We start from the raw sequence: 114394 nt of genomic DNA, 5'->3' as shown, positions 1-114394 counted from the left end.
ACCTGCGGTTCAGCGCGCAGAGCCGCCACCAGCGGCGCCATCTTGATGGCTTCGGGGCGGGTCCCGAAAATGGAGAGAACGTGCATTCGAGGAGTCGATGGCAGTGCCCATCGATTCCCCACGCGCGGCGCACACAGGACTTCGGACACCGACGAACAGGGGGCGCGCATTTGCATGCGCGCTTCGGGCAGGATTGATCTACGCCATCTGACCCTCGAGGCGCGGATGTTAGCAAACAAACGTTTTTTTTTGAAAACATTTGTTGGGTGGAAGTGGACGGCGCCGGATGCCCGCCTGTTCGTTGCGACGGCGCACCTACCCGTCGCCCGCTCGTGCGATGCAGGCTGGTGGGGGCGGTCCCGCGCGACGCACTGCCGAAGCCGGGTGCGGTCTGCTATTCCCCGCCCGCTACTGCGCTACTGCGCTACTGCGCTACCGTGGCGATCTACGAAGCATCGGTACGCGCTGTCGTATCGCCGCCGGATGCGGCGCTTCCCTCAGACGCCGCGCGCCCGGTCTGCCTTGAACTGCGCGCGGAATTCGCCGAAGCGGCCCGCGTCGAGCGCGTCGCGGATCTCCTGCATCAGCTGCAGGTAGTAGTGCAGGTTGTGGATGGTGGTGAGCATCGGCCCCAGCATCTCGCCGCAGCGGTCGAGGTGGTGCAGGTAGGCGCGGCTGAAGCCGCCGCGCCCGCCGTCGTCCCACGACACGCCGGTGGTGCCGGCGCAGGCGTGACAGGTGCAGCTGGTGTCGAGCGGCTGCGGGTCGGTCTTGTGGCGGGCGTTGCGGATCTTCAGGTCGCCGTAGCGGCTGAAGAGGGTGCCATTGCGCGCGTTGCGGGTCGGCATGACGCAGTCGAACATGTCGACCCCGTCGGCCACGCCCTGCACCAGGTCCTCCGGCGTGCCCACGCCCATCAGGTAGCGGGGCTTGTGGGCCGGCAGCCGGTGCGGCGTGTGGGCCATGACGCGCAGCATCTCGTCCTTCGGCTCGCCGACGCTGACGCCCCCGATCGCATAGCCGGGGAAGTCCATCTCGACCAGCTGGTCGAGCGACTCCTGGCGCAGGTTCTCGAACATGCCGCCCTGCACGATGCCGAAGAGCGCGTTGGGGTTCTCCAGCCGCGCGAACTCGCTCTGGCAGCGCCGCGCCCAGCGCAGGCTCAGCTCCATCGAGGTGCGGGCCTCGGCCTCGGTCGTGATGTGGCCCTGGGTGTCGTAGGGCGTGCATTCGTCGAACTGCATGACGATGTCGCTGTTGAGCACCGTCTGGATCTGCATCGACACCTCGGGCGTGAGGAACAGCCTGTCGCCGTTGACCGGCGAGGCGAACTTCACGCCTTCCTCCGAAATCTTGCGCATCGCGCCCAGCGACCAGACCTGGAAGCCGCCCGAGTCGGTGAGGATCGGCTTGTCCCATTTCTCGAACTGGTGCAGTCCGCCGAACGATTCCATCACGTCGAGGCCCGGCCGCATCCACAGGTGGAAGGTGTTGCCCAGGATGATCTGCGCACCCATCTCGTCCAGCGAGCGCGGCATCACGCCCTTGACGGTGCCGTAGGTGCCGACCGGCATGAAGATCGGCGTCTGCACCACGCCGTGGTTGAGGGTGAGCGTGCCGCGGCGGGCGTGGCTGGCGGGGTCGGTGGCGAGGAGGTCGAATTGCAGGCGGGGCAGGGCGGACATGGCTGTACGAGGGTTTACTTGTTCGGCGAGGTAGTGGGCAGCAGCATCAGCACCGTGCGGTTGAGGTCTTCGACCACCAGCAGCCGGCCCTGGCGGTCGACGGTCAGGCCGGTGGGTTTCCCGAGGGGCCGCACGCCCAGCTGCGCATCCCAGCCGGTGAGCCATTCGACCGGCTTACCGGACGGAAGGCCATCGGCGCCAGCCTTGTAGCCCACCACGCGGTGGCCGCCCGGCTTGTAGCCGTGCCACGCTACCAGCAGTTGCCCGGCGAAGCGGCTGTCTGCCGGGCCTAGAAACATCTGCAACGGGGCGGCATGGGCGGGCCAGAGCATTCTGGGCGGCGTGCTGGCGGCGCAGTCGTAGCGATTCTCGTAGCCGCGTGCGGGCTGCCGGTCTGCGACGCAGTAGGGCCAGCCATAGTGCCTGCCTGCCTGCAGCAGGTTCAGTTCTTCGGCGGGCCGGTCGGCTTCCGGATAGTCGATCGAATTCTCGCCCTGCAGCACCGTGCCTTTGGCAGGGCCTTCGGCCAACACCGCCAGCGCCGCGGAGTTGCGCAAGCCGGTGGCGAAAGGCTTGAAGCTCTGCAATGTCCACTGGGGGCCGGACAGCACCGCTTCGTAGACGGCGGCGCGCGGCGTGGCGCCGGAAAGATCGGGACAGGGGACCGGCAGCTGTTGCCGGTCGTCACGGCAGCCATCGCTGGAAGAGCCGATGTTCACATACAGCCTGCCGCCTGGGCCGAAGGCGATTTCCTTCAGCGGATGCGCGCCGTCGTCGGGCAGCTTGTCGATCACCACCTCCTGCTGCAGTGCGCCGCCTGCGGCCGGCACCGGCGTGCGCCAGATGCGGTCAGCTTCCGCGACATAGACCTTGCCGTCGGGCCCGAGCGCCAGGCCGAGCGGACGGTCGAGCTTGTCGGCCAACGCCGTGATGCGTGCGCGGCGTGGCGCAGGACCGTCGAGCGGCAGCACCATGTCGAGCAGCCTGCCGCGGTGCGGCTCCCACGACCCCATGTCCACGATCCAGTAGCGCCCCGGCGCCACCTCGAGGATGCGGCGCGGCATCCGCAGGCCTTCTGCTTCGTCGGCGAGCAGGGCGACGCAGGTGCCGGCCGGGCTGCCGATGGCGAGACGTGCGTAGTCGCCGCAACTGCCCTGCGGGGCGTAGCCGCGCGCCTGCGCGCCGGTGGAGGGTAGCAGTGCGGCGAGCAGTGCAGCGGCGCAGGAGAGGCGTTGGAGGGCCATCGGCGGGGGTGTGGTGGGCGACCGACCCCGCCGGCGGGCGGAACCGGGGCCTGTTCGGGCTCAGGCCGGCTTGTGCGCCGTGACGCGGAAACCGCGGATCGGTGCGCCGCGTTCCACTCGCAGGTCGACGAATTCGATCGCGACGTCGTCGAAGCCTACCTCCTTGCACTGGGCCTGCACCGCGCTGACCTTGTGGGCATAGCGGATCGAGTCGTGCAGCACCAGGTCGGGGCCGCTCTCGTCGGCCTGCTCGCAGGTGAAGACGAAGTAGCCGTCGGGTCGGCAGACCCGGAAGGCGTTGGGAACGACGGTGGTCAGGTCGCCGACGTAGATCAGCACGTCGTTGGCGGTGATCACGTGGTAGAGATCCGCCGGCGTCTCGCGCAGCGCATCCACCAGGTTGACCGTGTGGAAGCGGTCGTACACGCCGTGGCGCGCGGCCTGCTCGACCATCTTGGTGGAGAGGTCCACCCCGATAAGGAAGCCGTTGATCCGGCCCAGGAACACGCCCAGCAGCCCGGTGCCGCAGCCCAGGTCGAGGATGTTGAGCTCCAGGGTCGGATAGCGGCTGCGGATCCATTCCGCCACCTTCTTCGGCGTGTCGTACTGCAGGCCGCGCACCAGGTGCATGTCGAAGGAGGGCGCGTAGCTGTCGAAGAGATGCTCGACCATCGCCGGCGGCTGGGTCGTGGGCACCTTGCCGTTGAGCTTGTCGTGCCAGAAGCGGAAAGTGTCGTCGTTGGGCGCGAGTTCGATCAGGCGGTCGGCATCGGCACGGGCCTGGGCGATGTCGCTCGAGCGGAAAGCAGCGCTCATCCGTTCCGCCAGCACCGCGGTGTCGTCCGGATGCTCGTCGAGCAGGGCGGTGCAGACCTCGATGGCCTCGGGCAGCTGGTTGGTTTCCGCCAGGCTGCGGGCCATCACCTTGCGAAGCGTGGTGTTGGTTTCGTCCTGCGCCAGCGCCTGGCGCAGCCACGGCTGGCCGATCATGAAGTTACGCGAGTGGTGGGCGATGTCTACCGCACGGGTGAGGATGGTCTGGTCCTTCGGCGCGCCGTCGACTGCCTGCTGCGCGACCGACAGGGCTTCTTCCGTCGCGTTCTGGCGTGCCAGGCAGGCCGCGAGCTCGATCAATCCGTTGGGCCAGCCCGGCGCGCATTCGACGATGCGCCGCGCGGCCTGCAAGGCCGCCTTCGGATTGCCCGCCGCTTCGCCGAGCTTCATGCCCATCATGTAGACCAGCGGGTTGTGCGGCTCGGCACGGCCCAGCGTGTTGAGCAGGTCGGCGGCGGCCTGAAGGTTCTTCTGCTCGATGAACTGGTCGACCTGCTGCAGTTTCAGGATGAAGGGGTTGTTTGCGGAGATGGTGGTCATGCAAGGCGGGCGTGGATGTCACGCGGGCGAAGGAAGGTGGGGCGCTGGCCGGGGCCGGCGCAGTCGAAGCAACTGCGAATTATCCCGCCTGGCGCCGTGGTTCGCCGGCCGGGCCCGGCTACACGCCGCAACAGTCGTTCCGCGCGGTGCTGCAGTGGCGTGTGCTCGAGGTCTGCGCGGCGGGCTTCTCGGCGGGTCGGGAGCCTACCGCCGCTCCAGCAGCATCGCATCTCCGTAGCTGAAGAACCGGTACTCCTGCGCCACCGCGTGCCGGTACAGACCCATCACCCGCTCGTAGCCGGCGAAGGCGCTCACCAGCATCATCAGCGTGGATTTGGGCAGGTGGAAGTTGGTCAGCAGCACGTCGACCACCTGGAACCGGAAGCCCGGGGTGATGAAGATGTCGGTGTCGCCCGCGGCCTGGCCGCTGCGGGCCCAGGACTCCAGCGTGCGCACCGTGGTCGTGCCGACCGCCACCACCCGGCCGCCGCGGGCCCGGCAATCGGCGATGGCCTGCTGGGTGGCGGCGGGCACGTCGTAGCGCTCGTGGTGCATGTGGTGGTCCGCGATGCGCTCGACCTTCACCGGCTGGAAGGTGCCGGCGCCCACGTGCAGGGTGACCGCGGCGCGCCGCACGCCGCAAGCCTCCAGTTGCGCCAGCACCGCGTCGTCGAAGTGCAGCGCCGCGGTCGGCGCGGCCACTGCGCCGGGCACCCGGGCGAACACCGTCTGGTAGCGCCGTGCGTCTTCGTCGGTGTCGGATGCGTCCTCGTGCTGCTGGTCGCGTTCGATATACGGCGGCAGCGGCACGTGGCCATGGCGCTCCATCAGGTCGTAGGGCGTCTCGCCCGCAGTGCCGTCCAGACGGAACCGGAACAGCGGCCCGTCCTCCTTCGGCCATCGGCCCAGCAGCGTGGCGCCGAAGCCGCCCGCCATCCGCAGCGTGGTGCCGACCGGCGGCTTCTTGCTGACCTTCACGTGCGCCACGATCTCCTGGCCCTGCAGCACCCGCTCGACCAGCAGCTCGGCCTTGCCGCCGGTGGGCTTCTCGCCGAAGAGCCGCGCCTTGACCACCCGGGTGTCGTTGAAGAGCAGCAGGTCGCCGGCCCGCAGCAGGCCGGGCAGCTCGCGGAACGCGCGGTCGGCAGGCGCATCGCCGGTGCCGTCCAGCAGGCGCGATCCGCTGCGCTCGGCGGCGGGATACTGGGCGATCAGGGACGGGGGCAGGTCGAAGTCGAAATCGGCGACGGTGAAGTCGCGCGGCGTGGCGGGGGCGGAAGACGCGGAAGAGGGCATGGCGCTTGAGGACGGGACGCGTCCGTTCCAAGGAGAAAGAAGACCGGAAAGGGCCGCGATTGTGGCAGGGCGCCACTGCTCATTCCTGCATCCAGGGCGCCAGCACCTCCCGCATCCAGGCCATGAAGACCCGCACCCGGCGCGACAGCCCGCGCCGGTGCGCCACCACCAGCGCCACCGGCAGCGGCGGCGCCCGCAGGCCCGGCAGAACTTCCACCAACTGGCCGGCGGCGATGTGCTTCTGCATGCCGGCGCGCGGCGCCTGGATCAGGCCCAGCCCGGCGACGCAGGCCGCCTCGTAAGCCTGCACGTTGGTGACCTGCAGCGCGCCGGGCATCGCCAGCGTCGCGGCGCGGCCGTCGTCCGCGGTGTATTCCCAGCCCAGCGGCCGGGCGCCCAGGGCCGAGACGTAGTGCACCATCCGGTGCACGCCGCCGGCCAGGTCGTCCAGTCCCAGCGGCGTACCGTGCCGGCGCAGGTAGTCGGGGCTGGCGTAGTTGTGCTGCGGCATCGCGCCCAGCGGGTGGGCCACCAGGCTGCTGTCGGCCAGGGTGCCGATGCGCAGCACGCAGTCGAAGCCCTCCTGCACCATGTCGACCCTTCGGTCGGTGCTGCCCAGCTGCAGTTCCAGGCCCGGATGCGCCGCCAGGAAGGCCGGCAGCGCCGGGATCACGATGTTGTTGGCGGTGCCGGTGGGCATGTCGACCCGCAGCCGGCCGTGCAGCGCGGCGCCGTCGTGGCGGAACAGGCCGTGCAGGTCGTCCACCTCGGTCAGCAACGCGGTGCCGCGCTCGTAGAACGCCTGGCCGTCGGTGGTGAGCTGCACGCTGCGGGTGGTGCGGTGCAGCAGGCGCACGCCCACCTCGGCCTCCAGTTGCCGCACCGCGACCGAGGCGGTGGCCTTGGGCAGGCCGAGCAGGGTGGCGGCCTTGGTGAAGCTGCCCATCTCGGCCACGCGGACGAAGATCTGGAGTGCGTCGATGCGGTGCATGGGATTGTTGGTGGTAGCTGAACAGTGTGATGGTAGGCGGGTGGTTTATCCGGCTGCTGTCCATCAATAGCATCCATCCCTGTTCTTCCGACCCATTCACCGATCCAAGAGTCTTGCCATGACGACCACCACCCCCAACGCCTCCACCCCCCGCATCGCCCTCGTCACCGGCGGCAGCCGCGGCCTGGGCCGCAGCATGGCCCTGGCGCTCGCCGCGCAGGGCACCGACATCGTGCTGACCTACCGCAGCAACCAAGCCGAAGCCGACGCGGTGGTCGCCGCCATCGCCGCTCTGGGCCGCCGCGCCGTGGCCCTGCCGCTGGACGTGTCGACCACCGCCGGATTCGCCGGCTTCGCCGCCGAGGTCGGCCGCCAGCTGGCCGGCTGGGGCCGCGAGCGCTTCGACTTCCTGGTCAACAACGCCGGCGTCGGCGTGTACGCGCCCTTCGCCGAGACCACCGAGCAGCAGTTCGACGACATGGTCGCGATCCACCTCAAGGGCACCTTCTTCCTGACCCAGAAGCTGCTGCCGCTGATCGCCGACGGCGGCCGCATCGTGAACGTCTCCAGCGGTTTGGCCCGCTTCTCGTACCCCGGCTACGCGGCCTACGCGGTGATGAAGGGCGGCGTCGAGGTGCTGACCCGCTACCTGGCCGCCGAACTCGGCCCGCGCCGCATCGCGGTCAACACCCTCGCCCCGGGCGCGATCGAGACCGACTTCGGCGGCGGAGCGGTGCGCGACAACGCCGAGCTCAACGCCCGCATCGCACAGAGCACGCCGCTGGGCCGCGTCGGCCTGCCCGAGGACATCGGCGACGCGGTGGCGGCCCTGCTGTCGGACGGCGGCCGCTGGATCAACGGCCAGCGGATCGAGGTAGCGGGCGGCATCCACGGCTGATCCGCACCGCGGGCCTGTGCCCCGGCGCGGGGCATCGGCGCGCAGGCAAAATCGGGGCTCATGCCGCGCGTCGCCGATTCCCCCGTTCCCGCGCCCAGCGCCGCCCCCGCCCGCAAGGCGGCGGCCAGCCCGGCCCAGTTGGCGATGCAGAAGCTCGGTCTGCGCCGCGACATCGACCTGGCGCTGCACGTGCCGCTGCGCTACGAGGACGAGACCCGCATCCTGCGCATCGCCGACACCCGTAGTGGCGAGACGGTGCAGGTCGCCGGCACGGTGGTGCACAGCGACGTGCAGCTCGCCCCGCGCCGCCAGCTCAAGGTGCTGATCGACGACGGCAGCGACACGTTGGAGCTGCGCTTCTTCACCTTCTACCCGTCGCACCAAAAGGCGCTGGCCGAAGGCATGCAGGTGCGGGTGCGCGGCGAGGTGCGTGGCGGCTTCATCGGGCGGACGATGCTGCACCCGTCCTTCAGGCCGGCCGATGCGCCCCTGCCCGAAGGACTGACGCCGGTGTACCCCACCAGTGCCCAGCTGCCGCAGGCCTACCTGCGCCGGGCGGTGCAGTCGGCACTGGCGCGGGTGGATCTGTCGGAGACGCTGCCGCCCGGCGCGGCGCCGTACCCGGCCGGTGCCGCGATCCATGGTGAAACTGGGCTGAAGCCGTGGTGGAGTCTCGGCTCCGCGCTATCGTTTTTGCACCATCCGACGCCCGACACGCCGCTGGCCGTGCTGGAGGACCGCAGCCACCCGGCCTGGCAGCGGCTGAAGGCCGAGGAGCTGCTGGCCCAGCAACTCTCCCAGCTGGAGGCCAAGCGCGCCCGCGACGGGCTGCGGGCGCCACTGCTGCAGGCGCCGCCCCGCGACCACGCCATGCCGGCGCCGGACGCGCGATCCGACGACGGCGGCACCGGGCCTTCCGCAGCCCCGGCCAGTCTCTCAGACGCCCTGCTCGCCCTCCTGCCCTTCGCCCTCACCGGCGCGCAGCGCCGCGTCGTCGCCGAGATCGCGCACGACATGGCGCGCCTGGCGCCGGACGGCGCCGGCGCCGTGCCGATGCACCGGCTGCTGCAGGGCGACGTGGGCGCCGGCAAGACGATCGTGGCCGCGCTGGCCGCCTGCATCTGCATCGACGCCGGCTGGCAGTGCGCGCTGATGGCGCCCACCGAGATCCTGGCCGAGCAGCATTTCCAGAAACTGGTCGGCTGGCTGGCGCCGCTGCTGGAGGCGCGGGGCCTGCAGGTGGCCTGGCTCACCGGCAGCCAGAAGAAGAAGGAGCGCACCCGGGCGCTGGAGGCGATCGCCAGCGGCGCCGCCGCGCTGGTGGTGGGCACCCACGCGGTGATCCAGGGGCCGGTGGTGTTCAAACGGCTGGCGCTGGCGGTGGTCGACGAGCAGCACCGCTTCGGCGTGGCGCAGCGGCTGGCCCTGCGCGGCAAGCTGCAGGGCGAGGGCCGCGAGCCGCACATGCTGATGATGACCGCCACCCCGATCCCGCGGACGCTGGCCATGAGCTATTACGCCGACCTGGACGTCTCCACCCTCGACGAACTGCCGCCCGGCCGCACGCCCATCGTCACCAAGCTGATCGCCGACAGCCGCCGCGACGAGGTGGTGGCCCGCATCGGCGCCCAGCTGGCGCAGGGCCGGCAGGTCTACTGGGTCTGTCCGCTGATCGAGGAGAGCGAGGCGGTCGACCTGACCAACGCCACCCAGACCCATGCCGACCTGGTCGAGGCGCTGCCCGGCACCGCCATCGGCCTGCTGCACTCGCGCATGCCCACCGCCGAGAAGAAGGCGGTGATGGCCGAGTTCGCCGCCGGCCGGATGGGCGTGCTGGTCAGCACCACCGTGATCGAAGTGGGGGTCGACGTGCCCAACGCCTCGCTGATGGTGATCGAGCACGCCGAGCGCTTCGGGTTGAGCCAGCTGCACCAATTGCGCGGCCGGGTGGGGCGCGGCGCGGCGGCCTCGGCCTGCGTACTGCTCTACGCCACCAACGAGGGCGGCCGGGTCAGCGAGACCGCCCGCGAGCGGCTGCGGGCGATGGTCGAGACCAACGACGGCTTCGAGATCGCCCGGCGCGATCTGGAGATCCGCGGGCCGGGCGAGTTCCTGGGCGCCCGCCAGTCCGGCGCCGCCCTGCTGCGCTTCGCCGACCTGGAGGCCGATGTCGATGTGCTCGAATGGGCCCGCGACCTGGCGCCCCGGATGCTCGACCGCGATCCGTTCCTGGCGGCGCGGCACGTGGCGCGTTGGCTGGGCACCAAGTCGGAGTACCTGAAGGCCTGACCGCACCGCGTCGGTCGGGCCATGGGTTTATGCGGTGTCGCGCTCGTGGCCGGCACTCCAATAATGGCCGCGCATGCCCGGCACGGGCCTGCCTACGACGACAACAACAGGAGACGTATTCATGCGCCGCATTCCCTTCGTCGCCGCCCTGGCCGCCGCCTTCTCGGCCGGCCTGACGGCCCCCCACTGGCTGCCGGGCGCCACCGCCCAGGCCGACGTGCCGCTGGTGCCGCAGATCGTCCATGTCGGCAAGCTGACCGACGACGACATCGGCGCCGCCCGCCCGGGGCTGGACCTGCGCTCGCGCACCTACGTCAGCAAGCCGGGCGCCACCGTCGCGGTGCAGTCGGGCAACGTGTTCAAGCACTACCACCGCGACGCCGACGAGATCCAGTACATCGTCGAGGGCACCGGCACCTTCTGGCTGGGCGACAAGCAGCAGACCATCGGCCCCGGCGACCTGATCATCATCCCCAAGGGCACCGCGCACGCCGGTTCGATGGCGACCACCGGCCGCTTCAAGGCGATCGCGATCAAGACCCCGCCGCAGGCCGCCGACGACACGCACCGGCTGGAGTGAGTGCCGCCGCCGCGCCGGCGGCACCGCGGGCTTGCGGGACAATCGCCGCATGACCCTGACCGAACTCAAGTACATCGTCGCCGTCGCCCGCGAGAAGCATTTCGGCAAGGCCGCAGAGGCCTGCCATGTCTCCCAGCCGACGCTGTCGGTGGCGATCAAGAAGCTCGAGGAAGAGCTGGAGGTCAAGCTCTTCGAGCGCAGCGCCAACGAGGTCGCGGTCACGCCCCTGGGCGAAGAGATCGTGCGGCAGGCGCAGAGCGTCCTGGAGCAGGCCGCCGGCATCAAGGAGATCGCCCGGCGCGGCAAGGACCCGCTGGCCGGTCCGCTGGCGCTCGGCATCATCTACACCATCGGCCCCTACCTGCTGCCCGACCTGGTGCGCCAGGCGATCGGCCGCACGCCGCAGATGCCCCTGGTGCTGCAGGAGAACTTCACCGCCCGGCTGCTGGAGATGCTGCGCACCGGCGAGATCGACTGCGCCATCATGGCCGAGCCCTTTCCCGACACCGGCCTGGCGATGGCCGCGCTCTACGACGAGCCCTTCATGATCGCGGTGCCCAGCACGCACCCGCTGGCCGGGCGCAGCGCCATCGGCGCCGAAGAGATCAAGAGCGAGACCATGCTGCTGCTGGGCACCGGCCACTGCTTCCGCGACCATGTGCTGGAGGTGTGCCCGGAGTTCGCCCGCTTCTCGGCCAACGCAGAGGGCATCCGCAAGAGCTTCGAAGGCTCCTCGCTGGAGACGATCAAGCACATGGTCGCCGCCGGCATGGGCGTGACCCTGGTGCCGCGCCTGTCGGTGCCCAAGGACGCGCTGGCGCCGCGGCCGAAGAAGCGCGGCCAGGCGGCCGCCGAGGCCGAGCAGTACATCCGCTACATCCCGTTCGAGGGCACGCCGCCCAGCCGCCGGGTGGTGCTGGCCTGGCGCCGCAGCTTCACCCGCTACGAGGCGATCGCGGCGCTGCGCAACGCGGTCTACGCCTGCGAGCTACCGGGGGTGGCGCGCCTGTCCTGACGGGCGGGCGCCGGTCCTGCCGGCCGGCCTGCCAACTGGTTACGCATTCCCCGCAATCGCGGCGATAGAGTGCGTCTGTTGGCTGGCGCCGCCGCGCCGCCTAAAGTGCGTCATCCCTGAAAACCTCGAGGAGTGCCCGATGGCCAAGAACGATTCCAAGAAGAGCAAGATTCCCTTCAACCCCAGCGCGCCGATCACCGACGCACCGTCGGCGTCCGCCGGCACGGTGCCGTCGAAGGGCTCGCAACGCGTGGCCCCCTCGTCGGGCAGCGCCGGTGCGCCGCGGATCAACATCGGCATCGACGAGGCCGACCGCGCCGCGATCGCCGAAGGCCTGTCGCGGGTGCTGGCCGATACCTACACCCTCTACCTCACCACCCACAACTTCCACTGGAACGTGACCGGGCCGCACTTCAACTCGCTGCACGTGATGTTCATGGAGCAGTACACCGAGCTGTGGACCTCGACCGACGTGATCGCCGAGCGGATCCGCTCGCTGGGCCATTACGCGCCGGGCTCGTATGCCGAGTTCAGCAAGATCTCCACCGTGCCCGACGTGCCGCTGTCGCCGCCCAAGGCCACCGAGATGATCCGCATCCTGGTGCAGGGCCACGAGACGGTGTCGCGCATCGCCCGCGAGTTCATCCCGGTGGCCGAAGAGGCTGGCGACGATCCGACGGCCGACATGCTGACCGCCCGCTGCGCCGTGCACGACCAGACCGCCTGGATGCTGCGCTCGCTGCTCGAGGAATAAGCAAACCGTTGCCGACCGGTCCCGTTCCGCGGGGCGGGACGATCGGTAGGAGGAGCGCCCGGAGTCCGTCGTCCGGCGGCTTCCGGCACCGGTTTTTGACCATCCGGTCAGGACTATCCGATCAACGGCTCTTGGAGGGGCCGTTTTGCGTCGCGTTTGCGTTTGAACCGGGCACAATCTTGGGGCAGCTGCATCCCGTTCGCGGATGCGCTTTCGCTTGCCCTCCATGACTTCCCTGCTCCTGCTGACGCGCGCCATGCCCAGCCGCCTGCCGCTCTACCTCGACCTCGTCCGCTGGAACCGTCCGGCGGGCTGGCTGCTGCTGTTGTGGCCCACGCTGGCGGCCCTCTGGGTCGCCTCCTCGGGCTTTCCAGGGTGGCACCTGCTGGCCGTCTTCACTGCGGGTACGGTACTGATGCGCAGCGCCGGCTGCTGCGTGAACGACGTCGCCGACCGCGATTTCGACCGCCATGTGAAGCGCACCGCCCTGCGTCCCGTGACCCGCGGTGCGGTATCGGTCCGCGAGGCTTTGGTGCTGGCCGCGGTATTGGCCTTCTGTGCCTTCGTGCTGGTGCTGACGACCAACGCCTCGACGGTGATCTGGTCCTTCGCGGCACTGGCGATCACCCTGGCCTATCCCTATGCCAAGCGCCACGTGGCGATGCCCCAGGCGGTGCTGGGCCTGGCCTTCAGCGCCGGCATCCCGATGGCCTTCACCGCGGTGCAGGGCGGCGAATCCTGGATCTACACCGCGGTGCTCGGGGCCGACAGCTGGCTGCTGGCTGCCATCGAAGGCGGCGTGCCGGGCGTGGCCTGGTGGCTGCTGCTGGGCAACCTGTTCTGGGTGCTGGCCTACGACACCGAGTACGCGATGGTCGACCGCGACGACGACCTGCGCATCGGCATGAAGACCTCGGCGATCACGCTCGGCCGTTTCGACGTTCCGGCGGTCGTGGTGTTCTACCTGCTGTTCCTGGCGATCTGGGCGATGGCGCTGCGGCCCTACCACCTGGGCCCGGCGTTCGACGCGGCGCTGGCGATCGCGGCGGTGCAGGTCTTCTGGCACTGGACGATGATCCGGCACCGCACCCGCGAAGGATGCTTCCGCGCGTTTCGGGTGAACCACTGGCTGGGCTTCACCCTGTTCGCCGGCGTGGCGGCGGGCTTCGCTTTCCGCAACATCTGCCGGCTGGGCTGACTCCCGTGCGGTTGGGCCTCGGCAGGAACGCCGAGGCTCCACCGCTGCCAGGCCTGCCTGCGCGACGCGTCGGCCGCTGACCGCGCCGTCCGGTCGGCCCCGGCCTCTGGCTCAGCCCCGCCCGAATTCGTCGCCCAGCTCGCCGGCCCGCCGGTGTGCCGCTTCCATCGCCTCGACGAAGGCCGCCTTCACGCCCGCATTCTCCAGTGCCGTCAATGCCGCGTAGGTAGTGCCGCCCTTGGAAGTGACCCGTTCGCGCAGCACGGTCGGCGGCTCGTCTGACTGGCCGGCCAGCGTGGCGGCGCCGGTGAAGGTGCCTACCGCCAGCTGCTGGGCCTGCGCGGCGCTCAGGCCCAGGGCGGTGCCGGCCTGCACCATCGCCTCGATGAAATAGAAGACGTAGGCCGGCCCCGAGCCCGAGAGCGCGGTGACCGCGTCCAGCTGCGACTCGGCCTCCAGCCACAGCGCCTGGCCGGTCGGGGCGATCATCTGGTCGACCAGCGACCGGTCGTCGGCCGTCACCGCCGGACGGGCGAAGAGGCCGGTCATGCCCTGGCCGACCAGCGCCGGCGTGTTGGGCATTGCCCGCACGATGCGCTCGCTGCCCAGCCAGGCGGCGATGCTGTCGCTGCGGATGCCGGCGGCCACGCTCAGGTGCAGCGCGCCCGGCGCCATCGCGGCCGACGCCAGCGCCACCTCCCGAAACGTCTGCGGCTTCACCGCCCACACCACCAGGTCGCACCCGCCCAGCAGCGCGGCATCGGCCGCCGGTGCCGCCGCCACGCCATGCTGCGCCAGCAGCCGGGCCCGCGCCTCGTCGAAAGGCTCCGCCACCCGGATGCGCGACGCCGCCATGCCCTGGCGCCGCAGCCCGCCGATCAGGGCGCTGGCCATGTTGCCCCCGCCGATGAAGGTGACGGTGCGGTGGTGGAGGTCGGATGCGGTGGGTTGTGTCATGGTGGTCTGCGGGATGGGTGGGGACGGCGTCGGAGGGGAGGGCGGCATTGTCGCGCGGTCGAGAGACGCGTTGGGCGGTTGGCTGCGCTTCGAGCGAAATGTGCCTCTGGCCGGCAATAGGCGCCGGCTTCCAGCTATAGAAACCATAGCGACGCGCTCGATGGTACGGATGCCCTTGTCGCGATTGCAGGCCGAAATGGGCTGCGGCCGGCTGTCGATAATGGCCTCTAGCTATCGAATTCGTAGCATTCGCCGCCCGGCCTACCGCAGCGTCGTCTGCCGCACCGCATGTTCCCACTGCCGCATCCGCTCCTCGGCCTGATCGCGGTTCCATTGCGGCTCGAACCGTTTCTCGACCCGCCACAGCTCCGACAGCTCGGCGGTACTGCCGAAGACTCCGCTAGACAGGCCCGCCAGGTAGGCCGCGCCGAGGGCGGTCGTCTCCACCACCGCCGGCCGCACCACCGGGATGCCCAGCAGGTCGGCCTGGAACTGCATCAGCAGGTCGTTGACGCAGGCACCGCCGTCGACCCGCAGCTCCTGCACGGCTGTGACGCCGGCCTGGGCGGCGTCGCGCTGCATCGCCTGCAGCAGGGCGGCGCTCTGGAAGGCGATGCTCTCCAGCGCGGCGCGGGCGATGTGGGCCATGGTGGTGCCGCGGGTCAGGCCGGTGATGGTGCCGCGTGCGTCGGGCTGCCAGTAGGGGGCGCCCAGGCCGGTGAAGGCCGGCACCAGCACCACGCCGCCGGCGTCGGGCACGCTCTCGGCCAGGGCCTGCACCTCGCTGCTGGAATCGATCGCCTGCAGGCCGTCGCGCAGCCACTGCACCACCGCGCCGCCGACGAAGACGCTGCCTTCCAGCGCGTACTCGGTCTGCTGCGACGGCTGGGCCGCGCTGGTGGTGACCAGGCCGTTCCGGGAGGTCTGGAACGCGGTGCCGGTGTGCATCAGCAGGAAGCAGCCGGTGCCGTAGGTGTTCTTGGCCATGCCGGGCGAAAAGCAGGCCTGGCCGAAGGTGGCGGCCTGCTGGTCGCCGGCCACGCCGCCGATCGGGATCGCCTGGCCCAGCAGGTCGGCCTGCACGTCGCCGAAGTGGGCGCTGGAGGGCAGCACCTCGGGCATCAGGGCGCGGGGAATGTCGAGCGCGGCCAGCAGCTCGTCGTCCCAGGCGTTGCGGTGCACGTCGAACAGCATGGTGCGGGACGCGTTGCTCACGTCGCTCACATGGCGCTGCCCGCCGGTCAGCTGCCAGATCAGCCAGCTGTCGACGGTGCCGAAGGCCAGCTCGCCGCGGGCGGCCTGGTCGCGGGCGCCGGGCACGTGGTCGAGGATCCACTTGAGTTTGGTGCCGGAGAAATACGCGTCGATCCGCAGGCCGGTCTTCTGCTGGATCTTGTCGGTCCAGCCGCCTTCGCGCAGCCGGGCGCACTCGGGCTCGGCCCGGCGGTCCTGCCAGACGATGGCGCGGTGGATCGGCCGGCCGGTCCTGCGGTTCCAGACCAGGGTGGTTTCGCGCTGATTGGTGATGCCGACCGAGCGGATGTCGCCGGCCGTGATGCCCGCGCTCTGCAATGCCTCGCGGGCGGTGGCCAGCTGGGTCTGCCAGATCTCGTCGGGCTCGTGCTCCACCCAGCCGGGCTGCGGATAGTGCTGGGGCAGCTCGCGCTGGGCCTGCGCCACGATGTGCCCGTGGCCGTCGAACACGATGCTGCGGGAGCTGGAGGTGCCCTGGTCGAGCGCGAGGAGGTACGTCATGGAGCGGTAGTGTCTGAGATGGCGCGCACGGTAGGCGCAGCGCCGCGGTTCAAGGGCCGGGTTTGTCTTCGGCGGCGACGGCATGGAGCCTGCCGCGCCGGTCGGCCGCGGTCGCCGTCGCTGCCGGCGCCGGGTGCAGGGCCTCGGGAAGCGTCAGCTCGACGTTGGCCTCGGCCAGCAGGGACGGGAACGGCACGGGCGGCGGCACGTCGGTGAACAGCCGGTCGATCTGCGCCAGCTTGGCCACCTCGACCATCGCCGGGCGGTTGAACTTGCTCGCGTCGGCGGCCAGCCACACCTCGCGCGAGTGGGCGATGATGGTCTGGGCCACCTTCACCTCGCGGTAGTCGAAGTCGCGCAGCGTGCCGTCGGCCTCGATGCCCGAGATGCCGATCACCGCGATGTCGACCTTGAACTGGCGGATGAAATCGACTGCCGCCTCGCCCACGATGCCCAGGTCGCGCGCCCGCACCGCGCCGCCGGCCACGATCACCTCGCAGTCGGCGTTGGCGCTCAGGATGGTGGCGACATGCAGGTTGTTGGTCAGCACCCGCAGGCCGCGGTGGTGCAGCAGCGCCTTGGCGATCGCCTCGGTGGTGGTGCCGATGTTGAGGATCAGCGAGCAGCCGTCGGGCACCTGGGCGGCGACCGCCTGGGCGATGCGGGTCTTGCCGTCGGCGTGCAGCGCCTCGCGCTGGCGGTGGGCGATGTTCTCGGTGGTGGAGCCGGGCACCCGCACCCCGCCGTGGAAGCGGGTGAGCATGTGCGCCTCGGCCAGCCGCTGGGTATCGCGCCGCACCGTCTGCAGCGTCACGCCCAGCATGTCGGCCAGTTGCTCCACGGTCATGGAGCCGCGGGCGCGCACGGCGTCCAGCAGGCTGATCTGGCGGGGGTTGAGGTTCACGTGGCGCTGTCGGATGAGGGAATGGGAAACGAAAGCGACTTTAAAACGAACATAAACGAACCGTCTGCGGGTTAACACTGAGCAATTTCGATCAGAAAAGAACAAGAATCGCGGCCAATCAAACAACAGTGGCCCACCGCAGGCCGCGAAGGACAGATGCACATGCGAACGTTCGAGGCCGCCGGCGCCCTGCAGGCATGCCGCCGTACTGCCCGTACCGCCCCCACGACCGGGGGTGGCCTGTGCGACTGAACCTGCAAGGGATCGACAAGACCGTCGGCGCCGAGACCTGGCTGCGCGGCATCTCGCTGGCGCCCGAGCCCGGCGCGGTGACGGTGCTGCTGGGCGCCACCCAGGCCGGCAAGACCAGCCTGATGCGGATCATGGCCGGCCTGGACGTGCCCACCCGCGGCACGGTCGAGGTGGATGGCCAAGACGTCACCGGCATGCCGGTGCGCGACCGCAACGTGGCGATGGTCTACCAGCAGTTCATCAACTACCCGTCGATGACGGTCTTCGACAACATCGCGTCGCCGCTGAAGCTGCGCGGCGACAAGAACATCGCGGCGCAGGTGCAGGCCCTGGCCGACCGGCTGCACATCGCCCAGTTCCTGAAGCGCCTGCCGGCCGAACTCTCCGGCGGCCAGCAGCAGCGGGTGGCGCTGGCCCGGGCGCTGGCCAAGGGCGCGCCGCTGATGCTGCTCGACGAGCCGCTGGTCAACCTCGACTACAAGCTGCGCGAAGGCCTGCGCGACGAGCTGGCCCAGCTGTTCGCGGTGGGCGACTCCACCGTCGTCTACGCCACCACCGAGCCGGCCGAGGCGCTGCTGCTGGGCGGCTACACCGCGGTGATGGAAGAGGGCGAGGTGCTGCAGTACGGACCCACCGCCGAGGTGTTCCACGCGCCCGCGTCGCTGCGGGTGGCGCGCGCCTTCAGCGATCCGCCGCTCAACCTGCTGGCCGGCACCGTGGCCGACGGCCGGGTGCGCTGCACCGGCGGCGTGGAGATCGCGCTGCCCGCCGGCAAGCCGCTGGCGGCCGGCACCGCGCTGAGCGTGGGCGTGCGCGCCAGCGCGCTGCGCACCGCTGCACATCCCGGCGACATCGCGCTGCCGGGCCGGGTGGAGCTGGCCGAGATGTCGGGCTCCGACACCTTCGTGCACGTCTCCACCGCCGCCGGCGAACTGGTGGCCCAGCTGACCGGCGTGCACCGCTTCGCGCTGGGCGAGTCGGTCACGCTGTACCTGTCGCCCGAGCGCTGCTACCTGTTCGATACCGCGGGCGCCCTGCTGGCCGCACCGCGCCGGGGAGCCTGACATGGCACGAATAGACCTCGACCTGGCCCATGCCTACGGTCCGAACCCGCAGCAGGACAGCGACTACGCGCTGCTGCCGCTCAAGATGAGCTTCCGCGACGGCGGCGCCTATGCGCTGCTGGGGCCTTCGGGCTGCGGCAAGACGACGATGCTCAACATCATCTCGGGCCTGGTGGCGCCGTCGCACGGCACCGTCACCTTCGACGGGCGCGACGTGACCCGGGCCACGCCGCAGGAGCGCAACATCGCCCAGGTGTTCCAGTTCCCGGTGATCTACGACACCATGACGGTGGCGCAGAACCTGGCCTTCCCGCTGAAGAACCGCAAGGTGCCCGAGGCGCAGATCAAGGCCCGCGTCGGCCAGATCGCCGAGATGCTGGAGATGAGCCACCAGCTCGACCACCGCGCGGCGGGCCTGTCGGCCGACCAGAAGCAGAAGATCTCGCTGGGCCGCGGCCTGGTGCGGCCCGACGTGTCGGCGGTGCTGTTCGACGAGCCGCTGACGGTGATCGACCCGCACCTCAAGTGGCAGCTGCGCCGCAAGCTGAAGCAGATCCACCACGAGCTGAAGCTCACCCTGATCTACGTCACCCACGACCAGGTCGAGGCCCTGACCTTCGCCGAAGAAGTGGTGGTGATGACCCGCGGCCGCGCGGTGCAGATCGGCACGGCCGACGCGCTTTTCGAGCGGCCGCAGCACAGCTTCGTCGGCCACTTCATCGGCTCGCCGGGCATGAACTTCCTGCCGGCCACCGCCGGCGCGGCCGGGCTCGAGGTGGGCGGCCAGCTGCTGCAGATGCCGCGCGCGCTGCCGCAGGGCTCGCTGAAGGTCGGCATCCGGCCGGAGTACCTGCACCTGGCGCAGCCGGGCGATGCCGGCAGCCTGCCGGCCGTCGTCGAACGGGTGCAGGACGTGGGCACCTACACCCTGCTGACCGCCCGCATCGGCGGGCAGCCGGTCAAGGCGCGCCTGGGCGTGTCGGCCGCGGCGCAGGTCGGCGACACGGTGCACCTGCAGGTGCTGGGCCCGCACACCTGCTACTACGCCGACGAGGAGCTGGTGGCATGAGCGCACACCGGTTTCCACAGTACGTTCGCGCCCTGGTGCGCAGCACGAAGGTCCATCCATGAACGTCGCCCGGCCGCCCGAAGGCGTTCGCACCGCAGTGCGCAGCACGAAGGTTTTTCCATGAGCACCACCACCAAACCCGTCAACCAGAAGGCCTGGTTCCTGATCCTGCCGGTCCTGGTGTGCGTGGCCTTCTCGGCCATCCTGCCGCTGATGACCGTCGTCAACTATTCGGTGCAGGACATCATCTCGCCGGAGCGGCGCGTCTTCGTCGGCACCGAATGGTTCGCCGCGGTGATGCGCGACAGCGAGCTGCACGAGGCGCTGCTGCGCCAGCTGGGCTTCTCGCTGGCGGTGCTGGGCGTGGAGATTCCGCTGGGCATCTGCCTGGCGCTGGCGATGCCGGCGCAGGGCTGGAAGTCTTCCGCCGTGCTGGTCACGGTGGCGCTGTCGCTGCTGATCCCGTGGAACGTGGTCGGCACCATCTGGCAGATCTTCGGTCGTTCCGACATCGGCCTCTTCGGCCGGGCCATGCTGTGGATGGGCATCGACTACAGCTACACCGGCAACGCCACCCAGGCCTGGCTCACCGTGCTGCTGATGGATGTCTGGCACTGGACGCCGCTGGTCGCGCTGCTGGCCTTCGCCGGCCTGCGCTCGATCCCCGACGCGTACTACCAGGCCGCGCGCATCGACGGCGCCAGCAAGTTCGCGGTGTTCCGCTACATCCAGCTGCCCAAGATGCGCGGCGTGCTGATGATCGCGGTGCTGCTGCGCTTCATGGACAGCTTCATGATCTACACCGAGCCGTTCGTGCTGACCGGCGGCGGGCCCGGCAACGCCACCACCTTCCTCAGCCAGTACCTGACGCAGAAGGCGGTCGGCCAGTTCGACCTGGGCCCGGCGGCGGCGTTCTCGCTGATCTACTTCCTGATCATCCTGCTGCTGTGCTTCGTGCTCTACAACTGGATGCAGCGGGTCGGCACCCAGAAGCCCGAGGTGACCGAATGAGAGCCGAAAAGGCCCCGGGCCGGTTCTGCACGCCGGCCACTAGCTACGAAAAGGATAGCAATCATGTCTGAGCGCCGTTTCAAGAAGCGCACGATCTTCCTCGTGGCCTACCTGGTGTTCGCGCTGCTGCCGATCTACTGGATGCTCAACATGAGCTTCAAGACCAACAGCGAGATACTGTCGAACTTCTCGTTCTTCCCCCAGCACTTCACCTGGGACAACTACAAGACGATCTTCACCGACGAGTCCTGGTACTCGGGCTACATCAACTCGCTGATCTACGTGGCGATCAACACGGTGATCTCGGTCTCGGTGGCGCTGCCTGCGGCCTATGCCTTCAGCCGCTACAGCTTCCTGGGCGACAAGCACGTCTTCTTCTGGCTGCTCACCAACCGCATGACGCCGCCCGCGGTGTTCCTGCTGCCGTTCTTCCAGCTCTACACCACCGTGGGGCTTATGGACACGCACATCGCCGTGGCCCTAGCCCACCTGCTGTTCAACGTGCCGCTGGCGGTCTGGATCCTGGAAGGCTTCATGAGCGGCATCCCGCGCGAGATCGACGAGACGGCCTACATCGACGGCTACAGCTTCCCGCGCTTCTTCGCCACCATCTTCCTGCCGCTGATCAAGGCCGGCGTGGGCGTGGCCGCGTTCTTCTGCTTCATGTTCAGCTGGGTCGAGCTGCTGCTGGCCCGCACGCTGACCAGCGTCAACGCCAAGCCGATCGTCGCGACGATGACCCGCACGGTGAGCGCCTCGGGCATGGACTGGGCGACGCTGGCCGCGGCCGGCGTGCTGACCATCGTGCCGGGCGCGATCGTCATCTGGTTCGTGCGGCACTACATCGCCAAGGGCTTCGCGATGGGAAGGGTTTGATGCACACCCCCAGGCTGCGCGCTGCGCGCCTTCGCCCATCGCCTTGCAGGGGGCAACACCTGCGGCCCGGCACAGCCGGTTCCGCGGTGTTTCTGAACCTGCCTGTAGAACCTCAGCTGGAGCCAAGAAATGTTTGAATGGATGGCGTGGACCACGCCGGTCGCCGTGTTTTTCTGCTGCATCGTGCTGATGCTGGCGGGCATGACGGTGTGGGAGATCAAGTCGCCCACCACCGAGCGCCGCGGGTTCCTGCCGATCGCCACCACCCGGGGCGACCGGCTCTTCATCGGCCTGCTGGCCGCGGCCTATCTCAACCTGGCCTTCGTCGGCCTGTCGGGCGTGATCGCCGCGCGGCTGGGGCTGCCGGAGGATCCGTCGATCTGGTACAGCTTCGTCGCCTCGATGCTGCTGCTGGCGCTGATCCTGCGCAAGGGCTGAGACGATTTCCTTTCCATCCGGAGCCCGCTCCCCGTTCCCCGGGGCAGGCGCCGTTCGCAACGTCAGCAGGGGACGTCCACATGAGGAGACCAACATGAAAATACGTTACACAACCCTGGCGTTCGCCGCCGCCGCCATCGTGGCCGGACAGGCCGCCTGGGCCGGCGAGCCCGAGGCGAAGAAGTGGATCGACGCCGAGTTCCAGCCGTCCACGCTGAGCAAGGACCAGCAGATGGCCGAGATGAAGTGGTTCATCGACGCCGCGAAGAAGCTGCAGGCCAAGGGCGTGAAGGAGATCTCGGTCGTGTCCGAGACCCTCACCACCCACGAATACGAATCCAAGACGCTCGCCAAGGCCTTCACCGAGATCACCGGCATCACCGTCAAGCACGACCTGATCCAGGAAGGCGACGTGGTCGAGAAGCTGCAGACCTCGATGCAGTCGGGCAAGTCGATCTACGACGGCTGGATCAGCGACTCGGACCTGATCGGCACCCACTACCGCTACGGCAAGATCATGTCGTTAACCGACTACATGGCCAACGCGGGCAAGGAGTGGACCAACCCCGGCATCGACATCAACGACTTCATCGGCCGCAGCTTCACCACCGCGCCCGACGGCCAGATGTACCAGCTGCCCGACCAGCAGTTCGCAAACCTGTACTGGTTCCGCGCCGACCTGTTCGCCCGCAAGGACCTGCAGGACAAGTTCAAGGCCAAGTACGGCTACGACCTGGGCGTGCCGCAGAACTGGAGCGCCTACGAGGACATCGCCGAGTTCTTCAGCGTCGACGTGAAGAACATCGACGGCAAGCCGATCTACGGCCACATGGACTACGGCAAGAAGGACCCGTCGCTCGGCTGGCGCTTCACCGACGCGTGGCTCTCGATGGCCGGCACCGCCGACAAGGGCATCCCGAACGGCATGCCGGTCGACGAATGGGGCATCCGCGTGGCCGACGACAAGTGCACCCCGGTGGGCGCCAGCGTCTCCCGTGGCGGCGCCACCAACTCGCCTGCCGCCGTCTACGCGCTCACCAAGTACATCGACTGGATGAAGAAGTACGCGCCCAAGGAAGCCATGGGCATGACCTTCGGCGAGTCCGGCCCGGTGCCGGCCCAGGGCCAGGTCGCGCAGCAGATCTTCTGGTACACCGCCTTCACCGCCGACATGACCAAGCCCGGCCTGCCGGTGGTCAACGCCGACGGCACGCCCAAGTGGCGCATGGCCCCCGGCCCGAACGGCCCGTACTGGAAGGCCGGCATGCAGAACGGCTACCAGGACGTCGGCTCCTGGACCTTCTTCAAGGACCACGACGCCAACAAGACGGCCGCCGCCTGGCTGTACGCGCAGTTCGTGACCGCCAAGACCACCTCGCTGAAGAAGACGCTGACCGGCCTCACGCCGATCCGCGAATCCGACATCCGCTCGCAGGCCATGACCGACGCGGCCCCCAAGCTGGGCGGCCTGGTCGAGTTCTACCGCAGCCCCGCCCGCGTGGCCTGGACGCCGACCGGCAACAACGTGCCCGACTACCCCAAGCTGGCCCAGCTCTGGTGGAAGAACGTGGCGACGGCCGTCACCGGCGAGAAGACCCCGCAGGCCGCGATGGACAACCTGGCCGAGGAAATGGACCAGGTCATGTCCCGCCTGCAGCGCGCCGGCATGGCCCGCTGCGCACCGAAGCTCAACGCCAAGAGCGATCCGTCGAAGTGGCTGAGCAACGACGCCGCGCCGTGGGCCAAGCTGCCCAACGAGAAGCCGAAGGGCGAGACCGTCGCCTACGACAAGCTGCTGCAGGCCTGGAAGGACGGCAAGGTCCGCTGAGCCTTTGACGGCACCCGGTGCCGCGCAGGGCACGATTCCTGCGCGGCACCCACACACTTCCCGCGCCGTGCGCGGGACAAGGATTCTGAGACCCCATGACGCACGCTGTTTCGCCGCATCCCACCCCCCGCGCCGCCCTGTTCGACAGGCTGGCCGAAGACCGCCGCTACGACATCGCCGTCGTGGGCGGTGGTGCCACGGGCCTGGGTGTGGCGCTCGACGCCGCGGCGCGGGGGCTGTCGGTCGTGCTGCTGGAGTCGCACGACTTCGCCAAGGGCACCTCGTCGCGCGCCACCAAGCTGGTGCACGGCGGCGTGCGCTACCTGGCCCAGGGCAACATCGCCCTGGTGCGGGAGGCCCTGCACGAGCGGGCCACGCTGCTGGCGAATGCGCCGCACCTGGCCCAGCCGCTGCCATTCGTGATGCCCTCCTACCGCTTCTGGGAGACGCCGTACTACGGCATCGGCCTGAAGCTCTACGACGCCCTGGCCGGCAAGCGCGGCCTGGGCCGCACCGAATTCCTGAGCCGGGCCGAGACGCTGTCGCGCGTGCCCGGCGCCCAGGCCACCGGGCTGAAGGGCGGCGTGCAGTACTGGGACGGCCAGTTCGACGATGCCCGCCTGGCCCTGGCCCTGGCCCGCACCGCCGCCGCCCGCGGCGCGCTGGTCGTCAACTACTGCGCGGTGCAGTCCCTGGTGCACGAGGGCGGCAAGGTCGCCGGCCTGCGGTGCGTGGACCAGGAGAGCGGCCGCAGCTTCCACGTGCGCGCCGGCTGCGTGGTCAACGCCACCGGCGTCTGGGTCGATGCGCTGCGCCAGCAGGACGGCCAGGACATCGGCCAGCCGGTCAAGCCGATGATCGCGCCCAGCCAGGGCGTGCACGTGGTGGTCGACCGAGAGTTCTTCCCTGGCGACCACGCCCTGCTGGTGCCGCGCACCACCGACGGCCGGGTGCTGTTCGCGGTGCCGTGGCTCGGCAAGGTCATCCTGGGCACCACCGACACCCCGCGCGACGACATCGTCCGCGAGCCCCGGCCGTTCGAGGAAGAGATCGCCTTCATCCTCGGCGAATCCGCCCGCTACCTGCGCAAGGCGCCGCAGCGCGGCGACGTGCGCAGCACCTGGGTCGGCCTGCGGCCGCTGGTCAAGCCGCAGGACGACGACGGCGCCAACACCAAGGCGATCAGCCGGGAGCACACGGTGCTCACCAGCAAGAGCGGGCTGGTCACGGTGACCGGCGGCAAGTGGACCACCTACCGCGCCATGGCCGAGGACGTGCTGAAGAGCTGCGCCGACGCTGGCCTGATCGCCGCCACCCCCGCAGGCGCCACCGAGCACCTTCCGCTGGTCGGCGCACCGCAGGTGTCGCAACTCCGCCACAAGATGAGTGATGCGCCGGGGCTGCACAGCTACGGCGACGAGGGCGCGGCGGTCTCGGCCCTGCCGGGCGCCGATGCGTGGCTGGCGCCGGGCCTGAGCGAGGCGATGGTGCGCTTCGCCGCCCGCTTCGAATACGCCCGCACGGTGGAAGACGTGCTCGCGCGCCGCTCCCGCCTGCTGTTCCTCGACGCGCGCCTGGCGGCGCAGCTGGCGCCCCGCGTGGCCGCGCTGCTGGCCGAGGAAGGCGTGCCGTCGTCTGCGCTAGAGGATTTCGTCGCGCTGACGGGCCAGTACATCGACTTTTCCGGCGACAAGGGCAAGTCCGGCAGCGCAGCCGCTTGACAACCCCGTAGGCAACTGCCAAAATCGCGGGCTTCGCTTTCAAAAGGCGAAAACATCTTGCCCAGCTCAAGCGCAGTGAAATGGTTTCATTGCGTGGACGACGGGCCCAAGACTGATCGACTCGCGGCGAGGCGCCTCCGGTGCCTGCCGCGTTTCGGTGCAAGTTGGGAATAACGAAATGATCCAAACAGAATCCCGGTTGGAAGTCGCCGACAACACCGGCGCAAAGTCCGTGCTGTGCATCAAGGTGCTGGGCGGTTCCAAGCGTCGCTACGCGAGCGTGGGCGACATCATCAAGGTGAGCATCAAGGAAGCCGCTCCCCGTGGTCGCGTCAAGAAAGGCGAGATCTACAGTGCAGTGGTCGTCCGTACCGCCAAGGGCATCCGCCGCGGCGACGGCTCCCTGGTCAAGTTCGACGGCAATGCCGCCGTGCTGCTCAATGCCAAGCTGGAGCCGATCGGCACCCGCATCTTCGGACCGGTGACGCGTGAACTGCGCACCGAAAAGTTCATGAAGATCGTGTCCCTGGCTCCCGAAGTTCTCTAACCCGATCCAGGACGCGATATGAACAAGATTCGCTCAGGCGACGAAGTCATCGTGCTCACCGGGCGCGACAAGGGCAAGCGCGGCACGGTCACGGCCCGCAAGGACGACTCGTACGTCCTCATCGACGGCATCAACGTCGTCAAGAAGCATACCAAGCCGAACCCCATGAAGGGTACGACGGGCGGCATCGTGGAGAAGTCCATGCCGATCCACCAGTCGAACGTGGCGATCTTCAATGCCGCCACCGGCAAGGCCGACCGCGTCGGCATCAAGCTGCAAGCTGACGGAAAGCGCGTTCGCGTCTTCAAGTCCAGCGGCGACGAAATCAAGTTGGCCTGAGGGTTAAAGACATGGCACGACTCCAACAGTACTACCGCGAAAAGATCGCGAAAGACCTGACCGAAAAGTTCGGCTACACCTCGCCGATGCAGGTTCCGCGTCTGACGAAGATCACGCTCAACATGGGCGTGAGCGAAGCAGTCTCCGACAAGAAGGTCATGGACAACGCAGTGGCCGACCTGACCAAGATCGCCGGCCAGAAGCCCGTCGTGACCAAGGCCAAGAAGGCTATCGCCGGTTTCAAGATCCGCGAAGGCCAGGCCATCGGTTGCATGGTGACCCTGCGCGGCATCCAGATGTACGAGTTCCTGGACCGTTTCGTGACCGTGGCACTGCCCCGCGTCCGCGACTTCCGTGGTATCTCCGGCCGTGCATTCGACGGTCGCGGCAACTACAACATCGGTGTGAAAGAACAGATCATTTTCCCGGAAATCGAGTACGACAAGGTCGACGCGCTCCGTGGTCTGAACATCAGCATCACCACCACGGCAAAGACCGACGAAGAAGCCAAGGCGCTTCTGGCCGGCTTCCGTTTCCCGTTCAAGAACTGAGGTGTCGTGTGGCTAAAGTAGCTTTGATCCAGCGCGAACTGAAGCGCGAAAAACTGGCAGCCAAGTACGCTCCCAAGCTCGCCGAGCTGAAGGCGATCGCCAACGACGTCAAGCTGAGTGACGAAGACCGTTTCGCGGCTCGCGTGGCGATGCAGAAGATTCCCCGCAATGCGAACCCGACCCGCCAGCGCAACCGCTGCGCGATCACCGGTCGCCCTCGCGGCACGTTCCGTCAATTCGGCCTGGCACGCGCCAAGATCCGTGAACTGGCATTCGCCGGTGACATTCCCGGCATCACCAAGGCCAGCTGGTAAGCAGGTAGGAGATATTCAACATGAGCATGAGTGATCCCATCGCCGACCTGCTGACCCGCATCCGCAATGCACAGATGGTGGCCAAGGCCTCCGTTTCCGTGCCTTCTTCCAAGGTGAAGATTGCGATCGCACAAGTCCTGAAGGACGAGGGTTACATCGACGGCTTCCAACTCAAGAGCGAAGGCAACAAGACCGAGCTCGAGATCGCCCTCAAGTACTACGCTGGCCGTCCGGTCATCGAACGTATCGAGCGCGTCAGCCGTCCTGGTCTTCGCGTCTACAAGGGCCGCGACTCCATTCCCCAGGTCCAGAACGGCCTGGGCGTTGCCATCGTCACGACCCCGCAGGGCGTGATGACCGATCGCAAGGCGCGCGCTACCGGTATCGGTGGCGAAGTGCTCTGCTACGTGGCTTAAAGCGGCATCGAGGAGAAAACGAAATGTCCCGCGTAGGAAAAATGCCGGTCGCCATCCCACAAGGTGTGGATGTGTCGATCAAGGATGACCAGATCAATGTCAAAGGCACGGGCGGTTCGCTGTTCCAGCACGCCAATGCATTGGTCAAGGTGACCAACCAAGACGGCAAGCTCAGTTTCGAGCCTGCCAACGAGTCCCGCGAAGCGAACGCCATGAGCGGCACGCTGCGCCAGCTCGTCAACAACATGGTGGTCGGCGTCAGCAAGGGTTTCGAGAAGAAGCTGTCGCTGGTCGGCGTGGGCTACAAGGCCGCCGCCCAGGGCACGAAGCTGAACCTGACGGTCGGCTACTCGCACCCTGTCAACATCGAGATGCCCGCCGGCATCACGGTGACCACCCCGACCCCCACCGAGGTCCTGATCAAGGGCGCCGACCGCCAGCGCGTCGGTCAGATCGCAGCGGAAATCCGCGCGGTCCGTCCTCCCGAGCCGTACAAGGGCAAGGGCATCCGTTATTCGGATGAGAAGATCACGATCAAAGAAACCAAGAAGAAGTAAGGAGCCGCAGCATGTCTTTGACCAAGAAAGAGCAGCGTCTCCGTCGTTCGCGCCAGACCCGCATTCGCATCGCGAACCAGGGCGTGGCACGTTTGACCGTGAACCGCACGAACCAACACATCTACGCAACCGTGATCTCCGGCGACGGCACCCAGGTGCTGGCATCGGCCTCCACGGCAGAAGCGGAAGTTCGCACGTCGCTGGGTGGCGAAGGCAAGGGCGGCAACGCCGCTGCTGCCACCGCCATCGGCAAGCGCATCGCCGAGAAGGCGAAAGCCGCCGGTGTGGAGAAGGTTGCCTTCGACCGCGCCGGTTTCGCCTACCACGGCCGCGTCAAGGCGCTGGCTGACGCTGCCCGCGAAGCGGGTCTGCAGTTCTAAGCACGACGGAAGAACATCATGGCTAAGTTTCAACCCAAAGTGCAGACCGAAGGCCAAGACGACGGTTTGCGCGAGAAGATGATCGCGGTCAACCGCGTCACCAAGGTCGTCAAGGGCGGCCGAATCCTCGGTTTCGCCGCGTTGACCGTGGTCGGCGACGGCGATGGCCGCGTCGGTTTCGGCAAGGGCAAGTCCAAGGAAGTGCCTGCTGCCGTTCAGAAGGCGATGGAAGAAGCCCGTCGCAACCTGAAGAAGGTTTCGCTGAAGAACGGTACGCTGCACCACCAGGTGACGGGTCACCACGGCGCTGCCAACGTGTTCCTGGCACCGGCACCCAAGGGTACCGGCATCATCGCCGGCGGCCCGATGCGCGCAGTGTTCGAAGTGCTCGGCGTGACGGACGTGGTCGCCAAGAGCCACGGCTCTTCGAACCCCTACAACATGGTCCGCGCGACCTTCGATGCCCTCGTCAAGTCGACGACGGCCTCCGAAGTGGCAGCCAAGCGCGGCAAGTCGGTCGAAGAAATCTTCACCGCCTGACCGGAGTAACGATATGACGACGCAACAAACCGTCAAGGTGCAGCTGGTGCGCAGCCCCATCGGCACCAAGGAATCGCATCGCGCCACCGTTCGCGGTCTGGGCCTGCGCAAGCTCAACAGCGTGAGCGAGCTCCAGGACAGCCCCGAAGTTCGCGGCATGATCAACAAGATCAGTTATCTGGTCAAAGTGCTCTAACAGAGGCAAGACATGGAACTCAATGGCATCAAGCCGGCAGCCGGCGCCAAGCACGCCAAGCGCCGTGTAGGCCGCGGTATCGGCTCCGGTATCGGCAAGACCGCAGGTCGCGGCCACAAGGGTCAGAAGTCCCGCGCGGGCGGCTACCACAAGGTGGGCTTCGAAGGCGGTCAAATGCCTCTGCAGCGCCGTCTGCCGAAGCGCGGCTTCAAGTCGCAGACCCTCAAGTACAACGCAGAAGTCACCCTGGCCGCTCTCGAGCAGCTCGGCCTGGCCGAAGTGGACGTGCTGTCGCTCAAGCAAGCCGGCCTCGTCGGCCAGCTGGCCCGCGTGGTGAAGGTCATCAACACCGGTTCGCTGACGAAGTCCGTCAAGCTGACCGGCGTGGGTGCCACCGCAGGTGCCAAGACCGCGATCGAAGCAGCAGGCGGCAGCTTCGCCTGAGTGCGACCTGAAGCAGTCCGGCATCCCATCTTGACGCATACGTTGAAAGAGTTCAGCAGTGGCCACTAGCGCAGCAACCATCGCGAAGACCGGCAAGTTCGGCGATCTGCGCCGTCGGCTCGTGTTTCTGCTGTTGGCGCTCGTCGTCTACCGTGTCGGCGCCCACATTCCCGTTCCCGGCATCGACCCGGCGCAGCTCCAGCAGCTGTTCCAGGGCCAGCAGGGCGGGATCCTGAACCTGTTCAACATGTTCTCGGGCGGGGCGCTGTCGCGTTTCACCGTGTTCGCGCTGGGGATCATGCCGTACATCTCGGCATCGATCATCATGCAGCTGCTGGGCTACGTCCTTCCCTCCTTCGAGCAATTGAAGAAGGAAGGCGAAGCCGGCCGCCGCAAGATCACGCAGTACACCCGCTACGGCACCCTGGGCCTGGCATTGTTCCAGTCCTTCGGTATCGCGGTCGCGCTGGAAAGCTCCGCCGGACTCGTTTTGAGCCCTGGCCTCGGCTTTCGCATGACGGCGGTGGTGAGCCTCACGGCCGGCACGATGTTCCTGATGTGGCTGGGCGAGCAGATCACCGAGCGTGGCCTGGGCAACGGCATCTCGATCCTGATATTCGCCGGCATCGCTGCGGGCCTGCCCAATGCGATGGGCGGTCTGTTCGAGCTGGTGCGCACCGGTGCGATGAGCGTCGTCGTGGCCATCTTCATCCTGCTGGTCGTGGCCCTGGTCACCTACTTCGTGGTGTTCGTGGAGCGGGGACAGCGCAAGATCCTGGTGAACTATGCGCGGCGTCAGGTGGGCAACAAGGTCTACGGTGGCCAGTCGTCGCACCTGCCGCTGAAGCTGAACATGGCCGGCGTGATCCCGCCGATCTTCGCCTCGTCGATCATCCTGCTGCCGGCCACCGTGGTGAACTGGTTCAGCGCGGGCGATTCGATGCGCTGGCTGAAGGACATCTCGGGTGCGCTGACGCCGGGCCAGCCGATCTACGTGCTGCTCTACGCCACCGCCATCGTGTTCTTCTGCTTCTTCTACACGGCGCTGGTGTTCAACAGCCGCGAGACGGCGGACAACCTGAAGAAGAGCGGTGCCTTCATCCCGGGCATCCGGCCGGGCGACCAGACGGCGCGCTACATCGACAAGATCCTGGTGCGCCTGACGCTGGCAGGTGCGGTCTACATCACCTTCGTGTGCTTGCTGCCTGAGTTCCTGATCCTGAAGTACAACGTGCCGTTCTACTTCGGCGGTACCTCGCTGCTGATCATCGTGGTCGTCACGATGGACTTCATGGCCCAGGTGCAGAACTATCTGATGTCCCAGCAGTACGAATCGCTGCTGAAAAAGGCGAATTTCAAGACCTCGCCAGGCGCCTGATAGGCGGTCGGCGGGTGCGTGAAAAGCGAAGAGGCGTGCTGCGATGCATGCCTCGGGGTGGGTGAAGCCACAGTGGTGTGGAAGGTCACATGTCGGGACGGGCGGTGCAGATGCTGTGCCGGTTCTTCCCGGTGGCCTGGTGGAGGTGGCAACGATGTTTGCGAATTCGTCCCAGGCCCGCAACTATGTTTTTCGCCTTGAGTGGCGAAATGGATCAAAGAGTTTTAGGAGAATGCAATGAGAGTTTCGGCTTCGGTCAAGAAAATCTGCCGCAACTGCAAGATCATCCGCCGCAAAGGCGTGGTGCGTGTGATCTGCACCGACCTGCGTCACAAGCAGCGTCAGGGTTGAAGAGTTTTAGAGGACCAACATGGCACGTATTGCTGGCATCAACATCCCGCCGCACAAGCACGCAGAAATCGGCCTGACGGCCATCTTTGGCATCGGCCGCACGCGCGCCCGCCAAATCTGCGAAGCGAGCGGCATCGCTTACTCGAAGAAGATCAAGGATCTGACCGACGGGGATCTGGAAAAGATCCGCGACCAGATCGCTCTCTTCACCATCGAAGGCGATCTCCGTCGTGAAACCACGATGAACATCAAGCGCTTGATGGACATCGGCTGCTACCGTGGCTTCCGCCATCGCCGTGGCCTGCCGATGCGCGGTCAGCGCACGCGCACCAATGCCCGCACCCGCAAGGGTCCGCGCAAGGGCGCCGCCGCTCTGAAGAAATAACCGCGACTGAAAGAGAAATATGGCTAAGTCTCCTGCCAATAACGCCGCACAGCGCGTTCGCAAGAAGGTCCGGAAGAACGTGTCGGACGGCGTCGCCCACGTGCACGCTTCGTTCAACAACACCATCATCACGATCACCGACCGCCAGGGCAACGCCCTGTCGTGGGCATCGTCGGGTGGTCAAGGCTTCAAGGGCTCGCGCAAGTCGACGCCTTTCGCAGCCCAGGTCGCTTCGGAAGTCGCCGGTCGTGCCGCGATCGAGCAAGGTATCAAGAACCTCGACGTCGAGATCAAGGGCCCCGGTCCTGGTCGCGAGTCGTCGGTTCGCGCGCTGGGCGCGTTGGGCATCCGCATCACGTCGATCGCCGATGTGACGCCGGTTCCGCACAACGGCTGCCGCCCGCAAAAGCGCCGCCGTATCTGAGCGTTCTGCGCTCGGGTCGAGCCTGCGGTTAGAATCGCAGGCTTTTTCGCTTTCCCATTAAGCCCACCGCCACCTGTGTTTCACGGGTGGCTCCCGCATGCTCGTGCGGAAGATGACATAGAAGGACGTTCAAGTGGCACGCTATCTCGGCCCCAAGGCCAAACTCTCCCGCCGTGAAGGCACCGACCTGTTCCTGAAGAGCGCACGTCGCTCGATCGCGGACAAGTCGAAGTTCGACTCCAAGCCCGGCCAGCACGGCCGCACTTCCGGTCAGCGCACGTCCGATTTCGGTCTGCAGCTCCGCGAAAAGCAGAAGGTCAAGCGTATGTACGGCGTGCTGGAGAAGCAGTTCCGCCGCTACTTCGAGCAGGCCGATCGCCGCAAGGGCAACACCGGCGCCAACCTGCTGTTCATCCTCGAGTCCCGCCTGGACAACGTGGTGTACCGCATGGGCTTCGGCTCCACCCGCGCCGAAGCACGCCAGCTGGTGTCGCACAAGGCGATCACGGTGAACGGCCAGTCGGTCAACATCGCGTCGTACATGGTCAAGACCGGTGACGTCGTCGCCGTTCGCGAAAAGTCGAAGAAGCAGAACCGCATCGTCGAAGCGCTGCAGCTGGCCCAGCAGGTCGGCATGCCGGCATGGGTCGACGTCCAGCTCGACAAGGCCGAAGGTACCTTCAAGAAGGTTCCGGATCGCGACGAGTTCGGTGCCGACATCAACGAATCGCTGATCGTCGAGCTCTACTCGCGCTGATGCCCTGCGCCGCCTCGTGCGGCGCGTCCTATTTCGTTTGATTCATTTCCCTGGCCTGCGGGGCACCGCGGGGCGGGGCTTCGCAGCCTTACCGGTGTAACGAGCTGGGGGTATTGAGAGGAAGTCCATGCAAACCAATCTGCTGAAACCCAAAGCGATCAATGTCGAGCAGCTGGCGCCCAACCGCGCCAAGGTGGCCCTCGAGCCCTTCGAGCGCGGCTACGGCCACACGCTCGGCAACGCGATCCGTCGCGTGCTGCTGTCGTCCATGGTCGGGTATGCAGCAACCGAGGTCACGATCGCCGGCGTCCTGCACGAGTACTCGTCGATCGACGGCGTGCAGGAAGACGTCGTCAACATCCTGCTGAACCTCAAGGGCGTGGTGTTCAAGCTCCACAACCGCGACGAAGTGACGCTGTCGCTCCGCAAGGACGGCGAAGGCGTGGTGACGGCCGGAGATATCCAGACGCCGCACGACGTCGAGATCATCAATCCCGACCACGTCATCGCCCATCTGTCGGCCGGCGGCAAGCTGGACATGCAGATCAAGGTGGAGAAGGGCCGCGGCTACGTGCCGGGCACAATGCGCCGCTACGCGGACGAAGCCACCAAGTCGATCGGCCGGATCGTGCTGGATGCATCGTTCTCGCCGGTCAAGCGCGTCAGCTACACGGTCGAGAGCGCCCGCGTCGAGCAGCGCACCGACCTGGACAAGCTGGTCGTCGAGATCGAGACCAACGGTGCCATCTCGGCCGAAGACGCGGTGCGCGCCTCGGCCAAGATCCTGGTGGAACAGCTCGCGGTGTTCGCGCAGCTCGAGGGCGGCGAACTCGCAGCGTTCGACGCGCCGGCGCCACGCGGTGGCAACACCCCGTTCGATCCGATCCTGCTGCGTCCGGTGGACGAACTCGAACTGACGGTGCGCTCCGCGAACTGCCTGAAGGCCGAGAACATCTACTACATCGGCGACCTGATCCAGCGGACCGAGAACGAACTGCTCAAGACCCCGAACCTGGGTCGCAAGTCGCTCAACGAGATCAAGGAAGTGCTGGCTTCGCGCGGGCTCACGCTCGGCATGAAGCTCGAAAGCTGGCCGCCGGCCGGCCTGGACAAGCGCTAAATACAGAACCCGGCCGCCGACCCTGTCGGTGGCCAGTGCCTCGGGCAGTACCTGATCCGGCTGCCCGATTTAATAACCGAAGGAAAAAGCACCATGCGCCACGGACACGGACTCCGCAAACTCAACCGCACCAGCTCGCACCGCCTTGCGATGCTGCAGAACATGATGAACTCGCTCATCGAGCACGAGGCCATCAAGACCACGCTGCCGAAAGCCAAGGAACTGCGCCGCGTCATCGAGCCGATGATCACGCTGGCCAAGGAAGACACCCTGGCCAACCGCCGCCTGGCATTCAACCGCCTGCGCGACCGCGACAGCGTCACCAAGCTGTTCACCGACCTGGGCCCGCACTTCAAGGCACGTCCAGGCGGCTACACCCGGATCCTGAAGATGGGCTTCCGCGTGGGCGACAACGCGCCGATGGCATTCGTCGAACTGGTCGATCGCGCCGATTCCGGCGAAGAATCTTCCGCAGACGATGCAAAGACTGCATAAGTAGGCTATACTACAATTCTTGTCGCGCGATGGAGCAGCCTGGTAGCTCGTTGGGCTCATAACCCAAAGGTCGCAAGTTCAAATCTTGCTCGCGCAACCACACAACGGCAGCAATGCCGCTTTAGAAAGCCCACAGTGATGTGGGCTTTTTTTTTGCCTGTTCGTTTCGTGATGAGGATGCAGGCCATGGCGCCGATACGCGTTTTCCGGTGGCTGGTGGTGGTGGGCACGGTGGTTCTGGCGGCCTGTGCACATGTCGCGCCACGGCGGGGTGCTGCGCCGCCTGGGTCCGTGGCGACGCCGACGGCCAAGCCGGTCGTCCCTGCGGCCCCACCCCGCGTGCAGAGCTGCGCGGCCGCCTCGGTCCAGGCCTCCGCCGACCCGCGCACGGCGCGCTGGGTGGCCCAGGCGCTGCAGGAGCATGCGGCTTTCGGCGGCCAGCAGCTGGATGGCGACGGCCGCATGACCAAGGCCGGCATCCAGGAAGCCGAAACCGATGCGCTCGCCGACGGCAGCGGCCCGGCCTGGCGCCGCGTGCTGGCCTACTGGCAGGCCCTCGACCCGGGCAAGCCGCGCGACATGCGCGGTGCCGGCGGCGGCATCCAGCGGCTGGCGCCGCTCCTGGCCGCGCTCGACGGTGCAGGCGACGGTGCCGATCCCGCGCTGTCGGCGCTGAACGACGGCCAACGCAGGGCGATCCGCACTGCGATCCAGCGGTCCGCGCTCGTCGACAACCCCTGGTCGGCGGCGTTCGTCAGCTACCTGGCCCGCAGCGCCGACATGGCCGACGAGCAGTTCGCCTACTCCGACGCGCACCATGTCTACGTCGCGCAGGCCTTCGATGCGAGCCGCGACGAGCGCGCCGGCATCCCGTCGGATGCCGCGTTCCGGGCCTGCGACATCGCCCGCACCACGCCGCGCCCGGGCGACATGGTGTGCCAGACCCGCGGCAGTGGTGCCGAGCTCTACCGGTTCGCCGCGGTCGAGGCGGCACTGGCCGAGCGCGGAGCCGGCGGCGCTTTCCCAATGCACTGCGACCTCGTCGTGGCCGTCGACCTGCAGGGGGGGCATACCGACACCATCGGCGGCAACGTGCTGCAGTCGGTCACCCGGCGCCGCATGGCGCTGGAGGCCGGCCCGCCCGCCACGATCGCCCGGCGCTATTTCCACGCCGACGCGCCTGCCGGATGTGCGGAGGACCCCGGCGCTTGCGGGGCGCCCTTCATGAGCTTCCAGCCGTGGACGGTCCTGCTCCAGGTGCGCCGCTGAGTCGTTGCAGCGCCGCGATTCTTGAACGAATCGTGGCCGTAGCCGGCGCGGATCGCCGGCTCTCAGCTATCGAATTAGTAGCATAGTCGAGGCCGCAGCACTCCCGGCGTAGTTGGCGTCTCCGGCTGGCCGGCCGCGGCACGGGCGCCGTGGTCGCGGCCGCCGGTGGCCTTATGGCACCGGCGCCACTTCCACCAGGCAGTCGTAGAACGTCGGCGCGCGGCCCAGGTCGGTCAGGCGCTGGCTGGTCAGTTCGTTGACGTTGGTGCCGGCGATGCCCGACTTGCGCCACCAGATGCCCAGGCCGTGCACCACGCCCGGCCGTGCGCGGTGGCTCACCTCGGCCTTGCAGCGGTACTCGCCGCGGCCGTTGAAGACCCGCACCACGTCGCCCGACGCGATGCCCCGCGCCTCGGCGTCGGCGGCGCTGATCTCCAGCAGCGGCTCGCGCTCGATGTCGCGCAGGCTCTTCACGTTGGCGAAGGTCGAGTTGAGGAAGTTGCGCGCCGGCGGCGAGATCATGGCCAGCGGGTAGGGCGCGCCGGGCCCGGCGACCTCGTGGTTGGGCACATGGTCGGGCAGGCCGTCGAGGCCCTGGGCGACCAGCCGCTCGCTGACGAATTCGCAGCGGCCCGAGGCGCTGGGAAAGCCGCCGTGGGCGAAGGGCGCGTCGGGCACCGGCAGCGGCGCGAAGCCGTCGCGCAGCAGCCGGTCGAAGTCGACATGGGTGCCGTAGGCCTGGCGGCAGAGGGTTTCGTCGTCGTCGCGGAAGCACGCATTGTCGAAGCCCATGCGCGAGGCCAGGCCGCGGAACACGTCGGTGTTGCTGCGGGCCTGTCCCACCGGTGCGATGGCGGGGCGGTTCAGCAGCACGTCGGTGTGGCCGTAGGCGGGGTGCACGTCCCAGTGCTCGAGCTGGGTGGTGGCGGGCAGCAGGTAGTCGGCGTAGTCGGCGGTGTCGGTGCGGAACTGCTCGATCACCACGGTGAACAGGTCCTCCCGTGCGAAGCCGGCGACCACCTTGGCCGAGTCGGGCGCGACGGCGACCGGGTTGCTGTTGTAGACCACCACCGCCGCGACCTGCGGGCCGAAGGCGTCGGACCCGGGGTGCAGCAGCACGTCGCCGATGGTCGACATGTTGAGGGTGCGCGGCCGGCGCCCGGCCAGCAGGTCGGGCCGCTGGAGCGCGGCGCGCTGCACCGGGAAGTAGCCCGAGCTGCTCATCAGCAGCCCGCCCGCCCGGTGGCGCCAGGCGCCCACCAGCGCCGGCAGGCAGGCGATGGCCCGGGTGGCGTTGCCGCCGCCCTTGACCCGCTGCATGCCGTAGTTGAGCCGGATGGCGGCGGGCTGGATGGTGCCGTAGTCGTGGGCCAGCGCGCGGATCTGCGCCTCGGGCACGCCGCAGACCTCGGCGGCGCGCGTGGGCGGCCACTGCAGCGCACGCTCCCGCAGCGCGGCCCAGCCGAGGGTGTGGCGCTCCAGGTAGTCGTGGTCGAGCCGGTCGTGCACGATGCATTCGTGCATCAGCGCGAAGGCCAGCGCCGCGTCGGTGCCGGGGCGCAGGGCGATGTGCTCGTGGCACTTCTCGGCCGTCTCGGTGCGGCGCGGGTCGATGCAGACGATGCGGGCGCCGCGGCGCTTGGCCTCCTGCACATGGCGCCAGAAGTGCAGGTTGCTGCCGATCGCGTTGCTGCCCCAGATCAGGATCAGCTGCGCTTCGGCGAAATGCTCCACCTTCATGCCGACCTTGCCGCCCAGCGTCTGGGTCAGGCCCTCGGCGCCGGCCGAGGCGCAGATGGTGCGGTCGAGCAGCGAGGCGCCCAGCCGGTGGAAGAAGCGGCGGTCCATGCTCTCGCCCTGCACCAGGCCCATGGTGCCGGCGTAGCTGTAGGGCAGGATCGCCTCGGGCGCATGGTCGGCGATGGCCGAGAGGCGGTGGGCGATCGCGTCGAGCGCCTCGTCCCAGCCCACCGGCTCGAACTGCCCGCTGCCCTTGGGGCCGACCCGGCGCATCGGCTGCAGCAGCCGCTCGGGGTGGTAGACCCGCTCGGGGTAGCGCGAGACCTTGGTGCAGAGCACGCCGCCGGTCTGGGGGTGGTCGGCGCTGCCCTGGACCCGCACGGCGCGGCCGTTCTCGACGGTGGTGACCAGGGCGCAGGTGTCGGGACAGTCGTGCGGGCAGGCGCCGCGCACGCGGTGCGCAGCGGCGTCGGAAAGAGGGACGGGGGCGATGGCGTGCATGGCGATAGACAGGGAAAAAGGGCGGGGTACTAGGTGTTTACACTAGCCGCCGCGCCCGACCGGAGGCGCGACAAGCATCGCCGAAGGAGCGCCGCATCATGACATTTCCCGACAATGGCCGCAGGGCGTTCTCCCGCGCACTGCTCGGCGCCGGCATCGCGGCGGCGGCCTCCCGGCCGGCGTGGGCCCAGGAAGGCCGCATCCTGCTGGGCCAGTCGGCACCGCTCACCGGGCCGGCCGCGCAGCTCGGCCTGCAGTACCAGGAGGGCGCGAAGCTCTGCTTCGACCAGGTCAACGCGCAGGGCGGCATCGGCAAGCGCACCATCGAGCTCAAGACCCTCGACGACGGCTACGAGCCCGAGCGCTGCGCCGAGAACACCCGCAAGCTGCTGGCCGACGACGTGCTGGCGCTCTTCGGCTACGTGGGCACGCCGACCAGCCTGGCGGCGCTGCCGCTGGCCACGCAGGCGCGGGTGCCCTTCGTGGCCCCGCTCACCGGGGCGCCGGCCCTGCGGGAGCCGTTCAACCGCTACGCCTTCCACCTGCGCGCCTCGTACGACGACGAGACCGAGCTGATCGTCAAGCAGCTGACGGTGCTGGGCCTGCACCGCATCGGGGTCTTCTACCAGAACGACGCCTACGGCAAGGCCGGGCTCGACGGCATCGTCAAGGCGATGGCCGCGCGCAAGCTGCAGCCCGCCGGGCAGGCGACCATCGAGCGCAATTCGGTCGACGTGGCCGCGGCCGTCAAGACCTTCTCGGCCGCCTGGCCCGAGTCGATCGTGCAGGTGGGCACCTATGCCGCCTGCGCCGCCTTCATCCGGGCGGCGCGCAAGGCGGGCTACGGCGGCACCTTCTTCAACGTGTCCTTCGTCGGCACCCAGACGCTGGCCGAGACGCTGGGTGCCGACGGCGCCGGCGTGGTCGTGGCGCAGGTGCTGCCCTCGCCCTACAAGAGCACCCACGCCGCCTCGCGCGAATTCCTGGAGGCGGTCAGGAAGGGCGGCGACAAGGTCAAGCCCGGCTACACCGCCTTCGAGGGCTACCTGGCCGCGCGGGTACTGGTCGAGGGCATGCGCCGGGCACGGGGCACGCTCGACCGCGACAGCCTGGTCGGCGGACTGGAGTCGATCGGCAACGCCACCGTCGCCGGCCTGCCGGTGGCGTTCGGCGCCGGCAACCACGTGGGGTCGAGGTTCGTCGAGCTGTCGATGCTGACCGGCGACGGCCGGGTCAAGGCCTAGGCGCAGCCGCGGCCGTGCGCCGGGCGGCCCTGTTCGGCGCAGTGCCGCCCGCATCGCGCGGGGCCGGCCGGGCAGGGCGCGCAGTAGACTGCACCGCAAGCATCCAGGCGGGCCGCGTGCGGCCCGTCGCCGTTTCCAGGAGTTCCGCATGCCACCCTCCGCCCTCGCCGACAGCACTCCCGCCGCGACTTCACCCGCCACGGCGCCGGTGCCCGACGCGCTGCACCCCGACAGCCCCGAGATCGCGGCGATCACGGCCCTGCGGCGCGACATCCACGCCCACCCCGAGCTGGGCTTCGAAGAGGTCCGCACCTCCGAGCTGGTGGCGCAGAAGCTCGCCGAATGGGGCATCCCGGTGCACCGGGGCCTGGGCCGCACCGGCGTGGTCGGCACCCTGCGCGGCACCGGCGGCACCAGCGGCCGCACCCTGGCCCTGCGCGCCGACATGGACGCGCTGCCGCTGCAGGAATTCAACACCTTCGCCCACGCCAGCCGCCACCCGGGCCGGATGCACGCCTGCGGCCACGACGGCCACACCGCCATCCTGCTGGCCACGGCCCAGTACCTGGCCGGGCACCGCGACTTCGACGGCACGCTCTACCTGGTCTTCCAGCCGGCCGAAGAGGGCGGCGGCGGCGCCCGGGTGATGGTGGAAGAGGGCCTGTTCGAGCGGTTCCCCGCCGAGGCGGTGTTCGGCCTGCACAACTGGCCGGGCATGGCCGCCGGCCACATGGCGGTCAGCAGCGGGCCGGTGATGGCCTCGTCCAACGAGTTCAGGATCACGGTCCGCGGCAAGGGCTCGCACGCCGCGATGCCGCACCTGGGCATCGACCCGGTGCCGATCGCCTGCCAGATGGTGCAGGCCTTCCAGAACATCGTCAGCCGCAACAAGAAGCCGCTGGACGCGGGCGTGATCTCGGTCACCATGGTCCACGCCGGCGACGCCACCAACATCGTGCCCGACAGCTGCGTGCTGGAGGGCACGGTGCGCACCTTCAGCCTGGAGGTGCTCGACCTGCTGGAGGCCCGCATGCGCACAGTGGCCGAGCACACCTGCGCCGCGTTCGACGCGCAGTGCGAGTTCGTCTTCGACCGCAACTACCCGCCCACCGTCAACGACGCGGCCGCGGCCGATTTCCTGCGCGGCGTGGTGGCCGACGTGATCGGCCCCGACCGGCTGCAGGAGCAGGAGCCGACGATGGGCGCGGAGGATTTCTCGTACATGCTGCAGGCCCGGCCGGGCGCCTACGCGTTCCTGTCGAACGGCGACGGCAGCCACCGCGACGCCGGCCACGGCATGGGCCCCTGCATGCTGCACAACCCCAGCTACGACTTCAACGACGCGCTGATCCCGATCGGCGCGCGCTGCTGGGTGCAGCTGGTGCAGAAATGGTTCTCTACGCCTTCGCCGCTCCAGAATATGGATAAGAAGTAGCCACGGCCGGCGCAGGAAGCCGGCCTCCAGCTATTTATTCGATAGCAATGCGGTCCGGGCGTGTCGTCGGGCCGGTGGCTCCCGTGCTACGGGCAAACCCGATGTGCCGCCCCCGTAAGATGCGCGCTCCCCCAACCCTCCGCCACCGCACATGTCCGACCTGACCGCCGATTTCGACGCCGCCGTCGCCCGTTCCAAGAACCTGGCCGAGCGGCCCGACAACCCCACGCTGCTGAAGATCTACGCGCTGTACAAGCAGGCGACGCAGGGCGACAACGCCGAGAAGCGGCCGGGCTTCAGCGACGTGGTCGCCCGCGCCAAATGGGACGCCTGGACCAAGCTGAAAGGCACCGCCGGCGAGGCCGCGCGCCAGCAGTACATCGACCTGATCGCCTCGCTGGAATAAGGCGTTCCGCGTGCGGCGCAACGCCGCATCGTGCGCCTCCGTTGGGGGGCAAGCCCTCAGGCCGCGGGCGGCAGCGGCGCGGCGGCGGCTGCCGCGAGGGGCAGGCCGTCGACGGCCATCGCATCCAGCGCCTGGCGCGCTTCCTCGGCGATGCGGTCCTGGAATACGCTCAGCAGCAGGCCCAGCTTGGCGTCGAGCACGAAGCTCTCGGGCGCCACCTCCAGGGTGCCGGTCACGCCGGTGCCGGTGAAGTGCAGCACGTCGGCCTCGTCGGCCACGGCCGATTCCTCGTAGCGGCATTCCATGCCGTAGCGCTCGACCATGCGTTCGGCCCAGTGGCGCGCCACCCGCCGCGCGGCCGCCTGGCCCAGGGCATGGTCACGTCGAAGATAGAGATCGGTCAAAAGCGGGCTCCCGGAAGGTCGTCATGAAAATCGGTGGTGGCCGTGGTGGCCGTGGTGGCCGTGGAGCCGCCGCCGGCCGCTTCGGCCAGCGCGGCACGGCGCTCTGCCCGCGGCAGCGCGGCCAGGCGGCGCACCTCGGCGTAGAAGCGGGGCCACGGGTCGCCGGGGGCGCGGGCCTCGCGGGCGAACACCGCCTCGAAACCCGGCACCAGCTCGTCGTAGGCCGCCTGCGCACCGAAAGCCGCATTGTTGGCCCGCGCCACCCAGGCGTCGTAACCGGACACCTGCGCCGCGTCGCCGCCCCAGCCGGCGCGCAGCGCGGCATAGGCGCTGCGGAAATCCGCCAGCGCGGCGGCCTTCTGCGCCGGCCGGTCGTCGGCCGCACCGTCGGCGGGCCCGGCCCGGTAGATGGCGCGCAGCCGGTCGCGGGTGGTCTGCACCAGCGTGCGGAAGTCTCGGCGGCGGCCTTCGAAGCGGGCGTAGTCCTGCCGCGCGGCCTCCGAGGCCTCGGTGGCCAGCCAGCGCTGCTGGCCCAGGCGCTCCACCGCGGTGGCGAAGGATTCGTTGAAGCTGGTGTCGTCCTGCACGTAGACCACCTGGTGGGCCAGCTCGTGGAAGACGATGCGGGCCAGCTCGCCCTCGGGGTAGCCGATGAAGGTGTTGAGCAGCGGATCGCCGCCCAGCCAGTTCATCCAGCCCAGCGTTGAATAGGCGGGCACGCCGTAGACGGCGGTTTCCAGCCCGTCGGCCTGCAGGCGCGCGGCTTCGGCCCGGGCCTGCGCCTCCTCGTAGTAGCCGCGGTAGCCGATGCATCCGGCCACCGGGAAGCACCAGGTGTGCAGCTCCAGCGAAAGCTCGGGCGCGGCCACCACGTTCCAGATCACCGCGGCGCGCTGCAGATCGGCATAGCGGCGGTAGCTGGCGTTGTCGGGCAGGCCCAGTTCGCGCGAGGCGAAGGCGCGGATCCGCTGCGCCAACTGCAGCCGCTCCTTCAGGGCGGGCGGCGCGGCGGGCTCGGCCAGCCACTGGTCGACCGGGCGGGCGGCCTGCATCACCCGCAGGTGGCCGGTCACCGCATCCCAGTAGTAGCCGGCGGTGTCGCGGGTGCTGGCGCAGCCGGCGAGCGCCACCACGGCCAGCACGGCGGCGGCGGTGCGCAGGGCGGTGGACGGGCGGCGAGGGACACGAGGGCGGGTGACGGGCATGCGGGGTCGCGGAAGGAGGGTGCGGTGGTCGGCCGTGGCGGGGTGGCGCGCAAACCCGCCGACGCCCGGGAGTGTAGGAGCGCCGCCGCGCGACCGGGTGAGCACCGGTATCGGTGCCCCGGATGGGAGGGCGCGTGCCGGCCGCACCGCGGGCTGACGGACAGTTGCAGTCGGCCGCACCGCACGCGGCACAATCCGCAGACGCCCCGGCGGCGCGACTTCACCTCAGCCCAAAAAAGACGACACCATGTTCAAGTTCAAATCCCAAGCTACTGCCGAAGTCATCCTGCTCGAAGCCAGCGCCCAGCAGGTGCTCAAGCTGATCGGCAAGGAGCCGGCCCACCAGGGCATCATCACCGTCGCCCAGATTCCCGGCGCCGTCGCCGCGCTCGAAGCCGCGGTGCGCCACGACGAAGAGCAGCCCCAGCAGGTCGCCGACGAGAACGCCGACGGCGCGGGCCACCATGCGCACGGCACCCACAGCGTCACCCTGCGCCAGCGCACCGCCCCCTTCATCGACATGCTCAAGCGCAGCGCGGCCGAAGGCAAGGACGTGGTCTGGGGCGTGTAAGCCCCGTTTTCGAATGAAAAACGGCTGCAGCCGGTATTCCGCAACGGCCACCAGCTATCGATTCGATAGCGAGCGGGCGGTGCACGCCGCCGGCGGCTAGTCGACCTTGGCGCCCGAGGTCTTCACCACCTCGGCCCACTTGCGGTGCTCGCTGTCGATCAGCCTGGCGAACTCCTGCGGCGTGTTGCCGCTGGGGATCGCGCCCTGGGCTTCCATCTTTTCCTTGATCGCCGCCGTCTGCAGCGACCTGGCCAGCTCCTGCTGGATGCGGTTGACGATCTCGGGCGGCGTGCCGGCCGGCGCCAGGAGGCCGAACCACGAGCTGGCCTCGAAGCCCTTGAGCGCCGGGCCGCCGACCTCTTCCACCGTGGGCACGTCGGGCAGGGCCGGCGAGCGCTGGGCGCTGGTCACGGCCAGGGCGACCAGCTTGCCGCCCTTGATCTGCTGCATCGACGACGGCAGGTTGTCGAACATCACGTCCATGTTGCCGCCCACCATGTCCATGATCGCCGGGCCCGAGCCGCGGTACGGGAAGTGGACCATGTAGGTGCCGGTCATGCTCTTGAACAGCTCGCCCGCCAGGTGGATCGAGGTGCCGTTGCCGCTCGAGGCCATGTTGAGCTTGCCCGGACGGTCCTTGGCCACCCGCACGAAGTCCTGCACGTTGCGGATGCCCATCGCCCGGGCCTTCTCGGCGTTCATCACCATCACGTTGGGCACCGCGGCCACCAGCGTCACCGGCGCGAAGTCCTTGATCGGGTCGAAGGGCATCTTCGCGTAGAGCGCCCGGTTGATGCCGTGGGTGCCCACCGTGCCCATCAGCAGGGTGTAGCCGTCGGGCGCGGCCTTGGCGACCATGTCGGCGCCCACGTTGCCGCCGGCGCCGGCCCGGTTGTCGACGATGAAGGGCTGGCCGAAGGCCTTCGACAGCTCGGGCGCCACGGCGCGGGCCAGCAGGTCGGTGGTGCCGCCGGGCGCGAAGGGCACGACGATGCGCACCGGCTTGCTCGGCCACGGCGTCTGCGCCAGGGCGGTGCCGGGTGCGGCCATCCCGGCGGCGAGCGATGCGGCGGCCAGCGCACAGGCATGGAGGAAGATCCGGCGGACAACGGGGGTGCGGCGCATGCGGGGAAGTCTCCTGGGTGATAGGTGAGGCGGCGGCGCAACGGGGCGCGGCTTGCCACCGAGCTTGGCAGCGGGTTACGCTGTTGCCTGCAGGTGAAAACCCGGATGCTGCGGAGCATGCCGGCCCGTCACCATCGCAGGCATGGATGCTGCTGCGCACGGATCGTCTGGCGGTGCCGTCTCTTCAACCCTGTCTCTGGTCACGGCTACCGCGCATGATGTGTTCCCTGCAGTCCCGCCGACCGGCCCCGCCGCCCGCCGCCGCACGCCGTTCTCCGCACGCCGCCACCGGGCCCCGTAGCGCCGCGCCGCGCCGCCGCCCATGACGCCGGACGGCACTCCCGCCGACGCCCACCACCAGCACCTCGAACACCTCGCGGCGCTGCATGCGGTGCTGAGCGCCACCAACGAGGCGGTGCTGCGCTGCGCGACCGAGCGCGACCTGTTCCGCGAAGTCTGTGCCGCGGCGATGGCCGACGGCTACTTCCGCATCGTCTCGGTCAGCCTGCGCGACGCCGCCACCGGCCGGCTGCGCAGCGTGGCCGCGGCCGGGGTGGAGCCGCACCTGGTCGACAACATGAACATGTCGGTCGACGGCGCGTCGGTCGAGAGCGGCGGCACCGCGGGCACCGCGTTCCGCACCGGCCGGCCGAGCGTCAGCAACGACCTGCAGAACGACCCGCGCATCCAGCGGGTGTCGGCCTGGAAGGAAACGGTCGCACGGCGCCGCCTGGGCTCGGGCGCCGCGGTGCCGCTGGTGCCACGCCGCGGCACCATCGGCGTGCTGATGTTCTACGCCGAGCGCCCCGGCGCGTTCGACGACGAGACGGTGCGGCTGATCGAGCGCATGGCCCGCAACATCGCCTTCGCGCTCGACAAGTTCGACGAGGAGGCCGAACGCCGCGCCGCCGAAGAGGCCCTGCGCGCCAGCGAGCGCCGCCATGCGATCCTCGAAAGCATCCAGGACGCCTACTACGAGGTGGACCTGGCCGGCAACCACATGTTCTGCACCACCGCCTTCACCCGGCTGCTGGGCTACAGTCGCGACGAGGTGCTGGCGACCAACAACCGCGCCTTCCAGACCGACGCGATGGCGCGGCTGGTGGGCGCCACCTTCAAGCGCGTCTGGCGCAGCGGCGTGGCCTGCGAGCGGGAGGAGTGGCAGTACCTGCACCGCGACGGCCGGGTGCTCGACGTGGAGGGCTCGGTGCACCTGCTGCGCGACGCCGCGGGCCGGCCGCGGGGCTTCCACGGCATCCTGCGCGACATCACCCAGCAGCGCGCGGTGGAGTCGGCGCTGCGCGAGAGCGAGGCGCGCTTCCGCGCGCTGACGCACCTGTCGTCCGACTGGTACTGGGAGCTGGACACCCGGCTGCACTACTGCGCGATGGAGGGCCGCCGGCACGAGACCCGCGCGGTGCAGAAGGTCTACCTGGGCCGGCCGGTGTGGGACGCCGAACTGGCGGTCGACCTGCCCGGCGGCTGGGGCCCGCTGCGCGAGACGCTGGAGGCCCACCAGCCGTTCCGCGACGTGCCGATGTTCCGCTCGCTGCCCGACGGCCGTCCCTACTTCGTGAGCGTCAGCGGCGAGCCGATGTTCGGTGCCGACGGCGCCTTCGCCGGCTACCGCGGCGTCTCGCACGAGATCACCCGGATGAAGCTGGCCGAGAGCCGCGCCCAGCACCTGGCGACGCACGACACCCTCACCGGGCTGCCCAACCGGGCCCACTTCGGCACCCTGCTGGGCCGCGCACTGGCCTTCGCGGCCGAGGGCGCCGCCGGTTGCGCGGTGCTGTTCATCGACCTCGACCGTTTCAAGTTCATCAACGACACCCTGGGCCACGGCGCCGGCGACCAGTTGCTGCAGGAGCTCGCCGGCCGCTTCCGCCGGGTGCTGCCGCCGGGCGGCGTGCTGGCGCGGCTGGCGGGCGACGAGTTCGTGGTGCTGCTGCCGACCGACGACACCGCCTCCATCGCCCTCGCGGCCCAGGCGATGCTGGTCCAGGCGGCGCGGCCGGTGTGGATCGGCGGCAGCGAATGCAGCGTGTCGGCCAGCATCGGCGTGGCCCGCTCGCCGGCCGACGGCCGCGACGAGCAGACGCTGATGAAGAACGCCGACGCGGCCATGTACAGCGCGAAGGACCGCGGCAAGAACAACGCGCAGTTCTATTCGGCCGAGATCCAGGTGCGCTCGATCGAGCGGCTGGCGCTGGAGACGGGGCTGCGCCAGGTGCTGGTGCGGGGCGAGCTGGCGGTGCACTACCAGGCCAAGCTCTCCTGCGGCAGCCAGGGCGTGGTGGGCGTCGAGGCCCTGCTGCGCTGGACCAGCCCCGAGCTGGGCGAGGTGCCGCCCTCGCGCTTCATTCCGCTGGCCGAGGAGACCGGGCTGATCGTCGCCATCGGCCGCTGGGTGCTGCACGAGGCCTGCCGGCAGAGCGTCGAGTGGCAGCGCCAGGGCCTGCCCGCGGTCTGCATGGCGGTCAACGTGTCGGCCCGCCAGCTCGACCATGCCGATTTCATCGCCGACCTGGCCGCGATCCTGCGCGAGACCGGGCTGGAGCCGCGCTGGCTGGAGCTGGAGCTGACCGAGAGCACGGTGATCCGCGACCCCGAGCGCGCCCTGGCGCTGCTGCAGGCGGTCAAGGCGATGGGCGTGCGGCTGGCGATCGACGATTTCGGCGCCGGGTATTCGGCGCTGGGGCAGCTGAAGCATTTCCCGGTCGACACGATCAAGATCGACCAGTCCTTCATCCGCGAACTGGCGACCAGCGCCGAGGACAAGGCGATCACCCAGGCCATCATCACCATCGGCCGGGCGCTGGGCCTGACGGTGGTGGCCGAGGGCGTGGAGACGGCCGAGCAGGAGAACTTTCTGCGCACCAACGCCTGCGACCAGATGCAGGGCTTCCACTTCAGCTATCCGGTGGACGCGACCGCCTTCGCCGCGTTGATCGGCGGCGGCATGCCACCCCGGATCCAGCGCTGCGCACCATGAAAAAAGCCGCCGGGCCCGGGCGGGCTGCGGCGGCTTTCGGCGCGGGGGGAACGCTCAGTCGGCGTAGACGCCCGCGTTCTTGATGATCGGCGTCCACTTGGCGATCTCGGCCGCGACGAACTCCTTGTGGCCGGCAGGCTCGACCCGCTTGTCGTTGGCGATCACGGCGCCCAGGCCTTCTTCCTTCTTGACGAATTCCGGGTCCTTCAGCGCGACCTTGAGCGCGTCGCTGATCTTCTTGAGCACCGGCGCCGGCGTGCCCTTGGGCGCGTACAGGCCGTGCCAGATCGTGACCTGGAAGTCCTTCAGGCCCGACTCGGCGAGCGTCGGCAGGTCCTTCAGGGCGGGCGTGGTCAGGCGCTTGTCGGTGGTGACCGCATAGGCCTTGACCTTCTTGGCCTCGATCTGCGAGGTGGTGTTGGTCGTCTGGTCGCAGAGCAGGTCGATCTGGCCGCCGATCAGGTCGGCGATGGCCGGCGCGGTGCCCTTGTACGGCACCGGCGTCATCTCGACCTTGGTGGCGCTCTGGAACAGCAGGCCGCACAGGTGCGACGCCGAGCCGACGCCGGCGTTGCCCAGGTTGATCTTGCCCTTGTTGTCGGCGATCCAGCCGGTCAGTTCCTTGTACGTGTTGGCCGGCAGCGCAGGCTTGGCGATCAGCGTCATCGGCACGTCGTTGATGATGCCGAGGTATTCGAAATCGCTCTCCACCTTGAACGGCAGCTTGCGGTAGAGGCCGGGCATCGTGGCCATGCCGATGTGGTTGAGCAGCAGGGTGTAGCCGTCCGGATTGGCGCGGGCCACCTTGGCGGTGCCGATGGTGCTGCCGGCGCCGGCCGCGTTCTCGATGATCACGCTCACGCCGCCCAGGGGCTTGCGCAGGGCTTCCGCCAGGTCGCGCGCCACGCGGTCGGTCGGGCCGCCCGCGGTGAACGGCACCACGATCGTCACCGGCTTGCCGGCGGGGAAATCCTGGGCCTGGACGCCGATGGCGCCGAGCGCGGCCGCTGCCAGTACGGTGAGAGAGAGCAGTTTGTGCATGAGCGGTCTTCCTGTGAAATGACGGGCGATCATAGCCACCGGTCCTCCAGGTGCAACGGGCAGTTACCCTAGAGAAAAGGGCATTGGGCCGTGGGGTTTTTGGCCCCCTATCGGTGCCCCGGGGCGCCCTGTTACACCGCCTGCCAAAGCCGTCCCTAGCATGGCTGGCACCGGGACCGGATGCCGCCGCCTCCGCGGCTGGCCCGTGCAGCCCCCTTCCGACGTGCCGACTTCCCGCTCCAGCACCCGCACAAGCGCCAGCGCTTCCGCCCCCTCCCGCAAGACCGCCGGCCGCAAGGCCCCCGCCGGCAAGGCGGCCACTGCCGCGGCTCCGTCGCGCAAGACCGCTGCCCCGCCGGCCCGCGCGGCCGCCGCCGGCACCGGCGCCACCCAGCGCGCGATCCAGCGGGCCCAGGCCGCGCGCGATGCCCGCGCCGGCGCCGCGGCACCCAAGAAGGCGGTGCAGGCCGGTGCCCGCCGCCAGCCCGAAACGCCGCTGCCCGCCCGCCGCCTGGTCAAGCCGGGCCTGGAGCGCAGCATGGCGCTGCGCCCCCGCTACGACGCGCCCGACTACGCCGGCAGCCGCAAGCTCGGCGGCATGGCGGCCATCGTCACCGGCGGCGATTCGGGCATCGGCCGGTCGGTGGCGGTGCTGTTCGCCCGCGAGGGGGCCGACGTCGCGATCGTCTACCTCGACGAGCACCAGGATGCCGAGGACACCCGCCGCGCGGTCGAGGCCGAAGGACAGCGCTGCATCCTGATCCCGGGCGACGTGCGCAAGCCCGCCTTCTGCAAGCGCGCGGTGGAGAAGACGGTCAAGGCCTTCGACCGGCTCGACGTGCTGGTCAACAACGCCGCCTTCCAGTCGCATGCCGAGGACATCACCGACATCACCGAGCAGCAGCTCGACATGACCCTGCGCACCAACGTGCACGGCTACTTCCACATGGTGCAGGCCGCGCTGCCGCACCTGCCGCGCGGCGGCAGCATCCTCAATACCGGCTCGACCACCGGGCTGCGCGGCAGCAAGCAGTTGCTCGACTACTCGGCCACCAAGGGCGCGATCCACGCGTTCACCAAGGCGCTGGCCTCCAACCTGCTGCCGCGCGGCATCCGGGTGAACGCGGTGGCGCCGGGCCCGGTGTGGACGCCGCTGAACCCGGCCGACAAGAAGCCGAGCGACGTGCGCACGTTCGGCAAGGACACCGACATGGGCCGCCCCGCCCAGCCCGAAGAACTGGCGCCCGCTTACGTCTTCCTAGCGGCGCCGGCGTGCGCCGGCTACATCACCGGCATCGTGCTGCCGGTGACCGGCAGCGTCGGCGCGATCTGATCGGGCGCCGCGACCGCACTTCCTAGAATCCCCCCGCGGGCCGCGAGAGCCCGCGTCAGAAGAACCACAACTTTCTTTCCTGGGGGGAATTTCAATGGAATCGCTGGTCTACCGGCACGAGCGCACGCTCGGCCGCATCACCCTGGTGCTGGGGCTGCTCGCCTGGGTGCTCATCCTGGTCGCCACCTTCGGTGCGCTGCTGTTCTACGTGCTGCTGGCCTTCGTGGTCTACCTGTTCGCGCAGTCGGCGCTGATCTCCTACCTGAAGGGCACCGGCGTGCGGATCACCGCCACACAGCAGCCCGACCTGCATGCGAGCCTGGTGCACTGCTGCGGCAAGCTGGGCATCGCCGAGCTGCCCGAGGCCTACCTGCTCAACGGCGGCGGCATGCTCAACGCGTTCGCCACCCGGTTCCTGGGGCGCAACTTCGTCATCCTGCTGTCGGACGTGGTGGACGCGATGGAGCGCCACCCGGACGGCATCCACTTCTACATGGGCCACGAACTGGGCCACATCCGGATGAAGCACCTCACCGGCCATGTCTGGCGCATCCCGGTGCTGTGGCTGCCGCTGCTGGGTGCCGCCTATTCCCGCGCGCAGGAAAGCACCTGCGACCTGCACGGCCGCGCCTGCTGCCAGAGCCCCGAGTCCGCCGCGCGCGCCATGGTGGCGCTGGCCGCCGGCCCGCAGCGCTGGAGCCGGATCGATTTGGTCGAGTACGCCCGCCAGACGGTGCACAACGCCGGCTTCTGGTCGTCGTTCCACGAGCTGACCTCCGCCTACCCCTGGCTCACCAAGCGACTGGCGCGGGTGCTGCAGCCTACGGTGACGATGCCGGCGCGCCACCCGGCAGCGTACTTTCTGGCGCTCTTCGTGCCCTACGGCGGACGTGCCGGCGGCGGCGCGGCGGGCTTCGTCGTGCTGGTGGCGATGGTCGGCATCCTGGCCGCGGTGGCCCTGCCGGCCTACCAGCAGTACACCCGACGCGCGGCGGTGGCGCAGGCCTGGCAGATGGGCACCGAGGTGCGGGCCGCCCTCGGCGCCCACTACCAGAAGAACGGCGAACAGCCCGACACCCTGGCCGAAGCCGGCGCCGCCACCCAGCTGGCCGACGGCAGCCGCCTGGTCTACGACGTGGACACGATGAACGTGGAAGTCCGCACCAAGGCCGGCGTGCTGCAGATGCACCCGGTACCGGAGGAGGGCGACGGGCCGGTGCGCTGGTACTGCGTGGCGGGCACCGGCATGGCGCAGGGCAGCCTGCCGCAGGATTGCCGGGAGGCGGAAGAGGAATGAATGCACCGCGCCCGGCCTGCGCCGGGCGAAGGTGCAAAAGAGGCGCTGTTGCGCAACCGGGCTGCGCGACGGCGTCCTTGCCGCCTTACTCGTAGCTCCGCGCATCCTCGATCACCTTCCCGTCGTTCGGCAAGGCCCCCGGCGGGCACAGCTCCACCTCGGCGCGCAGCTTGGTCACTTCGCGCACCGCTTCGCCCAAGCGCCGGGCCAGCGCGTCGCCGCCCTCGGGCGATGCGCATTCGGCGCGCAGCAGCAGCCGGTCGTCGGCCATCGCGCCGGAGACCACCAGCCGCAACCGGCCCAGTTCGGTGAAGCGTTTGCCGATCTCCGCCACCTGGGCGGGGTGCACGAACATGCCGCGCACCTTGGTCGTCTGGTCGGCGCGGCCCATCCAGCCGCGGATGCGGGTGCCGGTGCGGCCGGTGGGGCAGGTGCCGGGCAGCACGGCCGACAGGTCGCCGGTGCCGAAGCGCACCAGCGGGTACACCGGGTTGAAGCTGGTGACGACCAGTTCGCCCACCTCGCCCTCGGCCACCGGCTCGCCGGTGCCGGGAACCACGATCTCGACGACCACGCCCTCGTCCAGCACCAAGCCCTCGCGCGCCGCCGTCTCGTAGGCGATCAGGCCCAGGTCGGCCGAGGCGTAGCACTGGTAGGCCTCCACGCCGCGTCCCCGCAGCCAGTCGCGCAGCGACGGCGGAAACGCCTCGCCCGAGACCAGCGCGCGGGTCAGGCGCGGCAGTGCGCCGCCGCGTTCCTGCAGCTTCTCGAGCAGGATGCGCAAGAAGCTCGGGGTGCCGACGTACCCGTGCGCGCCCAGCTCGGCCAGCGCCTGCAACTGCTGCTCGGTCTGCCCGGTGCCGCCGGGGAACACGGTGCAGCCCAGCGCGTGGGCGCCGCTCTCCATCATCGCGCCGGCCGGCACCAGGTGGTAGCTGAAGCTGTTGTGCAGCAACTGCCCCGCGCGGAAGCCGGCGGCGAAGAAGGCGCGCGCCATCCGCCAGTGGTCGGCCCGCTGGCCGTCGGGTTCGTACAGCGTGCCGGGGCTCGCGAAGATGCGCGGCATCGCCGCGCCGTAGCCCACCGCCCCGAAGCCGCCCATCGCATCGCCGCCCGCCGCGCGCGCGGCCTGCTGCAGCTCCAGCAGTTCGTGCTTGCGGGTCACCGGCAGCCGCGCCAGCGCCGCGCGGCTGCGCACCCCCGCCGCATCGACGCCCGCCAGGATGCGCCCGAACGCGGGCGCCCGAGCCTGCGCATGCGCCACCTGCCCCGGCAGCGCCGCCATCAGCGCCGCCTCCCGCTCCGCCGGGTCGCGGGTCTCCAGTGCGTCGTAGTGTTCGTTCATCGGTTCTCCCAAACTTCGCACTGCATGCGATTGCGGACCATCTTCATCACTGCCCGGCCGCCGCGATGCGCCTTGTCAGCCGCAGCCATGCTTGCCTTCCATGCCGCCCCGGCCGCCGGGCCGCCCCAAGGCCCGGGGCTGCCTCCCCCTCGGGGGGTGGCGAATGACACGCAGCGGCAGCGGAGTGCAAAGCCGGGGGGCTCACGCTAACCAGCGTTTGCGGCGCTTGTAGCTCTTGACGTCCTTGAAGCTCTTGCGGGCGCCGCCGTCGTCGCTGCGGCCCATGCCCAGGTAGAACTCCTTGACGTCCTCGTTGCCCGAGAGCGCGGCGGCGGTGCCGTCCATCACCACCCGGCCGCTCTCCAGGATGTAGCCGTAGCCGGCATAGCGCAGGGCCATGCCGGTGTTCTGTTCGGCCAGCAGGAAGGTGACGTGCTCCCGCGTGTTCAGGTCCTTCACGATCTCGAAGACCTCTTCGACGATCTGCGGCGCCAGGCCCATCGACGGCTCGTCGAGCAGCACCATCCGCGGGTTGGCCATCAGCGCGCGGCCAATGGCGCACATCTGCTGCTCGCCGCCCGAGGTGTAGGCCGCCTGGCTGGTACGCCGCGTCTTGAGCCGCGGGAAGTAGGTGTAGACCTTCTCCAGGTTGGCCGCGATCTCGCCGCGGTCCTTGCGGGTGTAGGCGCCGGCCAGCAGGTTCTCCTCGATGGTCAGGTGGGCGAAGCAGTGCCGGCCCTCCATCACCTGCACCACGCCGCGGTCGACCAGCGCCGCGGGCGTGAGCCGCTCGATCCGCTCGCCGCGCAGCCGGATCGCGCCCTTGGTCACTTCGCCGCGCTCGCCCTCCAGCAGGTTGGATATGGCGCGCAGCGTGGTCGTCTTGCCCGCGCCGTTGCCGCCGAGCAGCGCGACGATCGCGCCCTCGGGCACCGTCAGCGAGACGCCCTTCAGCACCAGGATGACGTGGTGGTAGATCACCTCGATGCCGTTGACGTCGAGCAGGGGAGGCGGTGCCGGCTGCAACTGCGCAGCCGGGTCGGCGGAGGAGGGCGGAGCGTTCATGGGTAGGCTCGGTGAAGGAGAGGTCGAACGCCTTTGCTATGAAAAACATAGCTGATGGCCGGCGCTGCGAGCCGGCCCCAGGCACTTTTCTTTCAATAACCGGCTACATGCAACTGCGCTGGGTCACGTTCTTGTCCTTGGCGTACTTGGCCGAGAACTCCTTGACCAGCGGATCGATGTGCGTCTTGTCCGACTGGTACCAGTCGGACTTGATCTCCCACTTGCCGCCGTCCCACTGGACGATGCGCGCCCAGTCGTCGCCCATGTGGTTCTGGCAGCTGGTCTTGACCGGCCGCATCACCTCGCCGAAGCCCAGCGCCTTCAGCTTGTCGGCGGTCAGGTCCAGGTGCTCGTAGCCCCAGCGCACCTGCTCGGGCGTGAGCGTCTTGCCCTTGCCGTACTTGTCCTGCGCCGCGCGGATGGCCTCGACCTGCAGCATCGAGATCATCATCCCGCGGGTGTGGGCCAGGGTGCCGACGCTGGTGGCCGGGCCGCTGCCCTGGTTCTTGTCGTAGACGAACTTCTTCAGCTCGTCGTGGACCTTGTCCTTGGCGGCGCTGTTGTGGATGGTGATCGCGTTGTAGCCCTTGGCGGCCGCGCCGATGTCCTTCACGTCGTGGTCGGAGCCGGCCCACCAGATGGCGTACATCTTCTCGCGCGGATAGCCGCTGGCCTGCGCCTCGCGGATGCCGGCGGGCGTCATCACGCCGGCCGACCAGAACAGCACGTAGTCGGGCTTCTGCTGGCGGATCTGCAGCCAGGTGGATTTCTGCTCCACGCCGGGCGGGGTGACCGGGAACAGGCTCAGCTCGAAGCCGTCGGCCGCGGCGCGCTTCTGCAGCAGCGGGATCGGCTCCTTGCCGTAGGGGCTGTCGTGGTAGACCAGCGCGATCTTCTTGCCCTTCAGGCTGCCCTTTTCCTTCTTGGCGATGTCCTGCAGCATCACGTCGGCGGCCGTCCAGTAGGTGCCCAGCAGCGGGAAGTTCCACTGGAACACGGTGCCGTCGACCGACTGCGACAGGCCGTAGCCCGGCGTCTCGATCGAGACCTTGTCGGCATAGGCCTTGTCGGTCACCGCGAAGGTGATGCCGGTCGATTGCGGGTCGAAGCCCGAGGCGCCGGTGCCCTTGCCCTTGAGCCGCTCGTAGCACTCCACGCCCTTGGCCGCGTCGTAGGCCGTCTCGCATTCCTCGAACGCCAGCTTCACCCCGTTGACGCCGCCGTCGCGCGCGTTCACCAGCTTCAGGTAATCCTGCTTGCCGTCGGCCCACGGAATGCCCAGCGGCGCGAACTGCCCGGTGCGGTAGACCAGCAGCGGAATGAATTGCTCGTTGGCCGCCTGGGCCTGCGCGAGCGTGGACGTGGCGAGCGCAGAAAGTCCGGCAGCGGCCACGGCCGCAGCGAGCGCGATCTTCTTCTTGAATTGCATGGCGAGTCTCCTGTTATGGGCACACAAGGTGCGGGTGAACAACTACCGTCGAAAACAAAAACAACCGCAAAAAATCGGGTCCAGTGGCACCGCGGATCTGGCTCCGCCAGTCCGCTGGAGCCGCCCCCGGAAGGGGGTTGGCGAAGACACGCAGTGCGCAGCCTGGGGGAGATCTCAATGGGGGAATGGCCAGAGGCGCAGCTTCTGCCGCGCCGTCGACCACAGCTTGGCCAGCCCGTGCGGCTCCACGATCAGGAAGAACACGATCAGCGCCCCGAAGATCATGTGCTCCAGGTGCGACGCGGTGGAGGTCGAGAGCGACAGCCCCAGCCAGTGCGGCACGTAGTTCAGGAACAGCGGCAGCAGCACGATGAAGGCCGCGCCGAAGAAACTGCCGGCGATCGAGCCCAGCCCGCCGATGATGATCATGAACAGCAGCTGGAACGACTTGTCGATCCCGAAGGCCGCCGGCTCCCAGGCGCCCAGGTGCACGAAGCCCCACAGCGCGCCGGCCACGCCCACGATGAAGCTGCTGACCGCGAACGCGGTGAGCTTGGCGTACACCGGCCGGATGCCGATCACCGCGGCCGCCACGTCCATGTCGCGCATGGCCATCCACTCGCGTCCGATGGCGCCGCGCACCAGGTTCTTGGCCAGCAGGCCGAACAGCACCACCAGGCCCAGGCACAGCAGGTACTTCTGCACCGGCGTGTCGAACGCGTAGCCGCCCATCTGCAGCGGCCCCACGCTGACCGAGCCCGAGGACGAATCGTTGGTCACCCACTTCACCCGGTTGGTGAACCAGTCGACGAAAAACTGCGCCGCCAGCGTCGCCACCGCCAGATACAGCCCGCGGATGCGCAGCGACGGTATGCCGAACAGCACCCCCGCCACCGTGGCGGCCAGCCCGCCGCCCAGCAGCGCGAGCAGCAGCGGCATGCCCTCTATGCGCGCCTGCAGGTTGAAGGCCGCGTACGCCCCCACCGCCATGAAGGCCCCGGTGCCCAGCGAGATCTGGCCGCAGTAGCCGACGAGGATGTTGAGCCCGATGGCCGCCATCGACAGGATCAGGAACGGCGTGATCACCGCGCGGAACGCGTAGTCGCTCGCCACCAGCGGCACCGCGACGAACGCCACGGCCGCCAGCAGCAGCATCGCCCACCGGTCCTGCGCCACCGGGAACAGGGCCAGGTCGGCGCGGTAGCTGCTCTTGAACTGCCCGTTTTCACGATAGAACATGGCTAGACCCGATCAATGATTTTGTCGCCGAAGAGGCCTTGTGGCCGCACCAGCAAAAAGCCCAGCGCCAGCACGTAGGCGAACCAGTTCTCAATGCCGCCGCCGACGAAGGGGCCCAGGTAGATCTCGGACAGTTTCTCGCCCACGCCGATGATCAGCCCGCCCAGGATCGCGCCCGGCACCGAGGTGAGGCCGCCCAGGATCACCACCGGGAACGCCTTCAGCGCCACCAGCGATATCGAGAACTGCACCCCCAGCTTCGAGCCCCAGATGATCCCGGCCACCAGCGCCACGATGCCGCCGACCGACCAGACGATCACCCAGATGCGCGAGAGCGGGATGCCGATCGACTGCGCGGCCTGGTGGTCGTCGGCCACCGCGCGCAGGGCCCGGCCGGTGCGCGTCTTCTGGAAGAAGAGGGTGAGCGTCGCGACCAGCAGCGCGGCGACGAGCGCGGCGTAGAGGTCTTCCTTGCTGAGCAGCAGGCCGCCCTCGAAGGTGTTCTCCAGCACCATCATCGGGTCCTTGGGCATGCCCACGTCGATCTTGTAGGTGGCGCTGCCGAACAGCAGCTGGCCCGCGCCGTCGAGGAAGTAACTGATGCCGAGCGTCGCCATCAACAGCGTGATGCCCTCCTGGTTGACCAGGCGCCGCAGCGCCAGCCGCTCGATCAGCCAGGCCACCGCGACCATGGTGAGGACCGCGCCCGCGAAGGCGAGCAGGTTGGCGAGCAGCGGGCTGCTGAAGCCGAACCACTGCGGGAACCATTCGGCATATCGGGCCATCGCCAGTGCGGCGAAGAGCACCATCGCACCCTGGGCGAAGTTGAAGACGCCCGAGGCCTTGAAGATGAGGACGAAGCCGAGGGCGACGAGGGCATAGAGCATGCCGGCCATGAGGCCGCCGAAGACGGTTTCCAGGAAGAAGCCCATGGTCAGGTGGTCCTTGTGGGGGCGGCTGCCCGTGTTGGTTTGGCTCCCTCTCCTCCTGGGAGAGGGTGGGGGTGAGGGCCGCGTCCGGGCGGCCATCCACTGACGTCTGTTGGGCCAACGCGCCGGCTGTTCGGTCTTGCTCCCTCTCCCTCTGGGAGAGGGCGGGGGTGAGGGCCGCGCCCGGCTGATTGATGTCGCTGCTGCTTTTCGCTGCGCTGCGGCTTTTGGGTGCGGAGGCGGGGAGTTCGCCCCCGCGGGCGAGTCCCTTTCTTTGCTTCGCCAAAGAAAGGAACCAAAGAAAGGCGACCCCACGTGCTGCGTCCCTCCGCTGCGCTGCGGGCAACCTGCGGTGCTCGCGTCAGGCGGGGTCCGCGCAAACTCGCTGCGCTCAGACATGCGCGGCCCTTTTTCCGCCTGCCGCTGCGCTCCTCGGCGCATCCCGAGGGGCNCGGGCAACCTGCGGTGCTCGCGTCAGGCGGGGTCCGCGCAAACTCGCTGCGCTCAGACATGCGCGGCCCTTTTTCCGCCTGCCGCTGCGCTCCTCGGCGCATCCCGAGGGGCGGGGGAGCGGGGTCCGTCGGCTGCTGCCGGCTGCGCGGCAGTGACGCCTGGGGGCGGGGGCGGGAGAAAGAGTTTCGCCGGGTTTTGAATGAAATGTGCCTGTAGCCGGCGTGTAGGGCCGGCTTCTAGCTATGGATTTAGTAGCAACTGGTCGAGTGGGCGTTGCAAGTACCGGTCGGCCAACCCTCACCTCAGCCCGCTCCCCCGGGTGCAGAGGCAGCAAGACAGAAGAGTCGCGTTGTTGGGGTGCTTGTCGATCACGGCACGCATGCCGGGCGCGGCCCTCACCCCCACCCTCTCCCAGGGGGAGAGGGAGTAAGGCAGCGCAGCGGACGACCGAACCCCTCACCGCTCGCCTCCCAGATACGCCCGCACCACATCGGGATTCGCCCGCACCTCTGCCGGCGTCCCGTCCCCGATCTTCTTGCCGTAGTCCAGCACCACCACCCGGTCGGAGATGTCCATCACCACGCCCATGTCGTGCTCGATCAGCACGATCGTCGTGCCGAACTCCTCGTTCACGTCCAGGATGAAGCGGCACATGTCCTGCTTCTCCTCCACGTTCATGCCGGCCATCGGCTCGTCGAGCAGCAGCACCTGCGGCTCCATCGCCAGCGCGCGGCCCAGGTCCACCCGCTTCTGCAGGCCGTAGGGCAGCTGGCCGACCGGCGATTTGCGGTGGGCCTGGATCTCCAGGAAATCGACGATGTGCTCGACGAACGCGCGGTGCCGGATCTCTTCGGCCACCGCCGGGCCGATGCGCAGGGCCTGCAGCAGCAGGTTGCTCTGCATGCGCAGGTTGCGGCCGGTCATGATGTTGTCGATCACGCTCATGCCCTTGAACAGCGCCAGGTTCTGGAAGGTGCGGGCCACGCCCATCTCGGCCACCTGCCGGCTGTTCATGTGCCGAAAGGTCTTGCCGCGGAAGGTGATCGCGCCCTGCTGGGGCTGGTACACGCCGTTGATGCAGTTGAGCATCGAGCTCTTGCCCGCGCCGTTGGGGCCGATGATCGAGCGGATCTCGTGCTCGCGGACGTCGAAGCTGATGTCGGTCAGGGCCTTCACCCCGCCGAAGGCCAGCGAGATGTTCTTTACCTCCAGGATCACCTCGCCCGGGGCGCGGGCACCGGTATCGTCAGCATGGGCCGGCGTGCCGTGGGGGGGCGGGCGGTCGGGCGCGGCGGGGCCGGCGGCCAGGGACTGGAAAGGGGTCGTCGCGGTGGTCGTGGTGGTCGTCATGCGGCGGCCTTCACCGGTGCGAAGGTCTTCGCATCGGAAATCTGCAGGGTGGCGCTGACGCTGCCGGTGCGGCCGTCCTCGAACTTCACCTGCGTCTCGATGAACTGCACCGTGCGGCCGGCGTACAACGCGTCGACCAGCGGCGCGTACTTCTCGGCGATGAAGCCGCGGCGGACCTTGTTGGTGCGGGTGAGCTCGCCGTCGTCGGCATCCAGCTCCTTGTGCAGCACCAGGAAACGGCTCACCTGGCTGCCGGCGAGCAGAGCGTCGGCGGCCAGGTCGGCATTGACCTTTTCCACGCATTCCTGCATCAGCGCATAGACCTCGGGCTTGCCGGCCAGGTCGGTGTAGCCGGCGTAGGGCAGGTTGCGCCGCTCGGCCCAGTTGCCGACCGCGTCGAAGTCGATGTTGAGCATCACGCAGACCCGGTCGCGGCCGTCGCCGTAGGCCACCACTTCCTTGATGTGCGGGAAGAACTTAAGCTTGTTCTCGACGTACTTGGGCGCGAACATCGCGCCGTCGAAGGCGCCGCCGGCCAGGCGCCCCACGTCCTTCACCCGGTCGATGATCTTCAGGTGGCCGCCCGCGTCCAGGAAGCCGGCGTCGCTGGTGCGGTACCAGCCGTCGGCGGTCAGCACCTCGGCCGTCGCCTCGGGGTTCTTGTAGTAGGCGCGCAGCAGGCCGGCCGACTTCACCAGGATCTCGCCGTTGTCGGCCACCTTGATCTCGACGCCGCGGATCGGCACGCCCACGGTGTCGGCGCGCGCCTGGTCGTCGGGCTGCAGGCAGACGAAGACGGCGGTCTCGGTGGAGCCGTAGAGCTGCTTGAGGTTGATGCCGATCGAGCGGTAGAAGCTGAACAGGTCGGGCCCGATGGCCTCGCCGGCGGTGTAGGCCACCCGCACCCGCGAGAAGCCCAGCGTGTTGCGCAGCGGGCCGTAGACCAGCAGGTCGCCGAGCGCGTAGTGCAGCCGGTCCCAGGCGCCGACCGGCTGGCGGTCGCGCAGGGCCGGGCCGACGCGGCGGGCCAGCGCCATGAAGTGGTGGAACAGGCCGCGCTTGACCGCGCCCGCGTCCTCCATCCGGATCATCACGCTGGTGAGTAGCCCCTCGAAGACCCGCGGCGGCGCGAAGTAGTAGGTGGGGCCCACCTCCTTCAGGTCGATCATCACCGTGCTCGCGTCCTCGGGGCAGTTCACCACGTAGCCGCAGGAGAGCCACTGCGCGTAGCTGAAGATGTTCTGGCCGATCCAGGCGGGCGGCAGGTAGGCCAGCACTTCCTCGCGTTCGGTCAGCCGGTCGAACTCGGCGCCGGCGGTGGCGCGGTCGAGCAGGCTGGCGTGGGTGTGCACCACGCCCTTGGGCTTGCCGGTGGTGCCGGAGGTGAAGAACATCGCGGCCACGTCGTCGGCGCTCGTCGACTCCACCTGGGCGCGGAACCAGCCGGGCTGCGCGGCGACGGCGGTGGCGCCGTCGGCCACCAGGGTGTCGAGCGAGGCCACGCCCGGCTCGTCGTAGCGGCGCAGGCCGCGCGGATCGTCGTACCAGATGCGGGCGAGCAGGGGACAGTCTTCGCGGATTTCCAGCAGCTTGTCGAGCTGCTCCTGGTCCTCGACCACGCAGAAGCGCACCTCGGCATTGACCAGCGGGAACACGCATTCGGCGGCCACCGCGTCCTGGTAGAGCGGCACCGGGATGGCGCCCAGCGACTGCGCGGCCAGCATCGTGGCGTAGAGCCGCGGGCGGTTGGCGCCGATCGCCACCAGGTGCTCGCCGCGCACCAGCCCCGCCGCCTGCAGGCCGGCCGCGATGCGCTCGACCAGCGCGGCCAGGCCACGCCAGGTGTGCGTCTGCCAGATGCCGTACTCCTTCTCGCGCAATGCGGCCGCGTCGGGGCGCGCATCGGCGTGCTGGAGCAGCAGGCGGGGAAAGGTGCTCTGCATGCCTGACCTCTTCTTGTCTCGTTGTGTCGGCGCCGCCTTCGCCGGATCGGCGGGCGGTGCTCGTAGGGGGCCACTGTAGGCACGGCTTTGACGCCCGGTTGTCGTTCGGCCGACATTTCGCGGGTTCTCCCTTCCCCGGACTTTCCCGCAGCCGCGTCCGCCGCCGTTTGCCGGATGCTGTACGCATGTCCGACAACCCGCTGCTCGCCCGCCGCCGTGCGCCCACCGACGACGACCTGCGCGGCATCCCCTGGCTGCGCGCGGTCGACGCGCCGCTGCAGCGCCGCGCGGTCGACGCGCTGGTGATCTCCGACGCCGAGCCCGGCGACCTGATCTGCCGCATCGGCCGGCCGGTCACCTACTGGTTCGGCGTGGTCGAGGGCCTGCTCAAGATGGGCAACGACCGCCACGACGGCGGCACCGTGACCTTCGCCGGCCTGCCGCCCGGCGGCTGGTTCGGCGAGGGCACGGTGCTCAAGCGCGAGCCCTACCGCTACAACATCCAGGCCCTGCGCCGCAGCGTGGTGGCCGGCCTGCCGGCCGACGACTTCCACTGGCTGCTGGACCATTCCATCGGCTTCAACCGCTTCGTGATGAACCAGCTCAACGAGCGGCTCGGCCAGTTCATCGCCGCGCTGGAGACCGACCGCCTGACCAGCCCCGACGCCCGGGTGGCCCGCAGCCTGGCCGCGCTCTTCAACCCGGTGCTGTATGCGGGCGTCGGCGACATGCTGCGCATCACGCAGCAGGAGCTGGCCTACCTGGTCGGCCTGTCGCGCCAGCGGGTGAACGAGGCGCTGGCGACGCTGCAGGGCGCGGGCCTGATCCGCATCGAATACGGCGGCGTGCGGGTGCTGGACCTGTCCGCGCTGCGGGCCTGGCGGGCAGACGCCTGAGAGGCCGCGAGGACCGGCCGGCGCCCCGGCTGCGGCCTGGCGTTCAGGTGCGGGGCCGGGTGGCCGGGGGCCTCATCGCTCCAGCGTCCAGACCAGTTCGCCCGGCCCGGCGGGGCGGGGCGGGGGCAGGTCGGCCAGCCCCGGCAGGTCCCACGGCAGGCGGCGCCACGGGCTGTCGGCCGCGGTGCGCAGCGCGGCGACCACCTCGTCGAACAGGTCCTGCGTCGCCGTGCCGGCCCAGACGTTGCGCGCCAGCACGAAGCCGGCGCCGTAGGCGTCCCAGGAGGCATAGGTACGCCGCGCCTCGCGCGCCGCGGCGGTCATGTAGGCCCAGGCTTCGTCCTCATCCAGCCAGCCGAGCATCAGGCCGGCGCGGGCCAGCATCACGCCGCGCGCGGTGTCGAAGGCCAGCAGGCTGGTGCTGCGGATCGCGTCGCGGTCGGCCTGCACCGCATCGAGCCGCCAGAGCTGCGCCGCCGCGTCTTCGGCGGCCTCCCCGCCTTCGCGCACCGTGCTGCGGAACTCCTCGCGCAGCGCCGCGACGGCGGGCCGCCACAGCATCGCGAAATGGCGCAGGGTGCGGCCGTGGCGCAGCCGGTGGCCCTCGCTGCCCAGGTGGTTCATCTGGACGATCAGCTCCTCGCGGCCGCGGATGCCCCAGTCGCGCGCCAGCATCGGCTGCTGGAACTCGCCGAGCGGGTCGCCGTGCACCACGCCGTCCACGCACAGGCCGTGGGCCGCGTGGTAGGGCGCACCCAGGGCGTAGGCCCATGCACGCTCGCCCACCGGCAGCGGCACCGCCGCATGCCGCCATTCGATACCGTCCATGTCAGCGGCCCTCCCAGACCGGATACCGGCGCACTTCGGACCAGGTGCCGTCCTGGTAACGGACGCGCATCGTCAGGAACAGGATGTCGCGCGGGGCGACGAAGCCGATCGGTGCATCGAGCGCCGGCAGCGGCATCGCGGTCGCAGGTTCCTCCACGTTGGCGCCGATGCGCAGTTCGGCCACCGCGCGGCGCAGGCGCATCACCGGCGCCCAGTCGACGTACAGGCCGGCCGGCTCTTCGCGCAGCGCGAGCCACGGCGTGCGCGGGTCCTTCAGCAGCGGCGTGGCGACCTCTTCCGCCAGCGAGGTGTCGGTGCCGCGCGCGGCCTCGGGGCGCGACTGCTTCCACCACAGCTGCCCGGCCACCGCCCCGACGGCGGCCACCACCGCCACCGCCCGCACCAGCAGCCGGCGGCGCGGCGACAGCGACATGCCGATCGCGGGGCCGCCCGCCGGGCCAGGCGCCGGGGCCGGCGGCGCGTCGGCCACCAGCGGCGGTCCTTCGACGGCCTCGCGCAGCAGCGCCAGCGTGGCGCCGTCGAAACGGGTCAGCACGAAATAGGCGTGGGCCAGCAAGGCCTCGAACTGGCGGCGCACCTGCTGGCGTTCGTCGGCATCGAGCGGCGCGGCCGACAGCAGCGCCGCGGCGCGCCCGGGCGGCGCGACCAGCAGCGCGGCCACGCGCACGGCCCGGTCGCCGGATGCCGCCGCGTCGTGCAGGCCCTGCATCCATTCTTCGGCCGCGATGCGGTCGAGCACCGCGGCGTGCCGCTCGGCATCCATCCGCGCCGCACGGCCCTGGATGTCGTGCCAGTCGAAGCGCGCCGCCAGCATCCGGAACAGCGGCGGCGACAGGCGCGTGTCGAGCGCCACCTCGTCGAGCAGCAGGTCCTCGATCGCGTCCAGCGCGGCCGAGCCGGGCAGATGGCGGCCCAGCGCCTGCGCGGCCCAGGCCCGCGCCGCGTCTCCGTCGCCGGTGGCGCGCAGGGCACCCAGCCGGTCGACGAAGGCGCGTGCCGCATCGGCCGCGTCTTCCGCCCACGCCGTGCCACCGTCGGCCGGCGCACCGGCCTGGGCATGCTCCAGATGCGCCAGCAGCCGCTCGTAGGCCTGCCGCAGCGCCTGGAAGCCTTCGGGGTCGCGCTCGGGGCCGGTGCTGCGCAGCCGCTCGCGGTAGCCGCGCCGCACCGCGTCGAGGTCGACGGTCGGGACGATGCCGAGGGTGGTCCAGTCGTGGGCGGTGGGGGCGTCGGTCACGTGGGGTGTCCTGGTTCGATGCGCTGCAGCACGGTGGCCAGCGCGCGCGCGGCGTCGTGCACGCCTTCGGGGTCTTGCGCGTGCAGGGCGGCATCGAAGCGGTCGATGGCCTGGCCCAGGGTTTCGCGGCCCGCGCCCAGCAGTTCCTCGTAGAGCCGCTCGGCACGCGCCAGCAGCAGGCGGTGCGCCGCGCCGTCGCGCGGATGCAGTTGCAGGGCCGACAGCACCGCCCGGCGCTCCGCGGTGTCGTGCACCTCGGGCGCGTCGGCGCCGTGGCGGATGACGATGCGTCGGCTGGTGCCGTCGGCTTCGGAGGATGCGCTCACCTCCAGGATGCCGTCGATGTCGTAGGTGAAGCGCACCGCAATGGACTGGTCCTGCATGCGGCGCGGCACCAGCGCCAGCGAAAAGCTGCCGAGCGCGATGTTGTCGCGCACCAGCCGCGATTCGCCCTGGTAGATGCGCACCTGCACCTGCCGCTGGAAATCCTGCGCCGGCACCACGCTGCGCAGGCGGCTGGCCGGCACGACGGTGTTGCGCTCGATCACCGGCAGCATGCGGCCGGTGTCGCCATCGCTGCTGCCACCGCCCGGCTCCATCACCGAGATGCCGAGGGTGTAGGGCGCCACGTCGGTCAGCACCACGTCCTGCAGCGCGGCGGCCCGCATCTTCAGGCCGGCCTGCACCGCGGCGCCGCGGGCCACCACCTCGTCGGGGTCGATGCCGTGCAGCGGCAGCCGGCCGAAGAGGCGCGCGGCCTCCTTGCGCACCAGCGGCATCCGGGTGGCGCCGCCGGCCAGCACCACCTGCGCCAGTTCGGCGGGCCGGATGCGGCTGTCGGCCAGGGCCCGGGCGATCGGGCGGCGCAGGCGTTCCAGCAGCGGCTCGGCCAGCGCGGCGAAGGCCTCGGCCGTCAGCAGCGCCTCGGCCCGGGTGCCGTCGGGCAACTGCACCGCCATGGTCGCGCTGTCGTGGGTGCTGAGTCGGCGCCGCGCCGCCTCGGCCGCACGGCGCAGCCAGGCGGCCAGCAGCAGTCCCTGCGGCCCGGCGTCGAGCGCGCCGGGCGCGGGCAGCCCGGTCTGCGCGACGAACCAGGCCACCAGCGCGTCGTCGAAATCCTCGCCGCCCAGGAAGTTGTCGCCGGCGCTGGCCCGCACCTCGACGATGCCGCCGTGGATGTCGAGCACCGACACGTCGAAGGTGCCGCCGCCCAGGTCGAACACCAGCACCGAGCCGTCCTGGCCCACCGAGCCGGCCGAGAGGCCGTAGGCGAGCGCGGCGGCGGTCGGCTCGTTGAGCACACGCTCCACCTTCAGCCCCGCGAGTTCGCCGGCCAGCCGGGTGGCGCGCCGCTGCGCATCGCTGAAGTACGCCGGCACGGTCACCACCGCCTCGGTCACCGGCTCGCCCAGCCACGCCTCGGCGTCGGCCCGCAGCGCGCGGATGACGAAGGAGGCCAGCTCTTCCGCGCGGAAGGTCTGCGTGCCCAGCGCCAGGCGCCGCGGCGTGCCCATGTAGCGCTTGAAGGCGGCGACGGTCCTGTCGGGATGGCTGCCCAGCCGCTCCCGGGCCGCCGCGCCGACGACGATGGTGCCAGAGTCGTCGAGGCTCACCACCGACGGGGTCAGCACCTCGCCCAGCGCGTTGGGGATGAGCTCCACGCCGTCGCGCCAGACGCCGACCAGCGAATGGGTGGTGCCGAGGTCGATGCCGACATCATGGCGCGGTCATCGCCGAAGACGGCGAGTCGGCCGGGCGATGGGGCGCCGGTGCGGCCGCCGCGCAGAACGCGGACGGGGAGGGCGGGAGGGGACGGGGGGTCTTCTGGGAGGGCATCGGGCGTGTCGGTTCGCATCGTCCGCATGCCGTCTGCGCGGCTCGCGGCGCTCGATCCGGAGGGCGGAAAGCCGTGCGCGCGATCCGGCGGCGGGTGCGGGAGCGCGCGAAGTCTATGCGGCTCCGCAGCCGCCATCCGTCCTGCTGCGGGGTTTCTGCATGAACGGTCGGGTATCGGCCGGACGCAAATGCGCCCTGCCATCTTTCGAGGGCAGGGCGCGGGTCGATGCGGCGTTTGCGGCAGCCTGGCTACCGCATCTGCAGCGGCATCAAACCACCACGATCGGTGGCTCGGCGCGCAGTGCGCTGCGGCGGCCGAGGAAGCCGGCACCGGCCGACACGGCGAAGCCCAGCAGCATCACCAGCACGCCGGCCCATGCGGCCTGGCTCACGCCCTTGGCGGCGGCATCGCCGGCTTCGCGAGCCTTCTGTTCGGCCTGCACCTTCAGCTGCTCGTACTTGGCGACGGCCTGGTTGTAGGTCTGCTCGTAGTTGGTGGCGATCTGCTCGGCTTCCGCGCGGCTCTTGCCGGTGCGGGCCATGATCACGTTGACCAGGGCTTCCTTGTCGGCGGCGTCCAGCGCGGGCTGGGCCTTCTGGCGCAGGCGGTCGAAGAACGCGCCCAGGTCGTCGCCCGAAGCCTGTGGCGTGGTGGCCGCATCGGCGGCGGTCGACTTGCCGTCTTGCACCGCTTCGCCGGCCTTCGACTTGATCGTGTCGGGATTCAGTTCGGCCTTGCCGGTCTGGCGCAGCAGCACTTCCAGCTGGTTGCGGGCATCCGAGAAGTCGAAGTCGATCCCGTTCTTCTGCAGCTCGCCCTTCACGCCCGACGCGATGGTCGGTGCCGCGGCGGCGACGCCCTGGCCTGCCAGCGCGATGCCGCTGCCCGCCACGCGGGTCGCGGTGCCGACGACGCCACCGGCCAGCGACGAGAGTGCGTACACCGTCACCAGCGTGGTCAGCGCCCAGCACAGCACGCCGTGCAGCACGCCGCGGCCGGTGCCGCTGCGACCCGCGAAAAAGGCGCCGACGGCCAGTGCGATCAGCGTCGAGGCGCCGACCCAGATGCCCGCGCCGGTGCCGAAGCCGGCGAGCGGGTTGCGCTCGGTGGCGTCGATCGCGCCGGAGCCGATGGCGGTGCCGAGCACGCCCAGGAACAGGTAGGTCGCCAGGGCCAGGAAGAGCCCGGCGAAGATGGCGCCCCAGGAGATCGGGGCGCCGTAGAAGCGCTGCGTGTCCGCGAGGTTGGAGGTGGTGGTGATCATGGTGTCGTTGTGGTGGTTCCCCGGCGCCTGATTGCACACGGGCTTCGCCTGCAGTGGCGAATGGGCTGAATGGTAGGGACGTGCACCGTTGTGGATCGGCTCGACGGGCCCGAGCGCACGTAGTGCTTTTTCCTCACGTCCTGTAGCTTTGTAAAGGGCGCTCGTAGGCGGAGATGCCGACCGCGGGTCCTCATTTGTCCGGGGCAAAATACCGCGCCCTGACGGGTCTCGTGCCGACACCCGTGCCGCCAGGCCCCGCTCCACAATGCAGGCCCTCTTCTCTTCAGGCGCCGCTTTCCCATGAATTTCCAGACCGTCCTCGACGAGATCGCCGCAGAACTGCGCCCACAACTCGGCCAGGCCGGCAAGGTCGCCGACTACATTCCCGCGCTCGCCCGGGTGCCGGCCGAGCGTTTCGGCATCGCTCTGCGCACCTGCGACGGCCAGGAGGCGGCCAGCGGCGACAGCACCGAGATGTTCTCGGTGCAGAGCATTTCCAAGGTGTTCTCCCTCACGCTGGCGATGAAGGCGCTCGGCGACGAGTTGTGGGAGCGCATCGGCCGGGAGCCGTCGGGCACCGCCTTCAACTCGCTCATCCAGCTGGAGTTCGAGCAGGGCGTGCCGCGCAACCCGTTCATCAACGCCGGCGCGATCGCGGTGGCCGATCGCCTGGTGAGCCTGGGCGACGCGCCCGCGGCGATCCTGGCGCTGCTCGAGAGCGTCTGCGGCGAGCCGATCGCGATCGACCCCGAAGTCGCCGATTCGGAGGCCGCCAACGGCTACCGCAACCTGGCGGTCGCCAACTTCATGAAGAGCTTCGACAAGATCGACAACCCGGTGGCGAAGGTGCTCGACGCCTACTTCCACCAGTGCGCCATCCGGATGAACTGCGTGCAGCTGGCGCGCGCCGCCGGCTACCTGTGCCGCAACGGTGCGCACCCCTACGGCGGCGAGCCGGTGGTGACCGACCGGCAGGCGCGGCGGATCAATTCGCTGATGCTGACCTGCGGCACCTACGACGCGGCGGGCGAATTCGCGTTCCGCGTCGGGCTGCCGTGCAAGAGCGGCGTGGGCGGCGGCATCGTCGCGATCCTGCCCGACGAGCTGAGCATCTGCGTCTGGTCGCCGGCGCTCGACCACAGCGGCAACTCGCACCTGGGCATGCAGGCGCTGGAGCTGTTCGTGGCGAAGACGGGGCTGTCGGTCTTCTGAGCGTGGCGGCCGGCCGCGCCGGCCCCTCGAACCGCAGGCCGTGGATTGCAGATTGAATCGGTCTCCTGCCGGCGTCCTGCGCCGGCTTATAGCTATCGATTCGATAGCGAACGTTTACGGTTTCTTTATACCGCCCGCAGGAGTCTCGCCCCCGTTTTTACGCACCGTTGACGAGACTTGGCGCATCGATTTTTACGCGATGCGCGGGGTGGTCTATGGACGGGTGGGACGTGTTGGCACTGGGCGGAATCGCCCTGTTCTGGGGGCTGGCGGCCGCGATGGCGCACGGCTGCGAAACGCTGCGGCCGCAGCGCGGAGGCCGGCCATGATCGCCACCGCCACCCTCTACGGCGCGGCGGGCTTCGCCGCGCTGGCGCTGCTGGTCTACCTGGTCGTGGCGCTGCTGCGCGCGGAGGACCTGTGAGCGCCGCCGCCTGGGGCCTGCTGGGCCTTTTCCTGGCCGTGCTGCTGGTGCTGGCGCTGCCGCTGGGCCGCGCACTGGCGGGCCTGTGCACCGGCGCGCTGCCGCGCTGGATGCAGGCCGCGGAGACGCCGCTGTGGCGCGTGGCCGGCGTCGATCCGGCCCAGGGCATGGGCTGGAAGCACTACGCCCTGGCGCTGCTCGCCTTCAACACCCTCGGCGCGGTGGCGGTCTATGCGCTGCAGCGGCTGCAGGGCGGGCTGCCGTTCAACCCGCAGGGGCTGGGCGCGGTGTCGGTCGATTCGTCGTTCAACACCGCCGTCAGCTTCGTGGCCAACACCAACTGGCAGGGCTATGCCGGCGAATCCACCATGGGCTACCTGGTGCAGATGCTGGGCCTGGCGGTGCAGAACTTCCTCTCGGCCGCGACGGGCATCGCGGTGGCCTTCGCGCTGATCCGCGGCTTCGCCGGACGCTCGGCCGGCGCGGTCGGCAACTTCTGGGTGGACGTGACCCGCATCACCGGCTGGGTGCTGCTGCCGCTGTCGGTGGTGCTGGCGCTGGTGATGGTGCAGCAGGGCACGATCCAGAACCTCGACGGCTACAAGAGCGTGGAGATGGTCGAATCGGTCGCCTACCAGCAGCCCAGGACGGGCGCCGACGGCCAGCCGGTGGTGGGTGCCGACGGCAAGCCGGTACTGGAGGACGCCACCACCCGGACCCAGACGCTGGCCATGGGCCCGGTCGCCTCGCAGGAGGCGATCAAGATGCTCGGCACCAACGGCGGCGGCTTCTTCAACGCCAACTCGGCGCACCCCTACGAGAACCCGACGGCGCTGACCAACTTCCTGCAGATGCTGGCGATCTTCCTGATCCCGGCGGCGCTGTGCTTCAGCTTCGGCAGCGTGGTGGGCGACCGCCGGCAGGGCTGGGCGGTGCTGGCCACGATGGCGGTGCTGTTCGTAGCCGCGGTGGTCGCGGTGATCGCGGCCGAACATGCCGCCAACCCGCTGCTGACCGCGCTCGGCATGGACGGCGGCGCCGGCAACATGGAGGGCAAGGAGACGCGCTTCGGCATCGACGCGTCGGCGCTCTTCGCGGCCGTCACCACCGCGGCCTCCTGCGGCGCGGTGAACGCGATGCACGACGCCTTCACCCCGCTGGGCGGCATGGTGCCGCTGGTGCTGATGCAGCTGGGCGAGGTGGTCTTCGGCGGCGTGGGCTCGGGTCTCTACGGCATGCTGGTCTTCGCGATCCTGGCGGTGTTCATCGCCGGGCTGATGATCGGCCGCACGCCCGAGTACCTGGGCAAGAAGATCGAGGCCTACGAGATCAAGATGGCCTCGATCGTGATCCTGGTCACGCCCACGCTGGTGCTGGCGGGCACGGCCGTCGCGGTGCTGGTGGCCGCGGGCACGGCGGGCATCGCCAACCCGGGGCCGCACGGCTTCTCGGAGGTGCTGTACGCGCTCACCTCGGCCGCCAACAACAACGGCAGCGCCTTCGCCGGTCTGTCGGCCAACACGCCCTTCTACAACGTGCTGCTGGCGGTCGCCATGTGGCTCGGACGCTTCGCGGTGATCGTGCCGGTGCTGGCGATCGCCGGTGCGCTGGCCGCCAAGCCGCGGCTGCCCGCCAACAGCGGGACCATGCCCACGCACGGCCCGCTGTTCGTGGCGCTGCTGATCGGCACGGTGCTGCTGGTGGGCTTGCTGAACTACGTGCCCGCCCTGGCCCTGGGCCCGGTGGTCGAGCACCTGATGCTGTGGGCCGGCCGCTAAAGCCGCCGCGCCGGAGAAACGACATGAGTACGCAGAAAAAAGAATCCTTTTCCCTGTTCGACCCGGCGCTGCTGCGGCCCGCGCTGCTGCAGGCGCTGGCCAAGCTCGACCCGCGGGTGCAGTGGCGCAACCCGGTGATGTTCGTGGTCTACGTCGGCAGCATCCTGACCACGCTGCTGGCGGTGGAGGCCGCGCGCGGCCACGGCGAGGCGAGCCTCGGTTTCGTCGCCGCGGTGGCGGTGTGGCTGTGGTTCACCGTGCTGTTCGCCAACTTCGCAGAAGCCATGGCCGAGGGCAGGGCCCAGGCCCAGGCCGCGTCGCTGCGCGGCCTGCAGAAGGCCGCCTGGGCCAAGAAGTACAAGGACGCCGGCGCCGCGCCGATGCACGGCAGCACCTGGCTGCCCGAGCAGGCCGAAAACCTGCGCAAGGGCGATCTGGTGCTGGTCGAGGCGGGCGACATGGTGCCGCTCGACGGCGAGGTGGCCGAGGGTGTGGCCTCGGTCGACGAATCGGCCATCACCGGCGAATCGGCCCCGGTGATCCGCGAGGCGGGCGGCGATTTCTCTGCCGTCACCGGCGGCACCCGGGTGCTGTCCGACTGGCTGGTGGTGCGCATCGTCGCCAACCCCGGCGAAGGCTTCATCGACCGGATGATCGGCATGGTCGAGGGCGCCAAGCGCCAGAAGACGCCCAACGAGATCGCGCTCAACATCCTGCTGGTGGCGCTCACCATCGTGTTCCTGGTGGTGACCGCCGCGCTGCTGCCGTACTCCATCTTCAGCGTGCAGGCCGGCCAGTCGGGCCAGGTGGTGACGATCACCGCGCTGATCGCGCTGCTGGTCTGCCTGATCCCGACCACCATCGGCGGGCTGCTGTCGGCCATCGGCGTGGCCGGCATGAGCCGGATGATGCAGGCCAACGTGATCGCGACTTCGGGCCGCGCGGTGGAGGCGGCGGGCGACGTCGACGTGCTGCTGCTCGACAAGACCGGCACCATCACCCACGGCAACCGCCAGGCCTCGGCCTTCGTGGCAGCGCCCGGCCTCACCGAAGCCGCCGTGGCCCGCGCCGCGCTGCTGGCCTCGATGGCCGACGAGACGCCCGAGGGCCGCAGCATCGTGGCACTGGCCAAGCGCATGGGCATCGAGGAGCCGGCCACGGCCAACGCCGTCTTCGTGCCCTTCACCGCCCAGACCCGGATGAGCGGCGCCGACCTGCGGGGCGAGGGCGGCAGCCCGCGGCTGCTGCGCAAGGGCGCGATGGACGCGGTGAAGAAGCATGTGGAGGCGTTGGGCGCCACCGTGCCGCCCGCCGTGCAGCGCGCGGCCGAAGACATCGCCCGCCGCGGCAGCACGCCGCTGGTGGTGGCCGACGGGGCGCAGGTGGTCGGCGTGGTGGAGTTGAAGGACATCGTCAAGTCCGGCATCCGCGAGCGTTTCGCCGAGCTGCGCCGCATGGGCATCAAGACGGTGATGATCACCGGCGACAACAAGCTCACCGCCTCGGCCATCGCGGCCGAGGCCGGGGTGGACGATTTCCTGGCCGAGGCCACGCCCGAGGACAAGCTGGCGCTGATCCGCCGCTACCAGGCCGAAGGCCGGCTGGTGGCGATGACCGGCGACGGCACCAACGACGCGCCGGCGCTCGCCCAGGCCGACGTGGCGGTGGCGATGAACACCGGCACCCAGGCGGCGAAGGAGGCCGGCAACATGGTCGACCTCGACAGCAACCCGACCAAGCTGCTGGAGGTGGTGGAGACCGGCAAGGCGCTGCTGATGACCCGCGGCTCGCTCACCACCTTCTCGATCGCCAACGACGTGGCCAAGTACTTCGCCATCCTGCCGGCGATCTTCGTCACCACCTACCCGCAGCTCTCGGCGCTCAACGTGATGCGGCTGGAGAGCCCCAGCTCGGCGATTCTGTCGGCGGTGATCTTCAACGCGCTGGTGATCGTGTTCCTGATCCCGCTGGCGCTCAAGGGCGTCAAGTACCGCGCCATCGGCGCCGCCGCGCTGCTGCGCCGCAACCTGGCCATCTACGGGCTGGGCGGGCTGCTGGTGCCCTTCGTCGGCATCAAGGCGATCGACCTGCTGCTGGTGGCGCTGCACCTGAGCTGACCCTTCCACACCGATTCCGGAGATTGCGATGAAGACACCCCTCCTGCGCCCCGCGCTCACCCTGTTCGTCCTGCTGTCGGCGCTCACCGGCATCGCCTATCCGCTGGCGGTCACCGGTATCGCGAAGGCGGCGTTTCCCGACCAGGCGGCGGGCAGCCTGGTCGTGCAGGACGGCAAGACCGTCGGCTCCGCGCTGATCGGCCAGCCGTTCTCCGACCCCGGCCACTTCTGGGGCCGGCCGTCGGCCACCGCGCCGATGCCCTACAACGCGGCGGCTTCCGGCGGTGCCAACCAGGGGCCGACCAACCCGGCGCTGGCCGAGGCGGTGCAGGGACGGATCGCGGCCCTGCGCGCCGCCGACCCGGGCAACACCGCGCCGGTGCCGGCCGACCTGGTCACCACCTCGGCCAGCGGGCTCGACCCGCACATCAGCCCCGCGGGCGCCCGCTACCAGGTGGCCCGGGTGGCCGCCGCGCGGCAGGTGCCGGCCGACAAGGTGCAGGCGCTGGTCGATGCGCACACCGAAGAGGCGCACTTCGGCGGCTTCTTCGGCGAGCCGCGGGTCAACGTGCTGCAGCTCAACCTAGCGCTCGACCAGTCGCTACGAAAATAATAGCTAATGGCCGGCGCCGCACGCCGGCTGCAGCCTCTTTTTGCTCCGAAACCCCGGCCGGTGGTAGCCTGCGGCGCACCGCGGCCACCCGATGCCCCTGCCAGACCCGATGCCCCTCCGCCCCGACCCCGATGCGCTGATCGCCCAGATGCGGGACGACGAGGCGCAGGCGCGCCGCGGCCGGCTGCGGGTCTACCTGGGCGCCAACGCCGGCGTGGGCAAGACCTTCGCGATGCTGGGCGCGGCCCAGCAGGCCCTGCGCGAGGGGCAGGACGTGCTGGTCGGCCTGGTCGAGACCCACGGCCGCGCCGAAACCGAGGCGGTGCTGGCCGGCCTGCCGGTGCTGCCGCGCCGCATGCTGGAGTGGCGCGGCCGGGCGCTGGCCGAGTTCGACCTGGACGCGGCGCTGGCACGCCGCCCGGCGGTGCTGCTGCTCGACGAGCTGGCCCATGCCAACGTGCCCGGCGCCCGCCACGCCAAGCGCTGGCAGGACGTGCAGGAGCTGGTGGCCGCCGGCATCGAGGTCTGGACGGCGCTCAACGTGCAGCACCTGGAGAGCCTCAACGGCACGGTCGGCGCCATCACCGGCGTGCGGGTCCACGAGACGGTGCCCGACACGGTGCTCGATGCCGCCGACGAGGTGGTGCTGATCGACGTCACCCCTGACGAGCTGCTGGCCCGCCTGGCCGCCGGCAAGGTCTACCTGCCGCAGCAGGCCGAGCGCGCGGCCCACAACTTCTTCCGCAAGGGCAACCTGATCGCCCTGCGCGAGCTGGCATTGCGCCGCACGGCCGAGCATGTAGAGGACGACGTGCGCAGCTACCGGGTCGAGTCGGGCACCGGCGCGGGCGCGGCGGCGGCGGGCACGGGTGTGGCGCAGGACGCGTGGAACACCTCGGGCGCGATCCTCGCCTGCGTCGGCCACCGGGAGGGCGCCGAGCACACGGTGCGCACCGCCGCGCGCCTGGCCGGCCAGCTCAACGTGCAGTGGCACGCGGCCTATGTCGAGACGCCGCGCCTGGCGCGCCTGCCCGCCGCCGCGCGCGACCGGGTGCTGGCGGTGCTGCAGCTGGCCCAGGGCCTGGGCGCCGAGACCGCGGTGCTGGCCGCCACCGACGCGGCCGAGGCGCTGGTGGGCCTGGCCCGCCAGCGCAACTGCGCGATGCTGGTGCTGGGCCGCCCGGGCACCCGCACCGGCCGCTGGACGGCGCCGCTCTGGCGCTGGCTGCCGCCGGCCTTGGCCGACGGCACGCTGGGCCGCGTCGGCAGCCTGCGGCAGCGCATCGCCGAGCAGGCGCCCGCGCTGGACCTGCTGGAAGCCGCGCCCGCCACCAGCAGCCGCAGCCTGCGCACGCCGCAGCTCGGCGCGGGGCCCGGTGCCGAAGCGGGCGGCGACGCGGTCGTGGCCGACGACGCGCGCTCCGCCGCCGCGGCGCGCGACGTGTTTCCGGCCACCTGGCAGGGCTATGCCTGGGCGACGGCCGGCGGCGCGGCGGTGACCCTGGGCGCGCTGCCGCTGTCGGGCGCGCTGGAAGTCGCCAACATCGTCATGCTGTACCTGCTGGGCGTGCTGGCCATCGCGATGCGCTTCGGCCGCGGGCCGGCGGCGTTCGCTGCACTGCTCAACGTGGTGCTGTTCGATTTCTTCTTCGTCAACCCGCGCTTCTCGTTCTCGGTCAGCGACATGCAGTACGTGCTGACCTTCGGCGTGATGCTGGTGGTGGGCCTGACCGCCGGCCAGCTGACCGCCGGACTGCGCTACCAGGCGCGCATCGCCTCGGCGCGCGAGGCGCGGGCCCACGCGCTCTTCGCGCTCACCCGCGACCTGTCGGCCGCACTGCAGACCGAGCAGGTGGCGGCCCTCGGCGTGGCCGCGCTGCGCCAGACCCTGGGCGGCGACGCCTGCGTGCTGCTGCCCGACGGGGACGACCGGCTGGTGCTGCCCGCCGATGCGCCCGCCGGCCTCGACGCGAGCGTGGCCGACTGGACCCTGCGCAACGGCCAGAGCGCGGGCCTGGCCACCGCCACCCTGGCCGCGCACGCCTGGCACTACGCGCCGCTGCAGGCCCCCATGCGGGTGCGCGGCGTGCTGGCCGTGCGGCCCGCCCATCCGCGCTGGCTGCTGATCCCCGAGCAGGCCCAGCAGCTGCAGACCCTGGCCCGCCAGATAGCGATCGCGCTGGAGCGGGTGCACTACGTCGAGGTGGCGCAGCAGGCGGTCGTCGAGATGGAGTCCGAGCGGCTGCGCAACGCGCTGCTGGCCGCGCTCTCGCACGACGTGCGCACCCCGCTCACCGCGCTGATCGGTTTGGCCGAGACGCTGCGCGCCTCGCAGCCGCCGCTGTCGCCGGCGCAGGCCGGGATGGCCGATGCGATGGTCCGGCAGGCCCAGGCGCTGCATGCGCTGGTGCACAACCTGCTCGACATGGCACGGCTGCAGAGCGGCGGGGTGCACCTGCGCAGCGAATGGCAATCGGCCGAGGAGGTGGCCGGTACCGCGATCCGCGCCGCCGCGGCCGCGCTCGGCGGCCAGCCGGTGCAGGCCCGGTTCCCGGCCGACCTGCCGCTGGTCGAGTTCGACGCGGTGCTGCTCGAGCGGGTGCTGGTCAACCTGCTGGAGAACGCCGCCCGCTACGGCGCGCCGCCGATCGTGCTGTCGGCCGAAGCCACCGCCGATGCGCTGCGGCTGTCGGTGCGCGACCACGGGCCCGGCCTGCCCGCCGCGGTGCGCGGCCGCGAGGCGACGCTGTTCGACAAGTTCACCCGGGGCGCGCCCGAATCGGCCACGCCCGGCATCGGCCTGGGCCTGGCGATCGCCCGCGCCATCGTCGAGGCGCACCGCGGCCGGATCGCCGCGGCCGATGCGCCCGGCGGCGGCGCGGAATTCACCGTGACCCTGCCGCGCCGGCCACCGCCCCCGGTGGCCGAGCCGGCCGATGCCGGCGACACTGCCGATGCACCCGCGCCGGCGCCCGCCGCGCCGGACGCGCCCCCCTGACACCGACACCGACACCGCCCCGCCATGCCCGCACCCACCGCCGTCGTCATCGAGGACGAACCACAGATCCGCCGCTTCGTCCGCGCCGCGCTGGAGGGCGAGGGCTGGCAGGTGTTCGAGGCCGACACCGCCCGCCGCGGCCTGGCCGACGCCGGCACCCGCAAGCCCGACCTGCTGGTGCTCGACCTGGGCCTGCCCGACGGCGACGGGCTCGACCTGATCCGCGACGTGCGCGGCTGGTCGGCCGTGCCGATCATCGTGCTCTCGGCCCGGGTGGACGAGGCCGACAAGATCGCCGCGCTGGATGCCGGCGCCGACGACTATCTCACCAAGCCCTTCGGCACCGGCGAGCTGCTGGCCCGGGTGCGCGCCAACCTGCGCCGGCCCCGCGCCACCGGCGGCGGGGCGGAGGAGAGCCAGGTGTTCCGCTTCGGCCCGGTCGAGGTGGACCGCCAGGCGCGCATCGTGCGCCGCGCCGGCGCCGAGGTGCACCTGACGCCGATCGAGTACCGCCTGCTGCTGCAGCTGGTCGCCCAGCCGGGGAGGGTGCTGACCCACCGGCAGCTGCTGCGGGAGGTGTGGGGGCCGTCGCATGCCGACCAGAGCCACTACCTGCGCATCTATATGGGCCATCTGCGCGTAAAGCTGGAGGCCGACCCCGCGCAGCCCCGGCACCTGTTGACCGAGACCGGCGTGGGGTACCGGCTGGTGGTCGATTGAGCGAGGCCCGCGAGGGCCGCGCCGGTATTCGGTGAGCGTTGACTGAATGTTTTCGCACGCGAGTCGTTGCCGGCCCTCATAATCCGCGCCGCCTTGCCGTGCGCCCGGGCGACCGCGCGGGCCGGCCGCGATGCCCTGGCAGGTGCAGTGCTGCCGCCGTCCCGAAACCCTTTCAGTCGATCGCGCGTGAACGTCTCTTCCGAAAAGCTGCTGCTCGCCTTCTCCGGCAGGCCCGTCGTCCACGGTGGCGCCGCTCCCCGGCCCCTGCAATTCAAGTACCGCAAGACCGTGGCGCTGCTCGGCTACCTGGCAAGCCAGCCCCGGCGCGAGGTGCGGCGCGAGCAGCTGGCCGACCTGCTCTGGCCGGGGCTGGACATGCCGGCCGGGCGGGCCAACCTCCGCGTGGTGCTGTCCGACCTGCTGGCGCAGTGGCGGCTGCTCGGCCTGCCCGAGGCGATCCAGGTGCACCGCGAGTGGATCGCCTTCCAGCCGGTGGCCGGATTGGGCACCGATGCCGAACTGCTGGCGCCGCAGCGTCCGCGCGACATGCCGTCGGCGGGCCCGCTCGCGGTCTGGGTGGACCTGCTGCCGTCCGAGCCCGACGCCTGGCTGGCCGGCGCCGAGGAAGGCACGTCCGAAGCGTTCGTCGCCTGGCTGGACGCGCAGCGGCTGCGGATGGATGCGGCGCGCGCCGCATGGGCCGCAGAGGCCAGCCCGCCGGCCGCGCCCCAGGAGATCGAGCCGATTCTGTCCGTACCGCTGCCCGCCACCGAGACGGCCGCGATCACCCTGCTGCGGGTGCAACTGCCCGACGTGGCCGCCAGCGACCGCCAGCCGAGCGCGCCCGCGCTCTCGCCGCTGATGGCGGCAGTTGCGTTCACGGCGCAGCGGTTCGACGGCGTGGTGCTGGATGTCGACGATGCCGGCTGCACCCTGGGTTTCGGCATCGACAGCCGCCACACCGGCCAGCGTTGGCAGGCCTTGCGCTGTGCCGCGGGGCTTGCGGCGGCGATGCCCGCCGGCCAGCAGTTGAGCGCCGGTGCCACCCACGGCTGGCTGCTGGTGGAGCGCGCGCCCGCGCCGCACGCCGTCGGCTGGCGGATGCGCCTGGTCGAGCGGCTGGCCCAGCGGGCCGAGCCCGGCGAACTGGTCTGCGACGAAAGCATGGCCGATGTGGCGCCGGACTTCGGCTGCCTGCCGCTCGGACCGCAGCGCTTCCGCGGCCTGGGCCGGGAGTTCACGCTGTTCGGCTGCCGGCTGGACGAGGCCGTCACCACCTTGCCGCCCGGGGGCGATTTCGCGGGCAGCAGCTTCTTCGGCCGCGAAGCGCTGGTGCAGTCGATCCTGGCCGACCTGCGCGCGCCGGCCGGCGGCGGCATCCACCGCTACTGCCTCGCGGGCGAAGCCGGCGTCGGCAAGACGCGCACCGCCTGGGAATGCGCGCGGCGCTGGCAGGCGCAGGGTGCGCCGTTGGTCTGGATGAGCGGCTTGCCCGAAGGCGCCGCCGTTCCGTGGCGATCGCTGCACGATCTGGTCGCGGGTCTGCTGGGCGGCGGCGCGGGCGCCGCGGAGCGCCTGGCGCGCATCGCAGGCGCCGATCTCCCGACGCCCGCGCGCGAGGCGCTGCTGGCGTTCCTGGACACGCGCAACGTGGGCCGCCGGCAGCGGGCCGACCTGGCCGAGGGCCTGTTGCATTTGCTGCACGGCCGGGGGTCGCAGCCCGCGCTCTTCGTGGTGGACGACGTGCAGTGGCTCGATCCGGCCACCACCGAATTCCTGCTGCCGCTGGCCGCCTCTGCCTCGCAGGTGCCGCTGCGCTGGCTGCTCACCCACCGCAGCGGAGAAGCGCAGCCGCTGCCCCTCGGAGGATTGCGGACGCTGGCGCTGGCGCCGCTCGACGATGCCGCCGCGCAGGCCATCGTCCAGAGCCTGCCCGATGCGGCCAGCCTGAGCCCCCAGGCCCTGCGCAGCCGGATCGCCAATGCGCGGGGGTTGCCGCTCTACCTGCTGGCCGGATCGCTGCAACCCGACAGCGCCAGCCACTTCAACGAATTCTGCCGCGCACTGCTCAACCGGCTGGGGCCGCTGCGGGAAGGCATGGAGGCGGCCGCGGTGCTGGGCATGCTGTTCTCGCTGGACGACCTGGCCCACATCTGCGGACAGGAGCTGGCGGAACGCGCCTTCGCCCGGGCGCTGGAGACCGGCCTGATCCTCTCGCGCGGTCGGGGCCAGGCGGCCTTCTTCCATGCGCGGTTGCGCGAGCATCTGCTGTCGATCACGCCGGCCGAACTGCTGCGACAGCATGCGCGCGCCGCGGCGGCCCGCACCGCCGGGCAGGGCCTGCACGCCCGGGCCGCGGCCTTGTGGGAGCAGGGCGGCCAGCCGGACGCCGCCGCGGCGGCATGGTTGCAGGCCGCCCGGCACGCCTTCGCCGAAGACGATATCTGCGCCGCCTGCGACAGCTACGCCCGGCTGGCGGCACTCGGCTATCTGCCCGGCGTGGCCGGCATCGAGGCGCGCATCCTCCATGCCCGTGCCCTGATCGCGCGCCACGGCTACGGCTCGGGCGAGGCCCACGCCCTGATGGTCGAACTGGGCCGCATGGCCCTGCCGCCGATGCTCGACCCGGTGATCCGGTTCGACCTGCAGATGCTGGCCTACCTGGGGTCGAGTTCGCAAGGCGAGGCCGACGGGCTGGACTACGCCCGCCGGCTGGAGGCGTCGGCGCACAGCCCGGTGCAGCGTTTCGCGGCCGCCTGGGCCAACGGCAACACGCTCTTCTGGCTGGGTCGGTTCGCGGAAGCGCGGGTGTGCCTGGAGGCCAACCTGGCATTGGCGGACGAGTTGGACCTGTCGGAGCGGATGGCGCACTTCTCGTCAGACCTGGTGGTGTTCGCCCGGGCCGAACTGGCCTGGCTGCTGTGGTTCGTCGGCGAGACGGCGGCGGCCGAGGCGATGGTCGACGCGGCGGTGCGGACCGCCCACGCTTCGGCCACCCGGCAGGACCTGTGCATCGCCCAGTGCTTCCGGGCGCTGATGGCCTGGTGCCGCCGGGACCAGGCCACCCTGGCCGCGGCCGCGGAGAGCGCCTGGCTGCTGGCCGACGCAGAAGGCCTGCAATTCTGGTGCGGCGTGTCCGGCATGCTGGTGGTGCTGGCCCAGGCCCACGCGGGAATGCCGGTGGATTTCGAGGCGGTGGCCGCTGGCATGGCGGCGATGCAGTCGGGCTACCGCGCCGCGGCCACCACCGAGGCGTGGTTCGTCATCGACGCGCTGGTGGCTTGCGGCCGCCACGCCGATGCTCTGGCGATGGTCGAGCAGGCCCTGGCGGCCATCGACCTGAGCGAGCACCGGTACTGCCGCATGGAACTGTGGCGCCTCAAGAGCGTCGCCCTGGCTGCACTGGGCCGCGCCGGGGAATCCGCGCAGGCCCTGGACCGGGCCGTGGCGGCGGGGGCCGCCGTCGGCGCCCGGGGCTGGCTGCAGCAGTGGGGGCTGTCGCCCTGAGCCCCGCGACGGGCCTGCGAGGGCCGGTCGGCTGCAATTTCGCGGGCAGTAATGCACCAAAAAGCCTGACGTGTCGCTGAAGACTTACGAATTGCAACGTCTCTAACGGTCCACTAACGGCGCGTTCGTAGGATTCGGCCTTTTCCCGCTGTCGGGAATCCGGATCAACCGCTTGCAGAGGGCTCGCATGTCAGCACATCCCACACCCCGTCGCGTCGGCCGTGCCGCCCGTCCGGGCACCTTCACGCGCATCCAGAGGGGCTTCACCCTGGTGGAAATGGCCATCGTCCTGGCCGTCATCGGGCTGATCATCGGCGCCATCGCCATCGGCAAGGATGTCCAGCGCAACGCCGAATACACCAAGATCAAGAACAAGTTCATCGACCAGTGGGAGCAGGCGTACAACGCGTATTACCAGCGGGCCGGCGTGGTTCTGGGCGATTCGCAGACCGCGCCGCGGCTGATGGTGAACGGCGCGAACTATGCGGTGGCGGCCGGCGCATCCATTTCCGGTGGAAACATGACGGCCGTCGCTGCACCCAATGCGATCTGCCACGGTGCCGCAGGCCCCGCCATGACCCGGGCCGTGCAGGGCGGCGCCGCAGGTGCCGCCAACGCTTTCGATCTGCGTCTCCTGATGAACCAGGCCGGCGTTCGCATGCCGCCAGGGCGTGCGGAGGGTTCCGAGGATCGCTACGTGTACCTCGACACCAACGGCAATCCCCAGGAAATCCAGGTGTGTTTCCAGTGGAACGCCCCGGGCACCGCGGCCAATTCCGGCAACGTGATGGTCATCACCGGCCTTACGCCCGACTTGGCGCGCATGCTGGACCAGATGGTCGACGGCAAGCCCGATGCGCAGGAGGGACGGTTCCGCCAGCAGGGCGTGGCCAACGGCGTGGCGAATACCGCAGGCGTCGAGTGGGCCGCGAACAACACGTTCGAGGACGGTGCCGCGGCACCGGGTGCGAACGTGGCGGGACGCACGCAGGACGAAGACCAGGTGATTCGCCTGGTCGCCATCTACAAGATGAACCAGTGATGCGCTGCGCTGCGGAAGGAGAATCCATGCAAGCCCATACCCTCGCCCGCCGCATCCAGCGCGGCTTCACGCTGGTCGAGATGGCCATCGTGCTGGCCGTGATCGGCCTGATCATCGGTGCCATCGCCATCGCCAAGGATGTCCAGCGCAATGCCGAGTACCAGAAGATCGCCAACAAATTCGCTTACCAGTGGAAAGCGGTCTACGACCAGTACTACCAGCGCAACGGCGTGGTGATTGGCGACTGCCAGCAGGCTCCCACCTACATGGTCAACGGGTCGGAGACCAGCTTCGCTGGTGGCGCTGTGACGGTGTGCAACCGTGCGGGCGGCTCGGCGGTCGCCGGCATTCCCGAGAATTTCGGCAACACCGGTCTGAAGATCTGCAACGGCCAAGGCTATGCCGCAGCCCAGGTCGGAGACGGCGACAAAGCGCTGTCCGGCCAGAACCTGCGCGCCCTGATCAGCCGCGTCGGCGTGCGCATGCCGCCGGGCCGCGGCGAAGGCCAGGAAGACCGCTACCTCTACCAGGACACCAACGGCAACGCGACCGAGCTGCAGGTCTGTTTCCAGTGGAACCCGCCGGGCACCGCCAGCGGCGCCGGCAACGTGATGGTGGTGCGCGGCCTGACGCCCGACCTGGCCCGCTTCATGGACCAGATCATCGACGGCAAGCCCGACTCCCGCGAAGGCCGTTTCCGCATCCAGGGCCGCGGCGCGCACGCCGGTGCGGTGGACGCCAACGCACCCGGCACCGCCTGGGAAGCCAACAACACCATCTCGAGCGCGATCCAGACGAACGATACCGCGACCGGCGCCGCCGCGCCCGGTGCCGCCACCGCCACCGGACGCCAGTACGACGAAGACCGCGTGGTGCTGCTGACGGCCCACTGGATCATGGAAGAGTAGGGCGTGGCGACGTCGATGCGCGCGGCCCGCCTGGTCGCCCTGGGCTGTGCCACCGTGCTGCTGGCCGCGGGCGTCTGGGTGGCACGCGACGGGCTGCAGCAACTGGCGGCCGAGCGCCGCGAGGCGGCCTTCGTCGCGGCCCGGGTGAGCGCGTTGCGCGAGGCCATGCCCGAGGTGCTGAAGCGCGAGGAATACGCCCGCCTGGCCGTCCAGGCCCAGCAGGCCGCCAGCCGGCTGGGTTTCGATCCCGAAGGCTGGGCCGAGCGCCGCATCAACCGCAACGCGGGCCCGGTCGCCCGGTCCGAGGCGGCCGAGCTGCTGCGGCAGATCGGTGCCGGCGGCGGCGAGCGCTTCTTCTCGGCCGAGAGCTTCGAGCTGGCGGTGCTGTCGCGCGAGGCCGGCCTCTTCACCCCGCCCGCCGCCGACGACAAGGGATTCGTGCTCGCGGTCAACGGCACGCTGCATTTCCCGCTGGCGTACAAGCCATGAGCACCGACAACATTCTCCTCGTCACCCGCGACGGGTGGCGGCAACTGCGCGGCGGCGTGCTGACCGACGCCGTGGCGTTCCCGGTGCTTGACGCGCCGGCGATCGTCGTCACGGATTTCGACGAGGCGCCGATGGGCAGCTACCGCTTCGACGGCGGCAAGCCGGCCTATGCCGCCGCGCTGATCGAGAAGCGCGCCCGTGCCGAAGGCCTGACCGACGGTGCCGCCCATGTGGTGGTGCACCGGGTCCAGGCCTTGCGCAAGGGCCTGCAGACCTTCCACACGGTGGTGCCGCTCGAGACCTGGCAGCGCATGCTGCAGTGGTCGTCGCAGCAGCGCGACCATTGCATCGTCCTGCCGCTGGGCGCCCTGCTCGCGGCCAGGGTGGGCAGCGGCCATGCGCGCATCGTGCGGTCCGGCCGCACCCTGCATTTCTTCGGCCAGTCCAAGGCGGGCCTGCACTATCTCAGCGCCAACGCGCTGGGTCGCAGCGACGACGACCTGCAGGCGGCCGTGCGCGTGCTGGTGGGCATTGCCCGCCCCGAGATCGCCAAGGGCATCGAACGTCCGCTGGAGTGGGCCAGCCTGCTCGCCGCCGATGCCGCGCAGGACGCACGGCTCGCCGAGCAGTGGACCTCGCTGGCCGACGTGCCCGCCGAACCGCTCGCGGCCACCTCCTTCGGCCCCGACGCCTCCACGCTGCCGGCCCTGGTCGACCGGGCGGGTGCGCGGGCGGCGGTGAACCCGCCGGTGGCGCGCCTGGCCTGGTGGAGCGAGCGGCTCGTCGCCGGCGTGGCCACCGTCACCGGCATCCTCGCGCTCGGCCTGGGGGTGCTCGGCTTCTACGTGCAGGGAGAGGCCCGGGCCGAACGCGCGAGCACGGCCGAGAGCCGCCGCGAAGCCGCGGCGCTCGAAGCGCGCGTCGCCGCGGTCAACGCCGCCGAAATACCCCAGGGTTTCGCCCCGGTGGCCGACCTGGCCCGCAAGCTGGGCGACGGCGCCCGCTACGACCCGGTGCCGATGCTGGCCCTGCTGCGCGACGCGGCCGGCCCGGGCATCCGCATCCAGCGGCTGCGCCTCGACAACGGCGTGACGGGCAGCACCGAGCGCGGCTTCCAGGTCGACGGTGTGAGCGAAGGCGGCGGGGTGGGCGCCATCGGCCGGCTGCTGTCCAGCCTGCGCGCGGCCGGCTGGACGGCCGTGCCGGTCAATGCGCTCGACGCGGCGCCCGGCGCCTTCTCGTACCGCCTGGTCGCGGCTCCCGCTGCGCGCAGCTGAAGAAATGACACATCCATGAAGTACGCAGCGCTCACGCTCAATGCCCTGGCCGTCGCGCTGCTGGGCTGGGGCCTCGTCGGCGTCTACACCTTGCTGAACCAGCGGGCGCCGCAGGCACGGGTCCCCCTGGTCGAGCTCAAGGCACTGCCCGCCCGTGCCGTGACCGACCGGCAGCAGGTCGCGGTGACGCTGGACGCCATCGGCCGGATCAACGACCGCATGCGCACGCTGGCGCCGGTCGCCGAACGTCCGCTGGTCGCGTTGCCGGCGCTGGGCACGCCCGGTGCCGTTGGGCCGACGATGCCGCTGCGCACCGTCACGATGCTGGTGCAGCAGGGCAACGAATTCGTCGCCGTGATCGACGACCAGCTGGTGCGCCAGGGCGCGCGCCTGGCCGGTGGCGGCCGGGTCGTGAAGATCGAGCGCGACCAGGTCGTGGTCCGCGAGGCCAGCGGCCGGCAGACCCTCTCGGTGCCGGTCGATCGGCTGCGCGTGGGCACGCTGCGCTCCCTGGGCGCGCCCGACGCCACCACGGCGCGCCAGCAGTTCGATGCGCCGTCGCCACTGCGGGGAGACGCGCCATGAACAGGGGAATTCTGGTGGGTGCGGCGGTCGGCGTGGTCGCGCTGGCGCTGGGCGCCGTATTGCTGATGCGGAGCGAATCCGCGGCCGACGCCGGTCGGCCGGCGCCTTCGGCGCCTGTGGTGTCGGCCCCCGCCACCGTGCCGGCCATGCCCGCGCCGGGCGCGGGTGCCGCTTCCGGCACGGTGACGGGTCGCGCAGGTTCCGATCTGCCGGCCGCACCCTGGAATGCGCCGGGCGGCGAACGTCCCTCGACCGGCATGCCGGCGACGCCGCCCGTGGCCGTCGGGCGCCCGGGCGCACCGACCCTGGAAGAGATCCAGAGCCGCCTGCAGGCGCTCGCGACGTCGGGACAGCCCAGCGTCCGCGAAGTCGATGCGGTGCTGGCCGATCTGCAGAAGAACCAGGGCAGCGACGTGGTGGCGGGCGTGAACCTTCAGGCGGTTCGCGACAACCTCGCGCGGACCGAGCGCATCCAGCAATTGGCCAAAGAGATGCAGACCCTGGCCGCGGCGCCGACCGCCGAAACGCCGGCCCAGCTCCAGACCCGGTTGGCCGAGATGCAACGCCTGCAGGCAAGCATGGCGACGAACGTGGTGCCGGCGGCCGGAGCGGCCCGGTGACGGCCACGGGCGGCAGGCGCGGCGCGCACCGGCCGAGCGGTTTCTCGCTCGTCGAGCTCAGCGTCGTCCTGGTGGTTCTGGGACTGCTGGGCTGGGCCGTCGCCGGCAGCTACGACAACACCGGCGCGCTGCGCGACCGCGACCGCGCCACCCAGTCGGCCGAGAGCCTGCGCGAGGCGCTGCGGGCCTTCGCGCTGCGCAACGGCCGGCTTCCGTGCCCCGACAGCAGCGGCACCGGCTGGGAAGGCGATGCCGCGGGCGTGTGCACCCCCGGCACCGAAGGCGGCTGGCTGCCCTACCGCAGCCTGGGGCTGGACGTGCCGGCCGACGCATGGCACGCCGCCTACGGCGTCTACCGCAACAGCGCGGCTGCCGGCGGCGACGCCGACCTGGCGGTCGCGACCGAGCGCACCGGCGATGCCGCCGGCACGCCGGGCTACCGCAACGCACGGGACCTGATGGCAGGCCTGGTGATCGCCGGCAACCAGGCGGTTTCGCCGGCCCACGCGCGGCTGACCGGCAACGACGGTACCGACGGCTCGGTCGACTGCGCCGCCAATGTGCGGTCGCACCCGGCCTTCTTCGTCGTCGTGCCGCTCGAAGACCGCAGCGACGACGGCAACCGCTTCGATGCGCCGCACGCCGTCGGCACCGCCTGCGCCTCCACCCCCGGCACCGCCATGACCGCCGTCCGCGACGACGTCGTGGCCGCCGAATCGCTCGCGGCCCTCACCGGGTGGCTCGGCGCGCGCGCGCCCTAGACCAGATATGGAAACCGACATGCTCTTCCTCGCTTCGCCGCACCGCCGTCGCTCCGGCCGCGCCTCGCTGGCCCTCGCCGCCGCCGCGATCCTGGCCGGCTGCACCAGCGGCCCGCCGCCCCGCAGCCTGCAGAGCCTGCCGCCGACCGACTACCAGACGGCCGACAAGCTGCGCGAGCAGATGGTGGCCGAATCGCAGAAGCTGATGGCCCACCAGTTCGCGCTGAACCAGCAGCTGCGACAGACCGCCCTCGCGCCCGAGATCGCACCGGTCGCGCCCAAGTTCGACCCGCTCGAAGGCAAGGTCATCACGGTGGCGATGTCGCGGGCGTCGATCAGCCAGGTCCTGGCCGCCTTCGCCGACAGCGCCCGGATCAACCTGATCGTCGACCCGGCGGTGGTGCGCACCGGCCAGCTGTCGGACATGTACCTGCGGGAGGTCTCGCTGCGCGAGGCCTTCAACGAAGTGCTGCGCTCCTACAACGTATCGGGCGAGATCCAGGGCAACACGCTGCGCGTCACGCTCAACGAGGAGAAGTTCTTCTCGCTCGATTTCCTCAACAGCAACACCGCGCTGGACCTGTCCTCCGGCGGCAACGTGTTCGGCAACTCGACGGGCGGCTCCGGCGGCGGTGGCGGCAGTTCCAACGCCCTGCGCGGCAACCTGTCGATCAGCGGCAGCGGCGGCTCCAAGTCCGACCCCTACCAGGAAATCGAGAACAACCTGAAGGTCATCCTGGGCGACGACGCGCGGCGGGGTGCCGCACAGTCGACGGTACAAACCACAGCGCCGGTCGTCGTCGCGCCGGGCGGCGTCGCCGCCGTTCCGGCCGCGGCGCCCTTCAGTGCGGACCTGGCCGAAGGCACGGGCCTGGATTCCGGCTACAGCGTCAACCGCATGACCGGCACGCTCTACGTGAAGGCCCGACCCGCCAAGATGCGCGCGGTGGAGAAGATGCTCACCAAGGTGCAGGGCATGCTCCGCCAGCAGGTCTATATCGAGGCGCAGCTGATCGACGTGCAGCTCTCCGACAGCTACGAATTCGGCGTCGACTGGAGCATCCTGCGCGGCCGCCTGGCCGCGGGCTTCGGGACCTCGCCGATCTCGCTCTCCGAGATCGCGGCGGGCATACCCAACACCGGCGCGGCGCTGGCCCGTACGGTGACGCTGCCCTCGGCCCTGATCGGCAGCCTGGCCGGCCCGGCGCTCGGCGTGGGCTACCAGGGCAGCACGTCGAGCGTGGTGCTGAACGCGCTGCGCTCCTTCGGCAACCTCAAGGTGCTTTCCAACCCCAACGTGCAGGTGCGCAACGGCACGCCGGCCCTGCTGTCGGTGGGCAGCAGCATCCGCTACGTGTCGCGCTCGTCCTCGACGCAGATCGTGCCCGGCGGCGGTGCCAGCACCACCACCTCGGACGTGCAGACCGATTCGGTGTTCTCTGGCGTGATGGTGGGCGTGCTGCCCTTCATGCGCGACGACGGCCGCATCGAGCTGATGATCAACCCGATGCAGAGCGAGGTGGACGCCGCCAGCCTGGCGCTGGTGCAGGTCAACTCCACCAACCGGGTGACGCTGCCGGTGGTGAACTACAAAGGGCTGACGACCACCCTCAACGTGGGCGACGGCGACGTGGTGGTGGTGGGTGGCCTGATCGACCAGCGCACCACCAATCGCGACCGGGGCGCGCCGGGCGTCTCCGACGTGCCGCTCTTCGGCAAGCTGGTGGGCAACCAGGCCGACACCCACGCCAGCCGCGAACTGGTGATCGTGATGCGGGTACGCAAGCTATGAGCCTCATCCACCAGGCCCTGCGGGACATGGACCCCCCGCTGGCGACCGGCGCTGCCGCGCTGGCACCGCGCGTCTTTGCCGCGCCGCGGCGCAACGGCCGCGGCCGGGGCCCGCTGCTGGCCGTCGTGGCGGCGCTGGCGCTGGCCGGTGCGGGCTACGCGGCCTGGCAGTCGCTGCGGGGCGGTCCGCAACTCGGCGCGATCGGCATGCCCGCCGCCGTGGCGGCGCCCGCACCGATGATGGCGACCGCGGCAGCGGCCACCTTGCCGGCCGCCGCGGTCGCTGTTCCTACGGTAGGCGAAACGGCGCGCACGTCCGATACCGCCGTGCCTGCAACAGCGGCAGCCCCGCTTGCCACCGCCGTACAGCCCGCCGCGCCGGTGGCGCCGGCTTCGACTGCGCCCGCTGCGATGGCCGCGCCGGTGCGGCTGGCCGATGCGGCGCTGGTGCCGCGTACCGATCCCGTCGCACGCCCACCGGCGCTGCGCCCGCGCGCAGCCGCGCCTGCAGCCGCCCCCGCACGGGCGCCCGCGTCCGTGCCGGCCGTCCGGCCGGTCGCAGCGACAGCGGCGATTCCGGTCGAGAAGCGCTTCGGTCTCTTCCTGCAGACCATGCGCGACAACGACCTGCCCGCGGCCGAGCAGCACCTGATGGCGCTGCGCCAGGACCTTCCCCGCAGCAGCGTGTCGTTGCTGCGGGCCGAGGGCTGGTACGCCATGGCCCGGGGCGACACCGACGGTGCGGCCCGCCACTACCAGGACATCCTGGAGCGGTTGCCGGGCGACGAGGAGGCCAGCATCAACCTGGCCGGCATCGAATCCCGGCGCCAGCGCACAGAGGTCGCGCGCCAGATCCTGGCCGACGGCGTGCGGGCGCATCCCGAATCGGAGAGCCTGAAGTCCGCCCTGGCCGGCTTCCGGGCGAAGCCCTGATGTCGCTCGCCGCTCTCCATGCCCGGCTGGGATTGACGCGCAATCCGTTCCCGCCCACCCCCGACGCGAGCGCGTACTTCTTCACCGAGGACCTGCAGGAGCAGTTCGCCGAAGTGCTGCACTGCATCCAGGCGCGCAAGGGCTTCGTGCTGCTGACCGGCGAAGTGGGCCTGGGCAAGAGCACCTTCGTGCGGCGCCTGCTCGACACGCTGCCGCCGGACGAGGTGCGCTCGGCGCTGGTGTTCAACACCTTTCTGCAGCGCGAGGCGCTGCTGTCGGCGATCCTGCGCGATTTCGGGCTGGAGCCGACCGACGACATGGACGAGGCGCTGGCGCGGCTCAACCGTTTCCTGCTGGCCGAACACCGCGCCGGCAGGACCTGCCTGCTGGTGATCGACGATGCGCAGAACCTGCAGCCGGCCTCGCTGGAGCTGGTGCGCCTGCTGTGCAACCTGGAGACCGGCCAGGAAAAGCTGCTGCAGATCGTGCTGGCGGGCCAGCCCGAACTGGAGACACTGCTCGACGGCCAGGACCTGCGCCAGTTGAAGAGCCGCGTCGTGAAGCATGCGCGTCTCGTGGGCCTGGAGGTCGACCAAGTGGTGCGCTACTTCGAGATGCGGGTGTCCGCGGCGGGCGCGTCCGGCCGCATCGCGCTGCAGCCGCGGGCGGCGCGGCTGCTGCACCGTGCCACGCAGGGCAACCTGCGCCGCATCCACCTGGTGCTGGACCGTTGCATGTACGGCCTGGCCTCGCACGGTGGCGGCACCATCGACGGTGCGTTGCTCCGGGCGGCGCTGGACGACGTGGCGGTCGGCGCTCCGTCGGCACGCGGGCGTCCCGGCTGGCGCGCCGCGCTGGCGATGGGCGGGCTGGGGTTGATGGCCCTGGGCGTGGGCGCGGCCTATGTGTGGCCGACGGCGAAGTTGCCGGCGGCGCGGCAGGCGGCGGTCGCGCAGGTTGCGCCGGTCGGTGGTGCGGTCGCCGAGCCCGGGCCCGACGGCGCGGCCGTGGCCTCGTCGGCGGCGGCGCAGCCCGCCGACGTTCCGCCAGCGGCCGCAGCCGCGGCGCCTGCTGTCGCGGCTGCGGCGTCGGCGCAGGCGGTGCCGGCGGCGTCGGGCGCAGCGGGTGCCGAGCAGCGCTGCCTGGCGACCGTCGCCGCCGAGCCGGGCGACCGGCCGATGGTCGGGCGGGCGCTGCCGGCCGCCGCGGTGCCGCGCCTGCGGTCCGCCGCCGGGCTGTGCCTCTTCGAGCGGGGTACGCAGCACTGGGCACTGTGGCGCGACACGCTCGACAAGGCGGCCTTCGGCACCACCGCCGCATCCCCTGCCAGCCTGGCCTTGCAGAAGGCGCTGGTGCAGCAGGGGGTGCTGGAACCGGGCCAGGTCGACGGCTTCTACGGCCCGCAGACGGTGACCGCGTTGGCCGTGTTTCAGACCGCGCTGGGACTGCCCGCGACGCCGGTGCCGGATGAATTGACCTACATGCTTCTGGAGAAGATGAATGCAGCCCCCGCTCCCGGCGCCCGCCATGAATGACGGCCTGCTGTCGGCCGACCCCGGCGCGGCGTTGCTGATCGGCGAGCAGTTGATCGCCGACGGCGTGGTGACGCCGGTGGTGGTCGAGTACGCGCTGCACAAGCAGAAGATCGAGAACGTGCCGCTGGGCCGGCTGCTGATGGAGCTGGGCTTCGCCAGCGGCAAGGACATCGCCCGCTACCTGTCGCGCCAACGCGGCATACCTTTCGTGGAGGTGGCAGACCTGGCGGCGCCCGATCCGGACGTGGCCGGTGCCTTCAACCGCAACGTCTGCCTCACCCATGCCTTCCTGCCGCTGCGCCGCGAAGGTGCGGTGGTGGAGGTGGTGCTGGGAGACGCCGATCCCCGTACCGTGGCCGACGTGGTCGACCGCCGCATCGGCATGGGCGTGCGCTTCCTGCAGGGCGAGTTCGACAAGGTGGCGCGCGCCACCCAGCAGCACTACTACTTCGCCGACAACCCCGCCGACAAGCTGATCGCGAGCGAGGTGCGCCGGCTCGAGGCCGACGTCGACCGCGCCTACAGCCCCGCGCGGCTGCTCGACTACGTGCTGCACCTGGGCGTGCGAGAGCGCGCCACCGACATTCACATCGCGCCCACCGGCCGCAGCAGCACCGTGCTGATGCGGATCGACGGGGTGATGCGGCCGATGTTCGCGCTATCGCGCGCGCTCGACCGGCTGGTGAGCTTCGTCAAGCTGCAGGCCGAGATGGACGCGAGCGAGCAGCGGCTGCCGCAGGACGGCAGCTTCACCGCCACCGTGCTGGAGGCCGCCTACACCGTGCGTGTCTCCACGCTGATCTCGGAGCAGGGCGAGCGCATGGTGATGCGCCTGCTGCCCGAGCGCGGCGACCTCGACAAGCTGGAGGACCTGGGCTTCCTGGCCGAGGACGTGCAGCGCATGACCAAGGTCTTCGCCCGGCCGCACGGACTGATCCTGATCACCGGCCCCACCGGTTCGGGCAAGAGCACTACCCTGCATGCCGCGCTGCGGATGCAGCCGGTGGTCGAGCGCAACGTGGTCACGGTGGAGGACCCGGTCGAGTACCGGGTGCCGGTGGCCTGCCAGACCGAGGTGAACCGGCGCGCCGGCTACGACTTCGCCACCGCGATGCGCCACTTCCTGCGGCACGACCCCGACATCATCCTGGTCGGCGAGATCCGCGACGGCGAGACGGCGCGCGCCGCGCTCGACGCGTCCTCCACCGGCCACCTGGTGCTGTCCACGCTGCACGTCGGCGGCATCTTCGGCGTGGTGCCGCGGCTCAAGCTGCTGGGCGTCGATGCCGACACCATCGCCGAGAACCTGGTGGCGGTGATCAACCAGCGGCTGGTGCGGCGCATCTGCCCGGACTGCCGTACGGAGCGCGAGGCCACCGAGGACGAACGGCGCTGGCTGGGCGACGCCACGACGCACCTGTTCCACGGCGTGGGCTGCAGGCACTGCCGCGGCACCGGCTTCCTCGGCCGTCTGCCGGTCTACGAAATGATGATCGTGCAGCGCGACCTGGCCGATGCGATCGCCGCCGACGAGCCGCGCGGCGCGCTGCGCGAGATCGCCGAGCGCGGCGGCCTGCGGCCGATCCTCGAACTCTCGCGGCGCCGCGTGCTGGCCGGCGAGACGACGGTCGACGAGATCGAACGCGCCGTCGGCAGCTACTGAGCGGCAGGCACCGATGAGCAAGATGCGCCTCTACTACTACCGTGTGCTGATGCCGCACGGCGCCCTGAAGCAGGGCCTGCTGCAGCTCGTGGTGGAGCGCGACCATTCCGCACGCCTGCGGCTCGAGCGCGAGACCGAAGGCACGGTGCTCACCCTGCAGCGGCTGCCGGGCTGGCTGGGCGACGTGGGCGCTGGCCTGCGCAAGCTCACCGGCCGCGGGCTGCGCATGGAAGACCTGGCCGGCCTGCTGCGCGACCTGAGCCTGATGCTGGCCGCCGGCGTGCCGGCGATCGAGGCCTTGCGCACGCTGGTCGAGGAGGGCGGCCAGACCGGCAACCATGCGGCCGGCCGCGTCGCCAAGCGCCTGGCCGACGACCTGATGAGCGGCATCCCGATGGCCGCCGCCTTCGACCGCTATCCGGACGTGTTCCCGGAGACGGTGCGCAACCTGGTCACCATCGGCGACCAGTCGGGCACGCTCGACCGGATGCTGGCCGAAAGTGCGGAACACGTCGAGCGGGTCGTGTCGATCCGCCGCGACATCCGCACCGCGATGATCTACCCCATCTTCGTCTTCGCGACCATCTTCGCGGTGGCCGGCTTCTGGGTGTACTACGTCGTGCCGAACATGGCGCGGCTCTTTCGCCAGCTCAACGCCAAGGTGCCGCCGCTGACCGAAGGGCTGGTGAACTTCTCGAACGCGCTGGCCGACCATGCCTGGATCGCGGTGCTGGTGGTGGCCCTGGTGGCGGCGGCGATCGCCTTCGTCTTCGTCCGGGTGCCGCGGGCCAAGACGGTGTTGCACGAGGTGCTGCACCGGCTGCCGGTCACCCGGGTGCTGATGACCGCCTCCGGCATGGCCCACCTCACGGAGCACCTGGCGATCCTGGTGCGCGCCGGCCTGGAGTTCGTGTCGTGCCTCGACATCCTGGAGCGCTCCACCCGGGACCGCTACTACCGCCACCGGCTGCGCCGGGTGCGCGAGTCGGTGGCGCGCGGCGAGCGCATCTCGCTGGCGATGCGGCGGGTGGGCGGCTTCCCGCCGATGGCGGTGCGGATGATCGCGGTGGGCGAGGAGTCGGGCAGCCTCGACAGGCAGCTGACCCACCTGGCGCTCGAGTACCGCAAACGGCTCGACACGCTGATCAAGTCGCTGTCGGAAATCATCAAGCCCGCGATCATCCTCGTGGCCGGCGGGCTGTTCCTGTTCCTCATCGTGGCGCTGCTGCTGCCGGTCTACGACCTGGTCCAGCAGTCGGTGCAGCAATCGCTGGGCGGGCGCTGATGTTGCGCGCTCGCCGCTCCTCCAGTGCCACGCCGGCCCACCGCCAGCGCGGTCTGGGCATGCTGGAAGCCATGCTCCTCCTCCTGGTGGTGGGAGGGGCGCTCGTGGCCGGCGCCATCGCCTTGAAAACCCGGCAAGCCTCGATCGCCGCCGAGGACGAGGTGGCGGCGCTGGCGCAGGCCGACCGCTTCCTCGCCAGCTTCGTGGCGGCGTACAACCGCCTGCCGTGCCCGGCGACGGGCGACGACGGCGTGGAGGACTGCGCGTCCGGCGTTCAGAAGGGGAAGCTGCCGTACCGCACGCTCGGCCTTGAAGGCTCGATGGCCGCCGCCGGCGTCGGCCGGCTGGGCTACGAGGCGCAGCGCAGCGCGGTCGACCTGGCCAAGGCCGCCGGCGGCAACAACGACTTCGAGCCCATCGCCTTCGGGGGAGACACCTACAACGCCCGCCGCGCGCTCGGCAACCGGGGCACGACCGCCGACTTCTGCCAGACCCTGGCCAGCGGTGCCGCACTCCCGGTGCAGGACGCCCATGCCCGCGTGGGGCCGACGGCGGGCGGCTACCCGGTGGCCTATGCGCTGGCCCACCCGGGCCGCCAGGATGCCGACGGCGACGGCCGGCTGTTCGACGGCCTCAATGCCGGCGCCTCCGCGGCGATGGAACTGCCCGGCGCGGGATCGACCCTCGGCAGCTACGACGACCGGGTCCTCGCGCGCACCTACGCAGGCCTCGCGCGCATGCTCGACTGCGAGCGGCTGATGGCCTCCCTCGACGTCATGTCGCTGGCAACCGAGGTCGTCGAAGAGGTGACTTCCCAGCGGACGTGGGGTGTGGTGACGGCTTCGCTCATCACGGCCGTCAACGGCGTCAAGGCGATCGTCAGCGGGGTGAAGATCGCCGTCGCCGCGGGCAACATCGGCACCGCCTCGGGCTACATGGCCACCGCCAGCGGCCTGCTGGCCACGGCGATCGCGACCTGCGTGGTCCTGGTGGGATGCGCGGAAATCCCGCACGCCGCGGCATCGGTCGCCGCGGCCGGCGTCGCGATCGCGGCATCGGCCGTGGCGATCGGGCTCAATGCAGCCGCCCTCGCAGCCTCGCTGGTGGCCTTCGGCATCGGCGTTGCCGCGTCGGTCGAGGCGGGACTGGAGACGGCGCCGGTGGCGATGGACATTTCCGCATCCGTCAGTGCGGCGAAGACGAGCTGGGACGACGCCACGGCCCGCAAAACGAAGGCGCTGGCGGATCTGAACACGGCACTGTCCCAACGCACCATTGCGGCGAACGAGCGCGATGCGGCCAACACGGCGCTCTACACCGAGGCCCACAACGTCATCGCCGAGGCGAACAACAGGGGGTCTCCGAACAAGGGCACGACCGGCATCAACGCGTACGACGGCGACCTGGCCGCCGTGAAGGACAAGGCGGATGCGTGGATCCTGGCCCTGCAGACCTACAACTACGCTTCGGACGCCCTCCGGCAGGCAGAGCAGACCGCCGCCGGCTCCAACACCACCACCACGCAGAACGACGCGGCCATCGCGGCACTGCAGGCGCAGATCGACGCCGAGGCGGACCCGGCCAAGAAGGCCGAGCTGCAGAAGGCCCTGGACAACCTGCGCGCGCAGGGCACCACCAGCGGCAATGCCGCGCAGATCCAGCGCCTGCGCCAGCAGATGGACACCTTGACCGCCCAGATCGCCGACCTGGGCCCGCAGATCGACGCGGCCACCGACGCCGCCGCACGCACCTCGCTGCAGGATCTGCGCACCAGGCTGCAGGCCCAGAAGGACGATCTCGGCGCACAGCTCGCGAGCCTGTCCCTGACGGTGGCCTCGGCCCAGGCCAACAAGGACGCGGCGCTGGCTGCGCTCTCCACGGCCCGGACCGCCCTCGATTCCGCGCGGGACAGTGCCGCCGACAAGTTCAGGGCCCTGCCGTATGTGGTGCGGGAATGCACCACGCAGGTCGTGGACAAGAAGGAGGTCACGACATGCAGAGACGTGTCCTACACCTTCAACGGCCGACAGCGCGTGCTCGACAAGCTCAACGCCCTCTACGACACCGGCAACGGCAAGTACTTCGTCTGGTGGATGCGCAACCAGAGCGTCAACTCCGCGCAGCAGGCCTACGACCAGAGCGTCGGCCAGGAAGCGACTGCCAAGTCGCGGTACGACGAACTCCGCACCCTCGCCAGCGGCGCGGCCGGCGGCGGGGCCAAGCTCAACGGTGTCTGGACGGGCGCCGAAAACATCCTGAGGCAGGTGGACCTGCGTGGAGGTATCCGATGACGCGCAACGCGTGGGGCCGGAATGCCGGCTTCTCGGTCCTGGAACTGACCGTCGCGCTGGCGGTGGTCGGCGTGGCCGGGCTGGCCGTCTGGCAGCTGCTGCCCGCCAGCCGCGACGTGGCGCAGGGCGACCCGGCGCAGCTGCGCCTGCGGCAGGCGCAGGACGCGGTCGAGGGCTTCGCCCTGCGAAGCGCCCGGCTGCCCTGCCCGGCGCCCGTCGGCGGGAGCGGCAGCGAGGCCTGCGGCGCGACCGCGCTGGGCGAACTGCCGTGGCGCACCCTGGGCCTGCCGCGCGCCGACGTGCCGCTGCGCTACGGGGTGTATCGCACGCCTGCTGCCGATCTGGTCACCGCCGTCGCACGGTTCAGCCCGCTCCTGCCGCCGGCCCCGGTGGTGGCCGGCTACAGCGCAGCGCAGGTCAACGGCCTCGACCTCTGCCAGGCCCTGCGCGTGGCCGCTGCGGCCCCCACCGGGCTGCTGGCCGGCGGCGTGCCGGTGGCCTATGCGGTCGCCGACGCCGGCCCCGACCGGGTTTTCAACCTTCCCTACAACGGCGGCTTTCCGCTGGCAGGGGCGCCCTCCACCGCGGAATTCGACGACCGCATCGCCGCCACCGGACTGGGAGAGTTGTCCACGCGGCTGTCGTGCGTGACCCGGATGGGCGAAACCCAGGCCGCGGCCCGCTCGGCGTACGCGGCGCTGGACATCTACCGCGACGCGGAGATGTTCGACCGCTTCCGCGGTTTCGCCTACCAGGTGCGCATCGCAAACACCAAGCTGGCGATCGCCACGCTCTCGCTGGCGTCGCTCGACATGCTGAACGCCATCGCGACCACGGCCAGCGCCGTCTCCCTGGCGGCCAACAGTGTCGGCGTCGGCGCCGGAACGATCGCCGCCGGCGTCCTCGGCATCGGTGCCTCGGCGGGAGCGCTCACCGCCGCCAGTGTCCAGCTCGGCCTCGCCGTCACCGCAGAGACCAAGGCCGGCAAGCAGGCCGCGGATTCGACCGTGGTGAAGGCCCGCTTGCTTGCCGCGCGCGATGCCGCCGTCGCCGCGGCGGCGCAGCAGGACACCAAGGGATTGCTGCCATGAGGAAGAGCCGCCATTCCGGATGCGGCCGCCAGGCGGGCTTCACCCTGGTGGAGCTGGGGGTGTCCCTGGTGCTGATGGGCGTGCTGGCATTGGCCTTCGTGGCCTACTGGCGCATGTCGGCCCAGGAGAAGGCCACCGTGGCGGACCGGGACCTGCTGGCGGTGACCGAGCGTGCCGTGGTCGGATTCGCCCATGCCCGCTTCCGCCTGCCGTGCCCGGCACGCGACCAGGCCGGCGATGAGGACTGCACAGGAGGGCGGCAGGTCGGATTCCTGCCGTGGCGCACGCTGGGCGTCGCCGATGCGCGGGCAGGCACGCTGATGTACGGCGCCTACCGCGCCCCCCGTGCCGACCAGCCCTGGCTCGACATGGACCTGGCCCAGGCCCTGGACCGTCTGCGTCCGGCGTTCACGGTGGGCCTGCCGCCGGTGCTGCCGGCCACTCCGCTCGCGCTCAACCCGCCGAACGCCAACCTGCTGGACTTCTGCTACGCCCTGACCCTGGCCTCCAATGCGCCCGCGGACGGGTCGGCGCTCGGCGTCGTCGATGCCAATGCGGACGCCAGTCGCCGCGCGGTGGCGTTCACCGTGGCCGCGGCCGGACTGCTGGACGCCGACGGTGACGGAAATCCCTTCGACGGCCGGCAGGCCAGCGCGTCGAGCGCTTTTCCGACCTTCGACGCGGCCAACCGCCCGCTCTCCGGCGGCTACGACGACCGGGTGCTCGCCGTGCCCTTCAACGCGCTCTTCGCCCAGATGCAGTGCGGCCAGGCGTTGTCGGCGGTCAGCCACTCCCATGTCAACGCGGCGACCGCGGCCGCCTCCCTCCAGCAGGCCCTCGTCGACTACAAGCGCCAGCTGGAAATCGCCGCGCTGCTGGCGGGCGCGGGCGTGGCGTCCGCCACGGCCGGGGTGCTCAGCGCTTCCGCCGGACTTGCCTCCGCCGTGGCGGCATCGGCCAATGCGGTGGCCTTCACCATCCTCACCTACGGCTCGGCCGCGGGCGTGATGGCGCCCGCCGTCGCCGCCGTCGTGTCCAACACGGCCGCGGTAGCGGCCTCGGCCGGCACGCTGGCCCTGTCCGTGGTGGCCAAGCAGGAGGCGGACCGCCGCGTCACCGAGGTGGTCCCGCTGGTCACCGACAGCGCCACGCTGGCCACCGCGATCGACGCCGACGCCCGCACCGCCGACAACCTGGGTTTCTGACATATGCGCCTCTTCCCCTTCCGCGATCGACGCTCCCGCAGCCGCGCGGCCCCGCAACGCGGCTTCAGCATGCTCGAGCTGTCGGTCTCGCTCGTCGTCATCGGCCTGATCGTCGGCGCGATCGCGATCGGCCGGGACCTGCAGCGCAACGCGAGCTACCAGCGCATCTCGTCCGGCTTCGTGCAGGGCTGGCTGATGGCCTACGACGCCTACGCCGCCGGCACCGGCACCGTGCCGGGCGACTCCGCCACCGCGCCCACCGGCCTGGTCAACGGCAACACCACCGAGTTGTGCGGCACCACGATGCTCAACGTGTTCCTGGCGGCCGGCATCCGGCTGCCGCAGGGCCGCGCCGAAGGGCAGGCCGACCGGTACGTCTACCTCGACTCCAACGGCAATCCGCAGGAGATGCAGGTGTGCTTCCAGAACGTGGCCTGGGCCGAGCCCGGTGCGGCGGTGGGCGTGTACGTCTCCCGGCCGCGCAACGCGATGGTGCTCAAGCAGATGACGCCGGCGCTGGCCTCGCTGCTCGATGCGCAGATCGACGGCAATCCGGATGCGCGCTTCGGCCGGATGCGCGAGAACACCCAGGCGGCGCAGACCGCGGTGGTCGACGGGGTGGCCTGGAGCGTGGACGAGCGCATGGCCTTCGGCAATGCCGCACCCACCACGCTCGACGAAAGCCAGGTGGCGGTCGTGACCGGGCTGGTGGTGATGAACCGCTAGGTCCGCAGGCGGCTGCTGCCGCCTTCAGCGAGCAGTGGGCACGGCGCAGTTGTCACCGAGCGTGCCCCCGATTGCCGCCGCCCGCGAATTTAGGAGAAAATGCCCGCCAGCCGTTGTTCCGTAACGGCATGACGCTATATAAATAATAGCGCATGAGCGCGATGGCATGCCGGCTCGCGCGGTGCGCCGACCGACTGCCCCGCCATGCCGCTTCCGCCGCCAGACCGTCCCCGTTTCACCCGCGCCGCGCCGCCTGCCGCGGCCGCCGCTTCGCCCGACGGATCGGAGCGGCTCAACAAGCGGATGGCGGCCCTCGGCCTGTGCTCGCGGCGTGAGGCCGATCTCTGGATCGAGCAGGGCTGGGTCAAGGTCAACGGGCAGGTGGCCGAGATGGGCGTCAAGGTCACGGCGGCCGACAAAGTCGAGGTCGACCGCCAGGCCTCGCAGCATCAGGAACGCCAGGTCACCATCCTGCTGCACAAGCCGATGGGCTTCGTCAGCGGCCAGGCCGAGGACGGGCACGAGCCCGCCGTGGTGCTGGTCAACCCGCGCACCCACTGGCGCGAAGACCCGAGCAAGAACCGGTTTTCTCCGCCGCAGCTGCGCGGCCTGGCGCCGGCGGGACGGCTCGACATCGACTCGGTCGGGCTGCTGGTGCTGACGCAGGACGGCCGGGTGGCGCGCCAGCTGATCGGCGAGGACTCGGGCGTCGAGAAGGAGTACCTGGTGCGCGTCGCCTACGGCCCGGTGGCCGAGAACTCGCAGGCCGCGTTTCCGCGCGAGAAGCTGGCGCTGCTGCGCCACGGCCTCAGCCTGGACGGCCAGGCGCTCAAGCCGGCGCAGGTCGAGTGGCAGAACACCGAGCAGCTGCGCTTCGTGCTGACCGAGGGCAAGAAGCGGCAGATCCGCCGCATGTGCGAGCAGGTCGGGCTGAAGGTGGTGGGCCTGAAGCGGATCCGCATCGGCCGCGTGGTGCTGGGCCACCTGCCGGTCGGCCAGTGGCGCTACCTCGGCGCCGGAGAGCGGTTCTGAGCCAGATGCCGCCCGCGGCCGGCATCGTGGCCCGTCCGGCCCGCGAGAACCTGCTGCGGGCGCTGGGCCGGCGCTACCGCCGTGGCGCGCACGCGGTCAAGGCGCGCATCTTCGTCGGCGGCTACCGGCCCGAACAGGAGCACCAGTTCGAGCAGCAGTCGCTCGTCCGCCTGCGGCGGCTGGCGCCGGCGCTGGGCGTGACCGGGGTGGTGGGCACGGCGCTCAGCATCGGCGCGCGGTCCCTGCTGCCCGATGCGCAGCACACCGAGCTGCGGCTGATGCTGCTGCCGATGCTGCTGCTGATGACGATCGCGATCTTCACCGCCCAGTCGGTGCGCGGCTACGGCACCGCGGCCGCCGCGTGCGCGGCCACCCTGACCTTCGGCGCTTTGCTGGGCGCGCAGGGCATGGCGTCGCCGCTGATGTACTTCCTGCCCGGCCTGCTGATCGTGGTCATGGCGACCAGCTTCTTCTGGATCAACTTCACCCAGCTGGCCGCGGGCCTGCTGGTCTGCAACTTGTTCCTGGTGCCGTTCGCGGTGCAGGGCCTCACCCGGGCCGAATGGATCTACGGCGGCGTGCACGTGCTGCTGTCGATCGCCGGTGCGTCGGTGGGCCACCTGATGATGCAGGACTACCGCCGGCGCGCCTTCATCCAGGCGCGGCGCCTGTCGGCGATGTCGAGCACCGACGAGCTGACCGGCATCCACAACCGCCGGCATTTCCTCGACATGGGCTGCCGCATCGACGCGCGGATGCGCGAGTCGCTGCGGCCGCTGTCGGTGCTGTACCTCGACATCGACCACTTCAAGTCGCTCAACGACCGCTACGGCCACGCGGCCGGCGACCAGGCGCTGCGGTCCCTGGCCCGCACCGTCAACCAGCTGATCCGGGCGCAGGACCTGGTCGGCCGTATCGGCGGCGAGGAGTTCGCGGTGCTGCTGCCCGACTGCCCGATCGACGACGCGATCGAATCCGCCGAGCGCCTGCGCCAGGCGCTCGCGCAGATCGCGCGGCCCGACGGCTGGCTGACGGTGTCGATCGGGGTGGCCCAGCGCCTCGAGTCCGAGGACCTCTCCAGCACGCTGCACCGCGCCGACCTGGCGATGCTCAACGCCAAGCAGGCCGGCCGCAACGCGGTGAAGGTGTCGCCGCTGGCGGCCTGAACCGGCGAGCCGGCTCAGCGGGCCGGGGGCTCCATGCCCTTGGCGCGCAGCACCTCGGCCGCCTCGGGCGCCGCCAGCGCCGCCAGGAAGGCCTGGGCCGCCTCGGGGTGCGCAGGGCGGGCCGAGACCGCGCCGATGTAGCTGGTGGTGTTCTGCACCTCGGCCGGCAAGGGGCCGGCCAGCGTGGCGCCGGCCACCGGTAGGATCTCGCTGATCTGGTGCACCGCCAGGTCGGCCTCGCCGGTCACCAGGCGTTCGGCGACCAGGCCGCCCGGCACCAGCACCGCCTTGCCGCGCATCTGCTCGGCCAGGCCCATCCGGCGGAACAGGCCGTTCAGGTAGATGCCGCTGGAGCCGCCCGAGGCAGGGTCGATGTAGGCCACCTTGTGCGCCGCCAGCAGCGCCTGGCGGAACAGCGGCAGGGTCGAGACGTCGGGCACCGGCGTACCGGCCTTCACCGCCACGCCGATGCCCACCTGCGCCAGCGGCCGCAGCCCGGGCGCCACCGTGCCCTTGGCGACCAGGGGCTGCAGGCCGGCGGGCGTGAGGATCAGCACGTCGAACGCCTCGCCGCCCTCGACCCGCTTGGCCAGGGCGCCGGCGGTGTCGTTCAGCACCTCGACCTTGTGGCCGGTGCGGGCCTCGAAGGCGGGCACCAGGGCCACGACCACCTGCTTGAAGGCGCCGGCGGTCAGCACCTTCACCGTTTCGGCATGGGCGGTGCCGGCGATCAGGGCGGCGACCAGGGTGAGGGCGGGGGCGAGGCGCATCGGCGGGCTTTCGGTGGGCCACGGGGTGGCGGATCGGGAAAGTGTAGCCACCGCATGCCGCCCCCTTGAAGCGGTCAGAATGCGGCTCCATCTGGCGAGGTCGCGGGCCGTGCGCCCGTGCCGCCACGATATTTTTTTCCTGTCGTTCGTCCTCCTGTTCCACTTCCTGCCATGACCAAGCAAAAACTATCCTTCCAGGCCGAAGTCGCCCAGCTGCTGCACCTCGTCACCCACTCGCTGTACTCCAACAAGGAGATCTTCGTGCGCGAGCTGGTCTCCAACGCATCGGACGCCTGCGACAAGCTGCGCTTCGAGGCGCTCGACAAGCCGGCCCTCTACGAAGACCAGCCCACGCTGGAAGTGCGGGTGTCGTTCGACAAGGCCGCTAAGACGCTCACCATCGCCGACAACGGCATCGGCCTGACCGAGCAGGACGCCATCGAGAACCTGGGCACGATCGCCAAGAGCGGCACCAAGGACTTCATGAGCAAGCTGTCGTCCGACCAGAAGGCCAACGCGTCGGAGCAGGGCCAGCTGATCGGCCAGTTCGGCGTGGGCTTCTACTCGGGCTTCATCGTCGCCGACAAGATCACCGTCGAATCGCGCCGGGCCGGCGTGCCTGCGGCGGAGGGCGTGCGCTGGGTCAGCGGCGGCGCCGGCGAGTTCGAGGTGGAGCGCATCGAGCGCGCCCAGCGCGGCACCGCCGTCACCCTGCACCTGCGCGACGATGCCGATGAGTACCTCAACGCCTGGAAGTTGAAGCAGATCATCGCCAAGTACTCCGACCACATCAGCCTGCCGATCCTGATGGAGAAGGAGGAGTGGAAGGAAGGCGAGAACGACCAGCCGGGCGACATGGCCAAGACCGGCGAGTGGGAAACCGTCAACAAGGCCAGCGCCCTCTGGACCCGGCCGAAGAAGGACGTCACCGCCGAGCAGTACGCCGAGTTCTACAAGCAGATCAGCCACGACCAGGAGGCGCCGCTCGCCTGGAGCCACAACCGGGTCGAGGGCAGCACCGAGTACACGCAGCTGCTCTACATCCCGGCCACCGCGCCCTACGACCTGTGGAACCGCGACAAGAAGGCGGGCGTGAAGCTCTACGTCAAGCGCGTGTTCATCATGGACGACGCCGAGGCGCTGCTGCCGAGCTATCTGCGCTTCGTCAAGGGCGTGGTCGATTCGGCCGACCTGCCGCTCAACGTGAGCCGCGAACTGCTGCAGGAAAGCCGCGACGTGCGCGCGATCCGCGACGGCAGCACCAAGCGCGTGCTGTCGATGCTCGAAGACCTGGCCAAGAAGCAGAAGACCGCGCCGGAGAGCGGCGAAGGCAAGATCGACATCGGATCCGGCGAGGCGGTGCCGGCCCCCGAGCCGACCGAAGTGACCGACGTGGTCGACAAGAACACCGCCACCTCGGCGGCCGAGGCGGCGGCGGAGTTCGCAGACGAGAGCGGCAAGTACGCCAAGTTCTATGCCGAGTTCGGCTCGGTGCTCAAGGAAGGCCTGGGCGAGGACTTCGCCAACCGCGACCGGATCGCCAAGCTGCTGCGCTTCGCCTCGACCACCACCGAGACGACCAGCGTCTCCTTCGCCGACTACAAGAGCCGGATGAAGGAAGGCCAGGACGCGATCTACTACATCACCGCCGACAGCCTGGCCGCGGCCAAGAACAGCCCGCACCTCGAAGTCTTCAAGAAGAAGGGCATCGAAGTGCTGCTGATGGCCGAGCGGGTCGACGAATGGGCCCTGACCTACCTGACCGAGTTCGACGGCACGCCGCTGCAGTCGGTCGCCAAGGGCGCGGTCGACCTGGGCAAGCTGCAGGACGAGGACGAGAAGAAGGCGGCCGAGGAGGTCGCCGAAAGCGTCAAGCCGCTGCTGGCCAAGCTGAAGGAGGCGCTCAAGGACAAGGCGGCCGACGTGCGCTCCACCACCCGCCTGGTCGATTCGCCCGCCTGCCTGGTGGCCGACGAGCACGGCATGAGCGGCCAGCTGGCCCGCATGCTGAAGCAGGCCGGCCAGAACGCGCCCGACACCAAGCCGGTGCTGGAGGTGAATCCCGAGCATCCGCTGGTGAAGAAGCTCGATGGCAGCGAACATTTCGACGACCTGGCGAACATCCTGTTCGACCAGGCCCTGCTGGCCGAAGGCGGCCTGCCGGCCGATCCTGCGGCCTATGTGCGCCGGGTGAATGCGCTGCTGGTCTGAAGGGCGGTCGCGTTGCTTTTCTGAATGAAAAGAGGCTGTGGCCGGCGTGGATCGCCGGCCACCAGCTATCGATTCGATAGCGCTCCCCCGGGGCATGCCGCGGGGGAGTCTTTTTTTGCCGGTCGGCCGTGGCTACCAGGGCCGTTGCCGCGCCGTCGCTACCATCCTCCCATGTCGCCCGCACCCCACCCTCGCTCCGCACTTGCGCTTTTCATCGCCCTCCGCCCGGGAGCGAGCCGGTGATCGGCCGGCTCCACGGCCTGCTGGCCGAGAAGAACCCGCCCCAGGTACTGCTGGACGTGCAGGGCGTCGGCTACGAGGTCGATGTGCCGATGAGCACCTTCTACAACCTGCCCGCCACCGGCGAGCGGGTCGTGCTGCTGACCCATTTCATCGTGCGCGAGGATGCGCAGCTGCTCTACGGCTTCCTCACCGCGCAGGAATGCGACGCCTTCCGGCTGCTGGTCAGGATCTCGGGCATCGGCCCGCGGATGGCGCTGGCGGTGCTGTCGGGCATGAACGTCGGCGAGCTGGCCCAGGCCGTCTCGCTGCAGGAGACCGGCCGGCTGGTCAAGGTGCCGGGCATCGGCAAGAAGACGGCCGAGCGGCTGCTGCTGGAGCTGAAGGGCAAGCTGGGCGCCGACATCGGCGTGCGCACCGGCACCGCCAGCGACGCCCAGGCGGACATCCTGCAGGCACTGATCGCCCTGGGCTACAGCGACAAGGAGGCCAGCGCGGCGCTCAAGGCGCTGCCGGCCGACGTGGGGGTTAGCGAGGGCATCAAGCTGGCGTTGCGGGCGCTGGGCAAGTAGGCGGGGCAGCGAGGGCGGCAGCCTCCGTGGCGCCGCCGCCGCATCCTGCGACCGCCCATACCCTTCGTGGTGCGTTCGGCCAGCCGGCATGCCACACTCCGGGTTTTCGACTTGAGGGGACGAGCTTGAACCGCACTCCATGGATCCGCGCGCTGGGCGCCATCGCAGCCGCACTGCTCGTGGCGGGCTGTGGCGGCGGCGCCTCTTCAGACAATGTGGCGGTCTCGGCCAGCACCCGGTCGGCCCCGGCCGCCGAGGCGGTGGCGGCTCCGGCGGTCACCCAGCTCGATTCCTACGCGCCGTCGGCGGACCCGCTGCAGCAGCAGGCCAGCCCCGAGCCGACCCGCGGCGCCCGGCCCGCGCCGGCCCGCGTCGCCCTGGCGCCGATGCTCGCCACCCAGAACACGGTACAGCCCCGCACCACGGTGAACGGCCCCGATGCGCCGCTGCAGATCGGCAGCGGCCGGCTGGTGCAGCAGACGGCCACCGCGGCCGGCATGGCCAGCCACCTGGTCTGGTCGCCGGCCACCGCCACCACGCTGGCGGCTGCCATCAGCTTCCAGTCGCCGGGCGCCGCGGCGGTGCGGATCGGCCTGCTGGTCCGCAAGCTGCCCGCCGGCGCCACGCTGCGGGTCTACGCCCAGGGCCAGGACACCGCCTACCAGGTCTCCGGCCGCGAAGTTCTGGACGTGCTCTCGCTCAACCGCATGGCCGGCGGCATGTCGGACGCCGACCGCACCTACTGGCTGCCGCCGGTCGACGGCGACGAGGCGACGGTCGAGATCGTGCTGCCCGCCGGCGTGCCCGGCAGCGCGGTCGACGTCTCGGTGCCGCAGATCTCGCATCTGAAAGTCTCGGCCACGGCCGATCCGGAGGCGCTGAAGACGCTGGCCTCGGGCAGCTGCGAGATCGACGTGAACTGCACCGCGGGCAATACGACCCAGCGCAACGCTACGGCGCGGATGTCCTTCGTGCAGGGTGCCAACAGCTATGTCTGCACCGGCACGCTGCTGAACAACACCAACAACGACGGCACGCCGTACTTCCTGAGCGCCAACCACTGCATCTCGTCGCAGACGGTGGCCTCCACACTGGTCACGGCGTTCTTCTACAAGTCGTCCAGCTGCAACAGCGGCACGCCGGCCAGCGGCGTGGCCGTGCTGCGCGGCGGCGCCACGCTGCTCTACGCCAGCGACAGCACCGACACCTCGTTCATGCGGCTGAACAACGCCGCACCGGCCGGCGCGGAATTCGCGGGCTGGTCCCTCGGCCAGCCCGCGGTGGGCGCCGACCTGGTCGGCATCCACCATCCGGGCGGCGATCTGCAGAAGTACGCCCAGGGTGCCCTGGCCAGCTACCTGAACTGCACCAGCGCAGGCGGCGAGAACGTCTCGTGCAGCGCCAGCAACGTGACCAGCGGGCGCTACCTGAATGTGAACTGGAGCAGTGGACTGACCGAAGGCGGGAGCAGCGGATCGGGCATCTTCGCGACGCTCGGCGGCGGCCGCATGCTGATCGGCCAGCTCTATGCCGGCACCGGCAGTTGCACCGATACGTCGACGCGACGCGGCGTCTACGGCCGGTTCGACACGGCGTTCAATGCCGCGCTTAACCAGTGGCTGCGGCCCGCGGTCGCACCGTCGTCGACCACGCGATCGCCTGTCTACCGGTTCTACAACACGGCGACGGGTGCCCACTTCTTTACGATGAATGCGGCCGAACGCGACGGTGTCATCTCGACCTACCCATCGTTCAGCTACGAAGGCATTGGCTTCTACGCCTACGGCGCGCAGGCTTCAGGAACTTCGCCGGTCTACCGGTTCTACAACACGCAAACCGGACGGCATTTCTACACGATCAGCGCCGCCGAGCGTGATTCGGTGATCGCCAGCTATCCTCAGTTCTCGTACGAAGGTCCCAGCTGGTACGCCCAGGCCGGCACCGGCGGGAACGCCAATGCGATGTACCGCTTCTACAGCGCCAATCTGAACACCCATTTCTACACCATCAGCGCGTCGGAGAAAGACTTCGTGGTTCAGACCTATCCGACCTACCAGTTGGAAGGAATTGCCTACTACGCGTGGACCGGGCAGTAATAAGACGCTGAGCACGGGGCATCCGATGGCCCTTTTTGAAAGCGGCCTTTTGGCCGCTTTCGTGCTCTTGAGCCTGCAGCCAACGCTGGTTAAGGGTAGGGCGCTATGGTTTCAATAGCGGCGGGGAAGCCCCTTAATCTTTCGCTCCAGCATGGGTCTCCATGGCGCCGCTCGGTGACCGACTTGGCACAATCGCAGCCTGTCCCACGCCCCGCTTCCCGACCGCGCCCCATGACCATCCACACCGACGATTTCGCGCCTGCCCCGGCCCCTGCACGGCGTGTCGTGTCCGCGGCGCCCACGTCGCCCCAGGAAGAGGCGATCGAGCGGGCGCTGCGGCCCAAGCTGCTCGACGACTACATCGGCCAGGCCAAGGCGCGGGAGCAGCTGGAGATCTTCATCGGCGCGGCCAAGAAGCGCGGCGAGGCGCTCGACCATGTGCTGCTGTTCGGCCCGCCCGGGCTCGGCAAGACGACGCTGAGCCACATCGTCGCGGCCGAGCTGGGCGTCAATTTGCGCCAGACCAGCGGGCCGGTGCTGGAAAAGCCGAAGGACCTGGCGGCGCTGCTGACCAACCTCGAGAAGAACGACGTGCTCTTCATCGACGAGATCCACCGGCTCTCCCCGGTGGTCGAGGAAATCCTCTACCCGGCGCTGGAGGACTACCAGATCGACATCATGATCGGCGAGGGCCCGGCCGCGCGCAGCATCAAGCTCGACCTGCAGCCCTTCACCCTGGTGGGCGCCACCACCCGTGCCGGCATGCTGACCAACCCGCTGCGCGACCGTTTCGGCATCGTGGCGCGGCTCGAGTTCTACACCGCCGAGGAACTGGCCCGCATCGTGACCCGCAGCGCCGGCCTGCTGAACGCACCGATGGACGCCGACGGCGGCTACGAGATCGCCCGCCGCAGCCGCGGCACGCCGCGCATCGCCAACCGGCTGCTGCGCCGGGTGCGCGACTACGCCGACGTCAAGAGCGACGGCCGCATCACCCGCGACATCGCCGACCGCGCGCTGGCGATGCTCGACGTCGATCCGCAGGGCTTCGACGTGATGGACCGCAAGCTGCTGGAGGCGGTGATCCACCGCTTCGACGGTGGCCCGGTCGGGCTGGAGAACATCGCCGCCAGCATCGGCGAGGACGCCGGCACGATCGAGGACGTGATCGAGCCCTACCTGATTCAGCAGGGCTACCTGCAGCGCACCCCGCGCGGCCGCATCGCCACCGTGGCCGCCTTCCGCCACCTGGGCGTGGCCCCGCCCGCCAGCGGCAACGACCTCTTCGGCGCCTGAAGGGTAGGGCAGGGCATGTCATCGAGCCGAACCGCCCCGCCACGCAGACCATGACCTGACCCGGAACCCCGTAGGACCGGCTCTGCCGGACTACCGGGGTTGCCCCGGCGAGGGGGTAGGCGGAGACACGAAGTGCGTAGCCTGGGGAGTGCCAAAGCTACCCCCGGCGGGGGTAGGCGAAGACACGAAGTGCGTATCCTGGGGGAGCGTTAGGCTCCGATGTAGCTCCCCGACGCGCCGCCGTGCTTCTCCAGCACCCGCACGTCGGTCATCACCATGCCGCGGTCGGCCGCCTTGCACATGTCGTAGATGGTCAGCAGGCCGACCTGCACCGCGGTCAGGGCTTCCATCTCCACGCCGGTGGGGCCGACCGTCTCGACCGTCACGGTGCAGGCCACCTGCCCGGTGCCGCCGCTGCGCTCGGTCGCGAACTCGACTTTCACCCGGGTCAGCGCCAGCGGATGGCAGAGCGGGATCAGGTCGCTGGTGCGCTTGGCGGCCTGGATCGCGGCGATGCGGGCGACGCCCAGCACGTCGCCCTTTTTGGCGGTGCCGGCCTCGACCAGGGTCAAGGTCTCGCCGCGCATCCGGATCAGGCCGGTGGCGACCGCCACGCGGTGCGTGGCTTCCTTGGCGCCCACGTCCACCATGTGGGCCTGGCCGGCGTCGTCGAAATGGGTGAGGGTACTCATGGCGCTCTCCAGGAACAGCGTGGGCAGAAAGGAACGAAGGCGAGGGGTGGACGACGCGGCGGCGCAGGCCGGTGCAGGGGTGCGGCGGGTTGCGATGGCCTCGCCGGACGCGCGAAAAACGCCGAACGTTCGCCGTCTTCGCGCATCATACGGCGATGCCTTTCGCCTTCCCGTCCTGCCCGCGGGCGCTGCGCCGGCCCCTGCGCACCCTGCTGATCGCCGCGGTGGCGGTACCGCTGGCGCTGCCCGCCGCCGTGCATGCGCAGCTGCCGACGCTGGGCGACGGCAGCGAGATGAGCGCCGCTGCCGAGCGCCGGCTGGGCGACCGCATCGCCCGCTCGCTCTACCGCGACCCGGACTTCGTCGACGACCCGGTGCTGGTCGAGTACATCCAGACGATCTGGCAATCCCTGATGGCGGCGGCACGCGCCCGCGGCGAGATGAGCGACGAGCTGCAGGAGCGCTTCGCCTGGGAGGTGCTGCTGGGCCGCGACCGTACGGTCAACGCCTTCGCGCTGCCGGGCGGCTACCTGGGCGTGCATGCCGGGCTGATCGCGATCACCGCGTCGCGCGACGAACTTGCCTCGGTGCTGGCGCACGAGCTGAGCCATGTGACGCAGCGGCACATCTCCCGCCTGATGACGCAGCAGAGCCGCAGCACCCCGCTGATGCTGGCCGCGATGGTGATGGGCGCGCTGGCCGCCAGCCGCAGCCCGCAGGCGGCCAACGCGCTGATCGTCGGCGGCACGGCGGTCCATGCCCAGGGCCAACTCAACTTCTCCCGGGCGATGGAGCGCGAGGCCGACCGGGTGGGCTACGGCGTGATGACCGGCGCGGGCTTCGACGGGCAGGGCTTCGCCGGCATGTTCGAGAAGCTGCAGCAGGCCTCGCGGATCAACGACAACGGATCGTTCCCGTATTTGCGCAGCCACCCGCTCACCACCGAGCGGATCGCCGACATGCGCTCCCGGCTGCCGATGGCAGGGCTCGTGCCCGACACGGCCGGCCGCGCGCCCGATGCCGATCCCGCCCGGGCGCCGTCCACCGCCGGCGTGCTGCCGGCGATCAACGTCACCGCCGCGGCGATGCCCGGCGGGCTGGAGCACGCGATGATCGCCGCCCGCGCCCGGGTCGTGTCGCGGCCCGGCGTCGATGCCCTGCGCGCCTGGGCGGGCGAGCCGGACCAGGGCGGCTTCAAGGCCCAGCCGCCGGCGCGGCAGGTGGTGGCGCTCTATGCCGGTGCCCTCGCCAGCGTGCAGCAGCGCGACCTGGACCATGCCCGCAGGCTCGCGGCCCGGCTGGTGCCGCTGGTGGCCGGCGACGCGCGGCCGGCACGCCTGGCGCGGCTGCTGGGCGCCGAGATCGAACTCACCGAGAACCGCGGCGCGGCGGCCGCGGCCTCCCTGGCCGCGCCGGCCGACAAGGCGGCACCGGCCGGCCGGCCCGAGCTGCTCTACTACGCCCAGGCCAGCCAGCACGGCAGCGGCGCCCGCGACGTATCCGACCGGCTGCAGACCTGGGTGGCCCGCAACCCGCGCGACGCCACCGCCTGGCAACTGCTGGCGACCGCCTACCGCGCCGACGGCCAGCCGCTGCGCGCCCTGCGGGCCGAGGCCGAGGCGCAGGTCGCCCATGTGGACTGGCAGGGCGCTGTCGACCGGTACCGGGCCGGGCAGGAGCTGATGCGGGCCGGCGGCCCGGGTGCCGACTACGTGGAGGCGTCGATCATCGACACCCGCCTGCGCGAGGCCGAGCTACGCCTTCGAGAAGAGGCCGCCGAGCGCTGACTCGATCACGATGCCCAGCACCGAGTAGAGCAGCGAGCCGATCAGCGCCGCGCCGAAGCCGGTGACGTGGAAACCGGTGAGCACGCCCGAGGCGGCCCAGAACATCAGCGCGTTGATGACGAAGAGAAAGAGCCCCAGCGTGATGACCGTCACCGGCAGCGTCAGCACGACCAGGACCGGCCGCAGCACGACGTTGAACAGGCCGATGACGAAGGCGGCCACCAAGGCGGCGGTGAAATCGCGCACTTCGACGCCGTCGTACACGTAGGCCACGGACAGCAGGGCGGCCGCGCTCAGCAGCCATTTAAGGATCAGCTTCATCCCAAAAGAATACACCGGGCAGCGGCTGGCGCCGCTCCCGGTGTCCGATCATTCACAACGCCGCATATCCACTACCAGGGATACCGGAGATCCGGCTCCGCCGGTCTCCTGGCATCGCCCCCTGCAAGGGGGTGGGCGAAGACACGCAGTGCGAAGCCTGGGGGTGTGCCTACTCCGCCGCCAGAACGAGCATGGCGCCCATGCCCATCACGGCGCCCGGAACCACCCAACGGCTTTCCTTGGCCGCCGGCTGGTCGCCGCTGACCGGCTGCAGGTCCTGGCCGAACTTCGGCCGGCGGGCGTCCAACACGCGGGAGCCGGGGTGTTCCGACAGCAGGCGCTCGGTCAGCTCCGGCAGCGGGCCCTTGGCCAGCACCGGCACCACCGTGTCGCCGTGCGCCTGCAGCCAGGGCAGGGCTTCGCCGAACAGCTTGTCGGCCCACTTGGCGCGCCAGCTCTCGCGGGCGCTGTGGCTGACCCACTTGCTGATGCGGTGGGTCATGCGGGGCGCGCAGGCCACCACCACCCACTGCACCGGCTGGGCCGCGCTGCGGGCGCTGCCGCGCAAGGTCGCCAGTTGCTGCTGCGCATAGGACGCATCGTCGACGTACACAATGATCTTGTCCATGAAAGCTCCTTCGGGGTGGTGGAACGGGGGCAAACGGATCTCGGTCATACGCATCAGTCGATCGGATTGACCTTGGCCGCGGTCTTGGCCTGGTCGATACGCTCGGAGCCGGGTACGCGGCGGCGGGTGGACATCCAGCCCGCGACCAGCACGCCGACGATGGCGACGATGCAGACCCCCCAATAGGCGACCTGGTGGATCGTCTCGCCACCCTTGAAGAAGTCGGCGAGCAGGCGCTCGTTGACGATCATCTTGGCGGCGGTGAAGGCCAGCACAGCGGAACCCAGCTGGATGATGATCGGGAATTTCTCGACCAGCTTCAGCACCAGAGTGCTGCCGAACACCACGATCGGGATGCTGATCAGGAGGCCGATCACGACCAGGTCGAACGCGCCGTGCGCGGCACCGGCCACACCCAGCACGTTGTCGATGCCCATCAGCGCATCGGCGATCACGATGGTCTTCATCGCGCCCCAGAAGGTGGTGGCGCCGGTGGCATGCTCTTCGCCGTCGTCATGGCCCTGGTCGGCCAGGAGCTTCCATGCGATGTAGAGCAGGCCCAGGCCGCCGACCAGCATCAGGCCCGGAATCTTCAGCAGCCAGACCACGCCGACGGTCATGACAGAGCGCACGACGATGGCACCGACGGTGCCCCAGATGATGGCTTTTTTCTGCAGGGCCGGCGGAAGTTTCCGCGCGGCCAGCGCGATCACGATCGCGTTGTCGCCTGCCAGGACGAGGTCGATGAGGATGATGGCGAGCAGCGCCGACCACCAGGGTGTGGAAAACATTTCCATGAAAACAAGCTCCGAGATATCGTTTCGATCAACAACCTGGAGCAGGCATGGACGAAGGGCACGATCCCGGCGCACGGCGGCGCAGGGGGCAGACACACTTCGACCAAACCCGCAAAAGGTTCCAATCGAAGGTCTTGCTCGGCACGCTGTAATGCAGATTTTGATGCCCAGCAAGCCGGAAGTGTTGTACTTCGTATTGACGACTTGCCGATACCTCTTGCCACAGCACCCTGGGGTGCCTCCCTGTGCGGCAAGAAGCGGGAGCTACTCCCCTTCGTGCAGGTATTAGAGCATTGGCGCGCACGGGCCGGCAAGCCGCGCCGGCCTATTTGTTGCAGGGAGTTTCCCGCGGTTTTCGAGCCGAAACATGCCGCAGCCGGCGGCCAGTAAAGGCTGACAGCTATATAAATGATGGCAAGCGTTTTGCGGACGAAGCGCCGGGCGGCCCCGGTCGCTATCATCGCGCTCCCTTCGCGGCCCGCCGCCGCACCCCACCACGCCGCATGGCCGCCCTCCACATCACCGACATCGAATCCGCCATCAACTACTGGCGGACGAGGAAGCCCTCGCCCGACGGGGTGACCCTGGCGGCCGAGGTGCGGGCGCTGGCCGAGGTCTATGCGCTGATGGTGTACTTCCACCACGACGAGGTCGCGCAGCAGGGCTTTCCGCCCGCCGCGTGGGAGGCCTGGCATGCCTGGTACGAGACGACGCCCGACACGCCCTGCATCGCGATCTGCTCCACCAGCCAGGGCGACGAGATGTGCAAGGGCTGCGGGCGCACCTTCTTCGAGGTGCAGCACTGGCCGGGCATGGCACCCGCCGAGAAGCGCGCCACCTGGCGCCGCATCACCCTGGAGGGCAGCGCCTGGCGCTTCAACCGCTATGCCGAGCGCGCCGCAGAGGGCCGCAGCGAGGACCGGGACGACGGCGACGCCCGGCCGGTGCCGATGTTCGGCCCGCGATGATCCGCATCGCCCAGGCGCCGAACGCGGCGATCGCCACCGTCTGGGCCGACCTGCTGTGCGAGGCCGGCTATCCCGCGTCGATCCAGCGCCTGTTCCTGGGCAGCGCCGCCGGCGAGCTCGCGCCGGGCGACTGCCTGCCCGAGATCTGGGTGCGCCACGACGAGCATGCCGCCGCCGCGCGCACCCTGCTCGACCAGCTCCAAGCGCTGCCCCAGCGGCGCTGGGCCTGCCCGGGCTGCGGCGAGGCGATCGAGGGCGGCTTCGAGGAATGCTGGAACTGCGGCGCGCCGATGCCGCGCGGCTAGGCCGAACGCGAAGCCGCCGCTACTTCCAGCGGACGCACTCCACCGTCACCGTGGTCTTCTCGTCGCCCAGCGCCAGCACGCCGTCCTGCACCGTCGCCTGCAGGTGCATGCTCCGCTGGGCCAGGGCGGCCAGTTCCTGCGACTGGTCGGTGGGCACCCGCCAGACCTGCAGCTTGTCGAGCCGGGTCAGCTTGTTCTCGATGCCCTTCCACCAGACCTCGGCCGCGTGGTTGAAGCAGTAGAGCAGCACCGCGTCGGCCTTGCTGCAGGCCTTCGAAAGCGGCTTGTCTTCGGGCTGGCCCACCTCGATCCAAAGCCGGGTGCGGCCGGTGAAGTCGCGCAGGCTCACGTCGGGGTCTTCGGGGTTCGACAGCCCGGCGCCGAAGGCCAGGGTGCCGTCGCCGCCGCAGGTGGTCTGCAGCTGGTGCGCGTTCAGCGCCAGCGCGGCCAGGCGGATCATCATCCGCTCGTCGGTCTCGCTCGGATGGCGCGCCAGGGTCAGCGCATGGTCGGCGTAGTAGTTGTGGTCGATGTCCGCAATGGCGATGCTCGCCTTGAAGATGGTCGATTTGAGTGCCATGGCAGGCTCCAATTAAGCGCGGTGGATGTTCACCAGGGATGCGGTCGGTCCGGCTCCGCCGGCCGACGCGCATCGTCCCCTGCAAGGGGGTGGGCGAACGACACGCCGCGGCAGCGGCGTGCGAAGCCTGGGGGTGTGCTTCAGCTTCTTCGGGCGAGCTCTGCGGCCTTGCCGATGTAGCTGGCCGGCGTCATTGCCAGCAGGCGGGTCTTCTCGTCCTCGGGAATCTCCAGCGAGCGGACCAGCGCATGCAGGTCTTCGGCGCGCACCGTCTTGCCGCGGGTGACCGCCTTCAGCTTCTCGTAGGCGCCCTGCACGCCGTAGCGGCGCATGACGGTCTGGATCGGCTCGGCCAGCACTTCCCACGACGCGTCCAGGTCGGCGTCGGTGGCTTCGCGGTTGAGCTCCAGCTTGCCCAGGCCCACGCCCAGCGAGTGGTAGGCCAGGAGGGTGTAGCCCAGGGCGACGCCCATGTTGCGCAGCACGGTGCTGTCGGTCAGGTCGCGCTGCCAGCGGCTGATCGGCAGCTTCTCGCTCAGGTGGCGCAGCAGCGCGTTGGCCAGGCCC

Annotated in this window: 104 protein-coding genes and 1 tRNA gene (2 of these 105 running past the window's edge); 73 read left to right on the top strand and 32 right to left on the bottom strand. The window is 70.2% G+C overall.

All coding sequences use genetic code 11. The features are described 5' to 3' along the window. From wecB to ASE76_RS14900, 6 genes are all read right to left on the bottom strand, one after another. Positions 1-86, bottom strand: the 5' end (the start) of a protein-coding gene (wecB, locus tag ASE76_RS14925; protein WP_055841014.1) for a non-hydrolyzing UDP-N-acetylglucosamine 2-epimerase. Its footprint begins 1048 nt before the window's first position; only the first 86 of its 1134 coding nucleotides appear in the window; the start codon lies at positions 84-86; the stop codon falls past the left edge of the window. Between the two features lie 411 nt (positions 87-497). Then, complete coding sequence (gene tgt / locus ASE76_RS14920; RefSeq protein WP_055841012.1) at positions 498-1685, bottom strand: tRNA guanosine(34) transglycosylase Tgt; 1188 nt, start codon at positions 1683-1685, stop codon at positions 498-500. Between the two features lie 14 nt (positions 1686-1699). Further along, complete coding sequence (locus ASE76_RS14915; RefSeq protein WP_055841010.1) at positions 1700-2929, bottom strand: sorbosone dehydrogenase family protein; 1230 nt, start codon at positions 2927-2929, stop codon at positions 1700-1702. Between the two features lie 60 nt (positions 2930-2989). Further along, complete coding sequence (locus tag ASE76_RS14910; protein WP_055841007.1) at positions 2990-4303, bottom strand: tetratricopeptide repeat protein; 1314 nt, start codon at positions 4301-4303, stop codon at positions 2990-2992. Positions 4304-4507: 204 nt separating this feature from the next. Further along, positions 4508-5599 carry a tRNA preQ1(34) S-adenosylmethionine ribosyltransferase-isomerase QueA gene (gene queA / locus ASE76_RS14905; RefSeq protein WP_055841005.1) on the bottom strand — a complete coding sequence of 364 codons (1092 nt, stop codon included), beginning with the start codon at positions 5597-5599 and terminating at the stop codon, positions 4508-4510. A gap of 79 nt (positions 5600-5678) precedes the next feature. Continuing rightward, positions 5679-6590 carry a LysR family transcriptional regulator gene (locus ASE76_RS14900; protein WP_055841001.1) on the bottom strand — a complete coding sequence of 304 codons (912 nt, stop codon included), beginning with the start codon at positions 6588-6590 and terminating at the stop codon, positions 5679-5681. Positions 6591-6708: 118 nt separating this feature from the next. Between ASE76_RS14900 and ASE76_RS14895 the strand changes: the two genes are divergently transcribed. The 6 genes from ASE76_RS14895 (at position 6709) to ASE76_RS14870 (ending at position 13324) form a co-directional block, all read left to right on the top strand. Next, positions 6709-7488 carry an SDR family NAD(P)-dependent oxidoreductase gene (locus tag ASE76_RS14895; protein WP_055840997.1) on the top strand — a complete coding sequence of 260 codons (780 nt, stop codon included), beginning with the start codon at positions 6709-6711 and terminating at the stop codon, positions 7486-7488. A gap of 60 nt (positions 7489-7548) precedes the next feature. Then, complete coding sequence (gene recG / locus ASE76_RS14890) at positions 7549-9777, top strand: ATP-dependent DNA helicase RecG (protein WP_055840994.1); 2229 nt, start codon at positions 7549-7551, stop codon at positions 9775-9777. A 121-nt stretch (positions 9778-9898) separates the two neighbouring features. Further along, complete coding sequence (locus ASE76_RS14885) at positions 9899-10357, top strand: cupin domain-containing protein (protein ID WP_055840991.1); 459 nt, start codon at positions 9899-9901, stop codon at positions 10355-10357. A gap of 49 nt (positions 10358-10406) precedes the next feature. Beyond that, positions 10407-11372, top strand: a complete 966-nt coding sequence (locus tag ASE76_RS14880; protein ID WP_055840988.1) for a LysR substrate-binding domain-containing protein — start codon at positions 10407-10409, stop codon at positions 11370-11372. 139 nt (positions 11373-11511) lie between these two features. Next, the gene (locus tag ASE76_RS14875; protein ID WP_082448593.1) at positions 11512-12126 is read left to right on the top strand and encodes a Dps family protein; all 615 of its coding nucleotides are present in this window, start codon (positions 11512-11514) and stop codon (positions 12124-12126) included. A 226-nt stretch (positions 12127-12352) separates the two neighbouring features. Beyond that, the gene (locus ASE76_RS14870) at positions 12353-13324 is read left to right on the top strand and encodes a 4-hydroxybenzoate octaprenyltransferase (protein WP_055840985.1); all 972 of its coding nucleotides are present in this window, start codon (positions 12353-12355) and stop codon (positions 13322-13324) included. 111 nt (positions 13325-13435) lie between these two features. Here ASE76_RS14870 and proC read toward each other — a convergent pair whose 3' ends face one another. The 3 genes from proC to ASE76_RS14855 form a co-directional block, all read right to left on the bottom strand. Further along, a complete protein-coding gene (gene proC, locus ASE76_RS14865; RefSeq protein WP_055840981.1) occupies positions 13436-14281 on the bottom strand; it encodes a pyrroline-5-carboxylate reductase in 846 nt (281 codons plus the stop codon). Positions 14282-14542: 261 nt separating this feature from the next. Continuing rightward, positions 14543-16036 carry a glycerol kinase GlpK gene (glpK, locus tag ASE76_RS14860; protein ID WP_055840977.1) on the bottom strand — a complete coding sequence of 498 codons (1494 nt, stop codon included), beginning with the start codon at positions 16034-16036 and terminating at the stop codon, positions 14543-14545. A 49-nt stretch (positions 16037-16085) separates the two neighbouring features. After that, positions 16086-16940 carry a DeoR/GlpR family DNA-binding transcription regulator gene (locus tag ASE76_RS14855; RefSeq protein ID WP_082448570.1) on the bottom strand — a complete coding sequence of 285 codons (855 nt, stop codon included), beginning with the start codon at positions 16938-16940 and terminating at the stop codon, positions 16086-16088. A gap of 242 nt (positions 16941-17182) precedes the next feature. Between ASE76_RS14855 and ASE76_RS14850 the strand changes: the two genes are divergently transcribed. From ASE76_RS14850 to ASE76_RS14730, 26 genes are all read left to right on the top strand, one after another. After that, positions 17183-18256: an ABC transporter ATP-binding protein gene (locus tag ASE76_RS14850; protein WP_055840974.1), complete on the top strand. Its 1074-nt coding sequence runs from the start codon at positions 17183-17185 to the stop codon at positions 18254-18256. Position 18257: 1 nt separating this feature from the next. Then, a complete protein-coding gene (locus ASE76_RS14845; protein WP_055840972.1) occupies positions 18258-19325 on the top strand; it encodes an ABC transporter ATP-binding protein in 1068 nt (355 codons plus the stop codon). A gap of 120 nt (positions 19326-19445) precedes the next feature. Further along, positions 19446-20336, top strand: a complete 891-nt coding sequence (locus ASE76_RS14840; protein ID WP_055840970.1) for a carbohydrate ABC transporter permease — start codon at positions 19446-19448, stop codon at positions 20334-20336. A gap of 63 nt (positions 20337-20399) precedes the next feature. Next, positions 20400-21212 carry a carbohydrate ABC transporter permease gene (locus ASE76_RS14835; RefSeq protein ID WP_055840967.1) on the top strand — a complete coding sequence of 271 codons (813 nt, stop codon included), beginning with the start codon at positions 20400-20402 and terminating at the stop codon, positions 21210-21212. Between the two features lie 129 nt (positions 21213-21341). Continuing rightward, positions 21342-21650, top strand: coding sequence for a DUF2160 domain-containing protein (locus ASE76_RS14830; RefSeq protein ID WP_055840964.1), 309 nt, complete (start codon positions 21342-21344; stop codon positions 21648-21650). Between the two features lie 94 nt (positions 21651-21744). Continuing rightward, the gene (locus ASE76_RS14825) at positions 21745-23478 is read left to right on the top strand and encodes an ABC transporter substrate-binding protein (protein WP_055840960.1); all 1734 of its coding nucleotides are present in this window, start codon (positions 21745-21747) and stop codon (positions 23476-23478) included. A gap of 95 nt (positions 23479-23573) precedes the next feature. Further along, on the top strand, positions 23574-25199 hold the full coding sequence (locus ASE76_RS14820) for a glycerol-3-phosphate dehydrogenase/oxidase (RefSeq protein WP_055840958.1): 1626 nt from the start codon (positions 23574-23576) through the stop codon (positions 25197-25199). Between the two features lie 178 nt (positions 25200-25377). Further along, the gene (gene rplN, locus ASE76_RS14815; RefSeq protein ID WP_055840955.1) at positions 25378-25746 is read left to right on the top strand and encodes a 50S ribosomal protein L14; all 369 of its coding nucleotides are present in this window, start codon (positions 25378-25380) and stop codon (positions 25744-25746) included. A gap of 18 nt (positions 25747-25764) precedes the next feature. Further along, positions 25765-26085, top strand: a complete 321-nt coding sequence (rplX, locus tag ASE76_RS14810) for a 50S ribosomal protein L24 (RefSeq protein ID WP_055840952.1) — start codon at positions 25765-25767, stop codon at positions 26083-26085. A gap of 11 nt (positions 26086-26096) precedes the next feature. Beyond that, positions 26097-26636, top strand: coding sequence for a 50S ribosomal protein L5 (gene rplE / locus ASE76_RS14805; protein ID WP_055840949.1), 540 nt, complete (start codon positions 26097-26099; stop codon positions 26634-26636). An 8-nt stretch (positions 26637-26644) separates the two neighbouring features. After that, positions 26645-26950 carry a 30S ribosomal protein S14 gene (gene rpsN, locus ASE76_RS14800; RefSeq protein ID WP_055840947.1) on the top strand — a complete coding sequence of 102 codons (306 nt, stop codon included), beginning with the start codon at positions 26645-26647 and terminating at the stop codon, positions 26948-26950. A gap of 20 nt (positions 26951-26970) precedes the next feature. Beyond that, positions 26971-27366, top strand: a complete 396-nt coding sequence (rpsH, locus tag ASE76_RS14795; RefSeq protein WP_055840944.1) for a 30S ribosomal protein S8 — start codon at positions 26971-26973, stop codon at positions 27364-27366. 23 nt (positions 27367-27389) lie between these two features. Continuing rightward, on the top strand, positions 27390-27923 hold the full coding sequence (gene rplF / locus ASE76_RS14790) for a 50S ribosomal protein L6 (RefSeq protein ID WP_055840941.1): 534 nt from the start codon (positions 27390-27392) through the stop codon (positions 27921-27923). An 11-nt stretch (positions 27924-27934) separates the two neighbouring features. Continuing rightward, positions 27935-28303 carry a 50S ribosomal protein L18 gene (gene rplR / locus ASE76_RS14785; RefSeq protein ID WP_055840938.1) on the top strand — a complete coding sequence of 123 codons (369 nt, stop codon included), beginning with the start codon at positions 27935-27937 and terminating at the stop codon, positions 28301-28303. An 18-nt stretch (positions 28304-28321) separates the two neighbouring features. Further along, positions 28322-28843, top strand: coding sequence for a 30S ribosomal protein S5 (gene rpsE / locus ASE76_RS14780; protein ID WP_055840936.1), 522 nt, complete (start codon positions 28322-28324; stop codon positions 28841-28843). Positions 28844-28856: 13 nt separating this feature from the next. Next, on the top strand, positions 28857-29039 hold the full coding sequence (gene rpmD / locus ASE76_RS14775) for a 50S ribosomal protein L30 (RefSeq protein WP_055840933.1): 183 nt from the start codon (positions 28857-28859) through the stop codon (positions 29037-29039). Between the two features lie 12 nt (positions 29040-29051). Next, entirely contained in the window at positions 29052-29483 is a 432-nt protein-coding gene (rplO, locus tag ASE76_RS14770) for a 50S ribosomal protein L15 (RefSeq protein WP_055840929.1), read from the top strand. A 58-nt stretch (positions 29484-29541) separates the two neighbouring features. Next, positions 29542-30861, top strand: coding sequence for a preprotein translocase subunit SecY (secY, locus tag ASE76_RS14765; RefSeq protein WP_055840927.1), 1320 nt, complete (start codon positions 29542-29544; stop codon positions 30859-30861). Between the two features lie 237 nt (positions 30862-31098). Next, positions 31099-31212, top strand: coding sequence for a 50S ribosomal protein L36 (rpmJ, locus tag ASE76_RS20150; RefSeq protein ID WP_005793651.1), 114 nt, complete (start codon positions 31099-31101; stop codon positions 31210-31212). A 19-nt stretch (positions 31213-31231) separates the two neighbouring features. After that, positions 31232-31597 carry a 30S ribosomal protein S13 gene (rpsM, locus tag ASE76_RS14760; RefSeq protein WP_055840924.1) on the top strand — a complete coding sequence of 122 codons (366 nt, stop codon included), beginning with the start codon at positions 31232-31234 and terminating at the stop codon, positions 31595-31597. 19 nt (positions 31598-31616) lie between these two features. Beyond that, positions 31617-32021 (top strand): 30S ribosomal protein S11, encoded by a 405-nt coding sequence (gene rpsK, locus ASE76_RS14755; RefSeq protein WP_055840921.1) that lies wholly within the window; start codon positions 31617-31619, stop codon positions 32019-32021. A gap of 133 nt (positions 32022-32154) precedes the next feature. Continuing rightward, on the top strand, positions 32155-32778 hold the full coding sequence (gene rpsD / locus ASE76_RS14750; RefSeq protein ID WP_055840918.1) for a 30S ribosomal protein S4: 624 nt from the start codon (positions 32155-32157) through the stop codon (positions 32776-32778). 127 nt (positions 32779-32905) lie between these two features. Further along, complete coding sequence (gene rpoA, locus ASE76_RS14745) at positions 32906-33898, top strand: DNA-directed RNA polymerase subunit alpha (RefSeq protein WP_055840915.1); 993 nt, start codon at positions 32906-32908, stop codon at positions 33896-33898. A 93-nt stretch (positions 33899-33991) separates the two neighbouring features. Then, positions 33992-34393: a 50S ribosomal protein L17 gene (rplQ, locus tag ASE76_RS14740; RefSeq protein WP_055840912.1), complete on the top strand. Its 402-nt coding sequence runs from the start codon at positions 33992-33994 to the stop codon at positions 34391-34393. Positions 34394-34416: 23 nt separating this feature from the next. Beyond that, positions 34417-34493, top strand: a tRNA-Met gene (locus ASE76_RS14735). A gap of 239 nt (positions 34494-34732) precedes the next feature. After that, positions 34733-35662, top strand: coding sequence for a DUF2272 domain-containing protein (locus ASE76_RS14730; RefSeq protein ID WP_156362795.1), 930 nt, complete (start codon positions 34733-34735; stop codon positions 35660-35662). Positions 35663-35833: 171 nt separating this feature from the next. On the opposite strand, the gene ASE76_RS14725 is transcribed toward ASE76_RS14730, so the two are convergent. Beyond that, positions 35834-37903: a molybdopterin-dependent oxidoreductase gene (locus ASE76_RS14725; protein ID WP_201781871.1), complete on the bottom strand. Its 2070-nt coding sequence runs from the start codon at positions 37901-37903 to the stop codon at positions 35834-35836. A gap of 98 nt (positions 37904-38001) precedes the next feature. Here ASE76_RS14725 and ASE76_RS14720 point away from each other — a divergent pair, with 98 nt between their 5' ends. The 3 genes from ASE76_RS14720 (at position 38002) to ASE76_RS14710 (ending at position 40988) form a co-directional block, all read left to right on the top strand. Beyond that, on the top strand, positions 38002-39147 hold the full coding sequence (locus ASE76_RS14720) for an ABC transporter substrate-binding protein (RefSeq protein WP_055840905.1): 1146 nt from the start codon (positions 38002-38004) through the stop codon (positions 39145-39147). Between the two features lie 148 nt (positions 39148-39295). Then, positions 39296-40582 (top strand): M20 aminoacylase family protein, encoded by a 1287-nt coding sequence (locus ASE76_RS14715; RefSeq protein WP_082448568.1) that lies wholly within the window; start codon positions 39296-39298, stop codon positions 40580-40582. Between the two features lie 151 nt (positions 40583-40733). After that, the gene (locus tag ASE76_RS14710; RefSeq protein ID WP_055840902.1) at positions 40734-40988 is read left to right on the top strand and encodes an acyl-CoA-binding protein; all 255 of its coding nucleotides are present in this window, start codon (positions 40734-40736) and stop codon (positions 40986-40988) included. Positions 40989-41044: 56 nt separating this feature from the next. Here the strand turns inward: ASE76_RS14710 and ASE76_RS14705 are convergent, their stop codons facing one another. Together ASE76_RS14705 and ASE76_RS14700 are read right to left on the bottom strand one after the other, a co-directional pair. Then, positions 41045-41392 carry a polyhydroxyalkanoic acid system family protein gene (locus ASE76_RS14705; RefSeq protein WP_055840898.1) on the bottom strand — a complete coding sequence of 116 codons (348 nt, stop codon included), beginning with the start codon at positions 41390-41392 and terminating at the stop codon, positions 41045-41047. After that, positions 41389-42597, bottom strand: a complete 1209-nt coding sequence (locus ASE76_RS14700) for an aminopeptidase (protein WP_055840896.1) — start codon at positions 42595-42597, stop codon at positions 41389-41391. Before ASE76_RS14700 ends, ASE76_RS14705 begins: the two co-directional genes overlap by 4 nt. Positions 42598-42844: 247 nt before the next feature. On the opposite strand from ASE76_RS14700, the gene ASE76_RS14695 reads away from it, so the two are divergent. Then, entirely contained in the window at positions 42845-43168 is a 324-nt protein-coding gene (locus ASE76_RS14695; protein ID WP_055840893.1) for a DUF1840 domain-containing protein, read from the top strand. A gap of 96 nt (positions 43169-43264) precedes the next feature. Here ASE76_RS14695 and ASE76_RS14690 read toward each other — a convergent pair whose 3' ends face one another. Then, positions 43265-44218: a tripartite tricarboxylate transporter substrate binding protein gene (locus ASE76_RS14690; protein WP_236698490.1), complete on the bottom strand. Its 954-nt coding sequence runs from the start codon at positions 44216-44218 to the stop codon at positions 43265-43267. 397 nt (positions 44219-44615) lie between these two features. On the opposite strand from ASE76_RS14690, the gene ASE76_RS14685 reads away from it, so the two are divergent. Continuing rightward, the gene (locus ASE76_RS14685) at positions 44616-47288 is read left to right on the top strand and encodes an EAL domain-containing protein (RefSeq protein WP_055840887.1); all 2673 of its coding nucleotides are present in this window, start codon (positions 44616-44618) and stop codon (positions 47286-47288) included. A gap of 54 nt (positions 47289-47342) precedes the next feature. Here ASE76_RS14685 and ASE76_RS14680 read toward each other — a convergent pair whose 3' ends face one another. Beyond that, positions 47343-48329 carry a tripartite tricarboxylate transporter substrate-binding protein gene (locus ASE76_RS14680; RefSeq protein ID WP_055840884.1) on the bottom strand — a complete coding sequence of 329 codons (987 nt, stop codon included), beginning with the start codon at positions 48327-48329 and terminating at the stop codon, positions 47343-47345. A 400-nt stretch (positions 48330-48729) separates the two neighbouring features. Between ASE76_RS14680 and ASE76_RS14675 the strand changes: the two genes are divergently transcribed. Both ASE76_RS14675 and ASE76_RS14670 read left to right on the top strand, forming a co-directional pair. Further along, the gene (locus ASE76_RS14675; protein ID WP_055841420.1) at positions 48730-49662 is read left to right on the top strand and encodes an SDR family oxidoreductase; all 933 of its coding nucleotides are present in this window, start codon (positions 48730-48732) and stop codon (positions 49660-49662) included. A gap of 94 nt (positions 49663-49756) precedes the next feature. Then, on the top strand, positions 49757-50959 hold the full coding sequence (locus ASE76_RS14670; protein ID WP_055840881.1) for a M48 family metalloprotease: 1203 nt from the start codon (positions 49757-49759) through the stop codon (positions 50957-50959). 85 nt (positions 50960-51044) lie between these two features. On the opposite strand, the gene ASE76_RS14665 is transcribed toward ASE76_RS14670, so the two are convergent. The 7 genes from ASE76_RS14665 to ASE76_RS14635 form a co-directional block, all read right to left on the bottom strand. Next, entirely contained in the window at positions 51045-52304 is a 1260-nt protein-coding gene (locus tag ASE76_RS14665; RefSeq protein ID WP_055840877.1) for a phenylacetate--CoA ligase family protein, read from the bottom strand. A gap of 201 nt (positions 52305-52505) precedes the next feature. Then, positions 52506-53369 carry an ABC transporter ATP-binding protein gene (locus ASE76_RS14660; protein ID WP_055840874.1) on the bottom strand — a complete coding sequence of 288 codons (864 nt, stop codon included), beginning with the start codon at positions 53367-53369 and terminating at the stop codon, positions 52506-52508. A gap of 103 nt (positions 53370-53472) precedes the next feature. Next, positions 53473-54798, bottom strand: a complete 1326-nt coding sequence (locus ASE76_RS14655) for an ABC transporter substrate-binding protein (RefSeq protein WP_055840873.1) — start codon at positions 54796-54798, stop codon at positions 53473-53475. Between the two features lie 174 nt (positions 54799-54972). Continuing rightward, positions 54973-56037 (bottom strand): branched-chain amino acid ABC transporter permease, encoded by a 1065-nt coding sequence (locus ASE76_RS14650; protein ID WP_055840869.1) that lies wholly within the window; start codon positions 56035-56037, stop codon positions 54973-54975. A 2-nt stretch (positions 56038-56039) separates the two neighbouring features. Beyond that, entirely contained in the window at positions 56040-56969 is a 930-nt protein-coding gene (locus ASE76_RS14645) for a branched-chain amino acid ABC transporter permease (protein WP_055840866.1), read from the bottom strand. 906 nt (positions 56970-57875) lie between these two features. Then, entirely contained in the window at positions 57876-58769 is an 894-nt protein-coding gene (locus ASE76_RS14640; protein ID WP_236698471.1) for an ABC transporter ATP-binding protein, read from the bottom strand. Beyond that, positions 58766-60712 (bottom strand): long-chain fatty acid--CoA ligase, encoded by a 1947-nt coding sequence (locus tag ASE76_RS14635; RefSeq protein WP_055840863.1) that lies wholly within the window; start codon positions 60710-60712, stop codon positions 58766-58768. The genes ASE76_RS14640 and ASE76_RS14635 overlap by 4 nt, the downstream gene beginning before the upstream one ends. Before the next feature lie 185 nt (positions 60713-60897). Between ASE76_RS14635 and ASE76_RS14630 the strand changes: the two genes are divergently transcribed. Beyond that, positions 60898-61608, top strand: a complete 711-nt coding sequence (locus tag ASE76_RS14630) for a Crp/Fnr family transcriptional regulator (protein ID WP_055840860.1) — start codon at positions 60898-60900, stop codon at positions 61606-61608. A 72-nt stretch (positions 61609-61680) separates the two neighbouring features. On the opposite strand, the gene ASE76_RS14625 is transcribed toward ASE76_RS14630, so the two are convergent. The 4 genes from ASE76_RS14625 to ASE76_RS14610 form a co-directional block, all read right to left on the bottom strand. Next, positions 61681-62436: a DUF1266 domain-containing protein gene (locus tag ASE76_RS14625; RefSeq protein WP_055840857.1), complete on the bottom strand. Its 756-nt coding sequence runs from the start codon at positions 62434-62436 to the stop codon at positions 61681-61683. A gap of 1 nt (position 62437) precedes the next feature. Continuing rightward, positions 62438-63694, bottom strand: a complete 1257-nt coding sequence (locus ASE76_RS14620) for a hypothetical protein (RefSeq protein WP_055840853.1) — start codon at positions 63692-63694, stop codon at positions 62438-62440. Next, the gene (locus tag ASE76_RS14615) at positions 63691-65403 is read right to left on the bottom strand and encodes an Hsp70 family protein (RefSeq protein ID WP_055840850.1); all 1713 of its coding nucleotides are present in this window, start codon (positions 65401-65403) and stop codon (positions 63691-63693) included. The genes ASE76_RS14620 and ASE76_RS14615 overlap by 4 nt, the downstream gene beginning before the upstream one ends. A gap of 396 nt (positions 65404-65799) precedes the next feature. Next, positions 65800-66795, bottom strand: a complete 996-nt coding sequence (locus tag ASE76_RS14610) for a hypothetical protein (protein ID WP_055841414.1) — start codon at positions 66793-66795, stop codon at positions 65800-65802. A 300-nt stretch (positions 66796-67095) separates the two neighbouring features. On the opposite strand from ASE76_RS14610, the gene ASE76_RS14605 reads away from it, so the two are divergent. From ASE76_RS14605 to ASE76_RS14485, 26 genes are all read left to right on the top strand, one after another. Then, positions 67096-68007, top strand: coding sequence for a glutaminase (locus ASE76_RS14605; protein WP_055840847.1), 912 nt, complete (start codon positions 67096-67098; stop codon positions 68005-68007). Between the two features lie 325 nt (positions 68008-68332). Further along, complete coding sequence (locus tag ASE76_RS20705) at positions 68333-68431, top strand: potassium-transporting ATPase subunit F (protein ID WP_110464888.1); 99 nt, start codon at positions 68333-68335, stop codon at positions 68429-68431. Next, on the top strand, positions 68428-70209 hold the full coding sequence (gene kdpA / locus ASE76_RS14600; RefSeq protein WP_055840844.1) for a potassium-transporting ATPase subunit KdpA: 1782 nt from the start codon (positions 68428-68430) through the stop codon (positions 70207-70209). Before ASE76_RS20705 ends, kdpA begins: the two co-directional genes overlap by 4 nt. 23 nt (positions 70210-70232) lie before the next feature. Continuing rightward, positions 70233-72326 (top strand): potassium-transporting ATPase subunit KdpB, encoded by a 2094-nt coding sequence (gene kdpB / locus ASE76_RS14595; RefSeq protein ID WP_055840843.1) that lies wholly within the window; start codon positions 70233-70235, stop codon positions 72324-72326. Between the two features lie 28 nt (positions 72327-72354). Next, positions 72355-72939, top strand: coding sequence for a potassium-transporting ATPase subunit KdpC (gene kdpC, locus ASE76_RS14590; protein ID WP_055840839.1), 585 nt, complete (start codon positions 72355-72357; stop codon positions 72937-72939). A gap of 109 nt (positions 72940-73048) precedes the next feature. Beyond that, positions 73049-75937, top strand: a complete 2889-nt coding sequence (locus ASE76_RS14585) for a DUF4118 domain-containing protein (RefSeq protein WP_156362793.1) — start codon at positions 73049-73051, stop codon at positions 75935-75937. Between the two features lie 24 nt (positions 75938-75961). Continuing rightward, a complete protein-coding gene (gene kdpE / locus ASE76_RS14580) occupies positions 75962-76657 on the top strand; it encodes a two-component system response regulator KdpE (protein ID WP_055840833.1) in 696 nt (231 codons plus the stop codon). A 186-nt stretch (positions 76658-76843) separates the two neighbouring features. Continuing rightward, complete coding sequence (locus ASE76_RS14575) at positions 76844-80164, top strand: AAA family ATPase (protein ID WP_055840831.1); 3321 nt, start codon at positions 76844-76846, stop codon at positions 80162-80164. A 187-nt stretch (positions 80165-80351) separates the two neighbouring features. Further along, positions 80352-81206, top strand: a complete 855-nt coding sequence (locus tag ASE76_RS14570; RefSeq protein WP_055840828.1) for a prepilin-type N-terminal cleavage/methylation domain-containing protein — start codon at positions 80352-80354, stop codon at positions 81204-81206. Between the two features lie 26 nt (positions 81207-81232). Beyond that, a complete protein-coding gene (locus tag ASE76_RS14565; RefSeq protein ID WP_082448564.1) occupies positions 81233-82114 on the top strand; it encodes a prepilin-type N-terminal cleavage/methylation domain-containing protein in 882 nt (293 codons plus the stop codon). 3 nt (positions 82115-82117) lie between these two features. Beyond that, the gene (locus ASE76_RS14560; protein ID WP_156362791.1) at positions 82118-82603 is read left to right on the top strand and encodes a hypothetical protein; all 486 of its coding nucleotides are present in this window, start codon (positions 82118-82120) and stop codon (positions 82601-82603) included. After that, a complete protein-coding gene (locus ASE76_RS14555; protein ID WP_055840818.1) occupies positions 82600-83880 on the top strand; it encodes a hypothetical protein in 1281 nt (426 codons plus the stop codon). Before ASE76_RS14560 ends, ASE76_RS14555 begins: the two co-directional genes overlap by 4 nt. 15 nt (positions 83881-83895) lie before the next feature. Then, positions 83896-84465, top strand: a complete 570-nt coding sequence (locus tag ASE76_RS14550; RefSeq protein ID WP_055840816.1) for a hypothetical protein — start codon at positions 83896-83898, stop codon at positions 84463-84465. 14 nt (positions 84466-84479) lie between these two features. Beyond that, positions 84480-85085, top strand: coding sequence for a hypothetical protein (locus ASE76_RS20890; protein WP_055840813.1), 606 nt, complete (start codon positions 84480-84482; stop codon positions 85083-85085). Beyond that, on the top strand, positions 85082-85846 hold the full coding sequence (locus ASE76_RS20885) for a prepilin-type N-terminal cleavage/methylation domain-containing protein (protein WP_055840810.1): 765 nt from the start codon (positions 85082-85084) through the stop codon (positions 85844-85846). Before ASE76_RS20890 ends, ASE76_RS20885 begins: the two co-directional genes overlap by 4 nt. A gap of 19 nt (positions 85847-85865) precedes the next feature. Beyond that, complete coding sequence (gene mshL, locus ASE76_RS14535) at positions 85866-87638, top strand: pilus (MSHA type) biogenesis protein MshL (RefSeq protein WP_055841411.1); 1773 nt, start codon at positions 85866-85868, stop codon at positions 87636-87638. Next, on the top strand, positions 87635-88570 hold the full coding sequence (locus ASE76_RS14530) for a lipopolysaccharide assembly protein LapB (protein ID WP_055840807.1): 936 nt from the start codon (positions 87635-87637) through the stop codon (positions 88568-88570). Before mshL ends, ASE76_RS14530 begins: the two co-directional genes overlap by 4 nt. After that, complete coding sequence (locus ASE76_RS14525; protein WP_055840803.1) at positions 88570-90105, top strand: ExeA family protein; 1536 nt, start codon at positions 88570-88572, stop codon at positions 90103-90105. Before ASE76_RS14530 ends, ASE76_RS14525 begins: the two co-directional genes overlap by 1 nt. Beyond that, positions 90098-91768, top strand: a complete 1671-nt coding sequence (locus ASE76_RS14520) for a GspE/PulE family protein (RefSeq protein WP_236698465.1) — start codon at positions 90098-90100, stop codon at positions 91766-91768. Before ASE76_RS14525 ends, ASE76_RS14520 begins: the two co-directional genes overlap by 8 nt. A gap of 13 nt (positions 91769-91781) precedes the next feature. Next, on the top strand, positions 91782-93053 hold the full coding sequence (locus tag ASE76_RS14515; protein ID WP_236698460.1) for a type II secretion system F family protein: 1272 nt from the start codon (positions 91782-91784) through the stop codon (positions 93051-93053). Positions 93054-93112: 59 nt separating this feature from the next. Continuing rightward, positions 93113-95344 carry a FlxA-like family protein gene (locus ASE76_RS14510; RefSeq protein WP_168389263.1) on the top strand — a complete coding sequence of 744 codons (2232 nt, stop codon included), beginning with the start codon at positions 93113-93115 and terminating at the stop codon, positions 95342-95344. Then, a complete protein-coding gene (locus tag ASE76_RS14505; protein ID WP_055840797.1) occupies positions 95341-96435 on the top strand; it encodes a type II secretion system protein in 1095 nt (364 codons plus the stop codon). Before ASE76_RS14510 ends, ASE76_RS14505 begins: the two co-directional genes overlap by 4 nt. Next, entirely contained in the window at positions 96432-97640 is a 1209-nt protein-coding gene (locus ASE76_RS14500; RefSeq protein WP_055840793.1) for a type II secretion system protein, read from the top strand. The genes ASE76_RS14505 and ASE76_RS14500 overlap by 4 nt, the downstream gene beginning before the upstream one ends. 3 nt (positions 97641-97643) lie before the next feature. Next, on the top strand, positions 97644-98366 hold the full coding sequence (locus ASE76_RS14495; protein WP_055840790.1) for a type II secretion system protein: 723 nt from the start codon (positions 97644-97646) through the stop codon (positions 98364-98366). 204 nt (positions 98367-98570) lie between these two features. Beyond that, positions 98571-99398 carry a pseudouridine synthase gene (locus tag ASE76_RS14490; RefSeq protein WP_082448558.1) on the top strand — a complete coding sequence of 276 codons (828 nt, stop codon included), beginning with the start codon at positions 98571-98573 and terminating at the stop codon, positions 99396-99398. 5 nt (positions 99399-99403) lie between these two features. Continuing rightward, positions 99404-100564, top strand: a complete 1161-nt coding sequence (locus tag ASE76_RS14485) for a diguanylate cyclase (RefSeq protein WP_055840787.1) — start codon at positions 99404-99406, stop codon at positions 100562-100564. Positions 100565-100578: 14 nt separating this feature from the next. On the opposite strand, the gene ASE76_RS14480 is transcribed toward ASE76_RS14485, so the two are convergent. Beyond that, positions 100579-101334: an extracellular solute-binding protein gene (locus tag ASE76_RS14480; RefSeq protein ID WP_055840784.1), complete on the bottom strand. Its 756-nt coding sequence runs from the start codon at positions 101332-101334 to the stop codon at positions 100579-100581. A 171-nt stretch (positions 101335-101505) separates the two neighbouring features. On the opposite strand from ASE76_RS14480, the gene htpG reads away from it, so the two are divergent. The 4 genes from htpG (at position 101506) to ruvB (ending at position 107749) form a co-directional block, all read left to right on the top strand. Next, entirely contained in the window at positions 101506-103545 is a 2040-nt protein-coding gene (gene htpG / locus ASE76_RS14475) for a molecular chaperone HtpG (protein ID WP_055840781.1), read from the top strand. A gap of 239 nt (positions 103546-103784) precedes the next feature. After that, entirely contained in the window at positions 103785-104357 is a 573-nt protein-coding gene (gene ruvA, locus ASE76_RS14470) for a Holliday junction branch migration protein RuvA (RefSeq protein WP_055840778.1), read from the top strand. Between the two features lie 125 nt (positions 104358-104482). Beyond that, positions 104483-106453: a hypothetical protein gene (locus ASE76_RS14465; protein ID WP_055840774.1), complete on the top strand. Its 1971-nt coding sequence runs from the start codon at positions 104483-104485 to the stop codon at positions 106451-106453. A gap of 231 nt (positions 106454-106684) precedes the next feature. Then, positions 106685-107749 (top strand): Holliday junction branch migration DNA helicase RuvB, encoded by a 1065-nt coding sequence (ruvB, locus tag ASE76_RS14460; RefSeq protein WP_055840771.1) that lies wholly within the window; start codon positions 106685-106687, stop codon positions 107747-107749. 209 nt (positions 107750-107958) lie between these two features. On the opposite strand, the gene moaC is transcribed toward ruvB, so the two are convergent. Then, the gene (gene moaC, locus ASE76_RS14455) at positions 107959-108441 is read right to left on the bottom strand and encodes a cyclic pyranopterin monophosphate synthase MoaC (RefSeq protein ID WP_055840768.1); all 483 of its coding nucleotides are present in this window, start codon (positions 108439-108441) and stop codon (positions 107959-107961) included. 155 nt (positions 108442-108596) lie between these two features. Here moaC and ASE76_RS14450 point away from each other — a divergent pair, with 155 nt between their 5' ends. Further along, entirely contained in the window at positions 108597-110228 is a 1632-nt protein-coding gene (locus ASE76_RS14450) for a M48 family metalloprotease (protein WP_055840765.1), read from the top strand. Here ASE76_RS14450 and ASE76_RS14445 read toward each other — a convergent pair. The 3 genes from ASE76_RS14445 to ASE76_RS14435 all read right to left on the bottom strand — a co-directional run bounded on the left by ASE76_RS14445 (position 110196) and on the right by ASE76_RS14435 (position 111974). Continuing rightward, positions 110196-110549, bottom strand: coding sequence for a phage holin family protein (locus ASE76_RS14445; protein WP_055840762.1), 354 nt, complete (start codon positions 110547-110549; stop codon positions 110196-110198). The genes ASE76_RS14450 and ASE76_RS14445 overlap by 33 nt on opposite strands. 169 nt (positions 110550-110718) lie before the next feature. After that, the gene (locus ASE76_RS14440) at positions 110719-111177 is read right to left on the bottom strand and encodes a hypothetical protein (RefSeq protein ID WP_055840758.1); all 459 of its coding nucleotides are present in this window, start codon (positions 111175-111177) and stop codon (positions 110719-110721) included. A 53-nt stretch (positions 111178-111230) separates the two neighbouring features. Next, positions 111231-111974 (bottom strand): TerC family protein, encoded by a 744-nt coding sequence (locus ASE76_RS14435; RefSeq protein ID WP_055840755.1) that lies wholly within the window; start codon positions 111972-111974, stop codon positions 111231-111233. Between the two features lie 503 nt (positions 111975-112477). On the opposite strand from ASE76_RS14435, the gene ASE76_RS14430 reads away from it, so the two are divergent. Further along, positions 112478-112942, top strand: coding sequence for a DUF3717 domain-containing protein (locus ASE76_RS14430; protein ID WP_055840754.1), 465 nt, complete (start codon positions 112478-112480; stop codon positions 112940-112942). Then, entirely contained in the window at positions 112939-113247 is a 309-nt protein-coding gene (locus tag ASE76_RS14425; RefSeq protein WP_055840749.1) for a hypothetical protein, read from the top strand. Before ASE76_RS14430 ends, ASE76_RS14425 begins: the two co-directional genes overlap by 4 nt. A gap of 19 nt (positions 113248-113266) precedes the next feature. Here the strand turns inward: ASE76_RS14425 and ASE76_RS14420 are convergent, their stop codons facing one another. Together ASE76_RS14420 and purB are read right to left on the bottom strand one after the other, a co-directional pair. After that, positions 113267-113827 (bottom strand): YaeQ family protein, encoded by a 561-nt coding sequence (locus tag ASE76_RS14420; protein ID WP_055840746.1) that lies wholly within the window; start codon positions 113825-113827, stop codon positions 113267-113269. A 140-nt stretch (positions 113828-113967) separates the two neighbouring features. Continuing rightward, positions 113968-114394 carry the end of an adenylosuccinate lyase gene (purB, locus tag ASE76_RS14415; protein WP_055840743.1) on the bottom strand. The gene runs 968 nt beyond the window's last position, so the window shows 427 of its 1395 coding nt (coding positions 969-1395); its start codon lies off the right edge, out of view — the gene reads right to left on this strand; it ends in the stop codon at positions 113968-113970.

It is taken from the genome of Xylophilus sp. Leaf220, from assembly GCF_001421705.1.
In the GTDB taxonomy this organism is placed as follows: Bacteria; Pseudomonadota; Gammaproteobacteria; order Burkholderiales; family Burkholderiaceae_C; genus Xylophilus.
Note: the sequence above shows the minus strand (reverse complement) of the source record. Positions and strands in the feature narration are given on the sequence as shown.

Coding starts and splice junctions, on each gene's coding strand:
- ASE76_RS14565 (WP_082448564.1), top strand. CDS start 81,233: ATGCAAGCCCATACCCTCGCCCGCCGCATCCAGCGCGGCTTCACGCTG.
- htpG (WP_055840781.1), top strand. CDS start 101,506: ATGACCAAGCAAAAACTATCCTTCCAGGCCGAAGTCGCCCAGCTGCTG.
- ASE76_RS14640 (WP_236698471.1), bottom strand. CDS start 58,769: ATGACGACCACCACGACCACCGCGACGACCCCTTTCCAGTCCCTGGCC.
- ASE76_RS14570 (WP_055840828.1), top strand. CDS start 80,352: ATGTCAGCACATCCCACACCCCGTCGCGTCGGCCGTGCCGCCCGTCCG.
- ASE76_RS14505 (WP_055840797.1), top strand. CDS start 95,341: ATGACGCGCAACGCGTGGGGCCGGAATGCCGGCTTCTCGGTCCTGGAA.
- ASE76_RS14510 (WP_168389263.1), top strand. CDS start 93,113: ATGCTGGAAGCCATGCTCCTCCTCCTGGTGGTGGGAGGGGCGCTCGTG.
- rpsH (WP_055840944.1), top strand. CDS start 26,971: ATGAGCATGAGTGATCCCATCGCCGACCTGCTGACCCGCATCCGCAAT.
- mshL (WP_055841411.1), top strand. CDS start 85,866: ATGCTCTTCCTCGCTTCGCCGCACCGCCGTCGCTCCGGCCGCGCCTCG.
- ASE76_RS14685 (WP_055840887.1), top strand. CDS start 44,616: ATGACGCCGGACGGCACTCCCGCCGACGCCCACCACCAGCACCTCGAA.
- ASE76_RS14650 (WP_055840869.1), bottom strand. CDS start 56,037: ATGTTCTATCGTGAAAACGGGCAGTTCAAGAGCAGCTACCGCGCCGAC.
- ASE76_RS14690 (WP_236698490.1), bottom strand. CDS start 44,218: ATGGCCGCACCCGGCACCGCCCTGGCGCAGACGCCGTGGCCGAGCAAG.
- ASE76_RS14660 (WP_055840874.1), bottom strand. CDS start 53,369: ATGAACGCTCCGCCCTCCTCCGCCGACCCGGCTGCGCAGTTGCAGCCG.
- ASE76_RS14420 (WP_055840746.1), bottom strand. CDS start 113,827: ATGGCACTCAAATCGACCATCTTCAAGGCGAGCATCGCCATTGCGGAC.
- ASE76_RS14895 (WP_055840997.1), top strand. CDS start 6,709: ATGACGACCACCACCCCCAACGCCTCCACCCCCCGCATCGCCCTCGTC.
- moaC (WP_055840768.1), bottom strand. CDS start 108,441: ATGAGTACCCTCACCCATTTCGACGACGCCGGCCAGGCCCACATGGTG.
- ASE76_RS14875 (WP_082448593.1), top strand. CDS start 11,512: ATGGCCAAGAACGATTCCAAGAAGAGCAAGATTCCCTTCAACCCCAGC.
- ASE76_RS14450 (WP_055840765.1), top strand. CDS start 108,597: ATGCCTTTCGCCTTCCCGTCCTGCCCGCGGGCGCTGCGCCGGCCCCTG.
- rpsK (WP_055840921.1), top strand. CDS start 31,617: ATGGCTAAGTCTCCTGCCAATAACGCCGCACAGCGCGTTCGCAAGAAG.
- ASE76_RS14915 (WP_055841010.1), bottom strand. CDS start 2,929: ATGGCCCTCCAACGCCTCTCCTGCGCCGCTGCACTGCTCGCCGCACTG.
- rplF (WP_055840941.1), top strand. CDS start 27,390: ATGTCCCGCGTAGGAAAAATGCCGGTCGCCATCCCACAAGGTGTGGAT.
- ASE76_RS14530 (WP_055840807.1), top strand. CDS start 87,635: ATGAGCCTCATCCACCAGGCCCTGCGGGACATGGACCCCCCGCTGGCG.
- ASE76_RS14830 (WP_055840964.1), top strand. CDS start 21,342: ATGTTTGAATGGATGGCGTGGACCACGCCGGTCGCCGTGTTTTTCTGC.
- glpK (WP_055840977.1), bottom strand. CDS start 16,036: ATGACGTACCTCCTCGCGCTCGACCAGGGCACCTCCAGCTCCCGCAGC.
- ASE76_RS14700 (WP_055840896.1), bottom strand. CDS start 42,597: ATGCCCGTCACCCGCCCTCGTGTCCCTCGCCGCCCGTCCACCGCCCTG.
- ASE76_RS14605 (WP_055840847.1), top strand. CDS start 67,096: ATGAATTTCCAGACCGTCCTCGACGAGATCGCCGCAGAACTGCGCCCA.
- ASE76_RS14655 (WP_055840873.1), bottom strand. CDS start 54,798: ATGCAATTCAAGAAGAAGATCGCGCTCGCTGCGGCCGTGGCCGCTGCC.
- ASE76_RS14630 (WP_055840860.1), top strand. CDS start 60,898: ATGTCCGACAACCCGCTGCTCGCCCGCCGCCGTGCGCCCACCGACGAC.
- ASE76_RS14555 (WP_055840818.1), top strand. CDS start 82,600: ATGAGCACCGACAACATTCTCCTCGTCACCCGCGACGGGTGGCGGCAA.
- ASE76_RS14695 (WP_055840893.1), top strand. CDS start 42,845: ATGTTCAAGTTCAAATCCCAAGCTACTGCCGAAGTCATCCTGCTCGAA.
- ASE76_RS14825 (WP_055840960.1), top strand. CDS start 21,745: ATGAAAATACGTTACACAACCCTGGCGTTCGCCGCCGCCGCCATCGTG.
- ASE76_RS14910 (WP_055841007.1), bottom strand. CDS start 4,303: ATGACCACCATCTCCGCAAACAACCCCTTCATCCTGAAACTGCAGCAG.
- proC (WP_055840981.1), bottom strand. CDS start 14,281: ATGACACAACCCACCGCATCCGACCTCCACCACCGCACCGTCACCTTC.
- ASE76_RS14880 (WP_055840988.1), top strand. CDS start 10,407: ATGACCCTGACCGAACTCAAGTACATCGTCGCCGTCGCCCGCGAGAAG.
- ASE76_RS14715 (WP_082448568.1), top strand. CDS start 39,296: ATGCCACCCTCCGCCCTCGCCGACAGCACTCCCGCCGCGACTTCACCC.
- ASE76_RS14645 (WP_055840866.1), bottom strand. CDS start 56,969: ATGGGCTTCTTCCTGGAAACCGTCTTCGGCGGCCTCATGGCCGGCATG.
- rpmJ (WP_005793651.1), top strand. CDS start 31,099: ATGAGAGTTTCGGCTTCGGTCAAGAAAATCTGCCGCAACTGCAAGATC.
- ASE76_RS14670 (WP_055840881.1), top strand. CDS start 49,757: ATGGAATCGCTGGTCTACCGGCACGAGCGCACGCTCGGCCGCATCACC.
- ASE76_RS14490 (WP_082448558.1), top strand. CDS start 98,571: ATGCCGCTTCCGCCGCCAGACCGTCCCCGTTTCACCCGCGCCGCGCCG.
- kdpE (WP_055840833.1), top strand. CDS start 75,962: ATGCCCGCACCCACCGCCGTCGTCATCGAGGACGAACCACAGATCCGC.
- ASE76_RS14445 (WP_055840762.1), bottom strand. CDS start 110,549: ATGAAGCTGATCCTTAAATGGCTGCTGAGCGCGGCCGCCCTGCTGTCC.
- rpmD (WP_055840933.1), top strand. CDS start 28,857: ATGACGACGCAACAAACCGTCAAGGTGCAGCTGGTGCGCAGCCCCATC.
- ASE76_RS14680 (WP_055840884.1), bottom strand. CDS start 48,329: ATGCACAAACTGCTCTCTCTCACCGTACTGGCAGCGGCCGCGCTCGGC.
- ASE76_RS14440 (WP_055840758.1), bottom strand. CDS start 111,177: ATGGACAAGATCATTGTGTACGTCGACGATGCGTCCTATGCGCAGCAG.
- tgt (WP_055841012.1), bottom strand. CDS start 1,685: ATGTCCGCCCTGCCCCGCCTGCAATTCGACCTCCTCGCCACCGACCCC.
- ASE76_RS14520 (WP_236698465.1), top strand. CDS start 90,098: ATGAATGACGGCCTGCTGTCGGCCGACCCCGGCGCGGCGTTGCTGATC.
- ASE76_RS14435 (WP_055840755.1), bottom strand. CDS start 111,974: ATGGAAATGTTTTCCACACCCTGGTGGTCGGCGCTGCTCGCCATCATC.
- ASE76_RS14635 (WP_055840863.1), bottom strand. CDS start 60,712: ATGCAGAGCACCTTTCCCCGCCTGCTGCTCCAGCACGCCGATGCGCGC.
- ASE76_RS14625 (WP_055840857.1), bottom strand. CDS start 62,436: ATGGACGGTATCGAATGGCGGCATGCGGCGGTGCCGCTGCCGGTGGGC.
- rpsE (WP_055840936.1), top strand. CDS start 28,322: ATGGCTAAGTTTCAACCCAAAGTGCAGACCGAAGGCCAAGACGACGGT.
- rplE (WP_055840949.1), top strand. CDS start 26,097: ATGGCACGACTCCAACAGTACTACCGCGAAAAGATCGCGAAAGACCTG.
- ASE76_RS14550 (WP_055840816.1), top strand. CDS start 83,896: ATGAAGTACGCAGCGCTCACGCTCAATGCCCTGGCCGTCGCGCTGCTG.
- rpoA (WP_055840915.1), top strand. CDS start 32,906: ATGCAAACCAATCTGCTGAAACCCAAAGCGATCAATGTCGAGCAGCTG.
- ASE76_RS14845 (WP_055840972.1), top strand. CDS start 18,258: ATGGCACGAATAGACCTCGACCTGGCCCATGCCTACGGTCCGAACCCG.
- ASE76_RS14900 (WP_055841001.1), bottom strand. CDS start 6,590: ATGCACCGCATCGACGCACTCCAGATCTTCGTCCGCGTGGCCGAGATG.
- ASE76_RS20705 (WP_110464888.1), top strand. CDS start 68,333: ATGATCGCCACCGCCACCCTCTACGGCGCGGCGGGCTTCGCCGCGCTG.
- rplQ (WP_055840912.1), top strand. CDS start 33,992: ATGCGCCACGGACACGGACTCCGCAAACTCAACCGCACCAGCTCGCAC.
- ASE76_RS14430 (WP_055840754.1), top strand. CDS start 112,478: ATGGCCGCCCTCCACATCACCGACATCGAATCCGCCATCAACTACTGG.
- ASE76_RS14525 (WP_055840803.1), top strand. CDS start 88,570: ATGTCGCTCGCCGCTCTCCATGCCCGGCTGGGATTGACGCGCAATCCG.
- rplN (WP_055840955.1), top strand. CDS start 25,378: ATGATCCAAACAGAATCCCGGTTGGAAGTCGCCGACAACACCGGCGCA.
- ASE76_RS14585 (WP_156362793.1), top strand. CDS start 73,049: ATGCCCCTCCGCCCCGACCCCGATGCGCTGATCGCCCAGATGCGGGAC.
- ASE76_RS14820 (WP_055840958.1), top strand. CDS start 23,574: ATGACGCACGCTGTTTCGCCGCATCCCACCCCCCGCGCCGCCCTGTTC.
- ASE76_RS14495 (WP_055840790.1), top strand. CDS start 97,644: ATGCGCCTCTTCCCCTTCCGCGATCGACGCTCCCGCAGCCGCGCGGCC.
- ASE76_RS14720 (WP_055840905.1), top strand. CDS start 38,002: ATGACATTTCCCGACAATGGCCGCAGGGCGTTCTCCCGCGCACTGCTC.
- queA (WP_055841005.1), bottom strand. CDS start 5,599: ATGCCCTCTTCCGCGTCTTCCGCCCCCGCCACGCCGCGCGACTTCACC.
- ASE76_RS14725 (WP_201781871.1), bottom strand. CDS start 37,903: ATGCACGCCATCGCCCCCGTCCCTCTTTCCGACGCCGCTGCGCACCGC.
- rplR (WP_055840938.1), top strand. CDS start 27,935: ATGTCTTTGACCAAGAAAGAGCAGCGTCTCCGTCGTTCGCGCCAGACC.
- ASE76_RS14480 (WP_055840784.1), bottom strand. CDS start 101,334: ATGCGCCTCGCCCCCGCCCTCACCCTGGTCGCCGCCCTGATCGCCGGC.
- ASE76_RS14870 (WP_055840985.1), top strand. CDS start 12,353: ATGACTTCCCTGCTCCTGCTGACGCGCGCCATGCCCAGCCGCCTGCCG.
- kdpB (WP_055840843.1), top strand. CDS start 70,233: ATGAGTACGCAGAAAAAAGAATCCTTTTCCCTGTTCGACCCGGCGCTG.
- rpsM (WP_055840924.1), top strand. CDS start 31,232: ATGGCACGTATTGCTGGCATCAACATCCCGCCGCACAAGCACGCAGAA.
- ASE76_RS14885 (WP_055840991.1), top strand. CDS start 9,899: ATGCGCCGCATTCCCTTCGTCGCCGCCCTGGCCGCCGCCTTCTCGGCC.
- ASE76_RS14835 (WP_055840967.1), top strand. CDS start 20,400: ATGTCTGAGCGCCGTTTCAAGAAGCGCACGATCTTCCTCGTGGCCTAC.
- ruvB (WP_055840771.1), top strand. CDS start 106,685: ATGACCATCCACACCGACGATTTCGCGCCTGCCCCGGCCCCTGCACGG.
- rplO (WP_055840929.1), top strand. CDS start 29,052: ATGGAACTCAATGGCATCAAGCCGGCAGCCGGCGCCAAGCACGCCAAG.
- ASE76_RS14610 (WP_055841414.1), bottom strand. CDS start 66,795: ATGATCACCACCACCTCCAACCTCGCGGACACGCAGCGCTTCTACGGC.
- recG (WP_055840994.1), top strand. CDS start 7,549: ATGCCGCGCGTCGCCGATTCCCCCGTTCCCGCGCCCAGCGCCGCCCCC.
- ASE76_RS14665 (WP_055840877.1), bottom strand. CDS start 52,304: ATGAACGAACACTACGACGCACTGGAGACCCGCGACCCGGCGGAGCGG.
- ASE76_RS14710 (WP_055840902.1), top strand. CDS start 40,734: ATGTCCGACCTGACCGCCGATTTCGACGCCGCCGTCGCCCGTTCCAAG.
- ASE76_RS14500 (WP_055840793.1), top strand. CDS start 96,432: ATGAGGAAGAGCCGCCATTCCGGATGCGGCCGCCAGGCGGGCTTCACC.
- ASE76_RS14515 (WP_236698460.1), top strand. CDS start 91,782: ATGAGCAAGATGCGCCTCTACTACTACCGTGTGCTGATGCCGCACGGC.
- ASE76_RS14485 (WP_055840787.1), top strand. CDS start 99,404: ATGCCGCCCGCGGCCGGCATCGTGGCCCGTCCGGCCCGCGAGAACCTG.
- ASE76_RS14425 (WP_055840749.1), top strand. CDS start 112,939: ATGATCCGCATCGCCCAGGCGCCGAACGCGGCGATCGCCACCGTCTGG.
- rplX (WP_055840952.1), top strand. CDS start 25,765: ATGAACAAGATTCGCTCAGGCGACGAAGTCATCGTGCTCACCGGGCGC.
- kdpC (WP_055840839.1), top strand. CDS start 72,355: ATGAAGACACCCCTCCTGCGCCCCGCGCTCACCCTGTTCGTCCTGCTG.
- ASE76_RS14840 (WP_055840970.1), top strand. CDS start 19,446: ATGAGCACCACCACCAAACCCGTCAACCAGAAGGCCTGGTTCCTGATC.